General features: G+C 56.9%; 100 protein-coding genes and 3 tRNA genes (2 of these 103 cut by a window edge). 53 read left to right on the top strand and 50 right to left on the bottom strand.

What is annotated here, in order from left to right:
- A protein-coding gene (locus tag KOE80_RS05965) for a CatB-related O-acetyltransferase (protein WP_226348614.1) crosses the window boundary here: on the top strand, nt 1–163 show its end. Its footprint begins 494 nt before the window's first position; only the last 163 of its 657 coding nucleotides appear in the window; its start codon lies beyond the left edge, outside the window; the stop codon is at nt 161–163.
- A 288-nt stretch (nt 164–451) separates the two neighbouring features.
- On the opposite strand, the gene KOE80_RS05960 is transcribed toward KOE80_RS05965, so the two are convergent.
- The 5 genes from KOE80_RS05960 to KOE80_RS05940 all read right to left on the bottom strand — a co-directional run bounded on the left by KOE80_RS05960 (nt 452) and on the right by KOE80_RS05940 (nt 8,864).
- On the bottom strand, nt 452–1,774 hold the full coding sequence (locus KOE80_RS05960) for a tryptophan--tRNA ligase (protein ID WP_226348613.1): 1,323 nt from the start codon (nt 1,772–1,774) through the stop codon (nt 452–454).
- A gap of 75 nt (nt 1,775–1,849) precedes the next feature.
- A complete protein-coding gene (zapE, locus tag KOE80_RS05955) occupies nt 1,850–2,941 on the bottom strand; it encodes a cell division protein ZapE (RefSeq protein ID WP_042484467.1) in 1,092 nt (363 codons plus the stop codon).
- A 217-nt stretch (nt 2,942–3,158) separates the two neighbouring features.
- Entirely contained in the window at nt 3,159–4,586 is a 1,428-nt protein-coding gene (gene lpdA, locus KOE80_RS05950; RefSeq protein ID WP_125304717.1) for a dihydrolipoyl dehydrogenase, read from the bottom strand.
- Between the two features lie 161 nt (nt 4,587–4,747).
- Complete coding sequence (gene odhB / locus KOE80_RS05945; protein ID WP_042484168.1) at nt 4,748–5,962, bottom strand: 2-oxoglutarate dehydrogenase complex dihydrolipoyllysine-residue succinyltransferase; 1,215 nt, start codon at nt 5,960–5,962, stop codon at nt 4,748–4,750.
- 34 nt (nt 5,963–5,996) lie between these two features.
- Nucleotides 5,997–8,864 (bottom strand): 2-oxoglutarate dehydrogenase E1 component, encoded by a 2,868-nt coding sequence (locus tag KOE80_RS05940; protein ID WP_042484166.1) that lies wholly within the window; start codon nt 8,862–8,864, stop codon nt 5,997–5,999.
- A 520-nt stretch (nt 8,865–9,384) separates the two neighbouring features.
- Here KOE80_RS05940 and KOE80_RS05935 point away from each other — a divergent pair.
- Nucleotides 9,385–11,679 (top strand): NADP-dependent malic enzyme, encoded by a 2,295-nt coding sequence (locus KOE80_RS05935; RefSeq protein ID WP_063693529.1) that lies wholly within the window; start codon nt 9,385–9,387, stop codon nt 11,677–11,679.
- 98 nt (nt 11,680–11,777) lie between these two features.
- Here the strand turns inward: KOE80_RS05935 and KOE80_RS05930 are convergent, their stop codons facing one another.
- Nucleotides 11,778–13,541 (bottom strand): L-lactate permease, encoded by a 1,764-nt coding sequence (locus KOE80_RS05930; protein WP_109088697.1) that lies wholly within the window; start codon nt 13,539–13,541, stop codon nt 11,778–11,780.
- A gap of 239 nt (nt 13,542–13,780) precedes the next feature.
- Here KOE80_RS05930 and lldR point away from each other — a divergent pair, with 239 nt between their 5' ends.
- Nucleotides 13,781–14,560 carry a transcriptional regulator LldR gene (lldR, locus tag KOE80_RS05925; RefSeq protein ID WP_045931083.1) on the top strand — a complete coding sequence of 260 codons (780 nt, stop codon included), beginning with the start codon at nt 13,781–13,783 and terminating at the stop codon, nt 14,558–14,560.
- 169 nt (nt 14,561–14,729) lie between these two features.
- Here the strand turns inward: lldR and gltA are convergent, their stop codons facing one another.
- The 7 genes from gltA to KOE80_RS05890 all read right to left on the bottom strand — a co-directional run bounded on the left by gltA (nt 14,730) and on the right by KOE80_RS05890 (nt 20,522).
- Nucleotides 14,730–16,034: a citrate synthase gene (gene gltA, locus KOE80_RS05920; RefSeq protein WP_094195949.1), complete on the bottom strand. Its 1,305-nt coding sequence runs from the start codon at nt 16,032–16,034 to the stop codon at nt 14,730–14,732.
- A gap of 18 nt (nt 16,035–16,052) precedes the next feature.
- On the bottom strand, nt 16,053–16,313 hold the full coding sequence (locus KOE80_RS05915; RefSeq protein WP_003802528.1) for a succinate dehydrogenase assembly factor 2: 261 nt from the start codon (nt 16,311–16,313) through the stop codon (nt 16,053–16,055).
- An 18-nt stretch (nt 16,314–16,331) separates the two neighbouring features.
- Nucleotides 16,332–17,048 (bottom strand): succinate dehydrogenase iron-sulfur subunit, encoded by a 717-nt coding sequence (locus KOE80_RS05910; protein ID WP_003802530.1) that lies wholly within the window; start codon nt 17,046–17,048, stop codon nt 16,332–16,334.
- A gap of 13 nt (nt 17,049–17,061) precedes the next feature.
- Nucleotides 17,062–18,840, bottom strand: coding sequence for a succinate dehydrogenase flavoprotein subunit (gene sdhA, locus KOE80_RS05905; RefSeq protein ID WP_042484142.1), 1,779 nt, complete (start codon nt 18,838–18,840; stop codon nt 17,062–17,064).
- Nucleotides 18,841–18,843: 3 nt separating this feature from the next.
- Complete coding sequence (gene sdhD, locus KOE80_RS05900; protein WP_003802535.1) at nt 18,844–19,227, bottom strand: succinate dehydrogenase, hydrophobic membrane anchor protein; 384 nt, start codon at nt 19,225–19,227, stop codon at nt 18,844–18,846.
- Nucleotides 19,227–19,640: a succinate dehydrogenase, cytochrome b556 subunit gene (sdhC, locus tag KOE80_RS05895; protein WP_009457694.1), complete on the bottom strand. Its 414-nt coding sequence runs from the start codon at nt 19,638–19,640 to the stop codon at nt 19,227–19,229. The genes sdhD and sdhC overlap by 1 nt, the downstream gene beginning before the upstream one ends.
- Nucleotides 19,641–19,742: 102 nt before the next feature.
- The gene (locus tag KOE80_RS05890; protein WP_373862629.1) at nt 19,743–20,522 is read right to left on the bottom strand and encodes a GntR family transcriptional regulator; all 780 of its coding nucleotides are present in this window, start codon (nt 20,520–20,522) and stop codon (nt 19,743–19,745) included.
- Nucleotides 20,523–20,802: 280 nt separating this feature from the next.
- On the opposite strand from KOE80_RS05890, the gene KOE80_RS05885 reads away from it, so the two are divergent.
- Entirely contained in the window at nt 20,803–21,792 is a 990-nt protein-coding gene (locus KOE80_RS05885) for a malate dehydrogenase (protein ID WP_042484133.1), read from the top strand.
- Between the two features lie 231 nt (nt 21,793–22,023).
- Here the strand turns inward: KOE80_RS05885 and KOE80_RS05880 are convergent, their stop codons facing one another.
- Nucleotides 22,024–22,839: a helix-turn-helix transcriptional regulator gene (locus tag KOE80_RS05880; RefSeq protein WP_226348612.1), complete on the bottom strand. Its 816-nt coding sequence runs from the start codon at nt 22,837–22,839 to the stop codon at nt 22,024–22,026.
- A gap of 101 nt (nt 22,840–22,940) precedes the next feature.
- Between KOE80_RS05880 and KOE80_RS05875 the strand changes: the two genes are divergently transcribed.
- Nucleotides 22,941–24,389: an MFS transporter gene (locus KOE80_RS05875; RefSeq protein ID WP_226348611.1), complete on the top strand. Its 1,449-nt coding sequence runs from the start codon at nt 22,941–22,943 to the stop codon at nt 24,387–24,389.
- 67 nt (nt 24,390–24,456) lie between these two features.
- On the opposite strand, the gene prpR is transcribed toward KOE80_RS05875, so the two are convergent.
- Nucleotides 24,457–26,370, bottom strand: coding sequence for a propionate catabolism operon regulatory protein PrpR (prpR, locus tag KOE80_RS05870; RefSeq protein WP_226348610.1), 1,914 nt, complete (start codon nt 26,368–26,370; stop codon nt 24,457–24,459).
- Between the two features lie 255 nt (nt 26,371–26,625).
- Between prpR and prpB the strand changes: the two genes are divergently transcribed.
- The 11 genes from prpB to efp all read left to right on the top strand — a co-directional run bounded on the left by prpB (nt 26,626) and on the right by efp (nt 39,697).
- Nucleotides 26,626–27,525 (top strand): methylisocitrate lyase, encoded by a 900-nt coding sequence (gene prpB, locus KOE80_RS05865; RefSeq protein ID WP_026484284.1) that lies wholly within the window; start codon nt 26,626–26,628, stop codon nt 27,523–27,525.
- 104 nt (nt 27,526–27,629) lie between these two features.
- The gene (prpC, locus tag KOE80_RS05860; RefSeq protein WP_009457712.1) at nt 27,630–28,793 is read left to right on the top strand and encodes a 2-methylcitrate synthase; all 1,164 of its coding nucleotides are present in this window, start codon (nt 27,630–27,632) and stop codon (nt 28,791–28,793) included.
- Nucleotides 28,794–28,883: 90 nt separating this feature from the next.
- Nucleotides 28,884–29,285 (top strand): hypothetical protein, encoded by a 402-nt coding sequence (locus tag KOE80_RS05855; RefSeq protein WP_035270831.1) that lies wholly within the window; start codon nt 28,884–28,886, stop codon nt 29,283–29,285.
- An 11-nt stretch (nt 29,286–29,296) separates the two neighbouring features.
- Nucleotides 29,297–29,572 carry a GNAT family N-acetyltransferase gene (locus KOE80_RS05850; RefSeq protein WP_009457716.1) on the top strand — a complete coding sequence of 92 codons (276 nt, stop codon included), beginning with the start codon at nt 29,297–29,299 and terminating at the stop codon, nt 29,570–29,572.
- 139 nt (nt 29,573–29,711) lie between these two features.
- Nucleotides 29,712–32,297, top strand: a complete 2,586-nt coding sequence (gene acnB / locus KOE80_RS05845) for a bifunctional aconitate hydratase 2/2-methylisocitrate dehydratase (RefSeq protein ID WP_022983544.1) — start codon at nt 29,712–29,714, stop codon at nt 32,295–32,297.
- 324 nt (nt 32,298–32,621) lie between these two features.
- A complete protein-coding gene (locus KOE80_RS05840) occupies nt 32,622–33,788 on the top strand; it encodes a TRAP transporter substrate-binding protein (RefSeq protein ID WP_009457721.1) in 1,167 nt (388 codons plus the stop codon).
- Nucleotides 33,789–33,926: 138 nt separating this feature from the next.
- Nucleotides 33,927–34,559: a TRAP transporter small permease subunit gene (locus KOE80_RS05835; RefSeq protein WP_009457722.1), complete on the top strand. Its 633-nt coding sequence runs from the start codon at nt 33,927–33,929 to the stop codon at nt 34,557–34,559.
- The gene (locus KOE80_RS05830; protein WP_226348609.1) at nt 34,556–36,478 is read left to right on the top strand and encodes a TRAP transporter large permease; all 1,923 of its coding nucleotides are present in this window, start codon (nt 34,556–34,558) and stop codon (nt 36,476–36,478) included. Before KOE80_RS05835 ends, KOE80_RS05830 begins: the two co-directional genes overlap by 4 nt.
- Before the next feature lie 236 nt (nt 36,479–36,714).
- Complete coding sequence (locus KOE80_RS05825; protein WP_009457724.1) at nt 36,715–37,926, top strand: DUF2863 family protein; 1,212 nt, start codon at nt 36,715–36,717, stop codon at nt 37,924–37,926.
- A gap of 1 nt (nt 37,927) precedes the next feature.
- Nucleotides 37,928–39,067, top strand: a complete 1,140-nt coding sequence (earP, locus tag KOE80_RS05820; protein WP_226348608.1) for an elongation factor P maturation arginine rhamnosyltransferase EarP — start codon at nt 37,928–37,930, stop codon at nt 39,065–39,067.
- 72 nt (nt 39,068–39,139) lie between these two features.
- The gene (efp, locus tag KOE80_RS05815; protein ID WP_003802564.1) at nt 39,140–39,697 is read left to right on the top strand and encodes an elongation factor P; all 558 of its coding nucleotides are present in this window, start codon (nt 39,140–39,142) and stop codon (nt 39,695–39,697) included.
- Nucleotides 39,698–39,790: 93 nt separating this feature from the next.
- Here efp and KOE80_RS05810 read toward each other — a convergent pair whose 3' ends face one another.
- The 5 genes from KOE80_RS05810 to KOE80_RS05790 all read right to left on the bottom strand — a co-directional run bounded on the left by KOE80_RS05810 (nt 39,791) and on the right by KOE80_RS05790 (nt 45,066).
- Complete coding sequence (locus KOE80_RS05810; protein WP_226348607.1) at nt 39,791–40,543, bottom strand: SDR family NAD(P)-dependent oxidoreductase; 753 nt, start codon at nt 40,541–40,543, stop codon at nt 39,791–39,793.
- Entirely contained in the window at nt 40,543–41,448 is a 906-nt protein-coding gene (locus tag KOE80_RS05805) for a hypothetical protein (protein WP_226348606.1), read from the bottom strand. Before KOE80_RS05805 ends, KOE80_RS05810 begins: the two co-directional genes overlap by 1 nt.
- Nucleotides 41,412–43,034, bottom strand: a complete 1,623-nt coding sequence (locus KOE80_RS05800) for an acyl-CoA synthetase (protein WP_319002375.1) — start codon at nt 43,032–43,034, stop codon at nt 41,412–41,414. Before KOE80_RS05800 ends, KOE80_RS05805 begins: the two co-directional genes overlap by 37 nt.
- A complete protein-coding gene (locus KOE80_RS05795; RefSeq protein WP_137431277.1) occupies nt 43,031–44,200 on the bottom strand; it encodes an acetyl-CoA acetyltransferase in 1,170 nt (389 codons plus the stop codon). The genes KOE80_RS05800 and KOE80_RS05795 overlap by 4 nt, the downstream gene beginning before the upstream one ends.
- A gap of 65 nt (nt 44,201–44,265) precedes the next feature.
- A complete protein-coding gene (locus KOE80_RS05790; protein ID WP_052159332.1) occupies nt 44,266–45,066 on the bottom strand; it encodes an IclR family transcriptional regulator in 801 nt (266 codons plus the stop codon).
- Between the two features lie 229 nt (nt 45,067–45,295).
- On the opposite strand from KOE80_RS05790, the gene KOE80_RS05785 reads away from it, so the two are divergent.
- The 4 genes from KOE80_RS05785 to KOE80_RS05770 all read left to right on the top strand — a co-directional run bounded on the left by KOE80_RS05785 (nt 45,296) and on the right by KOE80_RS05770 (nt 49,678).
- A complete protein-coding gene (locus KOE80_RS05785) occupies nt 45,296–46,306 on the top strand; it encodes a TRAP transporter substrate-binding protein (RefSeq protein WP_226348605.1) in 1,011 nt (336 codons plus the stop codon).
- A gap of 17 nt (nt 46,307–46,323) precedes the next feature.
- Entirely contained in the window at nt 46,324–48,186 is a 1,863-nt protein-coding gene (locus KOE80_RS05780) for a TRAP transporter large permease subunit (protein WP_226348604.1), read from the top strand.
- An 11-nt stretch (nt 48,187–48,197) separates the two neighbouring features.
- Nucleotides 48,198–49,028 carry an SDR family NAD(P)-dependent oxidoreductase gene (locus tag KOE80_RS05775; RefSeq protein WP_226348603.1) on the top strand — a complete coding sequence of 277 codons (831 nt, stop codon included), beginning with the start codon at nt 48,198–48,200 and terminating at the stop codon, nt 49,026–49,028.
- Between the two features lie 311 nt (nt 49,029–49,339).
- Nucleotides 49,340–49,678, top strand: a complete 339-nt coding sequence (locus KOE80_RS05770; RefSeq protein WP_035270839.1) for a YkvA family protein — start codon at nt 49,340–49,342, stop codon at nt 49,676–49,678.
- Nucleotides 49,679–49,802: 124 nt separating this feature from the next.
- Here the strand turns inward: KOE80_RS05770 and KOE80_RS05765 are convergent, their stop codons facing one another.
- Together KOE80_RS05765 and KOE80_RS05760 are read right to left on the bottom strand one after the other, a co-directional pair.
- On the bottom strand, nt 49,803–50,951 hold the full coding sequence (locus tag KOE80_RS05765; protein WP_226348602.1) for an iron-containing alcohol dehydrogenase: 1,149 nt from the start codon (nt 50,949–50,951) through the stop codon (nt 49,803–49,805).
- A gap of 135 nt (nt 50,952–51,086) precedes the next feature.
- Nucleotides 51,087–52,613: an aldehyde dehydrogenase family protein gene (locus KOE80_RS05760; RefSeq protein WP_226348601.1), complete on the bottom strand. Its 1,527-nt coding sequence runs from the start codon at nt 52,611–52,613 to the stop codon at nt 51,087–51,089.
- 242 nt (nt 52,614–52,855) lie between these two features.
- On the opposite strand from KOE80_RS05760, the gene KOE80_RS05755 reads away from it, so the two are divergent.
- A complete protein-coding gene (locus tag KOE80_RS05755) occupies nt 52,856–54,733 on the top strand; it encodes a sigma-54-dependent Fis family transcriptional regulator (RefSeq protein WP_226348600.1) in 1,878 nt (625 codons plus the stop codon).
- Here the strand turns inward: KOE80_RS05755 and KOE80_RS05750 are convergent.
- The 8 genes from KOE80_RS05750 to KOE80_RS05715 form a co-directional block, all read right to left on the bottom strand.
- Nucleotides 54,684–55,160 (bottom strand): DUF1178 family protein, encoded by a 477-nt coding sequence (locus KOE80_RS05750; protein ID WP_026484274.1) that lies wholly within the window; start codon nt 55,158–55,160, stop codon nt 54,684–54,686. The genes KOE80_RS05755 and KOE80_RS05750 overlap by 50 nt on opposite strands.
- 87 nt (nt 55,161–55,247) lie before the next feature.
- Nucleotides 55,248–56,933 carry an ABC transporter ATP-binding protein gene (locus KOE80_RS05745; protein WP_052159334.1) on the bottom strand — a complete coding sequence of 562 codons (1,686 nt, stop codon included), beginning with the start codon at nt 56,931–56,933 and terminating at the stop codon, nt 55,248–55,250.
- On the bottom strand, nt 56,930–58,384 hold the full coding sequence (locus tag KOE80_RS05740; RefSeq protein ID WP_226348599.1) for an ABC transporter permease: 1,455 nt from the start codon (nt 58,382–58,384) through the stop codon (nt 56,930–56,932). Before KOE80_RS05740 ends, KOE80_RS05745 begins: the two co-directional genes overlap by 4 nt.
- A 7-nt stretch (nt 58,385–58,391) precedes the next feature.
- Nucleotides 58,392–59,369, bottom strand: coding sequence for an ABC transporter permease (locus KOE80_RS05735; RefSeq protein ID WP_226348598.1), 978 nt, complete (start codon nt 59,367–59,369; stop codon nt 58,392–58,394).
- Nucleotides 59,369–61,555: an ABC transporter substrate-binding protein gene (locus tag KOE80_RS05730; RefSeq protein WP_060185705.1), complete on the bottom strand. Its 2,187-nt coding sequence runs from the start codon at nt 61,553–61,555 to the stop codon at nt 59,369–59,371. The genes KOE80_RS05735 and KOE80_RS05730 overlap by 1 nt, the downstream gene beginning before the upstream one ends.
- Nucleotides 61,549–62,184: a thermonuclease family protein gene (locus KOE80_RS05725; protein ID WP_009457744.1), complete on the bottom strand. Its 636-nt coding sequence runs from the start codon at nt 62,182–62,184 to the stop codon at nt 61,549–61,551. Before KOE80_RS05725 ends, KOE80_RS05730 begins: the two co-directional genes overlap by 7 nt.
- A 39-nt stretch (nt 62,185–62,223) precedes the next feature.
- Entirely contained in the window at nt 62,224–63,825 is a 1,602-nt protein-coding gene (locus tag KOE80_RS05720) for an acyl-CoA dehydrogenase family protein (protein ID WP_226348597.1), read from the bottom strand.
- Nucleotides 63,826–63,866: 41 nt separating this feature from the next.
- Nucleotides 63,867–64,871, bottom strand: coding sequence for a magnesium and cobalt transport protein CorA (locus KOE80_RS05715; protein WP_060185703.1), 1,005 nt, complete (start codon nt 64,869–64,871; stop codon nt 63,867–63,869).
- A gap of 92 nt (nt 64,872–64,963) precedes the next feature.
- On the opposite strand from KOE80_RS05715, the gene KOE80_RS05710 reads away from it, so the two are divergent.
- The 7 genes from KOE80_RS05710 to KOE80_RS05680 all read left to right on the top strand — a co-directional run bounded on the left by KOE80_RS05710 (nt 64,964) and on the right by KOE80_RS05680 (nt 69,643).
- Entirely contained in the window at nt 64,964–65,344 is a 381-nt protein-coding gene (locus tag KOE80_RS05710; RefSeq protein ID WP_009457750.1) for a DUF423 domain-containing protein, read from the top strand.
- A gap of 57 nt (nt 65,345–65,401) precedes the next feature.
- Nucleotides 65,402–66,439: an adenosine deaminase gene (locus KOE80_RS05705; protein WP_226348596.1), complete on the top strand. Its 1,038-nt coding sequence runs from the start codon at nt 65,402–65,404 to the stop codon at nt 66,437–66,439.
- Entirely contained in the window at nt 66,432–67,049 is a 618-nt protein-coding gene (locus KOE80_RS05700; protein WP_226348595.1) for a DNA-3-methyladenine glycosylase, read from the top strand. The genes KOE80_RS05705 and KOE80_RS05700 overlap by 8 nt, the downstream gene beginning before the upstream one ends.
- 58 nt (nt 67,050–67,107) lie before the next feature.
- Complete coding sequence (locus KOE80_RS05695) at nt 67,108–67,422, top strand: I78 family peptidase inhibitor (protein WP_022983535.1); 315 nt, start codon at nt 67,108–67,110, stop codon at nt 67,420–67,422.
- A gap of 6 nt (nt 67,423–67,428) precedes the next feature.
- Complete coding sequence (locus KOE80_RS05690) at nt 67,429–67,836, top strand: PaaI family thioesterase (RefSeq protein WP_035270861.1); 408 nt, start codon at nt 67,429–67,431, stop codon at nt 67,834–67,836.
- Nucleotides 67,837–68,015: 179 nt separating this feature from the next.
- Entirely contained in the window at nt 68,016–68,615 is a 600-nt protein-coding gene (gene wrbA / locus KOE80_RS05685; RefSeq protein WP_009457766.1) for an NAD(P)H:quinone oxidoreductase, read from the top strand.
- Between the two features lie 14 nt (nt 68,616–68,629).
- A complete protein-coding gene (locus tag KOE80_RS05680) occupies nt 68,630–69,643 on the top strand; it encodes a glutathione S-transferase family protein (protein WP_226348594.1) in 1,014 nt (337 codons plus the stop codon).
- On the opposite strand, the gene KOE80_RS05675 is transcribed toward KOE80_RS05680, so the two are convergent.
- Entirely contained in the window at nt 69,637–70,806 is a 1,170-nt protein-coding gene (locus KOE80_RS05675) for an alpha-hydroxy acid oxidase (RefSeq protein ID WP_009457768.1), read from the bottom strand. The two genes, KOE80_RS05680 and KOE80_RS05675, sit on opposite strands and share 7 nt — an antisense overlap.
- Before the next feature lie 291 nt (nt 70,807–71,097).
- Here KOE80_RS05675 and KOE80_RS05670 point away from each other — a divergent pair.
- Nucleotides 71,098–71,174, top strand: a tRNA-Arg gene (locus tag KOE80_RS05670).
- 186 nt (nt 71,175–71,360) lie between these two features.
- Here the strand turns inward: KOE80_RS05670 and KOE80_RS05665 are convergent.
- Both KOE80_RS05665 and KOE80_RS05660 read right to left on the bottom strand, forming a co-directional pair.
- Nucleotides 71,361–71,834, bottom strand: a complete 474-nt coding sequence (locus KOE80_RS05665) for a hypothetical protein (protein ID WP_226348593.1) — start codon at nt 71,832–71,834, stop codon at nt 71,361–71,363.
- Nucleotides 71,835–72,155: 321 nt separating this feature from the next.
- Entirely contained in the window at nt 72,156–74,426 is a 2,271-nt protein-coding gene (locus tag KOE80_RS05660; RefSeq protein WP_226348592.1) for a TonB-dependent siderophore receptor, read from the bottom strand.
- A gap of 116 nt (nt 74,427–74,542) precedes the next feature.
- Here KOE80_RS05660 and KOE80_RS05655 point away from each other — a divergent pair, with 116 nt between their 5' ends.
- From KOE80_RS05655 to KOE80_RS05640, 4 genes are all read left to right on the top strand, one after another.
- Entirely contained in the window at nt 74,543–75,298 is a 756-nt protein-coding gene (locus KOE80_RS05655) for a response regulator transcription factor (RefSeq protein ID WP_035270868.1), read from the top strand.
- A 3-nt stretch (nt 75,299–75,301) separates the two neighbouring features.
- Nucleotides 75,302–76,747 (top strand): sensor histidine kinase, encoded by a 1,446-nt coding sequence (locus KOE80_RS05650; RefSeq protein ID WP_226348591.1) that lies wholly within the window; start codon nt 75,302–75,304, stop codon nt 76,745–76,747.
- A gap of 163 nt (nt 76,748–76,910) precedes the next feature.
- Nucleotides 76,911–76,987 (top strand) — tRNA-Arg (locus KOE80_RS05645).
- 342 nt (nt 76,988–77,329) lie between these two features.
- The gene (locus tag KOE80_RS05640) at nt 77,330–77,665 is read left to right on the top strand and encodes a hypothetical protein (RefSeq protein ID WP_035270874.1); all 336 of its coding nucleotides are present in this window, start codon (nt 77,330–77,332) and stop codon (nt 77,663–77,665) included.
- 82 nt (nt 77,666–77,747) lie between these two features.
- Here KOE80_RS05640 and KOE80_RS05635 read toward each other — a convergent pair whose 3' ends face one another.
- Genes KOE80_RS05635 through KOE80_RS05625 form a run of 3 tightly spaced genes read right to left on the bottom strand, consistent with a single transcriptional unit; the run spans nt 77,748 to nt 80,624 of the window.
- Entirely contained in the window at nt 77,748–79,184 is a 1,437-nt protein-coding gene (locus tag KOE80_RS05635; protein ID WP_088450874.1) for an NAD(P)(+) transhydrogenase (Re/Si-specific) subunit beta, read from the bottom strand.
- Nucleotides 79,181–79,501, bottom strand: a complete 321-nt coding sequence (locus KOE80_RS05630) for an NAD(P) transhydrogenase subunit alpha (RefSeq protein ID WP_009457776.1) — start codon at nt 79,499–79,501, stop codon at nt 79,181–79,183. Before KOE80_RS05630 ends, KOE80_RS05635 begins: the two co-directional genes overlap by 4 nt.
- Nucleotides 79,502–79,505: 4 nt before the next feature.
- Nucleotides 79,506–80,624 carry an NAD(P) transhydrogenase subunit alpha gene (locus KOE80_RS05625; RefSeq protein ID WP_026484257.1) on the bottom strand — a complete coding sequence of 373 codons (1,119 nt, stop codon included), beginning with the start codon at nt 80,622–80,624 and terminating at the stop codon, nt 79,506–79,508.
- Nucleotides 80,625–81,280: 656 nt separating this feature from the next.
- On the opposite strand from KOE80_RS05625, the gene KOE80_RS05620 reads away from it, so the two are divergent.
- The 3 genes from KOE80_RS05620 to KOE80_RS05610 are packed head-to-tail and all read left to right on the top strand — an operon-like array spanning nt 81,281 to nt 85,024.
- Complete coding sequence (locus tag KOE80_RS05620; protein WP_226348590.1) at nt 81,281–82,330, top strand: ABC transporter ATP-binding protein; 1,050 nt, start codon at nt 81,281–81,283, stop codon at nt 82,328–82,330.
- Nucleotides 82,331–82,335: 5 nt separating this feature from the next.
- Nucleotides 82,336–84,003 carry an ABC transporter permease gene (locus tag KOE80_RS05615; protein ID WP_226348589.1) on the top strand — a complete coding sequence of 556 codons (1,668 nt, stop codon included), beginning with the start codon at nt 82,336–82,338 and terminating at the stop codon, nt 84,001–84,003.
- 16 nt (nt 84,004–84,019) lie between these two features.
- Nucleotides 84,020–85,024: an extracellular solute-binding protein gene (locus KOE80_RS05610; protein WP_226348588.1), complete on the top strand. Its 1,005-nt coding sequence runs from the start codon at nt 84,020–84,022 to the stop codon at nt 85,022–85,024.
- A gap of 242 nt (nt 85,025–85,266) precedes the next feature.
- Here KOE80_RS05610 and KOE80_RS05605 read toward each other — a convergent pair whose 3' ends face one another.
- Nucleotides 85,267–85,860 (bottom strand): phenylacetic acid degradation protein PaaY, encoded by a 594-nt coding sequence (locus tag KOE80_RS05605; protein WP_035271432.1) that lies wholly within the window; start codon nt 85,858–85,860, stop codon nt 85,267–85,269.
- A gap of 113 nt (nt 85,861–85,973) precedes the next feature.
- On the opposite strand from KOE80_RS05605, the gene KOE80_RS05600 reads away from it, so the two are divergent.
- From KOE80_RS05600 to KOE80_RS05590, 3 genes are all read left to right on the top strand, one after another.
- Nucleotides 85,974–86,231: a hypothetical protein gene (locus KOE80_RS05600; protein WP_226348587.1), complete on the top strand. Its 258-nt coding sequence runs from the start codon at nt 85,974–85,976 to the stop codon at nt 86,229–86,231.
- Nucleotides 86,232–86,453: 222 nt separating this feature from the next.
- Entirely contained in the window at nt 86,454–87,524 is a 1,071-nt protein-coding gene (locus KOE80_RS05595; RefSeq protein ID WP_226348586.1) for a nitrilase, read from the top strand.
- A 211-nt stretch (nt 87,525–87,735) separates the two neighbouring features.
- On the top strand, nt 87,736–88,719 hold the full coding sequence (locus tag KOE80_RS05590; RefSeq protein ID WP_137431294.1) for a helix-turn-helix domain-containing protein: 984 nt from the start codon (nt 87,736–87,738) through the stop codon (nt 88,717–88,719).
- Nucleotides 88,720–88,751: 32 nt separating this feature from the next.
- Here the strand turns inward: KOE80_RS05590 and KOE80_RS05585 are convergent, their stop codons facing one another.
- The 10 genes from KOE80_RS05585 to cysS form a co-directional block, all read right to left on the bottom strand.
- On the bottom strand, nt 88,752–89,111 hold the full coding sequence (locus KOE80_RS05585; RefSeq protein ID WP_009457799.1) for a DUF4870 family protein: 360 nt from the start codon (nt 89,109–89,111) through the stop codon (nt 88,752–88,754).
- 89 nt (nt 89,112–89,200) lie between these two features.
- The gene (locus KOE80_RS05580; protein WP_226348585.1) at nt 89,201–90,124 is read right to left on the bottom strand and encodes a prohibitin family protein; all 924 of its coding nucleotides are present in this window, start codon (nt 90,122–90,124) and stop codon (nt 89,201–89,203) included.
- Nucleotides 90,114–90,254, bottom strand: coding sequence for a hypothetical protein (locus tag KOE80_RS05575; RefSeq protein ID WP_022983530.1), 141 nt, complete (start codon nt 90,252–90,254; stop codon nt 90,114–90,116). Before KOE80_RS05575 ends, KOE80_RS05580 begins: the two co-directional genes overlap by 11 nt.
- Nucleotides 90,255–90,427: 173 nt before the next feature.
- Nucleotides 90,428–90,988 carry a hypothetical protein gene (locus KOE80_RS05570; protein WP_226348584.1) on the bottom strand — a complete coding sequence of 187 codons (561 nt, stop codon included), beginning with the start codon at nt 90,986–90,988 and terminating at the stop codon, nt 90,428–90,430.
- A 417-nt stretch (nt 90,989–91,405) separates the two neighbouring features.
- Nucleotides 91,406–91,498, bottom strand: a tRNA-Ser gene (locus KOE80_RS05565).
- A gap of 60 nt (nt 91,499–91,558) precedes the next feature.
- Nucleotides 91,559–92,812, bottom strand: a complete 1,254-nt coding sequence (locus KOE80_RS05560) for an aspartate kinase (RefSeq protein WP_022983529.1) — start codon at nt 92,810–92,812, stop codon at nt 91,559–91,561.
- Between the two features lie 166 nt (nt 92,813–92,978).
- Complete coding sequence (gene tilS / locus KOE80_RS05555; protein WP_264180199.1) at nt 92,979–93,926, bottom strand: tRNA lysidine(34) synthetase TilS; 948 nt, start codon at nt 93,924–93,926, stop codon at nt 92,979–92,981.
- Between the two features lie 130 nt (nt 93,927–94,056).
- Nucleotides 94,057–95,022 carry an acetyl-CoA carboxylase carboxyltransferase subunit alpha gene (locus tag KOE80_RS05550; RefSeq protein WP_022983527.1) on the bottom strand — a complete coding sequence of 322 codons (966 nt, stop codon included), beginning with the start codon at nt 95,020–95,022 and terminating at the stop codon, nt 94,057–94,059.
- Nucleotides 95,023–95,048: 26 nt separating this feature from the next.
- A complete protein-coding gene (locus KOE80_RS05545; protein ID WP_042483969.1) occupies nt 95,049–95,720 on the bottom strand; it encodes a DNA-3-methyladenine glycosylase family protein in 672 nt (223 codons plus the stop codon).
- Complete coding sequence (gene cysS / locus KOE80_RS05540) at nt 95,705–97,156, bottom strand: cysteine--tRNA ligase (protein WP_035270889.1); 1,452 nt, start codon at nt 97,154–97,156, stop codon at nt 95,705–95,707. Before cysS ends, KOE80_RS05545 begins: the two co-directional genes overlap by 16 nt.
- A gap of 264 nt (nt 97,157–97,420) precedes the next feature.
- On the opposite strand from cysS, the gene KOE80_RS05535 reads away from it, so the two are divergent.
- The 3 genes from KOE80_RS05535 (at nt 97,421) to KOE80_RS05525 (ending at nt 99,501) form a co-directional block, all read left to right on the top strand.
- Complete coding sequence (locus KOE80_RS05535) at nt 97,421–98,032, top strand: tetratricopeptide repeat protein (RefSeq protein ID WP_226348582.1); 612 nt, start codon at nt 97,421–97,423, stop codon at nt 98,030–98,032.
- A 169-nt stretch (nt 98,033–98,201) separates the two neighbouring features.
- Entirely contained in the window at nt 98,202–98,711 is a 510-nt protein-coding gene (locus KOE80_RS05530; RefSeq protein ID WP_319002373.1) for a peptidylprolyl isomerase, read from the top strand.
- Complete coding sequence (locus tag KOE80_RS05525) at nt 98,701–99,501, top strand: UDP-2,3-diacylglucosamine diphosphatase (RefSeq protein ID WP_009457818.1); 801 nt, start codon at nt 98,701–98,703, stop codon at nt 99,499–99,501. The genes KOE80_RS05530 and KOE80_RS05525 overlap by 11 nt, the downstream gene beginning before the upstream one ends.
- A 1,104-nt stretch (nt 99,502–100,605) precedes the next feature.
- On the opposite strand, the gene KOE80_RS05520 is transcribed toward KOE80_RS05525, so the two are convergent.
- The 3 genes from KOE80_RS05520 to KOE80_RS05510 are packed head-to-tail and all read right to left on the bottom strand — an operon-like array spanning nt 100,606 to nt 103,926.
- Nucleotides 100,606–101,466, bottom strand: a complete 861-nt coding sequence (locus KOE80_RS05520; RefSeq protein ID WP_060185687.1) for an undecaprenyl-diphosphate phosphatase — start codon at nt 101,464–101,466, stop codon at nt 100,606–100,608.
- A 26-nt stretch (nt 101,467–101,492) separates the two neighbouring features.
- Entirely contained in the window at nt 101,493–103,076 is a 1,584-nt protein-coding gene (locus tag KOE80_RS05515) for a TerC family protein (protein ID WP_035270896.1), read from the bottom strand.
- A gap of 58 nt (nt 103,077–103,134) precedes the next feature.
- On the bottom strand, nt 103,135–103,926 hold the full coding sequence (locus KOE80_RS05510) for an inositol monophosphatase family protein (protein ID WP_035270898.1): 792 nt from the start codon (nt 103,924–103,926) through the stop codon (nt 103,135–103,137).
- Between the two features lie 108 nt (nt 103,927–104,034).
- Between KOE80_RS05510 and KOE80_RS05505 the strand changes: the two genes are divergently transcribed.
- The 11 genes from KOE80_RS05505 to KOE80_RS05455 form a co-directional block, all read left to right on the top strand.
- Nucleotides 104,035–104,883, top strand: a complete 849-nt coding sequence (locus KOE80_RS05505; protein WP_088450892.1) for an RNA methyltransferase — start codon at nt 104,035–104,037, stop codon at nt 104,881–104,883.
- A gap of 145 nt (nt 104,884–105,028) precedes the next feature.
- Nucleotides 105,029–105,799, top strand: a complete 771-nt coding sequence (locus tag KOE80_RS05500; RefSeq protein ID WP_022983524.1) for an IclR family transcriptional regulator — start codon at nt 105,029–105,031, stop codon at nt 105,797–105,799.
- 631 nt (nt 105,800–106,430) lie between these two features.
- A complete protein-coding gene (locus KOE80_RS05495) occupies nt 106,431–107,840 on the top strand; it encodes a short-chain fatty acid transporter (protein WP_035270901.1) in 1,410 nt (469 codons plus the stop codon).
- Nucleotides 107,841–107,849: 9 nt separating this feature from the next.
- The gene (locus tag KOE80_RS05490; RefSeq protein ID WP_115634115.1) at nt 107,850–109,130 is read left to right on the top strand and encodes an amidase; all 1,281 of its coding nucleotides are present in this window, start codon (nt 107,850–107,852) and stop codon (nt 109,128–109,130) included.
- 57 nt (nt 109,131–109,187) lie between these two features.
- The gene (mdcA, locus tag KOE80_RS05485) at nt 109,188–110,870 is read left to right on the top strand and encodes a malonate decarboxylase subunit alpha (protein ID WP_226348581.1); all 1,683 of its coding nucleotides are present in this window, start codon (nt 109,188–109,190) and stop codon (nt 110,868–110,870) included.
- Between the two features lie 34 nt (nt 110,871–110,904).
- Nucleotides 110,905–111,255 (top strand): malonate decarboxylase acyl carrier protein, encoded by a 351-nt coding sequence (gene mdcC / locus KOE80_RS05480; protein WP_009457832.1) that lies wholly within the window; start codon nt 110,905–110,907, stop codon nt 111,253–111,255.
- Nucleotides 111,252–112,154 carry a biotin-independent malonate decarboxylase subunit beta gene (locus tag KOE80_RS05475; protein WP_035270906.1) on the top strand — a complete coding sequence of 301 codons (903 nt, stop codon included), beginning with the start codon at nt 111,252–111,254 and terminating at the stop codon, nt 112,152–112,154. Before mdcC ends, KOE80_RS05475 begins: the two co-directional genes overlap by 4 nt.
- A complete protein-coding gene (mdcE, locus tag KOE80_RS05470) occupies nt 112,151–112,864 on the top strand; it encodes a biotin-independent malonate decarboxylase subunit gamma (protein WP_226348580.1) in 714 nt (237 codons plus the stop codon). Before KOE80_RS05475 ends, mdcE begins: the two co-directional genes overlap by 4 nt.
- Entirely contained in the window at nt 112,864–113,568 is a 705-nt protein-coding gene (gene mdcG, locus KOE80_RS05465; protein ID WP_226348579.1) for a malonate decarboxylase holo-[acyl-carrier-protein] synthase, read from the top strand. Before mdcE ends, mdcG begins: the two co-directional genes overlap by 1 nt.
- Nucleotides 113,558–114,520: a triphosphoribosyl-dephospho-CoA synthase gene (locus KOE80_RS05460; RefSeq protein WP_203145014.1), complete on the top strand. Its 963-nt coding sequence runs from the start codon at nt 113,558–113,560 to the stop codon at nt 114,518–114,520. The genes mdcG and KOE80_RS05460 overlap by 11 nt, the downstream gene beginning before the upstream one ends.
- 2 nt (nt 114,521–114,522) lie before the next feature.
- A protein-coding gene (locus KOE80_RS05455; protein ID WP_226348578.1) for an acyltransferase domain-containing protein crosses the window boundary here: on the top strand, nt 114,523–115,343 show its 5' portion. It continues 109 nt past the right edge of the window; the window shows 821 of its 930 coding nt (coding positions 1–821); the start codon lies at nt 114,523–114,525; its stop codon lies beyond the right edge, outside the window.

The raw sequence follows: 115,343 nt of genomic DNA, 5'->3' as shown, positions 1-115,343 counted from the left end.
TGACGATTCGACGATTGAGCGACTGCTAGGTCTGAAGATATATGACTGGCCGGAAGTGAAATTCACGGCTTTGCGCGACGTGATCTGCGCAGAAGATATTGCGGCCTTGGAGCTGGCCAGCAAAGACTGGGACCAGAAGTCCACGATTCAGACACAGACCTGAACGAACCCTTGCCTTAGGGATTGCAAATGCAGAGCAAACGTTGAGGCTAAAAGCCGACTGCAAGGCTATCTCTGCCGCAAGCTTGATCCTCAAACACCTTTCAATGTATTGATAAATAAGAACAAAACTTCCCCTGACATGAGATGAACATCTCATATCAGGGGCTGTTTATTTTCAAACTTGCGTCAAGGTAGAACGCAGCAGCACAAAGAGGCTCGCTACACCCTGCATGGGATCAGTCCTGAGCAAATTCTTTGCAAGGAATCAATCCCACCACAGTCACCCTACTTAGTCCCGCATCGAATCCAAAGCGACTTCAAGTGCGCCACGCAGATCTGCCGATACGCGCGCGACTTCCTCACCGGCACAATGGATTTGCAGTTCCTGGCCGTCTTGCTTGGTCACCTCTGCAAACGCAGCAGTCTGCAATGCCTTGATCGCAACGCCCGCCTGTTTAGGGTCAGCGTAGGAGCGGGACAGGAACAGCTCTTGTCCGGCGGCATCTTGCAGACGGAAGCGGAAGGTGCCATCTTCGTCGCGGAAGTTCACAAAGCGAGCTTTACGGGCCTTGGCTTCGGACTTGCTGGCAGCGGTACTCAACGGATCGCGCAGGCCTACAGCGGCCTTCAGCTCGTGGATGAAAGGCGTTGCGTAGGCACGAGCCTTGCGGGCACCCACTTGCAGCAACTCTTCAATTTCCTGAGGGCGAGCCATCAAGGACTCATAACGCTCGCGCATGGGGGCGATCATGGTTTCCAGAACCTGATGCAAAGCCTCCTTGGCCTCACCCCAGGCCATCCCTTCGATCAGTTGCTGACGGAAGGCCTGCGTCTGCTCCGGCGTCGCGAAGGCCTTGTACAAGGCGGTCAGGTGGGAATCGTCCGGGTTCTTGGGCTCGCCTGGGCCTTTGGAGTCCGTCACGATACGGGCGATGGCAGACTTCAGTGCCTTGGCACCACCTTCAAACAAGGGAATGGTGTTGTCGTAGCTCTTGGACATCTTGCGACCGTCCAGGCCCGGCAGCAAGGCCAGGTCTTCTTCTACCTGCACTTCAGGCAGCACAAACAGCTCTTTGCCACGACCATACAAATGGTTGAAGCTCTTGGCGATATCGCGTGCCATTTCCAGGTGCTGTACCTGATCACGGCCCACGGGTACTTTGTGCGCATTGAACATCAGAATGTCGGCCGCCATCAGCACGGGGTAGCTGAACAAGCCCATGGTGACGCCATCATCAGGATCAATGCCGGCAGCTTCGTTCTTGTCCACGGAGGCTTTGTAGGCGTGCGCACGGTTCATCAAACCCTTGCCGGTCACACAGCCCAGCATCCAGGACAGTTCCGGGATCTCTGGAATATCGGATTGACGGTAGAACGTTACTTTTTCCACATCCAGGCCGCAGGCTATCCAGGTGGCGGCAATCGCACGGCGCGAAATGGCTACGCGCTCCGGATCGTCACATTTGATCAGGGCGTGGTAGTCCGCCATGAAGAAAAATGCGTCGACATCGGCTTGCTGGCTAGCACGGATAGCCGGACGAATCGCCCCGGCATAGTTACCCAAGTGTGGAATACCGGTCGTTGTAACGCCGGTCAGTACTCGTGTCGTCATGATAAAAAATACGCTTATAAAACTACGTGTCAGGGTCAGGGATCAGGCGCATTGGCCACCGGCCGCGCCCAGGCCCTACAAAATAACTGCCTGGCGCCGTTCTGACTCCAGGTACTCGCGCGATTGCATTTCCATCAAACGCGAGACAGTACGGTGGAACTCATTGGCCATGGGGCCATCTACATACAACTCTTCCTCGGGCACAGCCGCGGACATAATAAATTTGACTTTGTGATCGTAAAAAACGTCCACCAGCCAGGTAAAGCGCCGTGCAGCAGAAGCATCACGGGCGGTCATGCGGGGAACATCGGACAGGATCACGGTCTGGAAACGGTTGGCCAGTTCCAGATAATCGTTCTGCGAGCGCGCACTGACGCACAGGGTTTCGAAATCAAACCACACGGCCGAGCCTGACAAGGCCACCGCTTTCACATCCCGGTTTTCGATACTGAGCACAGGCTCTTGAGGAGCCGTGTCCGACAAGGCCGTGAACATGGATTGCAGTTCTGCGGTGGTCTCCGGACCCAATGGCGTCAGATAGGTTTTCACCTGTTCCAGCGCACGGCGGCGGTAATCCACACCCGTATCCACGTTCATGATGTCCATGTTCTTCTGGATCAGCGCAATGGCGGGCAAAATGCGATCACGGTGCAGGCCTTCCGGATACAGCGTGGACGGCTCGTAATTGGACGTCATCACAAAGGACGTGCCGCGCTCGAACAGGCCCAGCAGCAGCTTGTACAGAATCATGGCATCGGCCACGTCCGAGACGTGGAACTCGTCAAAACAGATCAGGCGGTAACGCTTGGCGATACGCTTGGCAACCTCGTCCAAAGGATCGCTCATGCCTTTAACCTGATTCAGCTCCTTGTGCACGCCACGCATGAACTCATGGAAGTGAATGCGGGTTTTGCGCTTGAGCGGCACCGTCAGGTAGAAGGCGTCCATCAGAAAGCTCTTGCCTCGCCCTACACCACCCCACAGGTACACACCACGCGGCACTTCCGGGCGGGAAAACATGCGACGCAAGGTACTGGAGCGCATTTTGCGATACTCCACCCACTCGTCGTAATAGCGTTGCAGCCGGTCTATAGCTTGCTCCTGCGCCTGGTCGGCACGGTAGCCTTTTTCCGCTAAAGCCTGATGGTAATACTCGCGAACATTCATATCACTGAAAATAAAAGAACCTGTCCGAGACAGGTAGTGGTCTGCCAGCATGCACTGCGGTCCACAACAGCACTGCCTTTGATGCAGGGTCTGAGCATACTGCGCGGTCAATTATCTCACGCATCACAGCCTGTACAGACTGCTTTGATCAGCCTTTCGTGACGAAAAAAAGGGCGAGCCCGTGCCCGCCCTTTTCCAACAACACCCTGAAAGTCTATCAGAAGTTCAGAGCGCGTTTGTCCACTGCCAAGGCCGCTTCTTTCAGGGCTTCGGACAGGGTTGGGTGAGCATGGCAAATACGGGCGATGTCTTCCGACGCGCCACGGAATTCCATGATCGCAACAGCTTCAGCTACCAGCTCGGAAGCCACAGGGCCCACAAAGTGCACGCCCAGAACTTCGTCGGTCTTGGCATCAGCCAGAACCTTCACAAAGCCGGTGGTGTCACCCAGTGCGCGGGCACGGCCGTTAGCCAGGAAGGGGAAGCTGCCAGCGCGGTAAGCACGGCCTTCAGTCTTCAGTTGCTGTTCGGTCTTGCCAACCCAAGCGATTTCGGGGGAGGTGTAGATAACCCAAGGCACGGTGTCGAAGTTGACGTGAGGTTGCTGACCCGCCAGACGCTCGGCCACAGCCACACCTTCTTCTTCGGCTTTGTGAGCCAGCATAGGGCCACGCACCACGTCACCCACTGCCCAGATACCTGGCAGGCTGGTAGCGCAATCGTCGTCCACAACCACGAAACCACGCTCGTCCAGTTTCAGACCAATGGTTTCTGCACCCAGACCAGCGGTGTTAGGCACACGGCCAATGGACACGATCAGCTTGTCGGCTTCCAGCTTATGCTCGGCACCAGCGGCGTCCACGTAGTTGATAGTGACCTGTTTGGCAGACTTCTTGATCTCGCCAACCTTCACGCCCACATTGATCTTCAGACCTTGTTTCGTGAAAGCTTTCAGGGCTTCCTTGGCCACGTCGCGATCCACGGCGGACAGGAACTCGGGAGCGCCTTCCAGAATGGTCACTTCGGCACCCAGACGACGCCACACGCTACCCAGTTCCAGACCAATCACACCGGCACCGATAACGGCCAGCTTCTTGGGAACCTTGGGCAGACGCAATGCGCCGTCGTTGGACAGAATCTGCTCTTCGTCGAACTCAGCACCGGGCAAGGCACGAGCCGAGCTACCGGTCGCGATGATGACGTTCTTGGCAACCAGCTCTTCGGCGTTGGCGCCGGCCACGTTCACCGACCAGCCGCCGTCAACCTTGGCGCCAAACGAAGCGGTGCCGTGGAAGAAGTTAACCTTGTTCTTCTTGAACAGGTACAAGATACCGTCGTTGTTTTGCTTGACGACCACATCTTTGCGACCGACCAGCTTGTCCAGATTCAGCGATACGCCCTTGACGTCCACGCCGTGCTCGGCCAAATGCAGATTGGCGTGCTCGAAATGCTCGGACGATTGCAGCAAGGCCTTGGAAGGAATGCAACCAACGTTGGTGCATGTACCGCCAGGAGCGGGCTTGCCTTCAGCGGTGGACCATGCGTCCACGCAAGCGACGCTCATACCCAGTTGAGCGGCACGAATGGCGGCGATGTAGCCACCGGGGCCTGCACCAATCACGACAACATCAAATTGCTTAGCCATAAAAAATCCCATAAATGTGAAAAGGCACGCTGGACCGTCCAGAAGTCAGACGGGAAAGAATCAGGCGGCGAACACCAGCCCCCAGGGCCTTAAACAAAGTCGGCCAAGGCTTAGAAGCAAGCACTTGGCCGTAAACATACTAGACCGAAACTACCGCGTGCTTAGACGTTCAGCAGCAAACGCTGAGGATCTTCCAGCGCTTCTTTCATGGCTACCAGACCCAGAACGGCTTCGCGGCCGTCGATGATGCGGTGGTCGTAGGACATAGCCAGGTAGTTCATGGGGCGAACCACGATCTGACCGTTTTCCACAACAGCGCGATCCTTGGTGGCGTGAATGCCCAGGATGGCGGACTGAGGTGGGTTGATGATGGGAGTGGACAGCATGGAGCCGAACACACCACCGTTGGAGATGGAGAAGGTACCGCCTGTCATTTCTTCCAGGGTCAGCTTGCCGTCGCGAGCACGGGCACCGAAGTCAGCGATTTGCTTTTCGATGTCAGCGATGGACATTTGATCAGCGTTACGCAGGATAGGCACCACCAGACCGCGTGGGCTACCAACGGCCACACCGATGTCAAAGTAACCGTGGTAGATGATGTCTTTGCCATCAACCGAGGCGTTCAGCACGGGGTATTTCTTCAGGGCGGCAACAGCAGCCTTGACGAAGAAGGACATGAAGCCCAGTTTCACGCCGTGCTCTTTCTCGAACTGATCCTTGTACTTCTTGCGCAGATCCAGCACCGCTTGCATGTTCACTTCGTTGAACGTGGTCAGCATGGCGTTTTCGGACTGCGACTGCAGCAGACGCTCGGCGATACGAGCGCGCAGGCGGCTCATGGGCACGCGCTGTTCTGGACGGCCGTCCAGGGACAGGGTTGGAGGGGCAACAGGAGCGGCAGCAGGTTTAGCAGCAGCGGCGTTGGCTTCCAGAGCGTCACCCTTGGTGATGCGACCACCACGGCCGGAACCTTCCACGGAGCTGGCTTCCACACCCTTTTCAGCCAGGATCTTGGCAGCTGCAGGCGAAGCAACCGAAGAGGCGGCGGAGCTGGCAGCAGGAGCTGCAGCGGCTGGGGCAGCAGCAGGAGCGGCTTCTTCAGCAGCGGCGGCAGGAGCAGCAGCGCTAGCCTTGCCTTCGGAGTCGATACGGGCCAGCACGTCGCCGGAGGTAACAGTGCTGCCGTTGGCCTTGACGATTTCGCTCAGCACGCCCGAAGCAGGAGCGGGAACTTCCAGAACGACCTTGTCGGTTTCGACTTCGATCAGGATTTCGTCAGCCTGGACCATTTCGCCAGGTTGTTTTTTCCATTCCAGCAAGGTTGCTTCGGAGATGGATTCAGAGAGTTGGGGAACCAGAACGTCAGTAATTGCCATGATTATATTTTCCGTATTTAAAATTTGGGGTGCGTTATTTGGTCAGCATGAAGCCTTTGCGAGCGCCGAAAGCCTGCTCCAGCAGCGCCTTGTGCTGTTCCTGGTGTTTGGCCAGGTAACCCACTGCAGGCGAAGCGGAAGCGGCACGACCGGCGTAGCCAAGCTTCTGACCTTCGGTCATGTTCTCGTAGATGTGATGCTGAACGTAGAACCATGCACCTTGGTTTTGAGGTTCGTCCTGAACCCAGATAACTTCCTTGGCGTTGCTGTATTTAGCCAGCTCTGCCTGGAAGGCCTTGTGGGCAAACGGATACAACTGCTCCACACGGATAATGGCAATATCGTTGCGCTCCAGTTCTTTGCGGTGGTTCACCAGATCGTAGTAAACCTTGCCCGAGCAAGCCAGAACACGTTTGACAGCGGCTGCATCAATCGCCTGATCCGTTTCACCGATCACAGGCATGAAGTGGCCTTCAGCCAGATCGCTCAATGGCGAAGTAGCATCTTTGTTACGCAGCAAGGACTTGGGCGTCATGATGACCAAGGGCTTGCGGAAAGGACGGATCATCTGACGACGCAGAACGTGGAAGATCTGGGCGCCGTTGGTGGGCTGGACAACCTGGATATTGTTGTCTGCGCACAGTTGCAAGAAGCGCTCGATACGGGCCGAGGAGTGCTCTGGACCCTGACCTTCGTAGCCGTGTGGCAGCATCAGAGTCAGACCGCAATGACGGCCCCACTTGGCTTCACCCGACGTAATGAACTGGTCGATAACAACCTGGGCACCGTTGGCGAAGTCGCCGAACTGGGCTTCCCAGATAGTCAGGATGTTGGGCTCTGCCGAAGCGTAACCGTATTCAAAAGCCAGCACGGCTTCTTCGGACAGGACCGAGTCGATCACCGTGAAGTTGGCCTGGCCTTCGGAGACGTTCTGCAAAGGAATGTAGGTACCGTCGTTCCAGCGCTCACGTTTCTGATCGTGCAGCACGGCGTGACGGTGCGTGAACGTACCACGGCCCGAGTCCTGGCCGGTAATACGAATGGCGTAGCCGTTGTTCACCAGGGTTGCAAAGGCCAAGTGCTCGCCCATGCCCCAGTCCACCTGAGCTTCGCCACGCGCCATGGCACGACGGTCGTTCAGCATGCGGTTGACCAATGGGTGAACGGTAAAGCCTTCTGGCACGGTGGTCAGTTTTTCACCGATGCGTGTCAGTTCGGACATCGGCAAGGCGGTGTCAGCCTGGTCAGTCCATTTGGCGCCCAGGAAAGCAGACCAGTCGGTGGCGTACTTGTTCTTGTAGTCTGTCAGAACAGGTTCAACCGTGCGCTTGCCGTCTTCCATCAGTTGACGGTAAGCCTTGACCAGATCTTCGGGTTCGTTCTCGGACAGAATGCCTTGAGCAACCAGCTTGTCGGCGTACAGTTTGCGGGTACCGTTGTGCTGACCAATCTTCTTGTACATCAGCGGCTGGGTCATCGAGGGAGTATCTTGCTCGTTGTGGCCCAGTTTACGGAAACAAACAATATCAACCACGACGTCGTGCTTGAACTCGCGGCGGAAATCCAGAGCCAGCTGAGTCACGAACACCACGGCTTCAGGATCGTCGCCGTTCACGTGGAAAACAGGGGCTTCAATCATCTTGACCACGTCCGTGCAATACAGCGTGGAGCGTGTATCGCGGGGGTCAGAGGTGGTGAAACCGATCTGGTTGTTGATCACGATGTGCAGCGTGCCACCGGTACCGTAGCCACGGGTCTGGGCCAGGTTCAGTGTTTCCATGACCACGCCCTGACCGGCAAAAGCCGCGTCACCGTGAACCAGCACAGGCAGAACCTGGCTGCCGTCTTCGTCGCTACGACGATCCTGACGAGCACGGACCGAACCCTCGACCACTGGGTTAACAATTTCCAGGTGGGATGGGTTAAAGGCCAGAGACAGGTGGACTGGACCGCCGCGGGTGGACAGGTCGCTGGAGAAGCCGTTGTGGTATTTCACGTCGCCGTCGGTCAGGCCTTCAGCGTGACGGCCCTCAAACTCGGCAAACAGATCACCGGGCATTTTGCCCATGATGTTGACCAGCATGTTCAGGCGACCACGGTGGGCCATACCCACGATGATTTCCTGAACGCCGTTCTCGCCAGCGTGGTTGACCACTTCATCCATACAAGCGATGAAGCTCTCGCCACCTTCCAGGGAGAAGCGTTTCTGACCGACGTATTTGGTGTGCAGGAAGCGCTCCAGGCCTTCGGCCTCGGTCAGCTGCTGCAAGATGTTGCGTTTTTGTTCAACGTTGAAAGAACCTGTGCCATGCACCGACTCCAGGCGCTGCTGAATCCAGCGCTTGACGACCGGGTCGGAGATGTACATGAATTCTGCGCCCACCGAACGGGAGTACGTATCACGCAGGGCCTTGAGCATGTCGCGCAGCGTCATGGTGTCGGCTTTGGTGAAGTAGGTGTTGGTGGCGGAGTAGACCTGGTCCAGATCCGCTTCGGTCAAACCGTAGAAAGCAGGGTCCAGTTCAGGGATGCTGGGGCGTTCGGAGCGCTTCAGAGGGTCCAGATCAGCAATGCGTGCACCCAGGGAGCGGTACGCAGCAATCATGGACTGGATCGACACTTGCTTCATGGCAACTGTCAGGTCCGGTGCTTGCGCGCTGGTCAGGAAGGCATTGGCTTTCGCACGTTGGGCGAAGGACTCGACGATAGGAGCGTGAGCTTGATCGCGGGTGCTGTCGCGGCCGTCAGTAGCTGGCTGATGCTGCAGTTGATCGAAGTACTCGCGCCATTGATCGGCGACGGAGCCCGGATTGTCGAGGTAGGACTCGTAGAGTTCTTCGACGTAAGGAGCATTGCTCCCGAACAGATAAGAGTTACTGAGCAGTTCTTTTTGCGATGACATTATTACGCTTCACCTATCCGAGTGTTTCACTCGTGTTGAGATGCAGGAAAACCTTCCGCGACACGGACCTCGCCGGTTAGCGGATAGCAGGAGCAGAAGGCAACGTAGGACGCCTTATACAAGCCGTATTGATCTAGTATAACGCTGCACACAAAAGGCGCAATTAATGACATCTAAAATGCTTGGCGACTGCAGCAGACCGTTGGCATTAACAAACACATCGATCTATCACACGGGCGAATTCTTACAAAAGAAGCGCTCCAAATCATGATTGACGCCCCTAGCCTGCCCCACATGAAGGAAAAATTCCGATATGCTAAACGGGTGCAGCAAGTACGCGCTTCGCGGGCCCCTTTTCCACCAAACCGAGCCCAGCCTGCCCTTGGTCACCTTGAGGCAGGCAACCAGCGTTGCCATGACATATGCTGCCTATAACAAATCAGCACCTACCTGGTGACTGTATTTCTTATAAATTAGATTCACTTTTACACTAGAAAATCCTATCAGGAGCTTTACCAAAATGGATGCCAACGCCGATCTGGCCAAACTTGCGCTGGACTATCACGCGTATCCCACTCCCGGGAAAATCTCGGTGGTCCCTACCAAGACCCTAGCCAATCAAGATGACCTCTCGCTAGCCTACTCCCCCGGCGTCGCATCTGCTTGCATGGCCATCCACGCCGAAGGCGAAGAAGCCGCCGCCAAGTACACCTCGCGCGCCAACCTGGTTGCCGTGGTCACCAACGGTACCGCCGTGCTGGGTCTGGGCAATATCGGCCCGCTGGCCGCCAAGCCCGTCATGGAAGGCAAAGGCTGCCTGTTCAAGAAATTCGCCGGCATCGATGTGTTCGATATCGAGTTGAACGAAACCGATCCGGACAAGCTGGTCGACATCATTGCCGCACTGGAACCCACCCTGGGTGGTGTGAACCTGGAAGACATCAAGGCCCCCGAGTGCTTCTACATCGAGAAGAAGCTGCGCGAGCGCATGAGCATTCCCGTGTTCCACGATGACCAACACGGTACCGCCATCATCTCGTCCTCGGCGGTTCTGAACGGCCTGAAAGTCGTCAACAAGAACATCGCCGACATCAAGCTGGTTTGCTCGGGCGCTGGCGCTGCTGCCATTGCCTGCCTGGACTTGCTGGTGGCCCTGGGCGTGAAGCTGAGCAACATTTTTGTAGCCGACTCGCGCGGCATCATCTGGAAAGGTCGCGACGAGAACATGGAGCCCAACAAGGCTCGCTACGCTCAGGAAACCGACGCCCGTACACTGGCTGATGCCATGGTCGGCGCTGACGTGTTCCTGGGTTGCTCGGCTCCTGGCGTGCTGTCTGCCGACATGGTCAAGACCATGGCCGACAAGCCTCTGATTCTGGCCCTGGCCAACCCCGAGCCTGAAATCCGCCCTGAAGTGGCCAAGGCTGCCCGCCCCGACTGCATCATCGCCACTGGCCGTTCGGACTACCCGAACCAGGTCAACAACGTGCTGTGCTTCCCCTTCATTTTCCGTGGCGCCCTGGACGTGGGTGCCAGCGTGATCAACGAAGACATGAAGCTGGCTTGCGTGAAAGCCATTGCCGAGCTGGCCCAGGTCGAGCAAAGCGACGATATGGCCACCGCTTACGGCGGCGAAGACCTGCGTTTTGGTCCTGAGTACATCATCCCCAAACCGTTTGATTCCCGTCTGATTGTTCAGATTGCTCCTGCCGTGGCCCAGGCTGCGATGGACTCCGGCGTTGCCGCCCGTCCCATCGAAGACATGGACGCCTACCGTCAGAAACTGATCGCCATGACCTACCACACCGGCCCGCTGATGCGTCCGTTGTACATGCAGGCCAAGGCTGCGCCCAAGCGCATCATTTACGCTGACGGCGAAGACGAGCGTGTATTGCGTGCCGTGCAAACCGTGGTGGACGAAAAGCTGGCCCAACCTATTCTGGTGGGTCGCCCCAGCGTGATCGACATGCGCGTCAAGAAAGCGGGTCTGCGTCTGGAAGCCGGCAAGAACGTGCAAATCGTTGATCCCGAAGACGACGATCGCTTCACCGAAACCTGGACCGCCTACTACAAGCTCAAGGCTCGTGAAGGCGTCACTCCAGACATCGCCAAAGCCATGATACGCAAGCACAATTCGCTGATTGGCGTGATGCTGCTGCAACGCGGTGATGCAGACGGCATGATCTGCGGTGTAGCCAGCAACTACGACAGCCAGCTGCACTACGTTGAGCAAGTCATTGGCCTGAAAAAGGAAGCTCAAACCTTCGCCGCCATGAACGTGCTGATGCTGCCTACACAAACTCTGTTTGTGTGCGATACCCACGTGAACGAGAACCCCACAGCCGAACAGATCGCCGACATGACGATCCAGGCCGCCGAGGAAGTTCGCCGTTTTGGCGTGGTGCCTCGCGTGGCTCTCTTGTCGCACTCGAACTTTGGCAGCCGCCAGACCGAGTCCTCGCGCAAGATGGCCAAGGCTCGTCAAATCCTGGCTGAACGCGCTCCCGACCTGGAAGTGGACGGCGAAATGCACGCTGACTCCGCCCTGTCCGAGAAGATCCGCCTGAAAGCCTTCCCCGACAGCACGCTGCGCGGTTCGGCCAACCTGCTGATCACTCCAAACCTGGACGCCGGCAACATCACGTACAACATGCTGAAGATGACAGGCAGCAACGGTGTGGCCATGGGCCCCATCCTGCTGGGTGCGGCTCGCCCCATCCACATCCTGACCACCAGCGCCACTGTGCGTCGCATCATCAACATGACAGCCCTGGCTGTTGTGGATGCTCAGCAAGAAGCCCAGCAAAACAGCTAAGCCTGTTTAGCTGAATAAAAACCGGATGCAGCGTAAAAGCGGCATCCGGTTTTTTTTATCGCCGATCCAGATTCAGTTCGGTACGACAAGGGCTCCCATCAAGCCATCGCCGGAGACATTGGGCGGCCCCGAGACAGACTCAAGCCACCGATTGCGACTACCAGGAAGATTGCCGCTGCCAGCCACCAGCCTGCTGCACCCGTAATCAAGGCCTGCCCGATCAAGCCAGCCTGTATCACGTAATAAACCATGGGAATCAAGGTCTTGCGCACAATCTCCCCTTCTCGACCCAACATGCCTACCACGGCACCGGCAGCAACCACGTTATGCACGCAGATCATGTTGCCCGCTGCCCCACCGACGGCCTGCAGAGCCACCACAATGGCGGACTGATCGACACTCAAGCCAATTTGCTGAGCAGTCGAGAACTGGAAGTACGAGAACATCATATTGCTGACCGTATTGGAGCCAGCGATAAAGGCACCCAGGCTGCCTACCCAGGGTGAGATGGTCGGCCAAGCCTGTCCAGCTGCAGCAGCCGCGCCTTGAGCCAGGACCAGAGGCATGCTGGCTATTGAGCCATCTGCGGCGGCCGAATTGATGAACACCTGCACCATAGGCACAGCCAGCAACAAGGCAGGAGCAGCACTGCCCATGGTGCTCAGCGACTGCTTGACGCCTTGCATGTACTGCTGGCCATTCATGCGGAAGATGGCGATACATGCCAGGGACACCAGAATCAGGATAGCGCCCGGTGAAAACAACAGCTGTGCCGAGGTGGAAATACCGGTACCAAACAGGGCCTCAACCTTGATCGTGGCAGAGGGACCTGTCAACCAGGCTTTCACAGCAGGAACAGTACGGGTCAGGATCAGCAGCAGCACAACGAGCACGTAGGGCGAAAAGGCTCGCAATACGGAAAAGCTCTGCTTGGTTTCCACATTGTCCATGGCAACTGTACCCAGCCACTGAGAAGGCCACTGACTGCGATCAGGGAAGTCAAAGGTCTTGGAGGGCGCAAACCAGCCTTTGCGTGCCGCCGTCACCACAATCACCAGGCCCACCATTGCGCCCACCATGGATGGAAACTCCGGCCCTAAGACCACCGCGATCAAGTAATAAGGAACGGTGAAAGCCAGACCCGCAAACAGGGCAAACTTCCAGGCGCCCAAACCCTCCACGAAGGATCGGCGCTCGCCAAAAAAGCGCGTCAGCAAGCCACACAGCAGCAAAGGAATCACAAAGCCCGTCAAGGCATGAATCAAGGCTACGTTTTCGACAATCTGCTGCAAATACTCCAGAGGCTGCATAGGAGCGATAGTCGCCGCGACATCGGCCTTGTTATCGACGCCCGAGCGCACACCGACCAGCATGGGGGTACCGACAGCACCAAACGAAACCGGGGTGGACTGGATAACCAGTACCGACATCACGGCCGCCATTGCCGGAAAACCCAATGCCAGCAACAAAGGCGCACCGACCGCAGACGGTGTACCAAAACCCGATGAGCCCTCGATCAGTGAGCCGAACAGCCAGGCCACAATAATGACCTGTATGCGACGATCAGGGGACACATCCATAAAGCCCTGGCGAATGGCTGCCAGCGCGCCGCCCACCTTGAGCGTGTTCAACAGCAGTACGGCCCCAAAGACAATGAACAGCAAGGTCAGGGCAGTCACCACCCCGTTGACCGTCGCTGCGGCAATAACCTCGGCCTGACTGCCCCACACGAACAAAGCCAGCAAGGCTGTCACAATATAGGCTGCGCCCATGGACAGCTTTGCCGAACGCCCCAGCACAACCATCAACAAAAACACAACCAACAATGGCGCCAGGGCCATCAAGGTGTATAAAAGACTCATCTCCAGATCTCCTTCGTGTCGGTAGCACGTTTTATGGAAAGAGGAGCTGCCAGCCCAGAGCTCAAAACCGTGGTGCCGGTCTCGATTTCGAGCAGCCCTCCCCCTCTTGTTCTAGCTTGGAGAATGATAGAGGTATTACCACTTTTTAATTACCGGCATAAACCCTGATCTTTTTAGTCATTTTCACCCCTATACTCACACTAAAAACACAAATTGGTCTTACCACTTCAAACCGATTTATGACTACGAACCCTAAAACGCGTCTCTCCGACCAGATCACTGAAAAAATTATCCAGCTCATCCAGGAAGAGAAACTGCAACCTGGTGACCGGATCCCCTCCGAGCGTCAATTAGCCGAGCAACTGGAAGTGTCACGCGTACCGATACGGGAAGCGCTGCGTACGCTAAGTTCACAGGGAGTGTTATTTACCCGCCAAGGCGGCGGCACTTTCGTGCAGAAAAGCGACCTGATCAACTGGCCTGCCCAGGCCATCGCCCCTTTGGAGCAGCTCCTGAGCCAGGACCCCTTGTATCGCTACGATGTGCTGGAGGCGCGGCGGGCGCTGGAGGCCAGTACGGTATGGCACGCCGCGATACGAGCCACGGAGGCGGACAAAAAAAGAATCAGGCAATGCTTTGACATCATGGTTGAACATCAAAAGAATCAGGATGCCGAACTATCGGCCCGCGCTGATGCTCAATTTCACCTGGCCATTGCCCAGGCATCCCACAACGTGGTGCTTTTGCAAATCATGAATGGCTTGTTCCAACTGGTGTTCTCCACCGTCAAGGAAAACCGCCGTGCCATGTTTGAGTTCGACAATGCGCGCGAGGTAGAGGTCCTGACCCAGCAGCACGAAGCCGTGATGAACGCCATTTTGGAAGGCAATGCCGACCTGGCCCGTGAGCAGATCAACAAGCATCTGGATCATGTACAGGCTAAAGTCCGCCAGTCCGAAGAAAACAATGCGCGCGAGCAGCGGCTCTCCCGTTTCAACCACCAGCTTCTGCAACCCTGAACCCCGCCAGTGCCGGATGCGTTTCATCACGATCGCGTGGCGCAATAAGCAAAACAGCAGGCGAAAAAAAAGTGCACCACAAATTGGTGCACTTGCGTAAAACCAGGGGCTCAGTCAGCGCAGAGGCTAATGACACCTGGCTTGATCCAGGTCTCTGAGCCCACAGTGATTAACGCTGATCAGGTACGTCGCGCTGAGTTGGGCCCACGTACAACTGACGTGGACGGCCGATCTTGTAATCTGGATCGGACAACATTTCGTTCCACTGAGCAATCCAGCCCACGGTACGAGCCAGGGCGAAGATAGCGGTGAACAAGGAGGTTGGGATACCAATAGCGCGCTGAACGATACCCGAGTAGAAGTCTACGTTGGGGTACAGCTTGCGTTCGACGAAGTAGGGATCTTCCAGAGCAATGCGCTCCAGTTCCATGGCCAGCTTGAACAGAGGATCGTTCTCCAGGCCCAGGGCTTCCAGAACTTCCTTGCAGGTTTCTTGCATCAGCTTGGCGCGTGGGTCGTAGTTCTTGTAGACACGGTGACCAAAGCCCATCAGGCGCACGCCCGAGTTCTTGTCCTTGACCTTCTCCATGAACTCGCCAACCTTGTCGATGCCGCCGTTGGCTTGCAACTCTTCGAGCATGTTCAGGCAAGCTTCGTTTGCACCACCGTGGGCAGGACCCCACAAGCAAGCAACACCCGCAGCAATAGCAGCGAAAGGATTGGTGCCGGACGAACCGCACAGACGCACGGTGGAAGTCGAGGCGTTTTGTTCGTGATCTGCATGCAGGATGAAGATACGGTCCAGAGCGCGCTCAACCACTTCGTTGACCTTGTAGTCTTCGCAAGGGGTAGCGAACATCATGCGCAAGAAGTTGCCGGTGTAGGACAAATCATTCTTGGGATAGATGAAGGGCTGTCCCAAAGAATACTTGTACGCCATCGCAACCAGAGTAGGCAGCTTGGCGATCAAGCGGATAGCCGACACATGACGGTGATGAGGATTCGTGATGTCCGTGGAGTCATGGTAGAACGCCGACAGAGCACCGACCAGGCCAGTCAGTATTGCCATGGGGTGGGCGTCCGGACGGAAGCCGCGCAGGAAGTGCTGCATCTGTTCCTGAACCATGGTGTGGTTCGTGACCAGGGAGTCAAATTCCTGCTTCTGATCTGCGTTCGGCAGGTCACCGTTCAGGATCAGGTAGCACACATCCATGAAATCGCACTTTTGTGCCAACTGGTCGATCGGGTAACCACGGTACATCAACTGGCCCTTGTCGCCGTCAATGTAGGTGATACCGGATTCGCAAGCCGCCGTTGCCATAAAGCCTGGGTCATAGGTAAACATACCTGTCTGACCGTAGAGCTTACGGATATCGATCACGTCCGGACCTACGGTGCCCTTGTGTACAGGGAACTCAACCGAAGGGCTACCGTCGGAGAAGGATAGCGTGGCTTTTTTATCTGACAATTCCATCACTTTTTTCCTCAATGGTTATAGCTTTCGCATAATGTCTACTAGTCGCTGAATGTCCGGTGTGGCGTACTGCCCTTCTGGCTCGGAGCGAGCCAGAAGGACATCCAGCAAAACTGTATCGTCCATTTCGAACAAGCGGGTCAGGGCCGAGACGTCCTGATCAGTCAGCTCGTTTTCGTATTGATCCAGAAAACGGGTGATCATCAAGTCGTTTTCAAGCAAGCCCCGGCGCGCACGCCAGCGCAGGCGCGCACGCTCCAATTCCGTCAATGTTCTCATCGGTACATACCCACCTTTTTAGATACTGCGACGCACCAGCATTTCTTTGATCTTGCCGATGGCATGCGACGGGTTCAGTCCTTTTGGACAGACGTCCGTGCAATTCATGATCGTGTGGCAGCGGAACAAGCGGTATGGATCTTCCAGATTGTCCAGACGCTCGCCCGTTGCTTCGTCACGCGAGTCGGCAATGAAACGATAGGCTTGCAACAAACCAGCAGGACCGACGAACTTGTCGGGGTTCCACCAGAACGATGGGCAAGAGGTCGAGCAGCAGGCGCACAGAATGCACTCGTACAGACCATCGAGCTCCTCACGGGCTTCAGGCGTTTGCAAACGCTCTTTCTCTGGAGGAGGAGCATCGTTGATCAGGAACGGCTTGACCGAATGGTACTGATCGAAGAAGTGGGTCATGTCCACGATCAGGTCACGGATAACCGGCAGACCTGGCAGTGGGCGCAAGACCACAGGTTCTTTCAAGTCACGCATATTGGTGGTGCAGGCCAGACCGTTCTTGCCATTGATGTTCATGGCATCGGAACCGCACACACCTTCACGGCAAGAGCGACGCAGCGCCAGGCTGTCGTCCATGTCGTTTTTAATGCGCAGGATCGCATCGAGCAGCATCTTGTCGGTAGGTTCCAACTCGACTTCGATCTTTTGCATGTAGGGACGCTCGTCCTTGTCAGGATCGTAGCGGTAGATTTCAAATTTGACCTTACGTTTTTGACTCATGTCTGTATCCTGCTTAGAAAGTCCGGGCCTTGGGCGGAATCGTTTCGGCTGTCAGAGGCTTCATCTGGACAGGCTTGTACTCCAGACGGCTGCCTTCCGAGAACCACAAGGTGTGACGCAGCCAGTTTTCGTCGTCACGTTCTGGGTGGTCGTTCAGGGCATGAGCACCGCGACTTTCAGTACGATTGGCGGCCGACTTCGTGGTGGCACGAGCCACTTCGATCATGTTGGCCACTTCCAGAGCTTCAATACGGGCAGTATTGAACACTTTGGACTTGTCTTTGAAGTAAATGTCCTTGACTTCGGGAACCAGGGATTCGATCTGGTCGACACCCTTGTGCAGCAGATCCAGGGTACGGAACACACCGCAGTGAGCCTGCATGGCCACACGAATCTTGTTGCCCACGTCCTGTGCCTTTTCGCCCGATGTGCGGGATTCCAGACGGTTGACGCGGTCCAGCGAGTACTCGATGGAGGACTCGTTGATTTCCTGGTGAGAGTGTGTTTTCTCGGGGTGCGAATCCACAATGTGGTTGCCCGCAGCGCGACCGAACACGATCAGATCCAGCAGGGAGTTCGTACCCAGACGGTTGGCACCGTGCACAGACGTAGCGGCACATTCACCGATGGCGTACAGACCGTTGACGATCTTGTTCTCGCCCGTTGGCGTTTGGGTCACAACCTGACCGTAGTAGTTCGTGGGGATACCGCCCATCTGGTAGTGGATGGTTGGAACCACAGGGATTGGGTCTTTGATCGGGTCCACGTTACCGAACTTGATCGCGATTTCGCGAATCGAGGGCAGACGTTTCTTGATGACGTCAGCACCCAGGTGATCCAGTTTCAGAACCACGTAGCTGCCATCGCCACAACCGCGACCTTCCTTGATTTCCTGGTCCATGGAGCGGGACACGAAGTCACGTGGGGCCAAGTCTTTCAGGGTGGGAGCGTAACGCTCCATGAAGCGCTCGCCGTCTTTATTCAGCAAGATACCGCCTTCACCGCGTACGCCTTCGGTAATCAGCACGCCAGCACCGGCAACGCCAGTGGGGTGGAATTGCCAGAATTCCATGTCTTGCAAAGGCAGACCGGCACGCGCAGCCATACCCAGGCCGTCACCGGTGTTGATGAAGGCGTTGGTGGAAGCAGCCCAGATACGGCCAGCACCACCGGTAGCCAGCACCACGCGCTTGCCTTCCAGAACGTAGATTTCGCCGGTTTCCATTTCCAGAGCGGTTACGCCCAGAACGTCGCCAGCTTCGTTACGCAGCAGATCCAGAGCCATCCATTCCACGAAGAACTGGGTACGGGCAGCTACGTTACGCTGGTACAGGGTGTGCAGCATGGCGTGACCAGTACGGTCAGCAGCGGCACAGGCACGTTGAACAGGTTTTTCACCGAAGTTGGCGGTGTGACCACCAAATGGACGCTGGTAAATCGTGCCGTCCTGGTTACGGTCAAACGGCATACCGAAGTGCTCAAGCTCGTACACAGCGTGTGGAGCTTCACGGCACATGAATTCGATGGCGTCCTGGTCGCCCAGCCAGTCCGAACCTTTAACGGTGTCGTACATGTGCCAGTACCAGTGGTCCTCGCTCATGTTGCCCAGGGAGGCACTGACGCCACCTTGAGCCGCCACGGTATGGGAGCGGGTTGGGAACACCTTGCTGAGCACGGCCACGGACAAGCCGGCCTGAGCCAATTGCAGGGAACAACGCATACCGGCGCCACCGGCACCGACCACCACTACGTCAAACTGACGGCGGGGCAAAGATTTTGTGATGGAAGCCACGGTTTAGAGACTCCAGATAATTTTTGCAAAAAAGACGACACTGGCGACCAGCCACAGCAAGGTCAACACTTGCAGGAACAAGCGCAGACCAGCGGGCTTGACGTAGTCCATCCAGATGTCACGCACACCAATCCAGGCGTGCCAGGACAAAGACAGGAAGAACAAGGTTGCCAGCAACTGACCCAAAGGCAGGGAGCCGACCGTGAACGAGAACAGGCCGCGCCAGGTCTCGAAATTCAGTTCACTGCTAAACAGGATGCCGCCGATGATGACCAAGGTGTAGATGGCCATGATGACTGCGGTGACACGCTGTGCCAGAAAGTCCAAGGTACCGTAGTGGGCACCCACTACCAGGCGGTTTGCGCCAATGCGCTCACGATTTGCCATTACCACACCCCAAACAGTTTCAAACCAAACACAACGGTCAGCGCCAGGCTGACCCCGAACACCATACCGGCCGACTTCTTGGCGGACTCTTTGTCGTTACCCAGGTGCAGGTCCAGTGCCAGATAGCGGATACCGGCACAGAAGTGGTGCAGGTAGCCCCAGATCAGGACCAGAAGGATCAGCTTACAGACAGGGTTGTCGACGTAGCTGCGCAAGGTCTCGAAGGACTCTGGAGAGCTGACGCTCAAAGAGAACAGTGGCAATAGAACGAGCGGCAGGCAAAGAAACAGCAATGCACCACTGACACGATGCAAAATCGACGATTTTGCAGCCAGGGGCAAGCGGTAGCTCAATATCTGCGGCACGCTGATATTGCGATACTGCGGACGCTGCTTGGGTGCGGTATCAGACATGATGGCCTCGAAGTAGATAAAAAAAAGTCATAAAATTTTTAACCTTGGTATTTTCACCTATTTGACACTACGGTGCAGTATCAAATACCGTATGCCGCCGCACTAGCTGAGCGTGTTTCGGTAATGGAAGCGCTCAGTCAGGTACAAGCCCCGGCGCAACTCCATCGGTCGGTCACCATAGGTATAGGACACGCGTTCCACGTGCAGGAGCGGCGAACCAGCTTCCACCTGCAAGACCGAGGCGGCCTCGTCAGTGGCGCTGACAGCACCGATCTTTTCATCGGCGCGCACCATGCTCACGCCAAACTTGCTCTCGAACCAGGCGTACATCGGGCCCTTGTTTTGCTCGACGGCTTCCAGGGTCAGACCCTTGAAGACGGAGCCGGGCAACCAGATATCGTCATAAATGGTCGGGACCTGATCAAAAGACAGAACCCGGCGCAGATTCACCACCATGTCGGAAGTGCGCAAGTCCAGCAGTACGGCAACATCCGTTGGCGCTTTCATGCGGCGCACATCCAGGATACGGCTTTGGGAAGCAACGGGCTTGCCATCGTCCGGGGCCAGGCGCAAAAAACGAAAGCGCACACGAGCCTCGTGATGGGTGGCCACAAAGGTGCCTTTGCCCTGGCGACGAATCAGGAGGTTGTCGGCGGCCAGCTCATCAATGGCTTTGCGCACCGTGCCCTGGCTGACCTGAAAACGGGCGGCCAGTTCCAGTTCACTGGGGATGGCCTCGCCAGGTTTCCACTCGCCACGATCCAGCCCCTGCAGCAACAAAGCCTTGATCTGTTGATACAGAGGGCTATAGGCCGCGCTAGGAGCGGATTTTTCGATTTCCTGGGTGCGTAGCGGCGGCACGTTATCAGACATGGGGCTCATAAAAAATGCGCGATCTATACAGCCTGCGGCGCGCATTTGTTCATAAAATAGACAGTGCACTAATTTTCGCATGACCGGCCCCGAATGTCTAACGCTCTTATGTCTTATATAAGATATAAGACGTTTGACGGCGCTATCGTTTTGGTCTAGTCTGCGCAGTGAAAAAAGAGGCTTTTCCTCTTGCGAAAAACCGTTTTCCACGCCAGCCGCCCGGTCTGCAAAAGATTTAAACTGTGTTTTTCGTCACCGTCTTCAAACCCAAAAACGGAGTCTTACTCTCATGTCCAAACCCGCAATGCGCGTCGCCGTTACCGGCGCTGCTGGCCAGATTGGCTACGCCCTGCTGTTTCGCATCGCTTCTGGCGAAATGCTGGGCAAAGACCAGCCTGTAATCCTGCAGTTGCTGGAACTCGCCGACGAGAAAGCCCAAAAGGCCCTGAAAGGCGTCATGATGGAACTGGACGACTGCGCCTTCCCGCTGCTGCAAGGCATGTCCGCCCACAGCGACCCTGAAACCGCCTTCAAGGATGTTGATATCGCCCTGCTGGTCGGTGCCCGTCCTCGCGGCCCAGGCATGGAACGTAAAGATTTGCTGGCCTTCAACGCCCAGATCTTTACTGCACAAGGCCGTGCCCTGAACAAAGTGGCCAGCCGTGACGTGAAAGTGCTGGTAGTCGGCAACCCTGCCAACACCAACGCCTACATTGCCATGAAGTCCGCTCCTGATCTGCCAGCAAAGAACTTCACCGCCATGCTGCGTCTGGACCACAACCGCGCCCTGTCGCAGTTGGCCACCAAGTCCGGCAAGGCTGTTGCTGACATCGAGAACCTGATTGTTTGGGGCAACCACTCGCCCACCATGTACCCTGACACCCGCTTCGCTACCGTGAACGGCGAGAAGATCGACGCGATCATCAACGATCAGGCCTGGAACCGCGAAACCTTCATCCCCACCGTGGGCAAACGTGGCGCCGCCATTATCGAAGCCCGTGGCCTGTCCTCGGCTGCTTCGGCTGCCAACGCGGCCATCGACCACGTGCGTGACTGGGTCCTGGGTTCCAATGGCAAATGGGTCACCATGGGTGTTCCTTCGGACGGCTCCTACGGCATTCCTGAAGGCATCATCTACGGCGTGCCTGTGACCACCGAAAACGGTGAGTACAAGCGTGTTGAAGGCCTGGAAATCGACGCCTTCTCGCGTGAGCGCATGGACCACACCCTGAACGAGCTGCTGGAAGAGCGCGACGGTGTGAAAGACCTGCTGGGCTAATTAAGCCGCCAGTGTCTGCAATCCCCGCCTGATCGGCGGGGATTTTTTTTGCCTGGTGCCTACCGCCTGATGGGTGAGACCTGACGCTTGATCTCTAACGCCTGCTGCTCGATGCTTAGTGCTTGATGCTGAATGCTGAATGCTGGAACTCAACACGTAAAACCAGGATCTTGCTATTAACATCACGGCAGTACTGAGCACTCACTTGCGTTCTACAAGCTCTGCACAATACTAGCGTGAACTGCCCCCATCGCCTTGACCTTGCTGCAAAGGCGGCACATACACCACCATACGCAAATGCCGACTCTCATCAATGATGAGCGAGGTCTGCTCAAACTCGCGCAACTCTCCATCTACAAGCAATGTGCGTAGCGCACCGCAAGGCGGATGTACATCATGTTGCTCCCACCACAGTTTGAACTCCGGTGATACGCGTTTGAGCTCATTGGCCAGTTCATGAATGTCCGTACCGTCTGTGGCCCGAGCAAAGTCGCGACGAAAACTGGACAACATCTCCAGCGCCTGCGATTCCCAGGGCACGAAGCGTGTGTGCAAAGCGGGATTCGTAAACATCTGCCATAGAAGATTGCGCTGCCCATCGGGATACGCCCCCAAGTCCAGCAAATCATCCGCCAAGGCATTAAAGCCCAGGACATCCCAACGTAAATTCAAGACAAAAGCCGGATGAGGCAAGTCGTGCATCAAGCGCCGCACCAACGGCGGCAAGACGCACCAGGTAATTCCTGGCTCGGCAGGCAGGCGCTCATGCGCCAGCAAAAACAAGTGCCTACGTTCGGCCGCATCCAGTTTCAGAACCCGCGCCAAATTGTCCAGAAAACTGGCCGACACCCCAATATCACGCCCTTGCTCCAACCAGGTGTACCAGGTCAGCCCCACTCCTGCCAAAGCGGCCACTTCCTCACGGCGCAGCCCCGGCGTACGACGACGCCCACCACTGGGCAAACCCACCTCCTCCGGCAAGAGGCGTTCACGGCATGCACGCAAGAAGGCTGCCAGATCCGGGCGCGTTCGTTCCAGCGTTCTCATGATTCAAGACCCCATTGCTTTAAGTAATAGCATAAACAGTTAAATTGTAATTGCTTAAAAAGAATTCAAGAATACACGGGTTTCTACCTCAAACAAGCATCATGAACTCCAAGCCGCATTCCCCAAACACTCACGCAGCCTCCACAAACACCCCGCCCTGGCTGGGCCTGTCCGTGCTACTTCTGGCGGGTTTCGTCACCATTTTTGACCTGTTCGTCGTCAATGTCGCTATTCCCAATATTCAGAGCCAACTTGGCGCCAGCTTTAGTCAGATCGGCTTTATCGTGGCGGGCTACGAACTGGCTTTTGGCGTACTGCTGATTACAGGAGGACGGCTGGGCGATTTATTTGGCCGACGCAAGCTCTTTATCATCGGCATGGCAGGCTTTACGCTCGCCTCTGCCCTATGCGGTCTGGCGCCCAATGCTTTTTTTCTGATTATTGCCAGGGTATTGCAGGGCCTGGCTGCCGCCCTGCTCTTCCCCCAGGTCTATGCTTCCATTCGGGTGAACTTTGACGGCGATAACAGCCGTCGCGCCTTCGGCCTGCTGGGCATGACGCTGGGGCTGGCCGCTATTGCCGGACAGGTCCTGGGAGGCTGGCTGATTCACGCCGATCTGTTTGACCTGGGCTGGCGCAACATCTTTCTGATCAATATCCCGATTGGTCTACTGGCGATTGCGGCAGCGCGCTACATTCCTGAAACTCGCGGCCCTCAAAACCAGGGACTGGACGGCACAGGCGTCATTCTGATCAGTCTGAGCCTCAGCCTGTTACTGATCCCTATCATCCAAAGCTCGGAGCATGGCTGGCCCCTTGCCAGCCTGACGAGTCTGGCTGCCTCTCTTGTCTTGCTGTTTGCTTTTTATCGGCACCAGCAAAGACGGCGACGCATCGGATATTTGCCCTTGGTCGATATGCAACTGCTGGCGCAACCCCGCTTTGCTCTGGGCGCCCTGCTGGTCTTGCTGGTGTACTCCACCGCCAGCTCTTTCTTTCTCTGTTTTGCCCTGTTGCTGCAAAGCGGCTTTGGCTTAAGTCCTTTCCACGCAGGTAGTATTTTTGCCCCCGCCAGCGTGGGGTTTATTGCCGCCTCTCTCTACGCGCCACGTCTTGTCACCCGCTACGGCACCCAGGCTATTACAACGGGAGCAATAGGCTACGCCCTCTCCTTTGCCTGGCTAATCGGCCAAGTGGCTTGGGCAGGCCCACAACTGGAGCCCGCCCACCTGATTCCTGCCTTGATTTTCCTGGGGGCCAGCCAAGGCCTGATCATGACGCCCTTACTGAATCTGATACTAGGCTTTATCGACGAGACTCAAGCTGGCATGGCCTCGGGTGTGATCTCCAGCATTCAGCAAATTGGTGCCGCTCTCGGGGTTGCCGTGGTCGGCTTCCTGTTTAATGCCGGACGAAACGCAGGCAGCGCCGCCCTGAGCCAGGCTGAGCACTATGTTTCTGCCTTTGGCATGGGGCTGACGTACAACCTGGTGGCCTCCTTGCTGGTCAGCCTGCTTTTGATAGCGTTCAGCAGAATCAGTCGGCACTAAAACCAGCCTTGAAGGAAACGGCGACGTATGGGCTTTGCTTGAGCCCCAAGGAGTATTGACGAGCCCATCAACCTTTACGCAACTTCCGCCACAACGTACTGCGGCTGATCCCCAGTTGCTGGGCTGCAAGAGCACGGTTACCGCCACACTCTTCCAGCACCTTGGCCAGATGCTCCTGCTCGCTGCGCTCTTGCTGATCACGCAGCGCAGGCATAGCGGGCTCTGCCACCACTGCCCGCAGCTCCGGCGCAATATCTTCCAGTACCACAGCCTGATCGCCTTGCACTGTGCCCAGGACCATCAAGCGTTCGATCAGGTTTTCCAACTCACGGATATTGCCGGGCCAGGTGTAGTGACGGCCCAGTTCCAGCAGCTCGGTCAGCCAATCCGGGTTGAGCGTTACAGCCCCACCCAGACGTTGAGCCACTTTTGCCAGGAGATGCTCCACCAGTTCTGGCAAATCCTGTGTGCGCAAACGCAAAGGCGGCAAGCGCAGCACCAGAATATTCAGGCGATAAAACAGGTCCTGACGGAACACACCTTCTTTAACCTGCGCGGCCAGATCGCGGTGAGTGGCCGCAATCACGCGCACATCGACTGGCGTTGGCTCAATCGCCCCGATACGCAGGACTTCTTTTTCTTGCAGCACCCGTAGCAAACGGGTTTGCAGTGGCAAGGGCATTTCCCCGATCTCGTCCAGAAACAAGGTGCCGGTGTGAGCCGCTTCCACCAGCCCTACTTTGCCGCCCCGGCTGGAGCCTGTGAAGGCGCCTTCCACATAACCGAACAGTTCGCTTTCCAACAGGCTGTCAGGGAAAGCCGCGCAGTTCACGGCCACAAAGGGTTGCGCGCGTCTGGCGCTGGCGCTGTGAATGCCTTGGGCCAGCAACTCCTTACCCGTACCGCTTTCACCAATGATCAAGGTCGTCGCTGTGCTTTGCGCACAAGCCTGAGCCTGAGCACGCAGCTTGCGCATGGGCGAGCTCTGTCCCACCAGATCAGACAGCTCGTACCGGGCATGACGCGATACCGCTTGCTGACTGCGGGAACGCAAGCTGCGGTCCAGTCGTTGAATCGCGGCCGGGTCCTGGCAGAGCAACACCGCCCCGCTCAAGCGCCCCTGCTCCAGAATCGGCATGCGGGTGACAATCGCGGTACGGCCACCCACTTGTTGCACCGTATCCAACTGCACGTCCAGACTGCGCAGCGTGCCGGCCAGATCCAGCTCGGGATACAAGGAACCCAAGCGACGGCCAATCATGGCTTGGGCCGGTTGGCCCAACCAGGCTTCCATCGCCGGGTTCACCGTTTCAATCCGCTCGTCCCTGTCCACTGACACCACGCCGTCACGCAACTGCGCCAGAATCGTATTCAAGCGATCCCGGCGAGCAGCCTCAGCGCGAGCCACACGAGCCAGTTCGATAGCGGATTCCAGAGCCTGTCGCACCGCTCCTTGTGAATACAGCAACACGCCTTCCATCTGATTCTCGCGCGCCAGATCCACCACCAGACCGGGTGCCAGCACCCACTCCACTCCCAACTCTTTCAAATCCTGGACACAGCTACGGGCGTCGGATTCACTGCGATAGCTACGTAGCTCCACAGGCAGATCAAAACGCTGCACGAACTCCAGCAGCTCCAGCGGCATTTCGCCATAGGTCACCACGGCTTTGCGCTCTGCCTGTGCCGAGGCCAGGCTGCCCATAATGTCGAAGCCACCGGGATGGACCAACACCACCGGCAAGTCCAGATGTTCGCGCAAATAACTGCCGTTGGAACCGGCAGACACCAGCACGTCAATTTCGCCTGTTTGTCGTAAAACCTGCACGGCCTCCACGGCCTCTCCATAGGCCTTGTCCACAATCAGTATTTCGGCCTGAGCGCGAAACTGCGGCACCAGCTCTTCCAATAGAGAACGCAGTCCATGCAGGCCAAAAGCTACCAGACGCAGACGCGCAGGCGGGGAGGAAGGATAAGGCATATGGTTTCACCCGGGCTTCAATAATGCGACACTGTTTCAAATTACGTTTCAATATTGAAACACAAAACAGGAAAAGACAATATTCCTGGAAGGGAGCGACGACATCACACCACGCGAGAAATTCCCGCCTCCTCTGGGTTCAGGCTCTTCATCGCTCCCCATATTTGAACTTGGCACAGCATTTGCTTTAGTAGAACCAACCCATCGCAGCACTACGCTGACGACATTTTTATATCTTGTGATCTGGAGCCCCAAATGAGCCAAAACCAACTGACATCGGCAGGCGCCCGTTTCCGCCAGGCCCTGCGTGAAGAACAGCCTTTGCAAATCATCGGCGCCATCAACGCCAACCACGCTTTGCTGGCCCAACGCGCCGGCTACCGCGCCATCTACTTGTCGGGTGGCGGTGTCGCGGCTGGCTCTTTGGGCTTGCCTGATCTGGGCATCAACACGCTGGACGACGTGCTGACCGACATTCGCCGCATTACCGATGTATGCGATCTGCCATTGATGGTGGACATTGATACCGGCTTTGGCGCTTCCGCCTTCAACATTGCTCGCACGATCAAAAGCCTGATCAAGTTCGGCGCTGCCGCTTGCCACATTGAAGACCAGGTTGGCGCCAAGCGTTGCGGTCACCGCCCCGGCAAAGAAATCGTCAGCACCGGTGAAATGGCCGACCGCGTGAAAGCCGCTGTTGACGCCCGTACCGATCCCGAGTTCTTCATCATGGCTCGTACAGACGCGATTGCCGTCGAAGGCGTGGACGCTGCTCTGGAACGTGCCCAGGCTTGCGTGGAAGCAGGTGCAGACGGCATTTTTGCTGAAGCCTGCTACGACCTGGACACCTACCGCCGCTTTACCGAAACCCTGAATGTGCCTGTGCTGGCCAACATTACCGAGTTCGGTCAAACCCCATTGTTCACGGTGGAAGAGCTGGCTTCGGCCAATGTCGCCATGGTGCTCTACCCTCTATCTGCCTTCCGCGCCATGAACAAGGCCGCCGAAACTGTCTACCAGGCGATCCGTCGTGACGGACATCAAAAAAATGTCATCGATTTGATGCAGACTCGTGAAGAACTGTACGATCGTATCGGCTACCATGCTTACGAGCAAAGCCTCGACAAGCTGTTCCAGAAAAACAAGAAGTCCTGAGCCACCACAGGCTCCCGCCCGGCCCGTGATCAGGGCCGTCGCGCGGGTAAAACCCCATTCAGCAGCCAGCCTCGTGCTGGCTGCCCAGCAACCAGGAGACCTTTATGAGCAGTACTGAGAACACCCCTAGCACTGGCTTCAAGCCCAAGAAATCTGTTGCCCTGTCTGGCGTTGTTGCAGGCAATACCGCCTTGTGCACGGTCGGTCGCAGTGGCAATGATCTGCACTACCGCGGCTACGATATCTTGGACCTGGCCCAGGCTTGCGAATTTGAAGAAGTGGCTCATTTGCTGATCCACGGCAAACTGCCCAACCGCGACGAACTGCGCGCGTACAAACAAAAGCTCAAGCGTCTGCGTGGCCTGCCTCTGGCCCTGCAAACCGCGCTGGAAACCCTACCTGCCCACAGCCACCCCATGGACGTGATGCGTACTGCCGTGTCGGTTCTGGGCTGCGTGCTGCCTGAAAAAGACGACCACAACCTGCCCGACGCACGCGACATCGCCGACCGTCTGATGGCTTGCCTGGGTTCGGCCCTGCTGTACTGGTACCACTACAGCCACAACGGCGAGATGATCGACGTACAGACCGACGACGACAGTATCGGCGCGCACTTCCTGCACCTGTTGCATGGCGAGAAGCCATCGGCCGAGTGGGAAAAAGCCATGCACGTCTCGCTGAACCTGTACGCCGAGCACGAGTTCAACGCCTCCACCTTTACCAGCCGCGTTATTGCCGGTACAGGTTCGGACTTCTACTCCGCGATTGCCGGTGCGATCGGCGCCCTGCGCGGTCCCAAGCACGGCGGTGCCAACGAAGTGGCTTTTGAAATCCAGAAGCGCTACGAGAACCCCGATCAGGCTGAAGAAGACATCCGCAAGCGCGTGGAAAACAAGGAAGTCATTATTGGCTTCGGTCACCCTGTCTACACCATCTCCGACCCACGCAACGAAGTAATCAAATCGGTGGCCAAAGAGCTGGCCGTGGCCGATGGCAACACCCGCATGTTCGACATTGCCGAACGCCTGGAAAGCGTGATGTGGGAAGTGAAGAAAATGTTCCCCAACCTGGACTGGTTCTCGGCCGTGTCCTACCACACCATGGGTGTCCCTACTGCCATGTTCACGCCTTTGTTCGTGATCGCGCGTACGGCTGGCTGGGCGGCTCACATCATTGAGCAGCGCGTGGACAACAAGATTATTCGTCCTACCGCCAACTATATCGGCCCTGAAAACCAGAGCTTTGTGCCTCTGGATCAGCGCCCATAAGTCACAGATCCTGGGCTATTATTTGCCTGTGATCTAACCCACACGGCCCCGCTGCATTGCGCACGCGGGGCCGTCTTGCTGGTGACTTCCATGCTCTCTGAATTTGTACGCTACGCCCTGCCGCTGGCCGGCACCTTGATGATTGCCTGTGCCTTGACCAGTCTGGTCTCCGGCGCTTATTTACTGCTTTTCAATCTGCGCCGCAGCAACCAGGTGTTGCGTCACCCTTATCTGGATCAGTACCCCTGGGAAAAACTCAGTTTTTCGCTGAAGGCAGGCGTACTGCTGGATTATTTTTTACGTCTGAATTTCCCCAAACGCCAAAACTCGCTGTTTGGCAATGCCAACCGGCTACTCAAGCACGTGCAACCCGATGATGTCCCCATGGGCATCAAATGGCCCCTGATGGGGCTGTGGGGCGGCTGCTTTCTGGGCATGATCGCCATGCTGGCTGTTTGGATTCTGATCGCCCTGCACTCCAACCCCACTTGAAGGAGTCTGCCATGACTACCGAGATCCACCACGACCCGCAAGCGCGTCTGTTTTACTGCGACATTGAAAACCGCCGCAGCGTGATCGAATACGAACTGGACGATGCTGTCATGAGCATCACCCACACCCGTGTGCCGCCCGAGCTGGAAGGCCGCGGCATTGCGGGGCAACTGACCCGCTTCGCATTGGAAACGGCAAAAAACCAACAGTGGAAAGTGCGCCCCGTTTGCAGCTATGCCGTGGTCTATTTCCGCCGCCACCCTGAATACGCCGACTTGCTGGCCTGAGCCCGGCAATATTCAGGTTTCCGTAAGTCTTATATAAGATATAAGACCATTGCTTCGCTGCGCGCTTCAAATTACAATTGGGGCAACACGCGATTTATTGCATTTTCATATCAACCATTTACCGATAGGCACCCGCACTATGCTGGACTCTTACCGCGAACATGTTGCCGAGCGCGCTGCTCTGGGCATTCCCCCGCTGCCTTTGTCGGCTCAGCAAACCGCCGAGCTGATCGAGCTCATCAAGAACCCACCTGCCGGTGAGGAAGCATTTCTGGTCGACCTGCTGACGCACCGCGTCCCCGCCGGTGTGGACGATGCTGCCAAAGTGAAAGCCTCCTACCTGGCCGCCATCGCGCTGGGCACAGAAACCTGTGCTTTGATCAGCCGCGAGCGTGCCACTGAGCTGCTGGGAACCATGCTGGGTGGCTACAACATCAGCCCGCTGATCGATCTGCTGGATTCGCCCGAACTGGGCCAGATCGCCGCCAACGGCCTGAAAAACACCCTGTTGATGTTTGACTCTTTCCACGACGTTCAGGAAAAAGCCGAAAAGGGCAATGCCTTTGCAAAAGAAGTGCTGCAAAGCTGGGCCGACGGCGAGTGGTTCACCAGCCGTCCTGAAGTTCCAGAAAGCCTGACCGTGACCGTTTTCAAAGTCACCGGCGAGACCAACACGGACGATCTGTCCCCCGCCCCTGACGCCTGGAGCCGCCCGGACATTCCGCTGCACGCTCTGGCCATGCTGAAGAACCCGCGCCCAGGTATCGAACCTGAAGAGCCCGGCAAGAAAGGTCCTGTCAGCTTTATCGAATCCCTGAAAGAAAAAGGCCACCTGGTTGCCTACGTGGGCGACGTGGTCGGTACCGGTTCTTCGCGTAAATCGGCCACCAACTCCGTGTTGTGGTTCACCGGCGAAGACATTCCTTTCGTTCCCAACAAGCGCTTTGGTGGCGTGTGTCTGGGCAGCAAGATTGCTCCTATCTTCTACAACACCATGGAAGATGCCGGCGCTTTGCCTATCGAACTGGACGTTTCCAAAATGGAAATGGGCGACGTGGTGGAACTGCGTCCCTACGAAGGCAAGGCCTTCAAGAATGGCGAACTGATCTCCGAATTCCAGGTCAAGTCCGACGTCCTGTTTGACGAAGTGCGCGCCGGTGGCCGTATTCCCCTGATCATTGGCCGTGGCCTGACCACCCGTGCTCGCGAAGCACTGGGTCTGCCCCCAACCACCCTGTTCCGCCTGCCACAAAGCCCTGCCGACTCCGGTAAAGGCTTCTCCCTGGCCCAGAAGATGGTTGGCCGTGCTTGCGGTCTGCCTGAAGGCCAGGGCGTGCGTCCCGGTACCTACTGCGAACCACGCATGACCACCGTTGGTAGCCAGGACACCACGGGCCCAATGACTCGCGACGAACTGAAAGACTTGGCTTGCCTGGGCTTCTCGTCCGATCTGGTGATGCAGTCCTTCTGCCACACCGCTGCTTACCCCAAACCTGTTGACGTTAAAACTCACCACGAACTGCCTGCTTTCATCAGCACACGCGGTGGTGTGTCCCTGCGTCCAGGCGACGGTATCATCCACTCCTGGCTGAACCGCATGTTGTTGCCCGATACCGTGGGCACTGGCGGCGACTCGCACACCCGTTTCCCTATCGGCATCAGCTTCCCCGCTGGTTCCGGTCTGGTGGCCTTTGCCGCTGCTACCGGTGTGATGCCTCTGGACATGCCAGAATCCGTGCTGGTGCGCTTCAAGGGCGAAATGCAGCCCGGCGTCACCCTGCGTGACCTGGTTAACGCCATTCCTCTGTACGCCATCAAGCAAGGCTTGCTGACCGTCGAGAAAGCCGGCAAGAAGAACATCTTCTCCGGTCGCATTCTGGAAATCGAAGGTCTGCCCAACCTGAAGATCGAACAGGCTTTCGAGCTGTCCGACGCTTCGGCCGAGCGCTCCGCTGCTGCATGTACCGTGCGCCTGAGCAAAGAGCCCATCATCGAATACCTGAACAGCAACATCACGCTGCTCAAGTGGATGATTGCCAATGGCTACGAAGACGAGCGCACTATCTCCCGTCGTATCAAGGGCATGGAAGCCTGGCTGGCCAACCCGGAACTGCTGGAGCCCGATGCAGACGCTGAATACGCTGCTGTTATCGATATCGATCTGGCTGAAATTCACGAACCTATCGTGGCTTGCCCGAACGACCCAGACGACGTGAAGACGCTGTCCGACGTGTCCGGCACCGTGATCGACGAAGTGTTTATCGGTAGCTGCATGACCAACATCGGTCACTTCCGTGCTGCCTCCAAGCTGCTGGAAGGCAAGCGCGACATTCCAACCCGTCTGTGGGTCGCTCCTCCGACCAAGATGGACCAGCAACAGCTGAGCGAAGAAGGCCACTACGGCGTTCTGGGCGTGGCTGGTGCTCGTATGGAAATGCCCGGTTGCTCGCTGTGCATGGGTAACCAGGCACAGGTTCGCGAAGGCGCCACCGTCATGTCCACCAGCACCCGTAACTTCCCCAACCGTCTGGGCAAGAACACCAACGTGTTCCTGGGTTCGGCTGAACTGGCTGCCATCTGCTCGCGTCTGGGCCGCATCCCGACCCGCGAAGAGTACCTGGCCGACATGGGCGTTCTGCAAGCCAATAGCGAAGACATCTATCGCTACATGAACTTCGACCAGATCGAAGAGTTCAAGGAAATTGCTGACTCCGTAGGTCTGTAAGCCCTAGCGCTTGCAAAAAACGCCTTCGCCGCTTCATGCGGCGAAGGCGTTTTTCTTTGCCTGTTTGAAATGACTTCCCTCTCAAGAGGCCTGTAAAAAGCCTGTTCAGCACAGCCCACCCGTCGCTAAAGGTGCACTCACTCACGCTTATCTGCCCACGGGTATACCCCTATCATCATTGTGGTTACTCCTTATGTACGGCCAGTGTTCGAATCGCATATAAAGCTGAAAGCAAACTGAAAGAAGACTGAAATAAAGCTGAAAACACATCAGATTGCTGCAGTTTGCTCTCGAACGCTTACAGCCACTTCGGAGACACACCTCATGAGAAACAGGATCAAAAAAAGCACCGCGCCTCAAGCACAAACTGGCGCATCCCGGCGCAAGTTCCTGAGCGGTGCTGCAGCCGGCACCGCGGCTGCAGCAACGATGGGCTTTCCTGCCATCGCTCGCGCGCAGGGTCCCATCAACTTCCGCTTCCAAAGCACTTGGCCCACCGTCGACATCTTCCACGAATTCGCTCTTGATTTCGCCAAGAAGATCAACGACATGACCGGTGGAGATCTGAAAATCGAAGTTTTGCCCGCAGGGGCAGTTGTACCGGCTTTTGGCCTGCTGGATGCCGTCTCCAAGGGAACGCTGGACGGGGGCCACGGCGTGCTGGGTTACAACTACGGCAAGCAGAACGCCCTGGCCTTGTTTTCGTCAGGACCGGCCTTCGGCATGGACGCCAATATGGTCCTGGCATGGCACAAATATGGCGGTGGCAAGGAGTTGCTGGCCAAGCTTTACGATGCCATCGGTGGCAATGTGGTCTCCTTCCTGACCGGCCCGATGCCCACGCAACCGTTCGGCTGGTTCAAGAAACCCATCACCAAGACTGAAGACCTCAAGGGTCTGAAGTTCCGCACCAATGGCCTGGCTATCGACCTGTTCACTGAAATGGGCGCGGCCGTCAATGCTTTGCCGGGCGGTGAAATTGTTCCGGCACTGGACCGCGGCCTGCTCGATGGTGCGGAGTTCAATAACGCCGCCTCGGATCGCGCTCTGGGCTTTCCGGACGTGTCCAAGGTCTGCATGTTGCAAAGCTTTCACCAGGCTTCAGAAACCTTCGAGATCATGTTCAACAAGGACAAGTACAACGCCTTGCCGACACAGCTGAAGGCCATCGTCGACAACGCCGTGGAGGCCGCATCGGCCGACATGTCCTGGAAGGCGGTGGACCGTTACTCGCAGGACTACCAACGCCTGCAAAAGGAAGACGGCGTCAAATTCTACAAAACGCCCGACACCATTCTGCAGCAACAACTGGTCGTCTGGGACCAGATCGTCGCCAAGAAGGCCGAGACCAACCCCCTTTTCAAGGAAATCGACGCATCGCAACGAGCGTTCGCGGCACGCGCCATGGCGTGGGACATGGACACCAACAATAACCGCCGTATGGCCTACAACCACTACTTCGGTCGCAAGGCCCCCCAAGCCAAGAGCTGACCCCTAACGGCAATTGCACTGCGTCATCCCGTCCAGCCGGATGTGGATGACGTCTCCTTCCCCACTCCAGGCCGGCCGCGCCCCAAGCCGCAGCCGACACGCATCAGACCCTTTCCGCGCTAGCAAGGTGAACCTACCATGCAGAAAATTCTGGTCTTTATCGACCGGTTCAATACGTGGATAGGCCAGTTGTTCGGCTGGCTAGTCCTGGCATTGACCCTGTTCGTTTCCTTCGAGGTCTTCTCTCGATACGTACTCTCCAACCCACACGCCTGGGCCTTTGACATGATGAACATGCTGTACGGTGGCCTGTTCATGATGGCCGGTGCCTACACGCTCTCCAAGAACGGCCATGTGCGCGGGGATGTGCTGTACGGCTTTTTTCCACCCCGTCTGCAGGCAGCCCTGGATCTGATCCTGTACATCCTGTTCTTCATCCCTGGTGTGGTCGCCATGTTCTGGGCCGGTTACTACTTCGCAGCCGAGTCCTGGGCCATCACGGAGCACTCCAATATCACGGCCAACGGACCGCCCATCTACCCGTTCAAGGCCATCATCCCGCTGGCCGGTTTCTGCCTTCTGCTGCAAAGCTTCGTGGAAATGGTGTATTGCGTACGCTGCCTGCGAGACGGGAAATGGCCTTCGCGCGACAAGGACGTTGAGGAAGTCGATGTCGACAAGCTCATGGATATGGTGGACGTCAAAAGCGATGACATTGAGAAACTGGATGCCTTTGTCACAGGCGACGGCAAGAAAGGGAGTCCAACATGAGAAAAGAAATCTGGTTCGGGCTCACCATATTGATCGGGATTGTCCTGAGCATTGCCGTCTTCATGCCAGCGCCAGCAGACATGACCAACGGCCATTTGGGCCTGCTCATGCTGGCCCTGATTGTCGTCACCATCATGCTGGGCTTTCCCACTGCCTTCACCCTGATGGGGATGGGGGTGATCTTTACCTGGCTGGCCTATCGCGACATGGGCACGCAGCAAGCAATCCAGCAGACCCTGGACCTGATGGTTCTGCGCACCTACGCCGTCATGACCAACGACGTGCTGATCGCGGTGCCTCTGTTCATCTTCATGGGTTACCTGGTTGAACGCGCCAACCTGATCCAGAGCCTGTTCCAGGGCATGCACCTGGCCATGGCACGAATTCCAGGTTCGCTGGCAGTAGCCACCATTGCCACCTGCGCCATCTTTGCCACGGCCACGGGCATTGTGGGGGCCGTGGTGACTCTGATGGGGCTACTGGCCATGCCCGCCATGCTGCGAGCGGGTTACAGCGTGCAGCTAACGGCTGGCTCCATTACCGCTGGGGGCTGCCTGGGCATTTTGCTGCCCCCCTCCGTACTCCTGATCCTGTACGGCGCCGTCGCGGGTGTCTCGGTCGTGAAACTGTATGCCGGGGCCTTTTTCCCCGGCCTGATGCTGGCTTTCCTGTACGTGGTGTACGTCATCATTCTGGCCAAGCTCAAGCCCAGTGTCGCGCCTCCGCTTTCCGCGGAAGACCGGATCGTGCCTCTGCCAGCCTTCGCACAAACCATCAAGGAGACCATTACAGACCGTGCTGTACCCGGCCTGATCAACGCCATGAAGGGGCCTCGCAACGTCGACGTGCCCATGAAGCTGCTGGTCAAGAATCTGGCCGTGGCCTTGCTGCCCGCTGTGATCTTCATCGCTGTCATGGGCTTTAGCTATCAGTCAGTCACTGCACCCAAAGTAGCCGAGCACTACGAGCTGCAGGAAATGGGCGGCGGTTTCAATAACTTCGACAATGACTACAGTGGCGGTGGGCTGGCAGAACCTCCGGGTGCTGGCGGTTTATCCGAACCTGAAGGCAGCGAGCCACTCGTGGCGCTGGGTGCCAGCGAACCGGGCGCAGAAGCTCCCGCAGCTGCAGCAGAGGCAGCCGAAGAAACCACTACGGCAGAGCGCCAAGCCGCGCCAATGACATTCTGGATCTTTCTGGTCGTGGGCAGTCTGGCCTTGTTGTGCTACTACGCCATGCTGAACTTCGCACGGCTGGAAATCTTCAAGATGCTGCTCAGCTCCTTCTTTCCGCTGACCATGCTGATCCTTGCCGTACTGGGCAGTATTATCGTTGGCCTGTGCACTCCCACCGAGGCGGCGGCCTTGGGTGCCTTGGGCGGCATCCTGCTGGCCTTCGCCTATCGCCGCTTGAATTTCTCCATGGTGCGCGAATCGGTGTACCTCAGCGCCAAGACCAGTGCCATGGTCTGCTGGCTGTTCGTCGGTTCCAGTATTTTCTCGGCCGCCTTCGCCCTGCTGGGTGGTCAGGAACTGATCAATGGCTGGGTGCTGTCCATGGATCTGACACCCATTCAGTTCATGATCCTGGCGCAGATCGTTATTTTCCTGCTGGGTTGGCCGCTGGAATGGACAGAGATCATCATCATCTTCATGCCCATCTTCCTGCCCCTGCTGGCGCACTATCAGATCGACCCCCTGTTCTTCGGCCTGCTCGTCGCCCTGAACCTGCAAACCGCATTCCTGTCTCCACCGGTTGCCATGTCGGCTTTCTACCTGAAGGGCGTCTCGCCACCCCATGTCACCCTGAACCAGATTTTCCTGGGCATGATGCCCTTCATGGGTATCCAGATCCTGGCGATCATCATCCTGTACCTGTTCCCTGGCATCGGCCTGTGGCTACCTAGCGTGTTGTACTGATCGCAAACTGCCAACATCGGACCGGGCCCGGCGCCTCCCCCGCTATCACAGGGGAGGCGCCGGGTGCATGGAGGCGGCCCCTCGCGTACATGCCTGATAAGTCACAAATTATCGCCAGCCTCTATTTTGCAAGCACCAGAACTCTACCAGCCATCCCCTAGGGGCTACCCTCATTCACACACCCCGGTCGTGGCAAAGGGTAAACTAGCTTGTCCCTCTCTCGGTTTTGTATGTCCATGTCGCAACTCAATTCCAAACTGCTCGCCCAACAACCCAAAGAAATCCAGCGTCTGATCAATTACACCGACGCACTGGTACGTTCCGGCTCGCAGATCGAAGATCGCTATTGGCAAGGGCTGACCGCTCAATTGCTGGACAAGCTCTATAGCGGGCGCCGCAATACAGCGGTTGAACAGACACTGGAACTGCTGGGCAGCCAGCAACAAAACCAGCATTACGAAATCCTGATGGAACTGGCCGAGTCCCACGCCGAATGTCAGCAAATCGAGCATGACGGTGTGCTGTACGACGCCCTGCTGTTTTCGGCCCCGCTGACCGCCTGGACACGCTATCAACTGCCCCAGGGAGTACTGAAACCCCAGCAACACAAGGAACTGGAAGAGGCCTTGCGCGCCACGGTTCTGGCCGAAGGCACAATGTGCGCCCTGCTGCCCAATCTGGTCAATTACGACGAGATGCCGCAGACCTACCAGCAGGCTTACGCCTGGACGCGCAGCCTGACTGCGCAAGCTCTGGGCCGCAGCCAGGAGCCTGCTCCACTGAACAAACCCGAAGAAGCCAGCAGCCTGTTGGCCGACGCCCGCTTTCTGATTGGTGTCGTCATGGCTCCGGTCGGTCAGCCCCTGTTTCGCTGGCAGCAATCCAGCGACAATCTGCAAGCCGACCACCTGCGCTGGGTAGAGCAATGGGTGGAGCGTTACTCCGCCATCGTCACGCCGTTGTTTACCGGCTGCCAGCTGCAATTTCTGGCCCCCAACGCTTATTACGTCAACAACCGTGAGTCGGACCGCGAGATTCGCCCACTGGCCCTGAAGGCCGGCATCACCTGGCTGCAAACAGCCGTGAAGCTCTCGCCCGACCATTTGCGTGCGGTCATCGTTGCTTGCGGTGAAGAACAAGTCGAAGAATATCGCGTGGGCTTTAGCACCATTTCCTCGCCCACCGTGATTTATGGCTGTATCTGGCCTGTATTGAGCCAGGAAGAGGCCGAGTCCTCTTTCCACAGCGACGACCATATCGACATTCCGGACGTGATTGCCGCCCTGCTCAGCACCTTGGGCCTGGTCCAGATTCAGCGCCTGCCCGGCCTGCACTCCACCGAGACCTGCGACGATTGCAACGCGCCCTTCTTCCCGGACATCAACGGCGAGATGCAGCACCCGGAACTGCCGGACGAAATCGATCTGGACCCCGTACAGCTGCACTAAATTGAACACCGTTACTGTTTCCCAACCTGTATCCATAGACCTGTTTTGCCGTGTTATCGACAATCTGGGGGATATAGGCGTGTGCTGGCGGCTGGCCCGTCAGTTGGCGGCCAGACCCGAGGTCGCCCAGCTACGCCTGTGGGTAGATGATCTGCACAGCTTCAGCCGCATCCAGTCCGAAATTCAAAGCGAACGGCAAAGCCAGCAGCTGCAAGGCGTAGATATTGAGCATTGGCACGACGCGCGCCAAGATTACCCCGCAGCACATCCCTTTGTGATCGAGGCCTTTGCCTGCGAACCGCCCGAAGCCATGACACGGCAACTGACGGCAGATAGCCATGTGTGGATCAATCTGGATTATCTGAGCGCCGAACCCTGGGTACAGGGCTGCCACGGCCTGCCCTCCCCACAAGCCGGTGGTGCGAACAAATATTTTTTCTTTCCCGGCTTTGTCCCGCAAACAGGGGGGCTGCTGCGTGAAAACGATCTGCTGGCCCGTCGCGATGCCTTTCAACAGGACGATGTCGCCTACCAGGCCATGCTGAGTCGTCTGGGCGTGGCGCAGGAGCACATTCAAGCTCTGCTCCAGGGCGAGATGCAGCAAATGTTCCTGTTCTGCTATCCCGATGCGCCCGCCCTGGCCCTGCCCAAAGTGCTATCCACGCAAAAGCAGAAAACCCTGCTGCTGGTGCCCGAGTCTGTTGCCCAAGGTATCCCGGATCTGGAGCAAGGCCACTTGCACGTTCAGCGCATCCCCGCTGTGAATCAGGCCGATTTTGATGCCCTGCTCTGGCGTAGCGCGCTGAATATTGTGCGTGGCGAGGACTCCCTGGTACGCGCCATCTGGGCCGCTCAGCCCATGCTGTGGCAGCCTTACGTACAGGAAGAACAGGCCCATCTGGACAAGCTGCAAGCCTGGCTGGATACCGGCAATTTGCCCAAGCCGGTTCAAGCCCTGCATCTGGCCTGGAGCAGTGCCGATCAGGCCGGTGCCGCCACTGCCTTGAGCCGCTGCCTGGACCCCAAGGTGTTGCGTCTATGGCAACAAGAAGCCCGTACTTATAGTGAAAAACTGGCTGAACAAGCCGATTTGGCCAGCAGTTTGCTGAGTTTTTACACCCAAGTCGCCCGAAAACGCTAAAATAACGGATTACCTCTTAAAAGCTCCCTGACACTGCGTTTGGCGGAGCCTGTCCCATTCGGAGTTTTTTTAATGAAAACCGCACAAGAACTGCGCGTTGGTAACGTCGCGATGGTTAATGGCGACCCTCTGGTCGTTCAGAAAACGGAATACAACAAATCCGGTCGCAACTCCGCCGTTGTCAAATTGAAGTTCAAGAACCTGCTGACCGGCTCGAACAGCGAAGCCGTGCACAAAGCTGACGAAAAATTTGAAGTGGTCCAGCTGGAAAAGCGCGAATGCACTTACTCCTACTTTGCTGACCCTATGTACGTCTTCATGGACGAAGAGTACAACCAGTACGAAATCGAAGCTGAAAGCATGGGCGACGCCCTGGATTACCTGGAAGAAAACATGTCCGTTGAGGCCGTTTTCTACGAAGGTCGTGCTATCTCGGTTGAGCTGCCCACCATCATCGTGCGCGAAATCACCTACACCGAACCTGCCGTGAAAGGCGATACCTCCGGTAAAGTGCTGAAACCCGCCAAGATCAACACGGGCACCGAAATCAGCGTGCCTTTGTTCTGCAACATCGGTGACAAGATCGAAATCGACACCCGCACTGGCGAATACCGCAGCCGCGTGATGTAAGAAAGACGTCGTGTCGCCCAGTGCGGTACGCGCAAAAAAAGGGGCTGTTTTTACAGCCCCTTTTTCCTGCCTGCTCGAATCACCACATCATCCTCAGGCCAGCAAGCCGGTGTTAACAAAACCACCGTCCACGCTGATGATCTGCCCGGTCATATAGGCTGTTTTTTCGGTATCCAGCAAAAAGCAGATCGCCTGCGCTACCTCACGCGGCGTGCCATAGCGATGCATAGGCACGGCAGATTTCCAGGTTTCCTGCACCTGCTCCGTGTGCACCTGCATGGCCAATGGCGTCACGATCGGGCCAGGACACACACAATTCACCCGTATGCCTTCCTGGGCCAGCTCATTGGCCATGACCTGCGTCAGGTTGATCAAACCCGCCTTGGTAATGCCATAGGCGGCGCGCCCACGATTACCCACCAGACCCGACACCGAGGAAATATGCACAATCGCGCCCTGCTTGTACTCGCGCATCAACAAGGCCGCTTCCCGGCTGATGCTGAAAGCCGCCAGCACATTGACCTCGAAGGTTGCCCGTAGCAAGGCAGAGTCCGTTTCCAGAAACGTCACATCACGTCCAAAGCCAGCCGAGTTCACCAGGCCGCCCACAGGACGTTGGGCGTGATAGCGCTTCAGCAAAGGAGCAATACGCGCTTCGTCGGTAATATCCAGCAGCTCGGCGGCCAGATGATCACCATAGTGCTTGAACTGCTCCGTCAAAGCGGCCAGTTTCTCGACATTATTATCCAGAGCCAGCACATACGCGCCCTGCTCCAGCAACAGCTCGACGGTTGCCAGCCCAATACCGGAAGCCGCCCCCGTCACTACCATCCAGGAATCTTGCATCAGGCTGCCTCCAGAACCATTTCAAAAGTCACCAGCACCGAGTTCACCTCCGGTTTGAGACGGCCACGATGCACGCCATGCTGATAATCAATAATGATCACGTCCAGTTGCACTTGTTGCTCGGCGGGCAGGCTCAGGTCAATCCGCCCTTCCTCAATCAGCACCTCAGTGACGAAAGGTTCGACAACGATCTCAGGCTCCAGGATCGCCCCGACCAAACTCCCGACACCCCCGCGGATGACGGCACGCCTCAGGCCCAGCTCCTGACAGATATCCCGCAAGACGGCCGAGATGTTCTGATTCGGAGCCAAAGTCACAATCCAGCTTTTCGGGCTTTCAGGCTGAGCCTGGACTGACAAGTGCTCGGGTCTGGCGACAGGCGTGAACAAGCTGAAATTCGTTTCCGGGCAAGGCAGAGTCTCAAAGGCTGCGCCGCGGACATAGCTAATATCCAGCTCCGGCGAACCACCCAAAATCGTTTGGTCCGGGAGAATATGCCCGGCCTGCAACTGTCCTTCAGAGTCACGCCAGGCGGCATGACAGTGCAGCCATAACTGGCCATCTGGTTTGCGCCCCAGAGTCACACTGGCCTGCTCAATCTGAACCGGACCGGGGTGTGTATAAAGCTGGCTGTAGTACACCGAATGATCGGGCGAGGAAGACAGCGCCGGCATCACATAATGCAGGTCCGCAAACTGCCCGCCTTTGAAACGCCCGACCGCGCTGTACAGATCATGCGCCTCCCCCGCCAGGCGAAAGGCATCCAGCAAGGAATGCCCGGCCCGCAAGGTATGGGTATGACTTTCCGTCTGGCAAGGGGCCAGCATATAAGGCTGAGCCCGCTGCGTCCCTGGATGCTTGACCTCTCTTAACATGGTGCCTCCTGCGCCAACTGAGGCAGACATTTCATCAGCTCATCTTTCACCATGCGCTTGGGCACCTTGCCGTAACCGGACTTGGGCAGGGAATCCCAGAACTGGATGTACTTGGGCATTTTGTAGCGAGCGATGCGCTCGCTCAGCCAGCTGCGCAGCTCGGCCTCCGTCAAGGCGGCCCCTTCTTTCAAGACACACACTGCCACTCCGACTTCACCCCACTGACGATCCGGCACACCCACCACCGCCACTTCAGTAATTGCACCGTGCAGCAGGATGTATTCCTCGATCTCGCGCGGGTAAATATTGGAGCCACCCGAGATGTACATATCGGAAGCACGCCCGGTCAGGTACACATAGCCACGCTCGTCCATATGACCGATATCGCCCGTGCGAAACCAGCCATTGCGGAAGGACTCGGCATTGGCCTTGGGATTGTTGTAGTAGCCCGCAAACACGGCTGGGCCAATTACGCAGACCTCGCCAGTTTCGCCATACGCCACTTCCCGACCTTGTTCGTCCTGAATGGACACCTGCATGCCCGCACGCTCGTAGCCACAACTGGCGGGATGGCTGATACGACCATCGGCATCTTGATGATCAAAAGACGGCAGCACGGTGATATTGCCCGTCACCTCGCCCAGGCCGTAGTACTGCACCAGCACCGGACCGAACTTCTCCAGCGCCAAACGCAAGTCCGCCTCGTACATGGGCGCACCGGCATAAATCACATGACGCAGGCTGGAGTGATCGTACTGATCGATATGTGGGCACTCGGCCAGCAACTTCAAAATCGTCGGTACTGTGAACAAGGTGCTGAGCTTGTACTTTTCGATCAAGGCAAAGGCTTGTTCGGTACTGAAGCTGTCGCCCGGCAAGAGCACGGTTTTTGCGCCACGCAACACCAGATTCAACTGATGCACACCTGCACCATGCGACAAGGGAGCCAGCACCAGACCACCATCTTCGCTGCGAGTACCAGGCAAGAGATCAGCCAGATGATTGGTCAGGACAAAGGCCATTTGCCCATGCGTCAACACGGCGGCTTTGGGCTTGCCTGTCGTACCGGAGGTAAACAGCAGCCAGCAAGGTGAGTGGGAAAATACATCGGCATTCGGCGTAACGGCACCCGCATGATCCCTTAACAGATCTGCCACCAAGGGGCGCGAATCGGCTGGTGCTGGTGTACCGCGCAACCACAGCAAGTCCATCTGCGGGAAATGCTGGGTGACGGTTTCCGCATGTTCAGGGAAATCCGTCTGGCACAGGAATACCGTGCTGCCAGACACCTCCACCATATGCAGCAACTCTTCGGGCTTGACGCGGAAGTTGGTCGGCACCCAGATCGCCCCCAAACGGAAAGCGGCGAACATGGAGAGGAACATCTCATTGCTGTTTTTGGAGTGCACCAGAATCGCACTGCCAGCCTGCACGCCACGGGCTTTCAGGCCCGCCGCTAAAGCTGACACCTGGGCATCCAGCTCCTTCCAGCTCCAGCTTTCCTCACCCCAGATCAACGCGGGCTGATCCGGCAGACGACGCGCATTCTGGGTCAACAGGTGCGACAAGTTCATGGCCCGAGTCGACATGGGCTGTACCACGGCATTTGTCATCATTTCAAGCGTTCCAGAATCGACACATAGTTAGCCACAGCCGCACCACCCATATTGAAGATGCCGGCCAGTTCCGCCTGCGGCAACTGCATGTCACCGGCTTCCTGAGCCAGCTGCATGGCGGCCATCACGTGCATGGAAACACCGGTTGCGCCCAGAGGGTGACCGCGAGCTTTCAGGCCACCGGAGACGTTCACCGGCAACTGACCATCCTTACGGGTGCGACCTTCCAGAATCACTTTCCAGCCCTCGCCACGCGGAGCCAGACCCATGGCTTCGTACTCCAGCATTTCGGCGGTAGTAAAACAGTCGTGCGTTTCCACCAGATCCAGATCCAGAATGCCGACACCAGCTTTGGACAGAGCCTGCTGCCAGGCACGATGCGCCCCTTCAAACGCAATCGGGTCGCGGCGCGACAGAGGCATGAAATCATTGACCTGCACTCGGGAGCGGAAGCGAATCGCGCGGCGCAAGGCACGGGCGGTTTCTTCATCTGCCAGAATCAGCGCGGCAGCCCCGTCGGACACCATGGAGCAGTCGGTGCGGCGCAGCGGGCCGGCCACCAGAGGGTTCTTTTCCGAAACCTGATCGCAGAACTCCAGGCCCAGATCACGGCGCACATGGGCGTAAGGATTGGCCAGGGCATTCACGTGATTCTTGGCGGCAATCTGCGCCAAAGAGTGGCTCTGGTCGCCATAACGATCAAAGTAAGCCTGGGTGATCTGACCAAAAATCCCCGCAAAGCCCAGCGGATTGTCCTCTTCCTTGCGATAGCAGCCGGAGCTGAGAATTTCAGGAATACGGCCAGGAGGCACGCCCGTCATTTTTTCCGCACCGACAGCAATACCAATGCGGGCACGGCCGCTTTCAATCGCATCCATCACGCTATGAATAGCGGCACTACCCGTGGCGCACGCATTTTCTACGTGCACGGCAGGTGTGAAACGCAGATCAGGCTGATGCAGGGACAGCAATCCGGCCTCAAACCCTTGGGGATTCAAGCCATTGTTATAGACACCCACGGCCGCAAAATCGATGTCGCTGGCCTGTATGCCGGCATGCGCAATCGAATCCCTGACCACGGCTTGAATCAATTCTTCAATGTCGATGTTATCCAGCTTTCCAAACGGGGTATGTGCCCATCCCACAATACATGCGTGTCCAGACATAGTTTTCCTTGAACGTAGAAATTTGATCAATGAATCGCTCGCCCCTGAAAAGCTGAAATAGCTGCTCAAGGGCCCGTAACTTGTTCCCCAATCTTCAGGGACTCGATGTACGCCTTCTCTTCCAACAAAAGCGCCACCAGCTCCTCATGTCGCTTGTTGCGCAAGCGGCTCTCTACACTGGCGATGGCCAGAGAAGCCGGCATGCCACTGGTGGGATGAGAAACGCAAACCGCCACCCCCCAGGAACCTTCAAAAATAAAACCACGGTTAAAGGCATAGCCTTGCTCACGCGTCTCGGCCACCAGATCCCACAGAATGTCGGTGCTCAACTGGGGGTACTGGCGCAGGCGCTCGGCATTGGCCTCCAGCGCTTCGCCAATCTGCTCATCCGTCATGGCCGCCAGAAATGCAATCCCACTGGCGCCACAACCCAAAGGGTGGCGATCCCCCGGCTGCAACACATGCGAGCGCAAAGGGTGATGCCCTTCCTCGCGAGCCAGACAGACGGTTTCATAGCCGCGCTGCACGCTGAGCAGCGCGCTGTCGCCCGACACCTTGGCAATACGCGCCAAGCTGCGTTCGGCAATGCGCTGAATGCCAAAACGATGCGCTGCCATCAGCCCCAAGGAATACAGCTCGGGGCCGGGAAAATATTTGCGCGATACCGGGTCCTGCTCAATCAAGCCATTGCCCATCAAAGCCAATAACAGGCGACGGGTGGTGGGCTTGGTCAGCTCAACCTTTTTCACGACATCACTCAAGCCTATGCCCTGGTTACGCAGGCCTACGACCACCTGCATGACTTGCACGGCCCTATCCAGGGTTTGGCTGGAAGAAATCGACTCTGGGCTCTCTTTGGAATCCATTTTCACACTCTTGATAATATAGGTCCACATATTGGACCATTTAGTGATTCAGATTGGAATACGTGAACCGCCCTTTAGCGAAGTATTTTGGGCAGTATATTAAATATTTACGTAAATCCTGTAGGTAAAAATACTAGGTTGTCCTAATTTCAGGCCTGTCTTGTAATGCAGCAGGTCAGCTTACATAAATCTATAGGTCCATTAAATGGACCCCACAGGAGATTACAAAATGAAGCGTCGCACATTTCTGAAAACAGTTGCTGCCAGCAGCACCCTGCCCTGGGCATTGAGCTTTTCCAAATCTGCTCAAGCTGCCGAATTCGAGTATCGCATTGCGCACAGCGTGCCCACCCATCACCCCTTACATATCCGCATGGTTGAAGCCGCAGACCGCATTCGGGAACAAACGAATGGGCGCTTTGACCTGCGCATCTTCCCCTCGGACCAATTGGGTTCGCAGACCGATGTGATGAGCCAGATCCGCTCGGGCGCTATTGATTTCCTGTGCTTGTCCGGTGTGGTGCTCTCTACCCTGGTTCCCTCCAGCGCCATCAGCGGCCTGGGCTTTGCGTTCAACGATTACGACCAGGTCTGGAAAGCCATGGATGGCGGTCTGGGCGAGTTCATTCGTGCCGAGATCGCCAAAACCCGCTCCCTGTTTGCCTTTGAACAAATCTGGGACAACGGCTATCGCCAGATCACCAGTTCGGGCCGCGCCGCCGCTACTCCGGCTGACATCAGCGGCATGAAGATTCGCGTTCCGCCCTCCTCCATGTGGACCTCGCTGTTCAGCTCCTTGGGTGCTGCTCCGGCCACCATCAACGCCAACGAGCTGTACTCCTCCTTGCAGACCAAGATTGTCGATGCCCAGGAAAACCCGCTGGCCGTGATTTCCACCTTGAAGCTGTACGAAGTGCAGCAGTACTGCGCCATGACCAACCATATGTGGGACGGTTTCTGGCTGCTGGCCAACCGCCGCAACTTCGACGGCCTGCCCGAGGACATTCAGGAAATTGTGCGCAAGAACCTGAACCAGAGCGCCGTACAGGAACGTGCCGACTTGCTGGCCCTATCCGAGCAATTGCAAAGCGATCTGGAAGGCAAAGGCATGCAATTCGTCCAGGCCGATACCGCCGCCTTCAAGCAGCGTCTGATTGATGCCGGTTTCTATGCTGAATGGAAGAAGAAGTTCCCGGCAACAGGCTGGGAGCAATTGGAATCCGTCGTCGGTAGTTTATAAGCCAGGGGCACAGCACAATGACAAATGACAGTCAGAACCTGCAGATACAGGAACAGCCACCGCTGTGGCAGAAATTTGAAACTTGCTTGTTTAAAGCGACGGCCTTTATCAGTGCGATTCTGCTGGCCTTAGTCATTGTTCTCTTGCTCTCGGGCGTGGTGTCGCGCTATGTATTGCACGCACCACTGACCTGGTCCGACGAGCTGGGCGGCATTCTCTTCCTGTGGCTGACCACCTTTGGGGCCGCCCTGGCGACGTATCGCTTTTCCCATATGCGCATGACCGCCGTGGTCTCGCGCCTGGGCAGCGAATGGGAGCCCTTCTTTACCGCTTTTGCTATCACCGCCACCACACTGTTCTTCGCCCTGATCCTGTATCCGGCAATTGATTTTGCGATGGAAGAGGCCTTCATCACCACCTCTGCCCTGGAAATCTCCAATGCCTGGCGTGCCTCGGCCTTGCCGGTCGGTTTCGGGCTGGCGCTGATCTTTGGTCTGGGCAAGATGGCGGAAGTAATACGCCAGCCTAAAGCCATTTGGGCTGTCTTGAGCGTATTTGCTCTAGCTTTAGTGGTCTGGCTGATCAAGCCCTACCTGCAAGGGCTGGGCTACCTGAACCTGGTGATCTTCTTTGTGCTGATTGTGGGCGTCAGCGTACTGACCAGCGTACCTATTGCCTTTACCTTTGCGCTGGCCACACTGGGCTATCTGGCCCTGACCACCCGCGTTCCCGTCATGACCCTGGTCGGCCGCATGGACGAGGGCATGTCGCACCTGATGTTGCTGGCCATCCCCACCTTTATTTTCCTGGGCCTGCTGCTGGAGATGACAGGCATGGCACGCGCCATGGTGCAGTTTCTGGCCAGCCTGTTGGGTCATGTAAAAGGTGGCCTGTCTTATGTGCTGATTGGTGCCATGTATCTGGTGTCCGGCATCTCCGGCTCCAAAGCGGCTGATATGGCTGCCATCGCACCCGCGCTGTTCCCGGAAATGACCAAGCGCGGCGCCAAGGAAGGCGAACTGGTCGCCCTGCTGTCCGCAACTGGCGCGCAAACAGAAACCATCCCACCTTCTATTGTGCTGATCACGATTGGCTCGGTTGCCAGTGTATCTATTGCCGCCCTGTTTACCGGCGGTATGTTGCCCGCCTTGGTGCTGGGCATCGGTCTGTGTGTAGTCGTAGGCTGGCGCAATCGCCACGAAGACTTGTCCAACATTCAGCGCACACCCGCCAAAGAAGCCCTGAAGCTTTTTCTGATCGCCCTGCCTGCACTGGCCCTGCCCTTCGTCATCCGCGCCGCCGTTGTTAAAGGCGTCGCCACGGCAACGGAAGTCTCCACCATTGGCATCGTCTACGCCATGATCGCGGGCCTGGTCATCTACCGCCAGTTCGATTGGCGCAAGCTCTACCCCATGCTGGTGGATACCGCTGTTCTGTCGGGAGCCATCCTGATCATCATCGGTGCAGCCTCCGGCATGGCCTGGGCCTTGACCCAATCCGGCTTCTCCCGCGAGCTGGCCCAGTTCATGCAAACCCTGCCCGGAGGCCGCATGGGCTTCCTGATTGTGTCGGTAATTGCCTTCATCATCCTGGGCAGCCTGCTCGAAGGCATCCCCGCCATCGTGCTCTTTGGCCCCCTGCTCTTCCCCATAGCCCGAGTCATGGAAGTGCATGACGTGCACTACGCCATGATCGTGATCCTTTCCATGGGCCTGGGCCTGTTCGCACCACCATTCGGCGTCGGTTACTACACCGCCTGCGCCATCGCCCGCGTCAACCCGGATGAAGGCATACGACCGATCTGGGGCTACATGCTGGCCTTGCTGATTGGCCTGGTCTTCGTAGTTGCCCTCCCCTGGATTTCGATTGGTTTTCTGTAAGAGATATGGCTATGACACAGCAACATGACTCCGCCGTTTTTACGCAAAGCTTGCAAGGCAAAACCGTATTGGTTTTTGGGGCGGGCGCGCCTTTAGAGGATTGGAATAACGGGAAGGCGGCGGCGGTGGCTTATGCCAGGGCCGGGGCACAGGTGGTTTGCGTGGATAAGGATTTGGCAGCGGCGAAACGCAGCGCGGATCATATTCTTGGGGAGAGAGGGGAAGCGCTAGCTTTGGAGGCGGATGTTTGCAATACCGAGACGGTAGAGCGAACGGTAGCTCTAGCTATAGAGCATTTCGGAAAAATCAATGTCCTGCATAACAACGTAGGAATTGCACCTGCGGGTGGACCATTAGATATAGACGATGCTCTTTTTCAGCGGACGATGGATATTAATGTCGGCTCTATTCTTCGCACCACCCGCGCCGTATTGCCGCACTTTCTTAAACAAGGCTCGGGAGTGATTACTAATATATCTTCCCTGGCTTCAATCCGTTGGAGTGGCTACTCTTACTTCGCTTATTACGCGTCTAAGGCGGCGCTGAATCAGGCTACCGTTGCTACGGCATTGGAGTTTGCTGATAAAGGAATACGGGCGAATGCCATTTTGCCGGGGGTGATTGATACGCCACTGGTTTATCAGCAGATTGCGGCTCAATATGATTCGATTGAACATATCAAGGAGCAGCGGGCTAATGCGGTGCCGATGAAGAGGACGGGGACACCGTGGGATATTGCGAATGCAGCGGTGTTTTTAGCTTCGGATGCGGCGGGGTTTATTACAGGGGTTTGTCTGCCGGTGGATGGGGGGCATTCTTGTGCTATGCCGGGGATGAGGTGAACCAAAACCTGATGAGACTCAATCTATCTCACCTCATAAAACTAAAACCTTAACCGGTAAAACAGATTCCACAAAAAACCACGCCCAACCAGCAGTAGCCACTCAATGCGTGGCTCGATTAGTGCTAAGCAAATTTCCTAAAAACATCCGCAAATCAACTTATATTGCAAAGATGAGCACCTTATCAGCCATCATGCCGAACGACGCGACGTGAGGGTTTTAAATTGGGAAATCACTCTTCACCACCTACTCTTATTGCGCACAATTAAATACTTCAACATGTAACCCAACATCTAAACGTGGTGATCCCGATGTCAGACGATCAATTCAGCTCCGAGTATTCAGAAAATAGTTTTTGGGACAAGGTCAAAACATATGCCAAAACAGCTGGTGAGGGTGTTCTTGAGCCTGCGCTAAAAATGTATTATGCAGCCCTAGACGCAGATACACCCACTTGGGCTAAAACTACTATCATCGCCGCGCTTGGATATTTCATTTCACCTGTGGATGCAGTACCAGATGTACTGCCAGTCGTGGGATACACAGACGACCTAGGTGTCCTTGTCGCAGCTGTAGCTGCAACAGCAGCTCACATTAAAGATGAGCACACCCATAAAGCTAAAGAAGTCCTATTGCGGTGGTTCTCCTAACAATCTCCGGAAAGCTTCTTTAGTTTTGAACCCACTCACAAAATCAGTGATGTAGTGTAGCCCTGCAGATCCAGGCCTCCCGGTAAGACGGGAAGAGCTTTCAGCTCTTCCCCTCAACACCTACCTACCTCACCCCAAACGCCTCTTCAAAAATCCCCATAATCGTCTTCTTATCCGTCTGAATCGGATTAGTTGCACCGCACACATCCTTGAGCGCGTTATCGGCCAGAACCGGGAAATCCTCTCGCTTCACGCCCAGTTCTTCCAGCGACTTCGGAATCCCCACAATATCCGCCAGCTTTTTAATCGCCGCGATAACATCCAGACCTTTCAGATCTGCATTGTTGTCCGATAGCAGCTTGCCGATTTCATTCAATCTCTCCCCCGCCACCTGCATATTGAAAGCCTGCACATGCGGCAGCAGCAGGGCATTACAGACACCGTGGGGCAGATCGTAGAAACCGCCTAGCTGGTGCGCCATGGCGTGGACATAGCCCAGTGACGCGTTATTGAATGCCATCCCTGCCAGGAACTGCGCATAGGCCATTTGTTCACGGGCTTTCTTATTATGTGGCTCGCGCACAGCAACGGGTAGGTATTTAGCGATCAGCTCTACCACTTTCACCGCACAGGCGTCGGTGATGGGGGTGGCGATTGTGGAAACGTAGGCTTCAACTGCGTGGGTCAGTGCATCCATGCCAGTAGCAGCAGTTAGCGATGCGGGCATGCCTTCCATCAGGTCGGAGTCGTTCACTGACAGGAACGGTGTGATGTGTCGGTCAATGATCGCCATTTTTACGTGGCGGGTTTCGTCGGTGATGATGGTGAAGCGCGTCATTTCCGACGCTGTACCTGCTGTGGTGTTGATAGCCAGCAGCGGCAATTGCGGCTTGGCGGATTTATCAACACCTTCGTAGTCTGCAATCTTGCCGCCGTTACTGGCGACCAGCGCGACCCCTTTGGCACAGTCATGCGACGAACCGCCGCCCAGGGATACGATCAGGTCTGCGCCGTGCGCTTTCAAGGCATCCAGGCCTGCGTTGACGTTGCCGACCGTAGGATTAGGCTGCACCTGATCAAAAATCGCGGTATTGATGCCTTGTGCAATCAGCTTGTCAGCCACCAGTTTCGCCATACCCAGCTTGGCCAAATCGGCATCAGTAATGATCAGAGCTTTTTTGAAGCCCATTTTCCCGACAATGGGCATGGCCTGATCCAGTGCGCCGGGGCCAAGAATATTGTGCGAGGGGATAAAGAATTCCGAGACTGTCATGGTGCGTATTCCTTATTAATGATCGAAGAAATTCCTTGCGGCCCTCTGGGATAAACACATAGCAAGCGCGCAAGGAGGGCATCCCCCCATATTGCATGGGGGGAGGTCTGACAACACTACGAATAGATCAAAGGATCAGAAGAAGCCCAGGGCGTTCGGGCTGTAGCTGACCAGCAAGCACTTGGTTTGCTGGTAGTTATTGAGGGCCATCTTATGGGTTTCGCGGCCGATACCGGATTGCTTGTAGCCACCGAAAGCGGCGTGAGCAGGATACAGGTGATAGCAGTTGGTCCAAACTCGGCCAGCTTCAACGCCACGGCCTACGCGGTAGGCACGCGAGCCGTCGCGGCTCCAGACTCCAGCACCCAGGCCAAACTCGGTGTCGTTGGCGATGGCAATGGCTTCTTCTTCGTCCTTGAAGGTGGTCACAGCGGCCACCGGTCCGAAGATTTCTTCCTGGAAGGTACGCATGCTGTTTTTACCCAGCAGCATGGTGGGGCTGATGTAGTAGCCATTATCAAGACCTTCACCGAGACGATTGCGTTCGCCGCCGGTCAAGGCTTGTGCGCCCTCTTCCCGACCGATATCGATGTAGCCCAGGATGCGCTCCATCTGTTTCTCGGACACCTGCGCGCCCACCATTGTCCCGGCATTGAGCGGGTTGCCGGTCTGGATACGTTTGACTCGCTCTACGGCACGCTCGATAAAGCGCTCGTAGATGGATTCCTGAATCAGGATACGCGATGGGCATGTGCAAATCTCGCCCTGGTTCAGAGCAAACATGCTCAAACCTTCCAGGGCTTTGTCCAGGAAGGCATCATCAGCCTGCATCACGTCTTCAAAAAAGATGTTGGGGCTCTTGCCGCCCAGCTCTACCGTAGCGGGGATCAGGCGGTCAGCTGCGGCGTGCAGGATTTCTCGGCCGACGGGGGTGGAGCCGGTGAAGGCGATTTTGGCGATGCGCTTGGAGTTGGCCAAGGCATGGCCTGCTTCTTTACCGTAGCCAGTGACGACGTTCAGTACGCCAGCGGGCAGCAGATCGCCGATGATTTCCATCAGCAGCAAAATGGAAGCGGGAGTTTGCTCGGCGGGTTTCAGGACGATGGGGCAACCGGCAGCCAGGGCGGGGGCCAGTTTCCAGGCGGCCATCAGCAGCGGGAAGTTCCAGGGGATGATCTGGCCGACCACGCCGATAGGCTCGTGGAAGTGGTAGGCAACCGTGGTGCTGTCCACATCCGAGATGCTGCCCTCTTGGGCGCGCAGGCAACCGGCAAAGTAGCGGAAATGGTCGACGGCCAAAGGCAAGTCAGCCGCGCGGGTTTCACGGATGGGTTTGCCATTGTCGATCGTTTCGGCAACCGCCAGACGTTCCAGGTTTTGTTCGATACGGTCAGCAATGCGCAACAGCACAGCGGAGCGCTCGGCAGGCGGGGTATTGGCCCACTGGTGGCGCACCTTGTGCGCGGCGTCCAGAGCCAGGTCAATGTCCGCTGCACCCGAGCGGGCTACCTGGCAAAAAACCTGCCCGGTGACGGGCGAGACGTTATCAAAATACTCGCCTTCGACCGGCGGCACCCAACGTCCACCAATGTAGTTGTCGTAACGGGATTTGAACGGGAATTCCAGATCCAGGCCCATGGATTTGAGATCGGACAGATTCATGATGTCTCCTTATTGATTTAGTTCGGTGTCACAAGGCGTGCACCGCAGGGAAAGGTTAGGGGTGCCTTTATCCTGTTTTAACTAAAGCAAATAACGTGCCAAACTACCTAGCGATTGTCCCGACTCGATCCTGAGCTCGCCCGCCTCCATAATGAAACGACCTCCAGTCGCAGGCTGCGACAGCTACTGTCGCAAAACGCGAGCACTGTCGCAGAATGCGACACCCCTCCCGGAGCACACTCATGACTTCTCTACACTCGTTTTGCCCGCAGACCAACGAAACCATGTGGCGTCAGTCCTGGGAACGCTGTCAGACGATGGAGTCGGAGTTAAGCGCGGAACCTCGGGACATGAGCCAAGGTGCGCTGCGACAGTTGCTGGAACAACAGCATCACTTGTTGCATCACTCCTCGGCAGCGGTACAGGATCTGGCGGCGCTGGTGCACCCGCATCGCAGTCTGGTTTTATTGTGCGACGCACAAGGCACGGTGTTGCAACAGGCGGGGGACCCACACTTTCTGCAGCGGGCCGAGCAGGTTGCCTTGCGTGCGGGTGTGAGTTGGGCGGAGAACCATCGCGGCACCAATGCTATCGGTACGGCTCTGGTCTGCGCACAGCCCATCAAGATTCACGGCAGCCAGCACTATCTGCCTGACAACCGGATTCTTAGCTGCCACGCCGCCCCCATTTACGACCCTTACGGCCAGATTATTGGAGTGCTGGATATTTCCGGCCCTTCGGAGCTGGAACATCACTACGCGCTGGATTTGGCGCAGCTGTACGCCCGCCAGATCAGCCGCCAGATGCTGGAGTCACTGTGCACGCCATCCCGCCGTCTGCTGCATCTGCATACAGACCCCGGCCTGCTCAACAGTGCTTTTAGTGGGCGACTGGTTCTGGAGGACGACACCATTGTGGCGGCCGATGAGTTGGCCGCCCGCATGTTGCGCCAGGACTGGCAGGAGCTACCCGGCCAGGACTTAAGTTCGGTACTGGAACAGGCGAAAAGCACGAGTCGACCTGTAACGCTCCACCTGAGCACAGCGGCTAAAACCCCGGCTCCAGCCCGTGCGGTGCTGGCTCGGACTGAGACGGCAGAAACTACACAACTGTCTCCTCAACAGGAAAAAGCTTTGGAGCCGGCTTTGCGCGCCATGCAGATGGGCTTGTCCATCTTGCTCAGCGGTCCTAGCGGCTCGGGCAAGGAGCGCATGGCGCGTGAGCTGCATCGTCGTCACAAGTCGCAATCCGGTCCTTTTGTGGCGATTAACTGCGCCGCCCTGCCCGAAACCCTGATCGAAGCCGAGCTGTTTGGTTATGAAGCCGGTGCGTTTACAGGTGCACGCCGTCAGGGCTATGCAGGCAAATTGCGTCAGGCCCATGGCGGTGTGCTGTTTCTGGATGAGATTGGCGATATGCCTGTAGGCTTGCAAAGCCGTCTGCTGCGAGTCCTACAAGAGCGCGAGGTGCAGGCACTGGGCTCGGAACGCACACACAGGCTGGACTTCCAGCTGATCAGCGCCAGCCATCAACCGCTGGAAAAACTGGTGCGTGATGGCCGCTTCCGTGCCGACCTGTACTTCCGACTGCAAGACTATATCTGCACAGTCCCCAGCCTTAGGGAACGCAACGATCTGGGCGACTACATTTCCAAAGAACTGGCTATTCTGGCACAAGGCCAGGCTGCGCCCCAGCTACATCCCGAAGCTCTGCAAATACTGCAGGACTACGACTGGCCAGGCAATTACCGCCAGTTGCGATCGGTGCTGCTGCAAATCATTGTGCAAGATTCTCCGGGGCGGCTCTGGTTGGCCCAGGACCTGCCTGCCTTGCCATGCTTGAATGCAGAACACCCGGTGCTGGCTCAAGAACCTGCCATCCCGGAGGTCCGGGGCATTACGGAAGCCAGCTCCCTTGACTCCCCCAAGCCACAAACCCTGAAGGAACAGGAATACGCTGCCGTGCAGCAGGCTTTGAAACAGCATCAGGGAAATATTTCACAAGCGGCGCGCGCCTTGGGACTGCATCGCAGTACCTTGCACCGCAGGCTGAAAGAAATGTCGCAGTTATTTACTGCAGGCGGTCATCATCCAGAAAGTCCGGAATCGGCATGGCAATAATGCCGTCGTCGGCCAGTTCCTGATACTCCTGCACCGTGGCCTGACCACGGATTGCGCGCGGCTCAATGTCGCCCTCGTGCATGCGGCGTGCTTCCTGGGCAAACTGGGTGCCCACATTGTCTGACTTGCGTATCACCGAACGCAGCTCTTGTAAAAGCTGACCTTGAATCGCCCGCATTTGCGCTTCGGTAGGCATGGTTGAAGGTAAGGGAGGCGGAACTGGAGCACTGGCAGGAGCGCCAAGGCTTTCCTGCGCACCTACATTGATACGTGGAGCCGAAAGTTTGCGTTTGACCTCGTGGCTGTCGCAGACGGGGCAACACAAAAGCCCACGACTGATCTGCTCATCGTAACTTTCGCGTGAGCTAAACCAACCCTCGAACACATGGCCGTGTTCGCATTCAAGATCAAAAACCTTCAGACTCATAATGTGTTTATCAATGGGCGGACAGACCGCCGTATTGTGACATAGAACTGCCGGACTAATTATGGCAAGTCCGGCATGTGGCGCGGCTTAACGGGGAACAGCGGCCAGCAGACGCTGCGTCAACTCTTCCTGCGGATGGAACAGAACGTGCTGTGCGCTGCCCTGCTCCACGATGCGTCCCTTGGCCATGATAGCAATTCGATCGGCCAGATACTCCACAACCCCGAAATTATGGGTAATGAACAAATACGCCAGCCCCAGTTCCATTTGTAACTCACGCATCAAATCCAGAATCTGCGCTTGTACGGACACGTCCAGGGCCGAGGTGGGTTCATCGCAAATCAGAACGGCGGGCTCTACCGCCAAGGCACGGGCAATAGCGATGCGCTGACGTTGCCCGCCGGAAAACTCATGTGCGTAACGATCCAGGGCGTTCTTGGGTAGACCGACTTGGTCCACTAAAGTTTCAATTCGTTTGCGACGCGCCTTCGTGTCCAGCTCGGGACGCAGCGCGGTCAGGCCTTCCAGAAGAATATCCCCCACCATCATGCGCGGATCCAGCGACCCATAGGGATCCTGAAAAATGATCTGCAAACGTGAGCGCAATTGCCGCAAGGCCTTGCCTTTCACTTGCAAGACGTTCTGCCCCTGCATCTGCACCTGCCCGCTGATCTGAGCCTGATGATCCAGCAAGCGCATTAAAGTACGTGCGACCGTGCTTTTACCGCAGCCCGACTCGCCGACCAAAGCCAGGGTTTCGCCCTTGTGCAGTTGCAGGCTCAAGTCTTTGACCACGGGAATGACAGGCAGGCGTCGCCACCAGGAGCCAGCCTGCTTATAGGAAACAGACAAGCCCTGAATATCCAGCACCAGCTCTTTGCCGCTATTGCGCGGTGGGACTGCTTCAATGGGCGCAGGGGCACGGGACAAGGGACGCCCACGTTTCTCAAAAGTGGGAATGGCATTGAGCAATTCACGAGCATAAGGATGGCTAGGGCGTAAAAAGAACTGGCTTGCCAGCCCGGCTTCCACTATTTGTCCGTGCCGCATCAAGGCCACATAGTCGGCATACTGTTTGACCAGCAGCAAATCGTGCGTAATCAGCAAGATAGCCAGGCCCATCTCTTTCTGTATATCGGCCAACAACTGCAGAATCTGCGCCTGAACCGTTACATCCAGCGCGGTAGTTGGTTCGTCAGCCACCAGCAAATCAGGTTCCGCCGCCAAGGCAATGGCAATCATGATGCGTTGCTTCTGGCCGCCGGAGAACTGGAATGGAAAGTCATCGTAACGCTGTGCGGCACCGGGGATGCCGACACGTTCCAGCCATTTGATGGCCCTTGCCCTTTCCTGCCCCGCAGGAGCCACACCATGACGACGAATCACCTCGCTGATCTGCCGGCCAATGGACATGACCGGATTCAGGCTGGTGGACGGCTCCTGAAAAATCACGCTGATGCGTTTACCGCGCACATCCTGCATTTGCTGTTCAGGCAAAGGCGGCAGTTCCAACCCGTCCAAGGCAATTTGACCAGATTGCATCCAGGCGGCTTCGGGCAAGAGGCGTAGGATCGCCATGGCCGTCATGCTTTTGCCGCAGCCGGACTCCCCCACCAAGGCAAAGGTTTCACCGCGCTGCACGGCCAAAGACAGATTACGCACCACACTTTGCACACCGGCATCGGACTGTACACGCAGTTCCAGACCCTCGATATTCAGCACGGCAGGCGTTGCGGAGGGCTTCACGGCGGAGACATTTTCAAGCTCGCTCATACCTTGGCTCCTCCTGGACGACGTACTCGCAAAGCCTTGAAGCGACGAGTACGAGGGTCAAACGCCGTTTGCACCGCATCGGCAAAAATGTTCGCAGACAGAACCAAACCCAGCATCATCACAAAAGCCCCGGCCAGGCCCCACCAGATGATCGGGTCGCGGGACAGCTCGCTACGGGCGGCGTCAATCATGCGCCCAAAGGATGGCATGCTGGGGTCCACACCAATACCCAGATAAGACAGCACAGCCTCGTACAGCACCAGGCCGGAGAACTCCAGAATCAGGGTGATCAGCACAATGTGCATGACATTAGGCAGCAAGTGACGAAACATGATGCGCAGATGGCCGACACCAAAGGCTTGGGCTGCCTGAACGTAGTCCAGCTCGCGCAGCTTCAACACCTCGGCCCGCAGCAGGCGGCACAGGCCCGCCCAGCCGGTTAACCCCAGAATCAGGCACAGCATGAACAAGCGCAGATCTGCGCGAGCGGCCACGGTGTCGAAGCTGTCGGGATGGGTGTCGATATAGACCTGCATCATCAACACGCAAGCGGCGATCAGCAGCACGCCAGGGATGGAAGTCAGCGTGGTGTAAATGTATTGAATGACATCATCCACCCAGCCCCGGAAGTATCCAGCGGCCAAGCCCAGAATGATGGCAGGTGGCAGCATGGCGAAGGTGGTCAAGGTGCCAATCACCAAAGCCGTGCGCACGCTTTTCAAGGCTTGCCAGATGATGTCGTTACCCGTGCGATCCGTGCCCAGCACGTAGTAATTCGCGCTCAGGCTCAGCACCAGGCATAGCAGTATCACCAGCACGCAGGCACTGAACCAGACCAATCGCCAATTCACCAAACCCTGCCCTTGCCACCAATAACGCCAAGCCGCGCCCCAACCCGGCTCCATGGATTGCTTGCGCCCCCAAAGCGTTAGCAGAACAGCCAGTAGCACGCTGCCCAGCAGACCCCAGGTCAAACCTTTGGCGCCTAGCTGCAAAATATCGTGTCTATGCGCGGCAGGCGTATCCATACCCACCCCGGCATTGACCAGACGCGGAAAGTCCCGCACGGGCTTGCCATCTATCAGCATGCTTTCTTTGGTCAGTTGAAAGCGGGCCAAGGGAGCGGAATAGGTTTTTTCCACCTCGGCCAGCCCGGCTTTTTTCAGAATATCGTCCAGCGCAGAGCGGGCGACGGGGGCATAGCTGGCTGTGCTGGCTTCCTGCCCAGGAGCAGCCGGCAATAAAGGCCGATAGTGAATGGAGTCCAGTAAACCGATCAGCAGGAAAAAGACCAGAAAAACAGCAGCGCACATGGCCGAGGGCGTACGTGCCACACTGGCCCAGGCCGAGCGCAAGGCAGGCCGCTTGACGACACGCCAGGTGTAGAGCGCCATGGCCAGAAACAGTGCCAGCACAAAGGTATCGGTCCAGAGAAAGACGAACTGTGGCATGGCGGGCTCAACTAAAACGAATGCGGGGGTCAACCAGGGTGTAGGAGATATCGGCCAGAATCAAACCGGCGATATAAAGCATCGATCCTAAAAACACCATGGCACGCACAATGGAGAAGTCCTGGGCATTGATGGCATCAATGGTGAAGCTGCCCAGACCCGGAATACCAAAAAAAGACTCCGAAATCAGGCTGCCCATGAACAGCAGGGGCAAAGCCGATACGGTGCCCGTCAGAATGGGCAAGAGCGCATTGGGCAAGACATGGCGGAACAAAACGGTAGATTCCGCCAGCCCCTTGGAGCGCGCCGTGCGCACATAATCACGGCTGGCCTCTTCCAGAAACAGGCTGCGATAAAAGCGCGATTCCGCCCCGATACGCGACAAAATCCCCACCAGCACCGGCAAGACCAGAAAGCGCCAGTTATCCATCCCTTCTACCCAGCCCGAAAACGGCACCCAGCGCAGCACCCGTGCAAACAGCCATTGCCCGGCAATGATGTAGAACAGGCCCGAAATGGACATCAACACGACGCACAGCACAACGGCGGAAAAATCCAGTCGGGTTCCCCGAAAGAACACCATCAGCAAGGCAAAACTGATACACACCCATAAGCCCAAAAAGAAGGTGGGCAAGGCCAGCGCCAAACTGGGCCCCATGCGTTGCTTGATCTGATAGGCAATATCCTGCCCCTGGTCGGACAAGCCAAAATCCAGGCGCAACAAAGGAACCGAGCGCTCGTAGAAAATCGTGTCGGTAAAGGTTTTGGGACCTTCCGCCTGCGCGTTATAAAACAGCGGCTTGTTATAACCGCGCTCTGCCTTCCAGTTTTCAATGGCCGTCTGACTGACGCGCTGCCCACCAATGGACAAGCGGGCCATATCGTCGGGCGTATTCACGGCAAAGAACAACACAAAGGTCAGCAGATTGACCCCTATCAGAATCAGCACGCCATACAGAATGCGCCGCAGCATATAGGAAAACATCAGTCTTTCTCCTTGCGCAGAGCCACATGGCGACGACGCGCCTGAGCCTGCGAGCGCACCACCCACACCAGAATCAAGGCCAGCAAGCCCAGCGGAATGGCGGGCCACCAGACGGGGCGGTTCCAACGATCAATGCGCTCCACACGCTGTTCGGGGTCGATTCGGTAATACTGGATGCTGTCGCGCACCATCATGGACGGCTTGGCATTGCGCACCCAGCTTTGGTAGGCTCCACCCGCATTGGGCACATAGCCAAACATCCAGGGGGCATCATGCTGGACCAGATGGATCATCTGCTGCACCACCGCCTGTTTGTCCGGGCCGTCGTTCAGAAAGCGCATTTGCTCGTACAGGCGATCAAACTCCGCGCTTTGGTAATTGGCGGCGTTCTCACCACCAAAATCCTTCTTGGCCTGGGGGCCATACAGCAAGGTGAAGAAGTTTTCGGCGTCCGGGTAGTCGGCTACCCAGCCCCACAGAAATAGCTGTGCCGCGCCACGCTTCATCTTGTCCTGAAAGCGGTTGTAATCGGTAGCGCGCACTTCCAGCTGCAAGCCTACCTGGGCCAGCTGACGGCGCATCCAGTCCACCGTGGCATCCGAGCCCATACCCATCATGGAGTCGTAATACAGAATCAAGGGCTTGCCGGTACGGCTGTCCCGTCCATCGGGATAGCCCGCCTGTCGCAGCAAATCACGCGCTTCGTCCAGACTGCGGCGTTTCACCACGCCATTGTCCTTGGTGTAGACATAAGGGTTGGCACCCTGGGGCAGCGGCTGATAGCCCGGCACGCCAGGCGGCAAAGGGCTATGCGCGGCTTCTCCTTGGTCATTCATGAAAATGGAAACGTACTGCTCCCAGTCGAACACAATGCTGATGGCCAGGCGCAGCTTGCGGTTTTTCTCGAACTGCTCGGGCGTATCGCCCTGACCGACCACCGGGTCGTGCCAGTTAAAGCCCATATAAAACAATTGCGCTTCAGGTGCCGTGCGCAATTGCAGGCCGCGCTCCTGATACAGATTGGCTTTGTCGACCGAGTCCTGCGCGGCCACTGTCATGGCGACACCGTACTCGCCCCGCTCCACCTGCGGAATGTCGTAATAGCCCTGCAGGAACTTGCCCATCAAGGGGACGCCCTCTTTTTCCAGAGAGAACACCACTTTGTCCAGAAAAGGCATGGGTTTGCCGCAATCTTCCAGTAAACCAGCAGCCTGGTCGCCGGGCTCGCCCACACAAGGGTATGGCTCCCCCCGGTAATTGGGGTTACGGCTCAGAACGTGACGACGATTGGTCAGGGATTCCGTCAGCATGAATGGGCCTGTACCCACGGGCCAGCTATCCAGTGTCAGATTGTGCTGCGCCATGCGCGGCTGGCTATAGAAACGCTCGGCCTCCCAGGCCATGGGCGCGGTAAAGGTCATGGCCAGCCAATACTTGAACTGTGGGTACTTGCCATTCACCTCGATGCGCAAGGTATGTTTATCCAGCGCTCGCACACCCGGCAAGGTGTAGGGCCGTAAATCCAGCCATTGTGGACGCGGCTCCTGCTTGTCGATACGGGCCAGTTCTTCGCTGAACTCCTTGAAGCCCCGGATGTGCTCGGCCATCACACCCAGCACAGGAGAGGCCAGGCGCGGGCTGGCCAAACGCTTGAAGGCGTAAACGTAATCGTGAGCCGTCAGCTCGCGCGAGCCGGTATGGGCGAAGTCGGCAATGCTGAAAGCATCGTTCAGGTCCGGCGCCCGCATGGGGTAATAGCGGTACTCGCCCTGCTCATCCAAGGCAAAGGCCGGATGCGGCTGAAAGCGAATGCCTTGCTTGATGGGAATATCGTAACGGCTGACTGCCACCTGTTCGCCCGGCACATCAGCAGGCAAACGATTACCCTGCTCATCAAGGTATACAGGCTCTACCAGCTCGGCCGCCGCCTTGGGAATCAGGCGGTAGGGACGGTCCAGATAGTGATAGCCGTACAGCGGCTCATAAATCGAATACGTAAACGGTGTCTCGTCACCGGAGTAGGACAAAGCCGGGTCCAGGTGATTGGGGGAGCGGGTCGTGAACGCGCTGTAGAGCGTGTTTTCTGCTGCGCTGCCTTCCTGATAAGGGCTGTTAACGGGTTTGGAGCAAGCTGCCAATCCGACGCACAACAAGGCCAGCCCCATCCGCCGCAAAGGGCTTAACATTGCCCTTGCTGCCAGCAGTCATAACGCCATTTCCATGGCGGGACAGGACTGGGCTCTGACCAGATGCCTACACCGGCTTCCTTGGCTTCGCGCTCCAGCTGATCAATACGAGGGTCGCGCAGGAAGCGGCCGCGTTTTTCACGATTGGCCATGGCCATTCCAGCCCGTACCAATTTCTGGTTGGCGGTTTCGCCATCGGCCAAAGGCACATCGCATACAGCGCGACCGTGGCGGTCGCGCTCATAGCAAGACAGGGTCAAATGTTTACCGGAAACCAAATCCGACAGGAAGCGCCGCGAGGCCACCGCAAAGGGCTGGCCGGGACGACGGCTGTCTTTGGTGGTTTCGGGAGCATCGATACTGGCCAGACGCACGCGCACCTGCCTGTTATTGCTGGGCAAAATCGTCAGCGTATCGCCGTCGGCCACCCGCACCACCCGCCCTGTCAGCTCGAAGTCTTGAGCCTGAACAGGCAAGGCCCAGACAGCCATCACAGCCGTCAAGCCAGCACAAACGGCTGTGCGCCGCGTCAAAGAAGAAAAGCCGGACAGGGAAAACACAGTCATGATGCGGACAACACTCCAGGCGGGTAGCAGAAACAAGGCTAACAAATTATAGATACTGCGCACCGCCTGTCCAGAGCAATGTCCCTAGTAGGCAGGCCTGCATCAAGACGCCTGCAGGCGGGGCCAGATGCGATGCAAATACCAGGAAGCCTGCTCCACACCTTCCAGCCCGAATACGGTAGCCGGTCCTTGTTGCAGACGATGGGTCGCGAACAGATCCGCGACGGCATCGGGAGCCACGTGGCGCATCAGGCAGGCTTGGTACAGAAGAGCCAGTTTCTGCGTCCAGACACGGCCTCCGGCCTGGGAAACTGTGCTCAACAAATCCTGTGCAACCTGACCCAATTCCGCATCATCCCCGGTACGGGCACGCAAGTCTGCCTGCAAGGCCTCCAGGACACCTTCCTGACTCAAGGCGCGCTGCACATCCAGGCACATCACATTGCCGGAGCCTTCCCAAATCGAATTGACAGGAGCTTCGCGCAGCAAGCGCGGCATGGGGCCATCCTCGATATAGCCGTTGCCGCCCCAGGTTTCCATGGCTTCGGCACACAGGGCGATGGCCCGACGGCATACCCAGAACTTGGCAGCTGGAGCCAGCACGCGTAGCACCGCCTGCGCCACGGGATCATCAGCCCGCTCCTGCAAATCCACCAGGAACAGGGCCAGATGGGTGGCCGCTTCGCTTTCCAGGCTCATATCCAGCAGTACTGCCTGCATCAAGGGCTGCTCGATCAATTGTTTGCCAAAGCAGCGTCGGTGCTGACAGTAATGCAGGGACTGCACCAAAGCCTGCCGCATCAGGGCGGCACTGCCCAGCACGCAATCAATACGGGTACGGGCCGCCATTCCGGCCAGCAGAGCAATACCGCGACCGGCTTGGCCCACGCGCCAGGCCAGTGCACCATCAAAATCAATTTCGGCACTGGCGTTGGAGCGGTTGCCCAATTTGTCTTTCAGCCTGCGTATATACCGGCGATTCAAGCCATATTCGGTATAGCGCGGCATCAGGAAACAAGAAAACTGCTCGTGCTCACGCGCCAGTACCAGATGCCCGTCCGCCTGCGGCACGGAGAAAAACCATTTGTGCCCGTAAAGACGAAACGCCTGAGCCTGGGGATGCGCTTCAGTGGTGCAGCCGCGCAGATCAGAGCCGCCCTGCATTTCCGTCATGCCCATGCCCAGCAGCACGCTGCTTTTTTCTGTCATCAACTGATCAGAAGAATCGTACTGATTGATGTCCAGCTTGGCCGCCCATTCCTGAAACGGATCAGCCTGCAATAAGGGCGCAGCGGCGCGCGTCATGGTCAAGGGACACAAGGTGCCCGCCTCAATCTGACCATGCATGTAAAAGCCCATGGCTCGTTGCAGGTGCTGGCCAGATTCGGACTGATGGGGCCAGATATGCAGGCCCTGCTCCATGCCCAGGCTCATCAATTGATGCCATGCCGGATGAAAATCCACCTGATCGACTCGTTGCCCTTGAGCAGACCAGCCTCGCCATTGCGGCGGCTGGCGATTGGCCAAGGCACCTTGTTCGCGCCAATGGGCAGAGCCCAGTTTCTGGCCATAGTCCGCCAGCGCTTGCCGGGCCTCCTGGGAGGCCAGCTTGCTTTGCCAATGTTGTAAAGCCGGATCTTCGCCAAACAGATCGTCATTCATCAAATCCGGCACCTGATTCTGTAACTGCTGTTCCAGACCCATCTCGCCTCCTTGATTCCGGCCGTCCTGCCCCGTCTCTTAATCTAGAGCCATTTGGCCTTTTTGAATTTCCAGTACAAAAATCCGCACACGCTGCCCATCAGGCCCAAGGCCAGGGGGTAGCCCAGCGTCCATTCCAGCTCGGGCATGAATTTGAAGTTCATCCCGTAAATCCCCGCCACCGCGGTCGGCACGGCCAAAATGGCCGCCCAGGCCGCCAGCTTGCGGGTAGTGTCAGTCTGCTGCATCTGCCCTATCATCAAGCCACCTTCAAAGGCGAAGGCCAGGGCTTGCCGCAGGCTGTTAATAAATTCGGAAGTGCGGGCAATGCGGTCTGCCACTTCACCGAAATATGCCCGACTTTCCGCATCCACATACGCCAGCTCGATGCGCGACAAACGACGGCTTAGCTCTGCCAATGGCGTTACCGCGTTATACACGCGCAGCAAATCGCGCCGTAAACGGTAAATACGCCGTACATCGTTTTCCTTGAAGCCCCGAATCAGAAATTGCTGTTCAATGGCCTCTACCGCCTTTTCGGTTTGTTCCAGACAAGTCTGATACTGGTCCACAATCAGATCCAGCAACTCCGAGGCGACAAAATCACTGCCCCGCTCCAGCAAGGCCGGTGTGCTTTCCAGACGGGCACGCAGCTCTAAATAGCTGCTGTTGGAACCACGCCGCACCGTCAGCAACAAGCCGTGGGCAATCAGAATCTGCGTAGTACCAAAAAGTGGGCGCAGATCTTTCAGGCCCAAGGTTACCGCCACCACAATCAGGCAATTGCTGAACTCCAGCAATTTGGGACGACGATGAGGGGCAATCAATTCTTCAACGGCATTGTCTGGCAGACCCAGTTGCGCCCCTACTTCGCGCAAGGTCGCCTCGCTGGGGTCTTTCAAACCAATCCAGATAAAGCCGTCCTTCAAGGGATTGTGTACAGGCAGGTGATGAATATCCAAAGCCTGTGCTGGCTGGCCAGACTGATAGCGATACGCGGCCACCACAACGTCTTGTGCATCAGGGGCGACCGGAGCTATTTCTTGCATGCTGTCTCCTTGCAGACAAAGCCAATTTTTTTGTTCGATAATAGCACTCGCCTCCCTCCGCGCTGCGACCGCAGCGACTTGCAAGGAACGACATGAAATCACGATCCATTCTGTGCCTGGGCACACTGATTATGGCCTTGGGCGTAGGCCTGGGCGCGTTTGGTGCCCACGCCCTGCGCGCCATGGTTGACGCTTCGGCATTGGCAACCTGGCACACGGCCGTGCTGTATCAATTGCTGCATGGTCTGGGCTTGCTGCTGATTGCCGCGTTGGGCTCGCAATTGAATGCGACCTGGCAGTCGCGCAGCGCAATTCTGATGCTGGCTGGCGTACTGATTTTCAGCGGCAGCCTGTACATTCTGGTGCTTAGCGGCGTGAAATGGCTGGGCGCGATTACCCCTATTGGCGGAGTAGCCATGATTCTGGCCTGGCTCTTTCTGGCCATTGCCGCCCTGCGTGGCAAGGACGCCTGACCCCAGGCCTTTGCCTTCGTATAATGGGGCGCATATTCTGCCTACCAGGAGCGCCCCGTGTCTGATTCCGCCTTTTCCCTACGCGAATTTACCCGCCAACTGCCCAAGGCTGAACTGCACCTTCATATCGAAGGCACGCTGAAACCGGACTTGATCTTCAAGCTGGCCCAGCGCAATCACATTACACTGCCCTATCCCGATCAGGCCAGCCTGCACGCTGCCTATCAGTTCACCGACTTGCAGTCCTTTCTGGACCTGTACTACGCCGGGGCGGGGGTTCTGATCACCGAGCAGGATTTCTTTGACATGACCTGGGCCTACTTTCTGCGCGCCCAGGCCGATGGCATTGTCCACACGGAAATCATGTTTGACCCGCAGACGCACACGGCACGCGGGATCGCCATGGAAACCGTGTTTGCCGGGATTGCCCGCGCCGCCCGCCAGGCCAGATCCGAGTTGGGGATCAGCAGCTATCTGATCTTGAGCTTCCTGCGCCACCTGAGCGAAGCCGAGGCGTTTGACACCCTGGAAGCCGCCTTGCCCTTGCGCAATCAGTATTCCGACCTGTGGATTGCCATTGGCCTGGACTCCTCGGAAAAGGGCAACCCGCCCGCCAAATTCGAGAAGGTTTATGCCCGTTGCCGAGAGCTGGGTTTCCGACTGGTCGCCCACGCGGGTGAGGAAGGCCCGGCCAGCTATGTACGCGATGCCCTTCAGCTTCTGAAAGTAGAACGCATCGACCACGGCGTGCGCAGCCAGGACGACCCGGCCCTGATGCAGTATTTGGCCGACCACGCCATTTCCTTGACAGTCTGTCCGCTGTCCAACATCAAGCTCAAGGTTTTTGATAGCCTGCACCAGCACAATCTGAAGCATTTGCTGGATCGCGGCCTGAATGTCTGCGTGAACTCGGACGACCCAGCCTATTTTGGCGGCTATCTGCTGGACAACTACCTGCAAACCGCCCAGGCCCTGAATCTGCGGGAGGCCGATTTACGCACTCTGGCAGCCAATAGCTTGCGCTCCTCCTTTTTACCCAAGGAGCAAAAGCAGGCCTGGTTGAACAAGCTGGAGCAGACTCCCGGAAATGACTGAATCCGCGCTGTACCTTCCACGTGCGTTCTTTGCCCGTGATCCGCGTTACGTTGCCCTGGAATTGCTGGGCAAAACCCTGGTTTTGAATGACGAGCGCGGGCAGCGCTGCGCCACCATTGTAGAAACCGAAGCCTATCTGGGTCCCCAGGATCAGGCCGCCCACAGCCGACGCGGTATCACCGAGCGCACGCGACTGATGTTCGGCCCGGCAGGCTACGCCTATGTGTATTTGATCTACGGCCTGCACCACTGCATGAATATCGTCAGCGGTGTTGAAGGCGATGGTACGGCGGTCTTGCTGCGGGCGGCGCAATGGACGTCGCCTGAGAATGGCCCGTCCCTGTCAGGCCCCGGACGATTGTGCAAAGGGCTGGGTATAGACAAAGCTTATAACGGTGCAGATGCCTGCGCCCCTGCCATGCATTGGCTGGACGCCCCCCCCCTGCCGCCAGAGCAAATTCTGATCAGCCCACGCATCGGCGTAGAGTACGCGGGCGCCTGGGCCAAGGCCCCCTTGCGCTACTCGATTGCCCAGCATCCCGAGGTGTCCGTCAAGCCGGGCAGAACCACCACAAAACGCAGTGTCAAAGGCCTTAAACGCCCCGCCTAGAACAGGTATTATTAATCCTTCAAGCTGAATGCTTCCCAGCTGCTTTTAAGGATTTCCCATGCGACTCTCCGTACTACTTAGCGTCCTTCCCGCCGTTTTGCTGGCTGCTTGCACGGCCACGGGCAATAGCGCGCAAACAAGTTCGACCTCTTCGTTCAGCGACTCTTCTGGTGGTCTGTGCAATGCGGACGCCTTGAATCCAGCCGGTCAAACCGCCAGCCAAAGCCAAGTTGAACGTCTGGTCAAACAGGCCGGTGCGGCAAAAGCCCGCGTCTTGGCTCCGGACCGCATGTACACCACGGACTACGACCCCACCCGTTTGAACATCCGCGTGGACGAACAAAACAAAATTACCTCTGTTTACTGCGGCTGATCCCTGATGACTCTTGAGCAAAGCCAACACTTGCTGGACACGCTATTTGCCCCTTGGGTGCAAGCCCTGAAATTGCGTGTAGAAAACATGAATGAAGACGGCGTGGTTCTACGCCTGCCTTTTTCAGATCAATTGACGCACGTGGCCGGTGTAGTCTGCGGTCAGGTGTATATGGCGGCAGCCGATACCGCCATGGTGCTGGCCGTCAGTCAAAGCCTGGGGGAGTTTCGCCCCATGACTACAGTTTCACTGAACACCAGCTTTGTACGCCCGGTTAGCCAGGGGGATGTGCTGGTACACGCCCAAGTGCTGAAGCGTGGCAAAAGCATGGTCTTTGGCGACATCAAGCTGCTGGACGAGCAAGGTCGACTGGCCGCCCACGCCACCACCACCTACGCCCTGCTGCCAGGCTGATGCTCCTCGGGACGGCCACCCGCTTTGCAAGACAGACTCTGACACAAAACAATCCGTCCATGGGTTTGGCATAGCGGGCTTGGCACGACTATCATCGTCATAGCAGCTGCGCCCCGGCTTAGCTCTGTGGCCGCTGCCCCGTCCGATTCCTTGTTGATCGCTTTTCTGGAGAAGTTCAAATGGCAAAAGTCCTGGTTCTCTATTACTCCGCCTATGGCCACGTAGAAAAAATGGCCCAAGCGGTTGCCGAAGGTGCACAAAGCGCTGGCGCAACGGTGGACATCAAGCGTGTCCCCGAACTGGTCCCGGAAGCCGTGGCCCAGAAAGCGAATTTCAAGCTGGATCAAGCCGCCCCGGTCGCCACTATTGGCGACCTGGAAAACTACGACGCCATCATTGTCGGCACCGGCACCCGTTTCGGGCGCATCAGCTCGCAAATGGCCAGTTTTCTGGATCAGGCCGGTGGCCTGTGGGCGCGCGGCGCACTCAATGGCAAGGTAGGCGGTGCCTTTACCTCTACCGCCACCCAACACGGTGGGCAGGAGCTGACGCTACTGTCCATTATTCATAACCTGATGCACTTTGGCATGATTGTGGTGGGCCTGCCTTACAGCTTTGCAGGCCAGACACTGCTGAACGAAGTCACTGGCGGCAGCCCCTACGGCGCATCCACCATTGCCGGTGGCGACGGTTCACGTCAGCCCAGCCAGAACGAGCTGGACGGCGCCCGCTACCAGGGCCGTCATATCGCTGAAATTGCAATCAAGCTGAAAGGCTAAAACGGAGTACACAGATGGGCATGATGATAGATGGACAATGGCATAGCAAAGAGCCTGTCAGCAGCACCCAGTCCGATACATTTCAACGTGCCCAGTCTGCCTTCCGGGACTGGATTACCGCCGACGGCGGCCCCGGCCCGGACGGCCAGGCAGCGCAGCCTGCCCAGGCCAATCGCTATCACCTATATGTCTCGCTGGCCTGCCCGTGGGCGCATCGCACCCTGATCATGCGTGAATTAAAGGGGCTGCAAAAGCTGATTTCAGTGTCAGTGGTGAACCCCATCATGGGCGATCAGGGCTGGACCTTTGAACCGGCGGAGGGCGTGGTGCCGGACCCAGTCATGGATGCGCAGTTCCTGCATCAGCTCTATGCCAAGGCGGACCCGCAATTCACAGGGCGCATTACCGTGCCCGTACTGTGGGACAAGCAGCGCGGCACAATCATCAATAACGAGTCGGCCGAGATCATGCGTATTTTCAATAGCGCCTTTGATACTTTGGGCGCGCGCAGCCTGGATATGGCACCTGCCGAGCTGCTGGGCGAAATCGACCAGATCAATGCCCATGTGTATGACACCGTCAATAACGGGGTCTACAAAGCAGGTTTTGCCCGCTCACAAGCCGCCTACGACACAGCAGTTCATGCCCTGTTTGACAGCCTGGACGGGCTGGAGGCTCGCCTGAGCCAGCAGCGCTACCTGACTGGCACGCAACTGACCGAGGCCGACTGGCGCTTGTTCACTACCCTGATTCGCTTTGATCCGGTCTATGTTGGCCATTTCAAATGCAATCTGCGCCGTCTGATTGATTATCCGAATCTGTGGAACTACATGCTGGAGCTGTACCAAATGCCTGGCGTGGCCAGCACGGTCAGCCTGGATCACATCAAGACCCATTACTACAGCAGTCACCGCCATCTGAACCCGACGGGCATTGTGCCGGCTGGCCCTGTACTGGATCTGAACGGGCCCCACGGACGAGGTCATTTACCCGTCCAGCCAGGGCCCTTGCATATCGGGCTTCAGTAACCGGGGCGATCAAAAATATCGGGATTGAGCAAGATGGAGCGGTCTACCTGATTGATATCGGTACGACCGCAAAACGCCATGGACACGTCCAGCTCATTCGCCATCAATTTCAGCAAACGGGCCACACCGGCCTGCCCCGCCGCACCCAAGGCATACAGGAAAGCACGGCCAATCATGGCACCTTGAGCGCCCAAGGCGCGGGCACGCAACACATCCTGACCGCTGCGAATACCACCATCGACCAGCACTTCGATCTTGTCACCTACCGCCTTGCTGATCGCAGGCAGGCAGGAAATTGAGGATGGCGCGCCATCCAGCTGACGGCCACCGTGATTGGACACGATCAAGGCATCAGCCCCGCTATCCACGGCATAACGAGCATCGTCGGCATCCATAATGCCTTTAACAATCAGCTTGCCGCCCCAGGCATTCTTGATCCACTCGATATCTTTCCAGTTCAGGCTCGGGTCGAACTGCTCGGCCGTCCAGGTAGACAAGGAGCGCAGATCCGACACCCCCTTGGCGTGGCCGACGATATTGCCAAAGCTACGACGGTGCGTGCGCAACATATTTCGGCACCAGTACGGCTTGGTCGCCAGATTCAGCAAATTAGGAATAGTCAGGCGTGGAGGCGTGGTCAAGCCATTCTTGATGTCCTTGTGACGCTGGCCCAAGACCTGCAAGTCAAGAGTCAACACCAGGGCCGAGCAGTTAGCCGCTTTGGCACGCGCAATCAGATTTTCAATAAAGCTGCGATCACGCATCACATAAAGCTGAAACCAGAACGGGGCACGGGTAGCCTGGGCCACGTCCTCCAGCGAGCACACACTCATGGTGGACAGGGTGAACGGAATACCAAAATCCCGTGCAGCCAAAGCCGCCAGCATTTCACCATCGGCGTGCTGCATGCCGGTCAGGCCGGTAGGGGCAATAGCCACGGGCATGGCCACATCCTGACCCAGAAGCTTGGTCTTCAGACTGCGATGGTCAATGTCCACGGCCACCCGCTGTTTGAATTTCAGCTTGTGAAAATCCTGCTCGTTCGCATGATACGTGCCCTGCGTCCAGGAGCCGGAGTCGGCGTAGTCATAAAACATCTTGGGCACGCGGCGTTTGGCCGCCAGGCGGAAATCTTCAGTGCAGGTAATTTTCGACAGATCCATTACATTGGGCTCCAAAACAATGGCGTAATAATGCGACTTTGTGCCCTGTGGGGCAAGTCATCCGGGGCAGACTGTTCGAAGTTTCTGTCTGGCGCGCCTAAAGGACCACCAAGACGAGCCCCCAAGACCAAAAATAAAGAGATTCACTGTTGTCCCGCTGCACGCCTTGCCATCTCTGGCTTTACAGCCTGCCCGCCGACCCCAAAAACATAAAAAAAAGACGATTTCAGTAAAATTTGTTGATATTTTGGTGACAAGTAAAAATAGCCGTGCTATATTTCTACTTCTTTAGCGGCTGTAGCTCAGTTGGATAGAGTACTTGGCTACGAACCAAGGGGTCGTGGGTTCGAATCCTGCCAGCCGCGCCATATTCAGTAAAAAAGCCATTTCTTCGGAAATGGCTTTTTTGCTTTCTGCTCTCGGACAACAAGCAGGGAAAAGACCCACTACCCCGCCAGGCACCACCCACAATAGCAATACGAGCAGACTGGAACGAAGAAATAGAATGAGCAGTAGTGGCTTTTTATGTAGACAGGAATAACTCCTGCACGGCCTTATCGCCTTTCTGACAACTCAATACCCTCACCGTCCCCAAAGCCATCATGCACCCACACCGTCACGGGGACGGCATAGCTCCATCCACCCGCTTTCCACCAGCATTCTGCAAACCACGCTTTGGTGGTGTTAGCCGCGATACTCAGCCCACCAAAGTCTTCATCCAGGAAATAGTCTTCGTGGAAGGTGTCCATCTTGTCCAAAGCCAGAGACAGTTCCAGGGCTCTACCGGGAAAGATGGAAGGGTCGCTGCTATCTACTTTATTATTTTCACCGCTGTAGTAAATCCATGCCGACGGGGTTTCCAGGCCATCTTCACCAAAAAAAATTTGCACCTGGGCATCCGCAACGCTATCTGGCACAGGCAAGGCGAACAAGGTACGTAACTCGGTAATGAGAGGCTTTGAAGCTCGTTCCAGACACCGCCTGTAACGCAGCTGAAACTGTGCCGGACTTAAGCCGAATGGGACCATACCTGTAACTCCTGGGGCTTTGAAACTGCAACTAATTGACTTGGGGCTGCGTCATCATCACGCTTGATGTTGACGCAGCCGCCACGAAGAATAATAGTTCCTCTCCCCAGTCAGCAAGCCACTCTTGCATTGGCAAGACTCTGAATGCCACTGCCCACTCCTGATCTCGGCTATAGCTCAAATCACTCAGGTACCTGGCGACGAATCGGAGACCTGGGGTCACGTCCTGCCAGATGGACTATCCCTACAAACAAATAACAGACGTGCAAAAGCGGCGCTACCTGTTAGCGCCGCTTTTTTTACAACCCAAAGCAGACGCGCTTAGAAGCGGGCTTGCACATTCACCATAAAGTTACGTGGTTCGCCATAAATCAGGCCGTTATAGAAACCGAACTCTCGATAGTATTCCTTATCGAACAGATTATTGACGCGTGCCGTCACGCTCAGATTCTTGTTCACGTCATAACGCGCCATCACGTGGGCCAGCATGTAGCCGGACTGACGAATCGGGCTGTTATCAAAACCGCCGCCCGCCAAGGGACGACCGGGCATAGGCGTGGATGTCGTGGAGCTGTCATAGCTGATACTGGTCCCCAAAGTCAGCTTGTCGGCCAGCACGTTCGGACGATACGTGGTGCTAACACGGAAGCTGTGACGCGGGTCCTGACGTGGACTGCTATTGGGACTGGAATCCACCACATTCATATAGGTGTAGCCAGCATACACATTCCAGCGATTGGTCAGTGCCCCCGCCAGTTGCAAGTCCAGGCCAGTAGATTTGATACCCGTAGCATTGGCCACATACGCCTGATCGCCGGTATCCAGTACGGTACGATCATCATCCGCCTTGGCGACGTTGGTCTGCTTGGCATGGAACACCGCTACGGTGCTGGACAAGCGATCATCCAGCCAGGAGCTCTTGATACCCGCCTCGTAGCTGGCCCCCGTAATTGGCTTGATGATATTGCCTGCCACATCGCGCTGGCTTTGCGGTTTGAACACGTCGGTATAGCTGGTGTAGAGCGTGTGATTCGGCGTGACATCAAAGGTCAGGCCTACATAGGGTGTCCATACCTTCTTGTCCAGCTCGGAGCGACGGGCGCTTTTGACATTGTCCTTGTCGTAATCGTAGGCATAGGTTTTGTAGTAGCTATAGCGCGAACCCAGAATGACTTTCAGATTGTCAGCCAGCTCCAGACGGGTGGCGATGTACGGGCCGTAATTAGTCGTCCGTGTCACACCACGCGCATCGGTACGGAAGGTTTGCGGCGCACCGTACTCATTACCATTCCAGGTCTGCCAATTGGCAGGCAGATCCAGACGGTACTGACATCCACGCGCTGGCACATGACCATCAATATGGCAGTTCCCCAAGGCTCCGCTGAACTGATAGGAAGTCTCCTCTGAGCGCTGGCCGTTAAAGCCCAGAATCAGCTCATGCTCGCGACCTAATAGTTTGAATGGCCCGGTGACATTCAAGGAGAAGGCATGCTGCGTGCCCTCGCTCTCCGAATGCAGGCTGTTCAAATACGCCAGACCCGTTTCTCTATCAAACAGGCCCCATTTGGAACCGGCGCTATTGGCTTTCAACACCCCAAAGCTGTTGATGCTTTCCAGGTCGCTATAGCTGTAGTTGGCGTCGGCATGCCAGCCACCGCCCAGGTTCTGCTCCAGGTTTGCAAACCAGGTGTGATTCTTGCGCTGGGTGTAGCTCCAGTCCGCAACCGGGTGATAGCTGCGATCGAAATCCGTACGAGTGCCGTCCGAGAACCAGATAGGCACGTTCGTGCCCCAGGATGTGCCCTTGTGCTTTTTATAGGTGTACTCGTAACCCGCCGTCACGCTGGTGTCGGGCGAGAAATCGTAGGTCATGGTGGCCAGCAGGCCAAAGCTCCTGGGGTTCTCATTGTCGCGGAAGGTATGGCTGTCATCCCCGCTAAGCACCAGACGCGCCCGCAAATCCCCATCTTTGCTCAGGGGAGTATTGATATCCCCCATCAGGCGTCGTTTGCGCCAGCTACCCAGCTCGACATTGCCTTGCAAGCCAAATTCCCGGTACGCCTTTTTACGGGACAGGGAAATACTGGCCGACGGATCACCCGTACCGCCCAGCAAGCCGTTGGCCCCGCGCAAGACGCTGACGTCTTCGTACAGGTCCATATTCACCGCCCCGCCTATACCGGAAAAACCGGACTCGCCATTGAACTCCAGGCCATCAATCTTGTAGTTATTGATGTTGAAGCCACGCGCCCGGTAGGTTGTACGCGAGCCAATATCCACCTCATTGACACTGATACCCGACACCGAGGTCAAGGCATCGTCCAGCGACTGAATGTTTTGATCCTCCATTTGCTGGCGCGTAATGTTGGTGATGGCCTGCGGCGTATCTTTTTCTTCCATGCGCAGCCCGGTCGAGCTTTTGCTGTAAATCTTTTGGTAACTGTCTTCGGGCTCTGCCTGCTCGTGCCCCTTGACCGTAATGGGCTTGAGCATGGCGGGCGCATCTTGTGCCCAGGCTGCCTGCCCGCTCAGGGCAAGAAGAATCAAGGCCGCAAGAGGCTTGAGTGGTGGACGGGATGAAGGGAACGGCAAAACATGACTCCTGTTTAATAATGAGAACAATTCTTGTTCGCCGTAAGATTAGCGTGTATGGTTTCAGGCGATGTTTCGCCTTATGTTCCCGCCCAATCGCAATGTAATGGTATGTAATGACAGGTTTTTCCAGCCCCCAACGCCGTGTATTAATCATTGAAGATGATGTAGAACTTGCCGAGCTGACCGCCCAGGAATTGAGCTTTGGCGGATTCACCACGTACATCGCCGAAAGCGGTGCTCAAGCGTTTGAACTGCTCAAGCGCCACCCGATTTCTCTGGTCTTGCTGGACCTGATGCTGCCCGGCGAGGATGGCCTGGAACTGTGCAAACAATTGCGCGGCATCGACGATCCTCCAGCCATCATCATGGTGACAGCCCGTAATGAACTGGCCGACAAGGTGGCGGGTCTGGAGCTGGGCGCGGATGATTACGTGGTCAAACCCTTTGAATCCAGAGAACTATTGGCACGCTGCAAGGCGGTGATTCGGCGCCATGCAGCTCCACAGGCCCAGGCAGAAACCGCCATCGCGGATGCTCCGCCCTCGCGCTATCACTTTCTGGGCTGGCAGCTGGACCTGAATGCACGCCAGTTGTATTCGCCCCAAGGCGTCACCATCTCCCTGCCCAATTCAGACTTCCATGTGCTGCTGTCCTTGCTGGAAGCCCCCAATAAAGTACTGTCACGCGCCCTGCTGCTGCGCCGCGCCTTTGGCCGCAATCTGAACTACGAAGACAGGGCTATTGATGTGTGCATCAGCCGTATCCGCCATTACATAGAAAAGGATCGTTCCAAGCCGGAGATCGTGCGCACCGTCCGCAACGAGGGCTACATCCTGTACATAGACCCGCAATCCCTGCACGCTGAATAAAGCATGGCTGTTTCACCCTCAAGCACGTGGCCGGAGAAACTGCGCCGTACCTTCTGTTTTTTCTATCCCGAACGATTACGCAGCAAGATCACTCTGGTCGTTGTCGTGGGGCTGCTGGTGGCCCAGATTCTGACCGGCACCATGTGGTCGCAAATGCGCCGGCAGGTCTTGATAGAAACCCCGGCCCGTATTGCTGCCGTGCGTTTTTCAGACTGGTATCTATATGCCGAGTCCCAGCTGGCCCATGGCGCGGACATTGACCCCAGCCTTCTGTCAGGCGTATCCGCCACACGCGTCAGCGCAGATCTGCCACTGGATTACCAGTCCAATATGGGGGAAGACTTTGGGCTGTTCTTTGAAAAAGTCATTCAAGAGCGCACCGGAGCCTGCAAGAATTTTCATCTGCTGTCGGTGAACAAGGCCAGACCTACGGACAAGGAGGCGGGCATTCCTTTGCTGGACGCCTTTTCGCGCGAACTGAATCTGGTGGATGTGTCTTTCTCCGCCGTATTCAAGCTGTCCAATGGCCAGCACTGGCGACTGCATGTGGTGGAAAACCAGGGCTGGAGTTCCATCGGCAATCTGCAATTCACCTACGACTATTTCCTGCGCATCTATTTCTTCCGCCTGATTCTGGTGGTCATCGCCCTGACCCTGTGCCTGAACTTCATTTTTCGGCCACTGAAAAAGCTGGAAAAAAGCGTGCTGGAAATGGATGTGAACCGTAATCAGGAAAAGATACAGCTGGGTGGCTCCAAAGAGTTCAAGCGGCTGGGCGTGGCCTTTAACAATATGGTGGAGCGCGTACAAAAACATATTGAAGAACGCGCCTATTTCTTCTCGGCCGTATCCCATGATTTGCGCACACCCATCACACGCCTGAAGCTGCGCGTACAGAAAGTGCAGGACGAGGCCTTGCGCCTGAGCCTGAAGCGGGATGTGGAACAGCTCAATGAACTGGTCAACTCCACGCTGGAACTGATGAGCTTTCAGACCTCTGACGAAGCCTTTGCCGAAGTCGATCTTGCCGCCCTGCTGACGGCAGTCAGCGTGAACCGTCAGGACCTGGGAGAAAGCATCGCGCTGGCAGAACTGGAGCCAGCCATTTTGAACATACAGATTCAGCGCTTTCGCCGTTGCCTTGAAAACCTGATCTCCAATGGCTTGCGCTACGGGCAGCACGTATACATCTCCGCACAGAAAGCAGCGACGGAATACATCATTACCGTGGCCGACGAGGGCCCCGGCATTCCTCTGGACGAGCAAGCCAAGGTCCTGCGCCCTTACTACCGCCTGGAGACCTCCCGCAATCGCTCCACCGGGGGCTATGGTTTGGGCTTGAGTATTTGCGATGAAGCCCTGCGCGCCCATGGTGGACGGCTGGAGTTTGGACACCAGGAACAGCGCTTTTGTGTACGCATCCATTTGCCCTTGCAGCCAGCAGGATAAAGACATTACAAAGTGCCGGGTTAAATCTGCGCCGCAAGTGGCTCTGCCACCTCTTCAAGCCTGATTCTTGGTACTTTCCCAAACTATTTTGCATTTATTTCTAGAAAAATGCTTTTTAGGCTTGTCATTCAGATAAATAGTCTGCTATAGTTTCACTTCTTTAGCGGCTGTAGCTCAGTTGGATAGAGTACTTGGCTACGAACCAAGGGGTCGTGAGTTCGAATCTTGCCAGCCGCGCCATATTCAAGTTGATTTCTTTACCGAGATCAGCGACCAGAGTTAGAACTCGTGGGGTCAAACCCAATGGATGAGACTCTGAAAAGATCAGCCCTGATGACATCGTCATCAGGGCTTTTTCTTTGCCTGCTGCTTTTACCCTGCATACCGCCGCTTACCTGCAAACAGATCAAAACTCCACGACTGCAGACCGGGCACAATGTCTGTTGCACTTTCCTGCCCCTGCGGCCTCAACCGTAAAGGGACAAGCGGTGTAAAGTAGCGACTTCCGCCCAGACAGAGCCTGCCTGCTCTTGTTAGACCACAGCGTCTGCGCGGACCTCTTCTTAATCGACAGGATTGACCATGTTTGAGCGCACAAAACTTCTTTTGCCTTTAGCGGCCCTCCTTCTGGCCAGCGCCAATAGCTACGCCCAGGATAGCGGCCCTGCCATTCAGCTGGCGCAAATGGGCGGAGCCATGCACGCTGCCGCCGAAGTTTGCGGTGACTACAGCCAGACCCAGCTTGATGAGATGAAAAAACAGCAGAAGTCTTCCATTCAAAGCATGGGCCTGAACGACGAGGACTTTGATAAAGCCTTTGAGCAAGGCCTGGACCGTGGCCGTCAGGATCTGCAAAAAGCCACTGCCGAGCAGCGCAAGCAGATGTGCGAGCAATTGCGCTCCGGCCCCAAGTTCTAAATTCGCTCTACTCAACAAGAAAGCGCTCTGGCCCGCAAGGAACCAGAGCGCTTTTTACTGCCAGCGCGAAGACGGACTCGTCTTACAGCGCTTTGACCATATCTTCGATGGTCTTTTTGGCATCGCCAAACACCATCATGGTCTTGTCCATATAGAACAGCTCGTTATCCAGACCAGCATAACCAGCAGCCATGGAGCGCTTGTTCACGATCACGGTTCGGGCTTTGTAGGCTTCCAGAATCGGCATGCCCGCAATCGGCGAAGCCGGATCGTTCTTGGCGGCCGGGTTGACCACGTCGTTGGCCCCCAACACCAGCACCACATCGGTCTGAGCAAACTCGCTATTGATGTCGTCCATTTCAAAGACCTGCTCGTAAGGCATTTCGGCCTCGGCCAGCAAGACGTTCATATGGCCAGGCATACGACCGGCGACCGGGTGAATGGCGTAGCGCACATTCACACCCTGGCTGGTCAGCTTGTCCGACAGCTCTTTCAAGGCGTGTTGAGCACGGGCCACGGCCAAACCATAACCAGGCACAATCACCACGGACTCGGCATTGCTCATCATGAACGCGGCATCTTCAGCACTGCCGGATTTCACCGAACGATTGCCCTGATCTGCACCACCCGCAGCCGCTTCCGGATTGGCACCAAAACCGCCCAGAATCACGTTGAAGAAGGCGCGGTTCATGGCCTTGCACATGATGTAAGACAGAATCGCACCGGAGGAACCCACCAGCGAACCGGCAATGATCAGCATGGAGTTGTTCAGGGAAAAACCAATCCCTGCTGCCGCCCAACCCGAATAGCTGTTCAGCATGGACACCACCACGGGCATGTCTGCCCCGCCAATCGGGATGATCAGCATCACGCCCAGCAGGAAGGACAAGGCCAGCAGCACGCCAAAGGCCCACCATGCTTGCGTCATCACAAAAACCACGCCGCAAGCCAGGGCCAACAGCCCCAGCAGCAGGTTCAGCATGTGCTGACCTTTGAAGGTAACGGGTGCGCCCTGGAACAGTCGGAACTTGTACTTGCCCGACAGCTTGCCAAACGCAATGACCGAACCGGAGAAGGTAATGGCACCGACCAGCGCGCCCAAAGCCAGCTCCACACGGTTACCCATGGGCAGAGCCACCTCGGCCGAACCAATCCCGAAGGCCACCGGCTCCAGCACCACGGCAATCGCAATGGCTACCGCAGCCAGACCAATCATGCTGTGCATGAAGGCCACCAGTTCCGGCATCTTGGTCATCTCGACACGGCGTGCCATGACGGTGCCCAGCACGCCACCAATCACCAGACCAATCAGAACCCGCAGCAGGCCAGAGAGCTCTTTGCCTTCAGGAGCGAGGCTATAAATCAGCACGGCTGTGGTCGCAATGGCCAAGGCCATCCCCACCATGCCGAACAGATTGCCACGACGCGAACTGGCTGGATGCGACAAGCCTTTCAGGGCCTGAATGAAACACACCGAGGCCAGCAAATAGCACAAGGTAACGGTATTCATGGAAATCATGACTGCCCTTCCTTGGGCGTATTTTTAGCGCCCTTCTTTTTGAACATTTCCAACATGCGGCGGGTTACCAGGAAACCACCAAACACGTTTACCGAAGCCAGCGCGGTGGCAATAATGCCCATCGCCTGCGCCCAAGGGCTTTCGGTCAGGGCCGCTGCCAGCATCCCACCCACAATAATGATGGCCGAAATCGCGTTGGTCACCGCCATCAAGGGCGTGTGCAAAGCGGGCGTTACTGTCCAGACCACGTGGTAACCCACGTAAATGGCCAGCACAAAGATGATCAGGTTAATGACCAGGGGAGAAATAATATCCATGGCGTCAGGCTCCCTGCTGTGGAAAGAGTCGTTTGCCACCCTGTACAACACGGCTGGCATTCACAATGTCGTCGTCCGCAGGGATATGCAGCTCGTCAGACTGATCCTTGAGCATCAAGCCCAGGAACTGTTGAATATTGCGTGCATACAAGGCAGACGCATCCGCAGCCACACGGGCCGGGAAGTTGGTCTCGCCCACCAGGGTCACGCCATATTTCTCCACAATCTGGTCGGCTTCGGTCAAGGCGCAGTTGCCGCCACGGGCCGCAGCCAGATCAACAATGACCGAACCTGCCCGCATGGACTGCACCACTTCCTCGGCAATCAGACGCGGGGCGGGCCGCCCCGGAATCAAGGCCGTAGTAATGATGACGTCGGCCTGGGCGCAACGCGCCGCCACCACCGCCGCCTGCCGTTGCAACCAGGAAGCGGGCATGGGACGGGCATAACCGCCTACCCCTTGTGCCGCTTCGCGCTCTTCGTCGGTCTCGTAGGGCACATCAATAAACTTGCCGCCCAGGGACTCGATCTGCTCACGCGCGGCAGGACGCACATCAGAGGCTTCTACCACCGCCCCCAGACGACGTGCCGTGGCAATCGCCTGCAAACCGGCCACACCCGCGCCCAGCACCACGACACGGGCCGCTTTGACGGTACCCGCCGCGGTCATCATCATGGGAAAGAACCGGGGATATAAGGTGGCTGCTTTCAGCACAGCGGCATAACCCGCGATATTGGCCTGCGAGGACAGAACGTCCATGCTTTGCGCCCGCGTGGTACGCGGGATCAGCTCCAGGGCGAACGCCTGGCAGCCCGAAGAAGCCAGCCTGTCCAGACCCTGACTCTCGTAAGGGTCCAGCATACCGACGACCACATGCTCGGCACGCAAACGTGCCGAATCGACATCAGCCGGGCCCACTACCAGCAGCACGGTGGCTTGATAGGGATCTCCTATCGTTGCCCCTGCTGCCTCGTAATCGGCATCCGAGCTGGCAATCCCCTGTCCGGCACCCGCCTCGATAATCACATCATGGCCCGCCTTGCGGTAAGCCTTGATGGTATCGGGCGTGGCCGCTACCCTCTTTTCCCCGGTCCCCCGGGGGCTTAGTACACCCAGTCGCATCTTCAATCTCCAGTTAATTAACTAACTTCTACGATCTCTGACGACGTGCAGTACCCGGATGGGTGAGTCTGTCACCACGTGGACACGACCCAACAACCTCTCCGGCCCGGTGTGTGTTTGCCCTCAACACCGGAACACCATCTATAAATTCGGATGTGCAAAAAACAGGCCAGGTGAAGACCGGCCTGAACAGGATAGAAACCTACCCTTTAGTGTCCCTCTCCCACTCCTGCCCCTTGCAGGAAACTGTCATTCTTTTTGAACTCACTATAAGGGCCTTTATTTGACACAAGAAACCCCGACCCGCACTAGACCGCTTTAGACGAAAAAGCAAGACACATTACTACCACCTGATTATCGCAATATGATGCCTGTTCGACGGGATTTTTTTTGCTTGCCCACTGGGTAACACTGAGTAGATCAGCCTTTGCTACGGACTTAGACGCCTGATAATTAAAACTACAAGCATTGGCCTGCTGCTAAGATAGCAACTTCCTATAAAACTTGTCACTAACTTGTAATTAATGTTCGTGTTCACGCCCCGGTGATGTTTGCGTCGCTACTGGCCGCTGAACCACTTCTTTTCAAAGCCTAGGCAACCGCCCCCTTGATACGCGGTTTACCTGCACTACTCAGTCCCAGGCTGATCTATCCCCATGGCAGACATCCACATCGATCACGTAGTGAAACGCTACGGCAGCAATACCATCATCAATGAACTGAGCCTGCAAATCCGGCATGGCGAGTTCTTCACTTTATTAGGGCCCAGCGGCTGCGGCAAAACAACCTTGCTGCGCATGATTGCCGGTTTCATCATCCCCGATGAAGGCCGCCTGTTTCTGGACAAGGAAGACATTACCTACCTGCCCGCGCACAAGCGCGAGACCGGCATGGTGTTCCAGGACTATGCACTGTTCCCCGATAAAACCGTGTTTGACAATGTGGCTTACGGCTTGCGGGTACGCAAAGTCAGCAGCAGCGAGATCAAGAAAAAAGTCGCCTACATTCTGGAGCGTGTGGAACTGGGTGGCATGGGCGAGCGTTACCCGGCTGAGCTGTCCGGAGGCCAACGCCAGCGTGTAGCCCTGGCCCGCGCCCTGGTGATCGAACCCCGTGTTCTGCTGATGGATGAACCTTTGTCCAACCTGGATGCCAAGCTGCGTATTCAAATGCGCCAGGTCATCCGCGAATTGCAGCAGGAATCCAATATCACGGCTATTTTCGTGACGCATGATCAGGAAGAAGCCCTGTCCATGTCGGACCGTATTGCCTTGCTGCGTCAGGGCCGTATCGACCAGCTCGATACCCCCGAAGCCATGTACTCCACACCACGCACTGCCTATGCTGCCGACTTTATTGGTGCGGCCAACCTGATCGACACCCTGGGCGTGCATGTGGAAGCTGATCACACCACCGTCAGCATTGCCGGTGGACACATCATGGTGAACAACCCGCCGCCTGCCGGCCAGGTAATGCTGGCAGTACGCCCTGAAAACATCACTTTGCATACCGAAGCCCAGGCTAGCAGCATTCCGGCCCAGGTTGTGGCTCGCCAATATCTGGGAACCAAAACGGCCTACAGCCTGAAACTGAGCGATGGTAAGCAAATTATTGCCGACGTTGCCGCTGCCCAGGACCCGCATCTGTCTGCAGGTGCTTCGGTGAACCTGAGCTTTAGCCCTGAATGTCGTCTGGTCGAGGCGTAAGACCCATGGCTATTGCTGCAAGACCCCTGGCCCTTCGTTCTCCCTGGTTCCTGCCCGCCCTGGTCTGTCTGGTGGTGCTGGTGTTCTGGGTTGTATGGCCACTCGCCTCCCTGTTCTATCAAAGCGTGATCGACCCGGCAACGGGCATGCCCAGCCTGCACGGCTTTGAAACCTTCTTTAGCGACCCTCGCTATGTTGAGGCCTTCTTCAACACCATCAAGCTGGGGCTGATCTCCACGATAGGGACGCTGCTGCTGGGTGCGCCGCTGGCCTATGTGGTGGCTCGCTACGACTTCCCCGGCAAGGCCATTGTGGCCATCCTGCCCCTGACCACCATTGTGCTGCCGGACATCATCGTCTCGCAGGCCTGGCTGATGCTGCTGGGCAATAACGGAGTGGTGCGTCTGGCCCTGGAAAGCATTGGTATTGACCTGCCCAGTTTCTACGGCTGGTTTGGCATGTCCTATGTGCTGATCCTGAACGATTACACCTATGTGTATATCGGCATGCTGGCTGCGCTCAAGGCCATTGACGGCACGCTGGAAGAAGCCGCCGTGAACCTGGGTGCCAGCAATTTCAAGCGCGCGCTCAGCGTCACCTTCCCGGTGCTGATGCCTGCCTTGCTGGTCAACGCCATGATTGTGTTCACACTGGCCGTGGACAACTTCTCCATCCCCATGATTCTGGGCGGTCAGGTCGATGTGCTGTCCTCGCTGACCTACACCACCTTTCTGTCCGAGATGAGCGGTAACCCCACCATGCAAGGTGTGCTGGCCGTGGTGTCCGTCATTCTGGTCGGTGCGGTGTTGTTCATCCAGAAGCGGGTACTGGAGCGCAAGACCTTCCAGATGCAGCAAGGCCGCGCCCCGCGTCCGGTTCGTGCTCAAGGGCTGGCCGGCATCTTGCTGACCGTTGGTGCGGTGCTGTTTGTGACCTTCTCGCTGATTCCGGCCTTTATCGTGCTGATTGGTGCCTTCACCAAAGCCAGCGGCCCGGTCATGCAATACGGAACCTTCACGCTGGACAATATGGAGCGTGCCCTGCGCTACGCTCCCGAGCCCATCCTGAACTCACTGATGCTGGCCAGTGTCGCCACTATTGCAGGCACCTGCTTTGCCACGATCTGCAGTTACCTGATCGTGAAAAAGCGCCTGTTCGTGGTCACCGCGCTGGACTATATGGTGATGCTGCCTTTGGCCATTTCCGGCACCGTGCTGGGTATTGCCCTGATCCAGACCTACAACAGCGGCGTGCTGGTGCTGACCGGCACCTGGGTCATCATGGCCGGTGCGTACTTTGTGCGTAAAGTGCCCTTCTCCATTCGCTCGGCCTCGGCCTCGCTCTACAACATTCCCGACTCTATCGAAGAGGCCTCCATCAACCTGGGTGTCAGCCCCTTCCAGAGTTTCTTCAAAGTGGTTCTGCCCTTGATGAAGCCCGCCATTCTGGGTGCGGCCATCCTGATGTGGGTCACTTCGCTGGCTGAAATTTCCGCCACTATCGTGCTGTATTACGGTGGTATGGAGACCATGCCCATCCAGATGTTCCGTCAGATCGACGCCGGCTTCCTGGCCCGCGCTTCGGCCTATGGGGTGATCTTGATGGTCGTGATTCTGGTGCCGATTTATCTGGCTATCCGTTTTCTCAAGCTGGATCTGTTTTCCAGCCGCTAATCTAAAAAGGCTCACTATGCTGACTACACGTTTTCTGAAAACTGGTCTGGCACTCTCCCTCAGTGTCGGCGCCCTGTCCCTGTCCGGTGCCGCCCTGGCCGCCAATGCCGTGATGTACACGCCCAATAATGTGCAAACCATTGATACGGCGCTGGAAATTGCTCGCAAGACCGCGTCTGACCTGTCCATTCAACAAGTGACCTCCGGCGCTGGTGCCTTGATGAAGCGTATCGAAGCCGAAGCACAGAACCCGCTGGGTGACGTGGTATGGGGCACTGGCTACGGCACCATGGCCGCTTTCCAGCAGAACTTCGAAGCCTACGAATCGCCCGAGAACAAGGCCATTCCTGAAGCTTTTCATGGCAAGGACAGCCTGTGGACCAGCTCCAACGCCCACGTCATGGTCATCATGGCCAACGAACGTCAACTGAAAGGCCAGGCCGCTCCCAAAACCTGGTCCGATCTGTTCGATCCTCAGTGGAAAGGCAAGGTCATTATTGGTGACCCAGCATCATCGGGCAGCGCCTACGACCAGGTCTATGGCATCTACCAACTGTACGGTGCAGAAGGCCTGCAAAAGCTGGCGGCCAATGTGATCGTGTCCAAGAGCTCGGGCCAGGTCTACAAAAGCGTGGCTAACGGCGAGTACCCCTTGGGCGTGACCATGGAATACGCGGCCTACGCCTACGTGGCCGGTGGTCAGAAAGGCATTGAGCTGATCTACCCTGAAGACGGTACCTTCATTGCTCCTGAAGGCGTGGCCGTGATCAAGAACCCCAAGAACGGCCAGGAAGCGGCTCGCAAACTGGTCGACGTTCTGCTCTCCAAAGAAGTACAGGAAGCTGAACTGGTGGAGAACTTCCGCCGTCCTACTCGCAGCGACATCAATGTGGCCGAGCTGACCAAGTTGCCTAACCTGGATCAGATCAAAGTGGCCAACGTCGATCCTTTGAAGGCTGCTGCCGAGTACGAAACGGTCATCGAAGCCTGGAAACAGGCTTTGGCTGCAGCTGGCAAATAAGCCGGAGAAATTCAGAGCGCAATAGCAATGCGTGGTGGGCCTGCCCCACCCGCCTGCTGGTCCGCACTGAATGGACAAACCCCTTGATGCTGGATTCTCATCCGGCTCTCAAGGGGTTTTTTATTGCCTGGAATACGTGAGCAGAAACGGCTGCTGGGTGACGTATCCCCAGCACTTTCAGACCGGCTCCGAAACTGCGTTGCGCTTGGCAAGCAACAAGCCTGGAGAAAGACAGAGCTGCCTTATTTATCCACTGGATAAATCTGATCTTCACGCAGGCGTGGGCGATCGGCTTCCACTTCGGTCAAAGGCTCCACACGCTGCATGGTTGCCAGTGAACGCTGGGCCAGACGCTGGTACATACGTGTGCCGAAAAACTTGCCATCAATGGCTTTCTGATCCAGTTCTTTGACCACCGTCGCGGGAGACCCGGCCACCAGACTGCGTGGCGGCACTTGCATCCCTTTCTTCACAAAGGCCATGGCGCCAATAATGCTGTCTGCACCAATATCCGCCGCGTCCATGACGACCGCATTCATGCCCACCAGCACATTGCGGCCAATGACGCAGCCGTGCAGCACGGCACCGTGCCCGACGTGGCCATCCTCATGCACCACCGTGTCCTGATAAGGCGTGCCATGAATAACACAGGTGTCCTGAATATTGGAGCCGGCCTTCATGATGATGCGCCCGAAGTCCCCGCGCAAACTGGCCAAAGGACCGATATACACGCCCTCGCCAATAATGACGTCACCAATCAGTACAGCGGTAGGATGAACATAGGCCGTGGGGTGAACCACAGGCACCAGCCCATCAATAGAATAAATATTTTGCATACCTGCCTCGTACAAAAAGCCTGCACCCACAGCCGGCCCAAGGTCCGGCCAAAAATACGATCATAGCTGCTGCAGACCGATATAATGCGCCGTACTCTTTCTTTTTGCATCCTATGAGCATGTTGTATTACTGGCTGGCCTTTTCCCTGGGCATGGTGTTTTACGCCGCCTACTTGTCGCAGTCCTTTTTGCTGTCGCAAGGCATTATCTATATGAAGGAAAAAGATCAATCGCCGCCCCTGCTCTGGCTGTTCAGCCGCCTGATCGGCTTTATTCTGCGCACCATTCCCAGCTTGCTGATGCGCCCTATCCCCCTGATTTTGTGGGTCGTGGGCCTGGGGTTGACGGTGCAATACAGTTTCGCGCTTTAAGCCAGACGAGCCGCACTTTTCTCGTTCACTGCACGGACCATCCGGGTCAGGATTGAGGGCTTCCTGCCCCCCACGTCTGCGACTCTCAGTCAAGCCTTCTGCGCCTGTCAGTCAATTCAGCACTGCCCTCCCCTCCTAAACTGACACAAAACAGGATGGCCGGGCTCTGTAAGCAGCACGGCCTGGCGATCAAGATCGCGGATACCGCGACAAGGAGGATGTATGCAGACAAGGAAAATCGTCCGGGCAGCCGCCGTACAGGCCGCCTCTCCCAACTACGACCTGGCAGCAGGTGTTGATAAAACCATTGAACTGGCTCGACAAGCGCGTGATGAAGGCTGCGACCTGATCGTATTTGGTGAAACCTGGTTGCCAGGCTATCCCTTCCACGTCTGGCTAGGTGCGCCGGCCTGGTCACTGAAATACAGTGCTCGTTACTATGCCAACTCACTCTCGCTAGACAGTGCAGAGTTTCAGCGCATTGCCCAGGCTGCGCGAACCTTGGGCATTTTCATCGCATTGGGCTATAGCGAACGCAGCGGTGGCAGCCTGTATCTGGGCCAATGCCTGATCAATGACAAAGGCGAGATGCTATGGTCACGTCGCAAACTCAAACCCACGCATGTAGAGCGCACCGTATTTGGTGAAGGTTATGCCCGTGATCTGATTGTGTCCGACACAGAACTGGGACGCGTCGGCGCTCTATGCTGCTGGGAGCATTTGTCGCCCTTGAGCAAGTACGCGCTGTACTCCCAGCATGAAGCCATTCACATTGCTGCCTGGCCGTCGTTTTCGCTCTACAGCGAACAGGCCCACGCCCTCAGTGCCAAGGTGAACATGGCCGCCTCGCAAATCTATTCGGTGGAAGGCCAGTGCTTTACCATCGCCGCCAGCAGTGTGGTCACCCAAGAGACGCTAGACATGCTGGAAGTGGGTGAGCACAACGCCTCCCTGCTGAAAGTAGGCGGTGGCAGTTCCATGATTTTTGCACCAGACGGACGTACACTGGCTCCCTACCTGCCTCACGATGCCGAGGGCTTGATCATTGCCGATCTGGATATGGAGGAGATTGCCTTCGCCAAGGCGATCAATGACCCCGTGGGCCACTATTCCAAACCTGAAGCCACCCGTCTGGTGCTGGACTTGGGGCACCGAGAACCCATGACTCGGGTGCACTCCAAAAGCGTGACCAAGGCAGAGGCTCCCGAGCCAGGTGTGCAAAGTACGGCTACCTCAGTCGCTATCAGCCATCCACAGGACTCGGACACACTGCTAGTGCAAGAGCCGTCCTGATCCCAAGAGATGACAAGGCCCGGACAGCTTGCCCGGGCCGTGATTCCTTCTGCTCCCCGGTCCTGCATCCGCGTCGTCCTGGTCGGAAATTATCGCCCCCCGCCACTCTTTCTGGTCTGGCTCAAACCAAAGATCTTGCCTGATACTTAGTCAGTCCAGTTGATCGCAGTCCCTGCCGTCAGCCTTTGGACCCACGACGGAGAGATCATCAATGGAGCAATGGTCCACCACGGCAATTCCCGCTACCCGGCGCGCCCCCTATTGGATGGAGGCCGTCAACAAAGCTTATGTGCAGCTGGAATGCGCCGTCCCCTCCCGTTCCGCTACCCCTTTCTTCGGGGCCATTACGCGACATGAACTGGCAGAGGTCAGCCTATCTCGTATCTCCTCGACCACCCAGACCGTGCTGCGCACGCCACTGCAAATTTCCAGAGCGTCCGAGGATATTTTTCTGCTCAGTATTCAAGTGGCAGGAGCGGGACAACTAGTTCAGGATGAAAAGATCGCCAAGCTGAAACCCGGCGATCTGGCCCTGTACGACTCCACCCGCCCCTATCAACTCCTGTTTGACCAGGACTTTGAGCAGTATGTCCTGTCTTTGCCCGGCTCCATCCTGCGCAAGCGTTTGCGCAATGCCGAAGATATGACAGCCTGCAAAATAACCAGCGCCCAATCCGGCACGGCACGCCTGCTCGCCTATATGGTGAGCGAGCTGATGGCCTGCCCACCAACCGGCGGGCCTATTGTGGATCTATCACTTGCCGACAGCCTGGTCGGTATTCTGGTGGCAGCGCTGGCCGAGAATCTGGGCAGCCCGTCCTTAAAGGACGATACGGGAACCGTACGGCGCGACCGGATCAAAGCCTATGTATTGGAGAATCTGCGCGACCCCGAGCTGAATATAGGCAAGATTGCCAATCGCCTGGGCCTGACAGCCAGCACTGTGCATCGCGCCTGGGAAGGCGAGGCCGATTCACTGACAAACTGGATTTGGTCCATGCGCCTGCAAGGCGCTGAACAGGATTTGCGCCGTCTAGCCCATCACCACAAGACCATCACTGAAATTGCGTATCACTGGGGCTTCAGCAGCTCTGCCCATTTCAGCCGGGCATTTCGGCAGCGCTTTGGTGTGCCGCCTAAAGAGGCCCGCGAAAGTATGCGGGCCCAGGTCCAAACAAACACGATGCCTATCTGATCCGGCGGTCCGGCGATCCGGCGGTCCGGCGATCAGGCAATCGCCTTGCCGTCATTCAGAGCCAGCAGACCCTTGATCAGACGGTACAGAATCCACACGCTGACAATCACGATGGTCACGAAACCGACCAGAATCGCCATCAACAAGAAAGACAGCGCCACACCAAGCAATCCCCACCAGAACGTACGGATTTGCCAATCAAAGTGCGACTCCAGATAGGTGCCGCGCACTTCATCGCGCTTGATGTAGTTGATGATGATGGCGACCAGGGCGGTGATGCCGCCAAACATGGACAAGATGTACAGCGCGTAATTGATCAGAGTCAGATTACGCAGACTGACCAACTGGTTTGTACCGTCGCCTTGTGGGACCGGGTTCCTTTCCTCATTCATCCGTAACTCCTTGGAAAAATAAACGGTAGCGTTACCTATCCCGTAACGCTACCGAAGAAAACCTGTTCAGGTCAGTGACTGCCTGGAGATCAACGCAGTCCAATAAATGGCATGGCGGAACCGGGAACCAGACTTTCTGGCAACTTACCGTCCCATTTTTCCACCGCATTCAAATTGACCAGATTGGTATTCTGGGCCAATGCCTGGGCCCTGGCAGAAATGGCCTTGGCTTCGGCGTCACCACGCAGGCGAATACCGTCAGCTTCGGCCATGTAGCGTTCGCGCTGAGCGCGGGCTTCTGCTTCAGCCTGAACCACTTTGATTTCAGCCTGAATGGAAGCAGTTTCTTTTTGCTGGCGGGTGGTTTCAATTTGAACCTGAGCCAACATGCGGTTTTCAATCGATTGCTCGTAGGCTTTGGAGAACGACACTTCCTCAACCTGCACACCCATCATTTGCAATGGAGCGGACTCCAGGGTCACGCGCATGGCTTCGTTGATGTCAGCACCCAGCTTCTCGCGATTCTGAATCGACTGAGCAGCAGTGTACTTACCAAACACGTTCTTGATCACATCCAAAGCCTTACGCTCGAGCAAGCGGGCTTCCAGGGCATCGAGTGAACCGTACTCGGAATACAGCTGAGCCACATCAGTTTCAGGCACGCGGTACGTTACCGAAGCCACCATGGAGGCGGACTGCTGGTCAAAACTGTACGCCTCAAGCTGCATGCGAACCGTGCGATCACGTACCGAAATGGTACGTACCGTGTCAAAGAACGGAACCTTGAAGTCCAGGCCAGGTTCGGCCACGCGAACCAGCTTACCGTTACGCAGCACCACGCCACGTTCACCCTGGTCTACCTGCAAGAACGAGCCCATGGAGGCCACGATCAGGATCAGGAAAATAACAACCGCCGCTCCCAGGAAACCCAGTCCCTTGGAGTAGTTGGCAGTGCCACCTTCTGGCTTTGTCTTAGCAGCCAATTTAGTAAATGGATTTTTATCAGTGCTCATCACGGCTTCCTTTATGTGGCTGACGCGTCTGGTCTTTTAATTGACGACGTTCCACCATCAGTTGCCGTATGCCTTTGGCAATCAGGTAGGCCAGCACAGCGGCCCCCAACAAAATCAAGATGATACGCATGACGCTTCAGTCTTCCCACTAGATTTCAGTCAGAGCGCAATTATCCCCGATTCCTTCTGTCACGCTCAGAAAAGAAGCGTCAAAATATGACAAATGGACAGTATTGCTGGTAACAAATCTTGAACAGACGCCATTGCGACGCCCGAGAAAATGGAAAAAAGCAGATTAGTTGCTTATTCGAGAGAAGCCAGGGCAGCGTCCAATTCAGCCAGATGAGCCTGTACCGGCGGTACATCGCTACGGGTTGCAACCAGGCGCAGAATATGGTTTTTACTGATCTGGAAGGTACGCATCAACTGCTCCAGTTCAGCCGTGGAGTATTGGCGTGCGTTATCGCGCAAGGCCGCTTCCAGCGCATCCAGCTGCTCGTAAACCGAGTCCAGATCTTCGCGCTCCTGGATATAGAGACGGGTCAGCCAGATATGGCGTCCCACGCTATCCCATTGCTCCAGTCCGGCAAAGCCATACTTTTGCGTCAGACTGTTCAATTGACGGTAAATATCCGAACCGCGCTCGACCTGATCCACCTCCAGCATGGGTGGGAAACCGTCTGGCAGACCGCCATCCCAAACCGGCTCGCTACGCTCCACGGTTTGCAGCATCGGCAAGATTTCACCCAGGCTTTGCACATAACGAGTCACGACCTGGTCATCCAATGCCAGCTCAGTTGACGATGCCAAAAAAGGCAGGCCCATCAAGGCCATGCTACAGATACAGAGGACTCGTTTAATCATCGCTCGCCCTAAAAAACAAGACCACCCGTCTTGAACGACGTAAAACACATTGGTCGATTGTAAGCACGGGAATGACTGCTTTTCTTTGCCTGTGCCAAAAACGACACAGCCTTTTCAATCCTCAACAGTCTTGGACTGAAAAGCCTTGCGCTTTAACGATCCATGCTGTTTGAAACGCTGCTGCCAAGGACACTCTACCGTTTCACTTCGCCTGAGTGGGCAAAATAAAAAAGTAACAATTATTTTTTGTTCTTGTATTTGGAAAAGCGTGATGCCCGTCTTGTTGTCGCCATTACTGCCTGAACCAGGACCGGGTTTGCACAAAGCCGAGCTTGAGCGTGGGTCCGAACATTGGCGACACTATGCGTCAGACAATAAAAAAAGCCCTTGAAAACAAGGGCTTAATTTAATTCCAGCTGGCGGAGACGGAGGGATTCGAACCCTCGATACGGGTATAAGCCGTATGCTCCCTTAGCAGGGGAGTACCTTCAACCTCTCGGCCACGTCTCCAGCTCTAGGAAAGAAGTAACTATAGCATTTTTAAAAAACCAATGCAAATAGCTAAAGGGATTATTTTTCCTGATCCAGCTCGAACGTCTTGTGCAGAGCACGCACCGCCAATTCCATGTACTTGTCGGCAATAATCACCGAGGTCTTGATCTCGCTGGTGCTGATCATCTGGATGTTGATGCCCTCTTCGGACAAGGCGCGGAACATGGAGCTGGCAATACCAGCGTGGTTACGCATGCCGATACCAACGATGGACACTTTGCACACGGCTTCGTCAAACACGATTTCGCCAGCGCCCACAGCCGGGCCGACCTGGTTCATCAGCAGTTCCTTGGTACGCAGCGCGTCGTTGCGGCTGACGGTAAAGGAAAAGTCTGTGGTGCCCTGAACCGACAGGTTCTGCAAAATCATGTCGACTTCGATGTTGGCCGCTGCGATGGGGCCCAGAATGGAATAGGCCACGCCGGGGGTGTCGGGAACGGCACGCAGGGTGAACTTGGCTTCATCACGGCTGAAGGCGATGCCAGAGACAACGGCAGCTTCCATTTTTTGGTCTTCCTCGAAAGTAATCAGCGTACCCGAAGACATTTCTTCTTCGAGCGAAATCATGGGGTCGGTCATGGAGGACAAGACGCGCACAGGCACCTTGTACTTGCCAGCAAATTCCACAGACCGGATTTGAAGAACTTTGGAGCCCAAAGAGGCCATTTCCAACATTTCTTCAAAGGACAGCACTTTCATGCGACGTGCTTCGGGCACGACGCGCGGGTCGGTGGTGTAGACACCATCCACATCGGTAAAGATCAGGCATTCGCTGGCCTTCATGGCAGCGGCAACAGCCACCGCGGAAGTATCCGAGCCACCACGACCCAGGGTCGTGATATTGCCTTCATCATCCACCCCCTGGAAGCCGGTCACAACGACCACACGGCCTGCGTCCAGATCCTGGCGAATGCGGGTGTCATCAATAGAACTAATGCGGGCACGAGTGTAGGCATTGTCGGTCTTGACGGGAACTTGCCAACCGGCGTAGCTGCGGGCGGGAACGCCCTGGGCAGCCAAGGCCATGGCCAACAAAGCGCTACTGGCTTGTTCGCCCGTAGCGGCCAGCATATCCAGCTCGCGCGGATCAGGCTGAATACTCAGTTCTTTGGCCAGGCCTAGCAAACGGTTGGTTTCACCGGACATGGCCGAAGGAACCACCACAACTTGGTGCCCGGCGGCATGCCATTTGGCAACCCGACGCGCCACATTCTGGATGCGCTCGATCGAGCCCATCGACGTGCCGCCATATTTATGTACGATCAGGGACATCTTTTACTCTGCATCAAAGGGCTAAGGTCTGGGATAGACACAAAACCCAACTATTCTAACGACTTTCTGTGCCCCAAGCGCAGGCTCTACCACATACACACGCAAAAAACACATACTTTGTCGACTCAACACCATAGCCCACGCTCCTGCCACAGGCCACCCCAAACTACTTACTTGCTTGATCGGCCACCCGGCCTGCTTGCTGGTCGCCTGGACCGGCAGATTCGATCTGCACCCGGCCGCGCACACAGCGCACCAGGTTCTGTCCATGCTTCCACATCAAATTTCTGTCGTGCCCCCGGGCATGCAGCCCGCGCAGTTGCTTGAGCAGTTCTGCCAGACGCGCTTGCGTAGGCAAGCCAGCGCCCTGCTCCTGCAACCAATAACGGAGCACCAGGCTTTGCCGCGCTGGCTCCAGGCTACGCCAGGCCACCAAACTGAAACTACGTCCTGCTTCATCAGGTTCCAGTGTCAACCAGTCCTGGCTGGCCACACTATCCAATACTTCCTGTGTTTCGCGGCTTAGCTGGGCTTGACGCTGCAAACGGCTTTGCCAGCCCGGCCAGCGCGCGTCGAGCACAGGCGTGAGCAAATCGCGCACTGCGCCACGGGTGTAATCAGGATTGATATTGGTGGGATCTTGTACCGCATGCCAGCCTGTGGCTGCGGCAAACGCATCACTGGCTTGAAGAATAAGTGCCCTGGGCTGCTCCAGCCAGGGTCGCCAGTACTGCAATTGATCGCGCTGCATACGGGGTGCCATCGCCCCCAGACCGGTTGTACCCGTGCCTCGCAGCAAACGCATCAGAACCGTTTCGGCCTGATCGTCTTGATGATGGGCCAGCAGTACATGCTGCAAGCCAACAAAGCGCGCCAGTTCAGCCAGGCCCTGATAACGGGCATCACGCGCGGCAGATTCCATACCATCAGCGCTTAGACGGTGAGACTGCACCTGGACCCGCAAGCTGTGACAGGGTCGCTGCAAACGCGCAGCCAAGTCATGCACATGCGCTTGCCACTGATCGGCAATGGCTTGCAGGCCGTGATGAATATGGAAAAAATGAAGTGTGACTTTGCGGCGGCTGGCCCAAAGATGGGCATGTACCGCCAGCATTGCCGAGTCCGCACCACCACTTAAGGCGACAGCGACGCAATCGCCGCTTTTGAAACTTAGGTGATGGTTAAGCGCCTCCAGCAGCGGGGGTGAGGGGCTAAAGCCCCCCAGCTGACTGGAAGGCAATGGATCAGGCACGAACTTCCTGATAACGGCCGTAGGCCAGGAGACGTTCCATACGCTGCGCCAGCAGTTGTTCGGTGCTCAGGCCCGAGACCTGACGCAAGGCATCAGCCAGGGCACGGCCCAATTGGCGCGCCATCATGGTGGGATCGCGATGTGCGCCACCAATGGGCTCGTTGATCACGCGATCGACCAGGCCCAGTTCTTTCAGACGGGGAGCGGTAATGGCCAGGGCCTCAGCCGCTACGGGCGCCTTGTCCGCACTACGCCACAGAATCGATGCACAACCTTCGGGCGAGATCACGGCGTAGGTGGAGTATTGCAGCATGGAGACCACGTCACCCACGGCAATCGCCAACGCACCACCCGAACCGCCTTCACCAATAATGGTGGAGATGATAGGTACACGCAGTTTGGCCATGGCAAACAGGTTATGACCGATTGCCTCGGACTGGCCACGCTCTTCAGCGCCAATACCAGGGTAGGCGCCGGGAGTATCAATGAAGGTAAAGACAGGGATACCAAATTTTTCCGCCAACCTCATCAAGCGCAGGGCTTTACGATAGCCTTCGGGGCGCGGCATGCCAAAGTTGCGACGGGCGCGCTCTTTGGTATCACGACCTTTCTGGTGACCAATCACCATGCAAGGCGTACCGTTGAAACGGGCCAGACCACCCACAATTGCCAGGTCGTCCGCATACATACGATCGCCATGCAGTTCGTGAAAGTCCGAGAAGATCTGGTTTACATAGTCCAGGGTGTATGGACGTTGTGGATGGCGAGCAACCAGGGCCGTTTGCCAAGGCGTGAGCTTGGCGTAAATGTTCTTGGCCAGCGTCTGGCTTTTTTGCTGCAGACGGCTGAGTTCCTCTGAAATATCCACAGCGGAATCAGATTGCACATAGCGGAGCTCTTCGATTTTGCCTTCGAGCTCGGCCAAAGGCTGCTCAAATTCCAGGAATGTATTTCGCATGTCGGTTCTTAAGGTTTAGGCCTAATTTAATATCGTACCGCAACTGTGTTCAGACTGCGCCACAGATGCCAGGTAGCCACCGTGCACCACGGTGCCCACGCTTGAGCAACTTCACGCGCCTCGAACCGGGAGACCGGCTCGCCGCTGAAATAGTGCTGAGAGATTGCCTTGAGCAGGCCCGCATCATCCAAAGGGAGAACATCGGGTCTGTGCAAGTTGAAAATCAGAAACATATCTGCCGTCCAGCGGCCTACGCCACGAATGGCGCACAGGTCCGCAATCACGGCTTCGTCAGACAGGGACTGCCATGCCTGGGGGTCGATTTTACGAGCATCAAAGTGAGTCGCCAAATCAACAATATATTCGGCCTTGCGTTTGGGCAAACCCAAACCGTGCAGGGCCTCGTAACCCAGTTCCAAAATAAGTTCAGGCGAGAGCGCCTGGCCACAGCCGTCCAGCAGTTTGCGCCACAGCTGGTCCGCCGTACGCGAGGCCAGTTGCTGGCCCACGATGGAACGCACCAAGGTGGTGAAAGCCGGTGCCTGATGTTGCAGCCAGTAGTCGCCATGCTGGGGGATGAGCTTGCGCAAGATACGATCGCGCTTCATCAGCTGGGCGCACGCGTCGTCCCAGTAATCAGGTTTGCCCACCAAACGAACTTGAGGGCCGGATTGAACGCCGCTTAGGCCCTGCGCCATTGTGTTGCTCCACCTGGCCGATCTTCCAGCTCTACGCCCTGCTCTTTAAGCTGCTCACGGATGGCGTCGGCGCGCGCAAAGTCGCGATTCTGTTTAGCCTGGCCGCGTTCCGCCAGAAGCTCGTCAATCTGGGCGTCGCTCAAGGAATCGGCACCGGCCACGCTGGCTGCCTGACCAAAGCGTGTGCTGGCGCGCCAGTAGACGGCCGGGTCCACCTGCAAAAGACCAATCACGCCACCCAGAGCGCGCATCAAGCCAGCGGCCTGCGCATCCTTGTCGCGGTTGGCTTGGCCAGCCAGCTCAAACAGAACGGCAATAGCACCGGCCGTATTGAAATCGTCATTCATGGCTTCGGCAAAAGCCAAAGCGGGGCCTTGAGTCCAGTCAATTTGGACGTCGGCGGCCGGAACGTGTTGAAGGGTCTGGTACAGACGGTCCAAAGCCTGCTGAGCATCGCGCAGATTATCTGGTGCGTAGTTTTGCAGGCTGCGGTAATGGTTGCGCACAATAAAGAAGCGCAACATTTCAGCTTCACGCGGATTGGCGATGTAGCTGCTTTCTTCGTCGGCCAGACCTTCGGGCGCCACGGTATCGCGGATGCGACGGAAGTTGCCCAGGGACTTGGACATTTTCTCCGAGTCCACCATCAGGGGGCCGCAGTGCATCCAGACATTGGCCAACTGACCGCCAAAAGCGCCTTCCGTTTGGGCAATTTCATTTTCGTGGTGAGGGAACTTCAAGTCCGGGCCACCGCCGTGAATATCCAGGGGCAGGCCCAGCAGCGCCTTGCTCATGGCCGAACATTCGATGTGCCAGCCCGGGCGGCCCAGGCCGTAGGAGGACTCCCATTTGGATTCGGCGGGTTCGTCTTCTTTAGCCGACTTCCACAGCACAAAATCCAGAGGGTCACGCTTGGCCGAGTTCAGGGCAACACGCTCACCGGCACGCAGATCATCCAAAGAGCGACCCGACAATTTGCCGTAGCCGGGGAACTGACGCACGGCGTAGTTCACATCACCGTCTTCGGACTGATAGGCCAGGCCGTTTTCTTCCAGCTTGGCAATAATGCCCAGCATATCGGGCACGTGCTGCGTGGCGCGTGGTTCCGAGTCAGGGCTTTGCACACCCAGGGCCTTTTCGTCGGCATGCATGGCGGCAATATAGAAGTCCGTTACCTGAGACATCAGTTGCTTGCGCTCGACGGCACGGCGGATGATCTTGTCATCAATATCGGTAATATTGCGCACATAGGAGACGCGATAGCCGCTTGCTCGCAACCAGCGCTGCACGATGTCAAAGCTGACCAGCATACGAGCGTGCCCCAGGTGACAGAAGTCGTACACCGTCATGCCACAGACGTACATACGCACGTGGCCCGGTTCAACCGGAGAAAACACCTCTTTAGAGCGTGACAACGAGTTATAAATGCGCAACATGGCCTGTAATCGTCATAAAATCGGAACCTTGTGCCAGAACAATTGCCCTTGGATCAGGTTCCGTATTTCCCGCCCGGCAAGAGGCAAGGTTAGAATGATGGTCAATAAGTATAGCAAGCAGACCTCGTTAAAGGCAGCAATCTACCAACCTTCCTGGTCTTCAAGCCAGATTTTATAGGCGCCCCCTCTGTGTTCAGTACACCTAGACGGACTCGGTTTCTCGCTCCTTGCACCCTGGCCCTTTTTCTGGCCCTGGGTCAAAACGTGAGCGCCCAATCCCTGCCCGATTTGCCCCCGCCCAGTGCGCGGGTGAACGATCCCTTGCTGGATATCGCTCCCGAACCTGAACGTGGCTGGAAGGGTCTGGCCCGTGCTCTGGACGTGCTGGCCCCCAGCGTCGATACCTCTTTGCCGCTTAGCGCCGCTGAAGTCAGCCAGCGCATCAGCACCTTGATTGCCCAGGGCCGTCATGCCGACGCCTTGCAGGCGATCGAAAAACAGCTGGAGCAACGCAAGGACCGGGGCGAGCCCGGTGCCAATGTGCAGTTGCTGTTTTTGAAGGCACGCGCCCTGTCGGCCAGTGGTGACCACAATGGCGCCATCAGCCTTTACCAGAACATGACCACCTATTACCCGGAGTTGCCCGAGCCCTGGAATAATCTGGCGGCCGAGTACATTGCGCAGGACAAGCTGGACCTGGCCCTGGAAGCCCTGAAAATGGCTTTGACCGCCGATCCCTCCTATGCACTGGCCCGCGCCAATATGGGTGAAGTCCAACTGATGCTGGCCAATGATACCTACCGTCAGGCCGCCGCCAGTGGTGTGCCCAAAGCAGCCCAGCGTGCGCAACAAACTGGCCAAATTCTGCAACAATAAGATTTTTCTTTGACTGGGTTGTCCCTATCTTATGTTTGCAAGCACATTTCAATGGTGTGATCAGGCTCGCAGCTTGCGCACCCTGCTTATTGCTGCCTGTATGGCTATGCCTATGATGAGCAGTCCGGCTATGGCAGCAGATTCTTCCACTTCTTCTGAAGGCACTTCTATGAGCACCTCTCCACGCGTCCAACTGCAGACGAACCAGGGCACCATCCTGATCGAACTGAACGCAGAAAAAGCCCCCAACACCGTAGCCAACTTTGTGGACTACGTGTCCAGCGGTTTTTACGACGGCACCGTGTTTCACCGTGTGATCAACAACTTCATGATCCAGGGCGGCGGCTTTGAGGCCGACATGAAGCAAAAAGCCACCAACGCTCCTGTCAAGAACGAAGCCGACAACGGTTTGAAGAACGACAAGTACACCCTGGCCATGGCTCGCACCTCCGACCCACACTCGGCTACGGCTCAGTTCTTCATCAACGTGGCTGACAACGACTTCCTGAACTTCACCGCTCCTACCGCCAATGGCTGGGGCTACGCCGTATTTGGCCGCGTGATCGAAGGCATGGACGTGGTCGACAAGATCAAGACCGTGCGCACCGGCAACAAGGGCTTCCACCAAGACGTGCCCGTTGAGAACGTCGTTCTGGAAAAAGCCACGCTTGTCGAATAAGCTCACGCTTGCGGGCAACATCTGGATTGCTGCGGACCTGCATCTGGGTCCGGACAATCCAGACACCGTCCAGGATTTCCTGCAGTTTCTGCACTCCGCCCAGCATCAAGCTCATGCCTTGATCCTGGGCGGTGATATTTTCAATGCCTGGATTGGTGACGATCAAATCGCCCACCCTGCTCCCTGGCTTGCTCAAGTCAGTGAGGCGCTGCGCACATTCGCGCAGCAGCATCCGCTGTATCTGATGCGCGGCAATCGCGATTTCCTGCTGGGCCAAACCTACGCCCGCCATGTTCACGCCACGCTATTGCCCGATCAAGTCGTTCTGGACACTTCTGCCGGCCTGATTCTGATGTCGCACGGCGACGAGTACTGCCTGGACGATCTGGCCTATCAACGCTTTCGCCATTGGGTACGCAAACCCTGGCTCCAGAAACTCTATCTGGCCTGCCCTTTAAGCTTGCGTCAGCGTATTGCTGATTCAGCCCGCGCCGGTAGCCAGCGCGGCAAGCAATACAAGTCCAAAGACATCATGGATGTGCAGCCTGCAGCTATTGTGGCAGCCTGCGAGGCGCATCCTGTGCAGGCCATGGTTCATGGCCATACACATCGCCCTGCAGTACATGACATTCCCGGCTTTGAGCCGGTACGCCGCTGGGTACTCCCGGATTGGGAGTCTGACTCCTCGGAAGGAGGACGACGGGGCGGCTATATCAGCATTGAAGGTGTACAGCTCTGCCTGCACCAGTGGGGGCAAGAGGATCAGTGTCAGACACTGGGACCTCAGTAAGAGTGACTTCACCTACAGCCAGCTAGGTTTAAGCTCCACGTCTTTTTATACCTGCTTGCGATAAAACCTGTTTTTCTTCACACGGTGCTGGTGGCAGGAATCAAGGTGGCTGCATAAGCATTTTTGAGGGGGCAGTTGGGCTCGACTTGGCGGGTCTCCGGCCCGTGCTGCGCACGGGTTCCCTGGTCTCTTGCAGTATCCAGGCGCCCTGTGAACCTCGCGGGGTGGCTCGTCCCCCGGACGAACCACAAGCGCCCCGCTCAAACAGCACAGGGCTTGCATCCTGGATACTGCAAGAGCCTGCGGCCAGAGCCCTGACTCGCCCGTCGAGCCCAACTGCCCCCTCAAAAACGCAAAAAAGACCGTGATTTTTGCCAACAAGATACTTTCGCTCGCGGCAACCAAAGCGGACCACCGAAGGCTGGTCTCGTGCCCGACCACCGACTCTTGGCGCCATGAGCAGCAAGGCTGCTTGTCCCTTCCTCACTTTGAGCCTCTCGGTTCGTCTGCCCCGGTATCCGGGCGGTTCAGACTGCTTGCCGCAGGCGGTGTTCGGATACGGGGTGCAAGCGCCCTTCTGTTTGAGCGGGGCGCTTGTGTCTTGTCCGGTGGACAAGACACCCCGCGAGTTAAGGGCGCGCCCGTATCCGAACACCGACCAGGGTACCGGTGCGCAGCACCGGCAAGTAGTCAGCCCGGATACCGGGGCAGACGAACCGAGAGGCGTCTTGCTGAGACCAAGCTCCCTTCAATAAGCAGCAGCGTCTCGAAGCCAAGCCAGACCAAATGACGGGCGACAAACCCGCTATTTGCCAACAAACCCTTGAACACAATAATCACCAAAAAAGTGCCTATCAAATTGGTACATCGCTAGATACGCGGACAGACAGACGGATAGACAGCTAGACAGATAAATAGATAGATATATAGATAGATAGGTAGGTAGGTAGGTAGGTAGGTAGGTAGGTAGGTAGGTAGGTAGGTAGGTAGGTAGGTAAAGTATGTGCGTGAAAAGACGACATTTACCGAGCCTCCCTGAAAAGAAAAATCCCCGCTGGCAGATCAAGCAAGCGGGGATTTCAAAACATCTTAGGCGGCAAAGGTCTAAGTCATCAGCCACACAAACAATACTCCGCCCAACGCAATCCGATACCAGGCAAAAGGACGATAGGTGCGACTGGACACAAAGCGCAACACGGCCTTCACCAGGAACAAGGCGCTAAAGAAGGCAGCAACAAAGCCCACAATAATCGCGGTGCTTTGATCTGCACTCAAGGACGCACCGTTGCGATACAGGTCATAAACAGTAGCAGCCAGCATGGTGGGCATGGCCAGAAAAAAAGAAAACTCCGTAGCAGTCTTGCGCTGAATACCGGCCAGCATGCCGCCGATAATAGTGGCGCCCGAACGTGAAGTACCTGGCACCATGGCAATACATTGGGCAAACCCAACCACCAAAGCCTGCTTCCAGGTGATCTCTTCCAAGGCAAAGGCGGTAGCCTTTTGCGAGGTGGCGGTTTCACTCTGATCCAGCTCCGACGTGTTCTTCGCGTACTGCGGTTTGCGCTCGACCCACAGCATCAACAAACCACCCAATACCAGCGTGAACACAAACACAATCTGGTGATGGAACAAGGCTTTAACGTACTGAATCGTCAAGGCACCAATAACGGCAGCGGGCAAAAAGGCAATCAGCAGATTGCGAGTGAACATCAGCTCAGTGCGATCACCGCGCAAGACCCCGGTGATCAGCTGAATCAAACGGGCGCGAAAAATCCAGATCACGGCCAGAATCGAACCAAACTGAATGACAACCTCGAAGACCTTGGCATCGCCCGAGGAAAAATCAATCCAGGAGCCCAGGATCAGCAAGTGCGCCGTACTGGAAACCGGAATGAATTCCGTGATGCCCTCAACAATCCCCAGAAACAGGGCTTTCAACAAATAGAGAGTTTGCTCAGTCATGTTGTCCGAATCAAAGCCAATAAAAATTAAGACGCCAGAAATGGATCGATTTGTTCATCATCGTATGGCACACGTTCCAGGCTGACCTGCGAAATGCGACGCCCTTCCAGCTCTTCCACCTTGAAGCGATACACCGCATCGCTTTGCTCAAGCACACACACATCGCCCACCTTGGGCAATTGTCCGAAACGCGTCAGCAGATAACCGGCCAGGGTGGCATATTCTTCCTCTTCATCCACCAGACCATCCACACCCAGCATCTGTTCCAGATGATGCAAGTCGGTGGAGCCGTCCAGGAGCCAGTGGTCCTGAGACTCCTGGACAATATCGGGGGTTTCGTCCTCGCTGGGGAAGTCGCCTGCAATCGCCTCGAAAATATCCAAAGGCGTCACCAAACCTTCAATAGTGCCGAACTCGTCCGTCACCATGACCAACTGCCCGCGGCTTTGCTTGATGGTTTCCATCAGGTCCAAAATCCCGATGGACTCATACACAAAAACCGGCTGACGCAATTGGTCCAGACGGATATGACCATGAATCAGCAGGTCTGCCAGTAACTCTTTGCTTCGACCAATGCCAATAACCTCATCGAGCGAACCGCGACACACTGGCACCATGCTATGGGGTTCATGTGTCATCTTTTCGCGCAGGACTTCAGGATCGTCCTGCACATTCACCCAGGTAATCGCATTGCGCGGCGTCATCACCGAATGCACGGTACGCTCGGACAAAGTCAGCACACCACTGACCATATTGCGTTCTTCCTGACCGAACACCATTTGCGCCGCCGCACCGGGCAGATCCGGCCCGATGGCCGTTTCACCGGAAGCGGGACGCTTGCCCAACATGCGCAGCACAGCCTCGGCCGTACGCTCACGCATGGGACGACCAGCCTGCAGCATACGCAACTTGCGACGCGCCAGCTGATTGAACATTTCGATCAGGATGGAGAAGGAAATGGCCGCATACAGGTAACCCTTGGGTACATGTACGCCAAAGCCTTCCACCAGCAAGGAGAAGCCGATCATCAACAAAAAGCCCAGGCACAGGATCACCACCGTGGGGCGACTATTGATATAAGCCGTCAAGGGTTTGGAAGCAACCAGCATGATGCCAATGGCAATGACCACCGCCGCCATCATGATGGGCAGGTGCTCGACCATACCCACCGCCGTAATGACCGCGTCGATGGAGAACACGGCATCCAGCACCACGATCTGCGCCACGATGACCCAGAAGCTGGCATACATGCGCGAGCCGGAAGCATGAGCGCTGCGGTTCTCAATACGTTCGTGCAGCTCCAGTGTGCCCTTGAACAGCAGGAAAAAACCGCCCACGATCATGATCAGATCGCGGCCTGAGAAATCCAGGCTGAATATAGAGAACAAAGGATCGGTCAGCTGCACCAGATGAGACATGACCGTCAGTAAGCCAAGGCGCATCAGCAAGGCCAGTGACAGGCCCAGCACACGAGCCCGGTCGCGCTGCGCCGGAGGCAGCTTGTCGACCAAAATTGCAATGAACACCAGGTTATCGATGCCCAGCACAATTTCCAGAACTACCAGTGTGAGTAACCCAACCCAGGCGGTCGGGTCCATCAACCACTCCATCTCAGCTCCTTGGCGCTGTGATTAAAAGAACACCCCGGCAATGCCGGGGTCTAGGTTCTTAATCTTGCAGGTGCGACAGCATCTGAATAAAGATCTTCGGACTGGCGGCAATCACATTGCCAGTCTCTTTCCAGGTTTGTTCGCCTTCAAAGTCGCCCACCAGACCACCGGCTTCAGTTACCAGCAAGGTGCCGGCAGCCAAATCCCAGGGTTTCAGGTTAACGGCGCAGAAACCATCCAGACGACCAGCGGCCACATAAGCCAGATCCAAAACCGTTGCACCCACGCGACGCACGGCAGCACATTCGGCCAGCATATCGGCAAATGGAGAGGTAGGTTTCACGCCTGCACCCGAATCCGGCACGTGTGCACCGATCAAGGCATCGTGGTAACGGGTCTGGCCCGAGACACGAATACGACGGTCATTCAGGAAGGCACCACCGCCACGGCTGGCCGTGAACATTTCATTGCGGTTGGTGTCGTAAATGACGGCATGGGCAGCCTGGCCACGGTGCATCAAGGCAATCGAAATTGCGTAGCACGGAAAGCCGTGGATAAAGTTGGTGGTGCCATCCAGAGGATCAATGACCCACTGGTATTCGGGAGTACCTTCGCCTGCGGGTTCCAGCGGTGGGCGCTCGCCCGTTTCCTCGCCGATAAAACCGTGGTCGGGGTAGGCTTCGCTCAACACTTCAATGATGGCTTCCTCTGCTGCGCGATCCACTTCCGTGACATAATCTTTAGGGCCTTTACGCGCAACCGACAGGTGCTGGAGGTCCAGACTGGCGCGAGAGATAATGGTGCCGGCACGGCGAGCCGCCTTGATGGCGGTATTGAGCATCGGGTGCATGGAAATTCCGTTTTTTTAACAATAATTGAGCCTGCCTGGCGTGCCCTGTTGCAGGGCAAAATCGCGTGAGCAGACACAGGAAGCGTAGCTTCAAAGTAGCTATTTTAAATGACTCAGACGCAAGCATCGGCATTTGATGATAATTTTCACCGGGTTCGCTTCATTATGGTGCAACCCAGCCACCCTGGAAACGTGGGCGCAGCAGCGCGAGCGATCAAAACCATGGGCTTTGGCGACTTATGTCTGGTCGACCCGCTAGACCCGGACGTTGCACAAAACCCTCAGGCAATCTCGCTGGCCAGCGGTGCCGTAGATGTTTTGGAGCAAGCAACTATTGTTCCCACTCTGGCGCATGCACTGGAACCGGTCACTCTGGCTTTTGCCCTGACGGCCCGCCCCCGCTATTTAGGACCGCCAGCCGCCGATATACGTCAGACTGCCGAACTGAGCCGTGAGCATCTGCGCCAGCACGCCGGAACCGTCGCCATTGTGCTGGGGACCGAACGCGTGGGCCTGACCAACGATCACATCAGCCAGTGCCAGTACGTCTGCCATATTCCGGCCAATCCTGAATACAGTTCCCTGAATGTCGCCCAGGCTTTGCAACTGGCTGCCTGGGAATTGCGCTATGCCTTGCTGGCTGAAAGCGGTGCCAGCCTGCTGCCCAATACGGATGGCAAGGCAGACCCTGGCAAGGAGCTGGCTCCCCAAGCCAAGGTGCAAGCCTTGCTGCAGCACTGGGAACAGGCCATTGAAAGCGTCAAGTTCCTGGACCCCAAACACCCCAAGAAGCTGGTGCCCCGCATGCAGCACCTGTTCGGTCGCGCCCAGCTTAGTTTGGACGAAGTGGATATGTTGCGCGGCCTGTGTACCGCCATGATCAAGACCGCTAAAACAGCGGGCCACCCCATCCCTGAACAACGTAAAGACGAATCGGCAGGCCCGGAACATCGCTAAAAACTGCCTTCAAACGCGCTACCCCTCTTGCCCGCTGCACCCAGCGGGCATTGTCTTTTATGAGCGATCACACAGTGGACACTTTCTTGGCTGGCGTATATTCTTACTGAGTTACTTTTTCGGTAAGCAATAGCTGTTTTCAAGCATGAACACTCCCGAGACCGTAGAACCGCAGGATCAGGCCGGGCCGCGCACCTTGCAACGCGGCCTGCTGGTGCTCAAGACTTTGCAGAATCATCAAGGCAAAGGGCTGAGCGTCACCGACCTGTCGCGCGCCACGCAATTACAGCGCCCCACCATATACCGGCTGTTGGCCGCCCTGATCGATCACGGTCTGGTTCAGAACAGCAGCCATAGCCGTCGCTACAGCGCCACGCGCCAGGATCAGGGCCTGTTTGGACTGGACCCGCGTGTCACCATCATGCAGCCCATCATGCAAGAGCTGGCTCAACAGACTGGCGACGCGGTCTTTCTGGTGGGCCGCGATGGCGACGACTCCGTTAGCCTGTGGCGCGAAATTGGCCCCTACCCGGTACAGATTCTGGCCACTTATGTAGGCAAGCGTCAGCCTTTGGGCGTGGGTTCGGGTGGCATGGCCTATCTGGCCACACTTGGGGACGAAGCGATCGAGCAGATTATCGAACGCAATGCCAATCAACTGGATCAGTACGGTGGCATGACCCAGCGCGAGATGCGCCAGTTGGTCACCAACACCCGTATCCGGGGCTACTCGGTTGTAGGCAATTACGCCGTACGCGGTGCTTTGGGTGTGGGCTGCGCGCTATGCGACCACAAAGGCCGCCCCATTCTGGCCATGAGTGTCACGGCCATTACCGAGCGCATGCCTGCGCCACGGCAAAAAGAAATTGCCGGTTTGCTGCGCGACGCGCTGGATTCGGTCGCCGACAAGTTTTAAATCTGGGCGGATCTCTCCCCCATAACGGTGTCGGGACCGTTACCACCCTCATCCGCACACAGCCTGCCCTGTGTGCTTTTTTTACGCCTCGAACCTCCCCCTCCGCCTGCTTTCCTCATCAACGCAGGTAGCTCTTCCAGGCTCAGCCTGTCAAAACAAGGGAAACTACGCTGGCTATAAGCCCAGTCCCCTCCCAAGCCGCACTCATCCCAGCTTGGCTTCTGAAAAAAGCAGTGCCGTTTCAAACAGTGCTCTAGCCTCCATTCAAACTGATCCTCTAATCAGTTCGTTTTAGCTAAATATCCCCATTTCTCAAAAAACAGTCGGCTTTATATCGAAAGCCGCTTGTCGCGGCGCGCGCTCGCCCTTTTACCCCTAGGGTTAACGCGTCATCGTTTCGCCGCGCGTAAATAAAACAACATTTGCTTTATTGATCCACGCACTAGCCTGTCGCTATCTTGTGGGCACAACGATAAGCCCCCTAAGGGGCACACCATAAAAAAGGAAGGCGAGATACAGGCAACAGTCATTACCGAGGAGTACGCGCTAGCGGGACTGTGTATCCAGCATCCACATCCATCAGCCGACCCACTAGCCAGGTCGGGGAGACAAAAACAAGGATAAGTTCATCATGAACACCACTGCTACCCTCTCGGCCAAACCCAGGCCAAACTTGCTGACCCGCTTTACCAATATCTGCGTGCGTTACGTAGAAAAGTGGATGCCGGACCCGTATCTGTTCGCCGTCATCCTGAGCTTGCTGGTTGTAGGACTGATTGCCCTGTTTGTCGATGGCGCCACCCCCGGAGGAATGGTGGATGCCTGGTATCGCGGGGTATGGGGCCCCAAAAGTATTTTCACCTTTGCCCTGCAAATGGTGCTGATTCTGGTGACGGGCTACACCCTGGCTGAAGCACCGCCCTTGAAACGCGCCATCATCTGGTTGGCCTCCCGTGCCCGCACACAAGTTGAAGGCGCCCTGTTGTGCTTTGCCGTGGGCGCGATCTTCTGCCTGCTGAACTGGGGCCTGGGTCTGGTGGCTGGTGCCCTGGTTGCACGCCAGGTTGCCCGCCGTCTGCCCAATGTGCACTTTGGTTATCTGATTGCCTCGGGTTATATGGGTTACCTGCTCTGGACTCAAGGTCTGTCCAGCTCGATTGCCCTGGCCAATACCGACCCCAACAGCCCCATCAACGTCATCCATCAACTGACCAGCATGACGGTGCCGTTCAGCCTGACCATTTTCCAGCCCTATAGCTGGATTCCAGTTGTGGCCCTGATCATCCTGCTGTTTCTGACGATCTGGCGCATGGAGCCTGACTACGCCTTGCCGCCTGACCCCGCCGTCTTTGCTGACATTGAAAAAGACCTGCCCAAAACCAAGCCCAGCACCCCAGCCGAAAAGCTGGAAAACCTGTGGATTCTGAATGTGCTGTTCTTTGCCGCGGGTATGTACTACTTCGTGCGCAGCGGTTTTGCGCTGAACATCTCATCCATGATCATGCTGTTTACCGTCACCGGTGCCCTGCTGCACTGGACGCCTATCCGCTTTATCAAATCCTTTGTCGAGTCCGCCAAAACGGCAGGCCCGCTGATTCTGCAGTACCCGCTGTATGGCGGCATCATGGGCCTGCTTGCCTATATCCCCATGGAGGGCGGTCGCGCCCTGGAAGAAATTCTGTCCTCCGCGCTGGTGACTGGGGCCAATGAATACACTCTGCCCTTCCTGACCTTTATCGCCTCCATCATCATCTCGCTGTTTGTTCCTTCCGGTGGCGGACACTGGGGTGTGCAAGGCCCCATCGCTGTGCAATCGGCCCTGGCCATTGGTCAGGACGGCCCTGCCTACCTGGGCCTGATGTCCATGGCCGTCGCCTTTGGCGAGGCGGTGGCCAACATGATCCAGCCCTTCTGGCTTTTGCCTGTGCTGGCCATTGCGCGCCTGAATGTACGACAAGTGATGGGCTTTACTGTCGTGGCCTTTCTGATTGGCACCGTCATTTTGACGATTGCTATTCTTATCGCACCCTTCACGATCTAAGGACGCGCCATGTCTGTGAATGATTTCGCTACCCGAAACAGGACATCTAGCCAGGAGGCAGCAGAGGCAGCAATTGCCCGCTACGAACAAACCGAGGATCTGATTCAGGCCTTTGCCCATCTGGACAAGGAGCAGGTACGGCGTGTCGCCCAAGAGCAGGAGAACAACACCGGCCCTTTAAAGGGGCTGGTCATCGGCATCAAGGATTTGATCAATACGGCGGACGCTCCAGCCACCTATGGTTCGCCCATTTATCGCGACAACCGCCCCACCCAGGACGCTGCCATTGTGCAGGCTCTGCGTGCGGCCGGTGCCGTGCCTTTTGGCAAAACCGTCACCACGGAATTTGCGCTGTTCAGCCCTCCCAAGACACGCAACCCCTGGAATCTGGAGCACACGCCGGGCGGTTCGTCGTCCGGCTCGGCCGCTGCCGTGGCCGCCAATGTGGTGCCGGTAGCTTTGGGCACCCAGACAGCGGGGTCCGTGGTGCGCCCCGCCACGTTCTGCGGAATTTATGGCTTCAAACCCAGCTTCGGCGCCCTGCCCAGCAGCGGCTTGAAAACCATCAGCCCGTCTCTGGACACCTTGGGAATTTTGGGCCAGCGTCTGGAGGATGTGCGCCTTGTGTTCAACGCGCTGCGCAGCACGCCGGAAGTATCGCAAGTCCTGCAGCAAGCCCCTTTGCGCCTGAGCTTTTTGCACACGCCCTGGTGGGAGGACATTGCCGAGGATTTGCGTGATCGGCTGGAAGCGACCGTGACTCACCTGAAAATGGATGACGGCCAGTTTGAAGTTCAGCTTAGCGACAGGGACAGTCTGTTTGGTGAACTGACCCACGCGCAGCAAGCCATCATGGGAGCTGAAGTACTGGCCCATTTAAGCCATGAACGCCAGCAACACCTGGAACTGCTCTCGCCTGCTTTGCAGACTTATCTGGATAAATGCGCACAGACTCAACCTGCCGAACTGATTCAGGCTCAAGGCCTGATCAATCAGGTCAAGCGCCAACCCGAGCTGATCTTCGGCGACGCAGACCTGATCCTGAGCGCCGCCGCCTTGGGCGAGGCTCCCACACGCGACACCACGGGCGATCCCGTGCTGTGCCGTGCCTGGACGGCATTGGGCATTCCATGCATCAACTTGCCCATCGGCTTTGGCAGCCACGGGCTTCCTTTAGGACTGCAAGTGGCTGCCCGCCCTGGGCAAGATGACCTGCTACTGGAAGCGGCCACCCGCATTGCCCATCGCCTGGGCACATTAACTATCGCGCTGCCTGAACTCCGATCCTGAAGGGTCGGGCAGCTTACTCAACGGATCACATCGACAGAGGTAGGACAGGGAAACCCAATGACGGACAGCAACTGGAATCTTAAGAATCAAGCCCGCCAGCAAAGACTGCAACGTGCCAGCCGCGCACTGGGAGACTCTTTGCAAGGCAAGATATGCAGCACGGATAAAGCCAGCAGCTTGCTGGAAGCCGTATTACAAGTAGGAGATCGAGTATGTCTGGAAGGCAATAACCAGAAGCAGGCCGACTTTCTGGCCGACGCACTGGTGGGCGTCGACCCAGCGCAGATTCATGACCTGCACATGGTGCAATCCGTGCTGGCCTTGCCCCAGCATCTGGATGTGTTTGAAAAAGGCATTGCCAACCGCCTGGACTTCAGCTTTTCCGGCCCGCAAGGTGCGCGCCTGGCCAGGCTGGCCTCGGCAGGACGACTGAACATCGGTGCCATTCATACCTATCTGGAGTTGTTTGCCCGTTACTTTGTAGATTTGACCCCGAATGTCGCGCTCATCGCGGCCCAGGCCGCCGATGAGCACGGCAATCTGTACACCGGCCCCAATACCGAGGACACCCCGGCTATTGTGGAAGCCACCGCTTTTTCCGGCGGCATTGTCATCGCCCAGGTCAACGAGCTGGTCGACAGCAAGACCACCCGCCTGCCGCGTGTGGACATTCCCGCCGACTGGGTGAACTTTGTCGTGCCCGCTCCCCGCCCGCACTTTATCGAACCGCTGTTTACCCGCGACCCAGCCCAGATCAGCGAAATCCAGGTCTTGATGGCCATGATGGCGATCAAGGGCATCTACGCGGAATACGGTGTGCAACGCCTGAACCACGGCATCGGTTTTGATACCGCCGCCATTGAATTGTTGCTGCCCACTTACGGCGAATCACTGGGCCTGAAAGGCAAGATTTGCCAGCACTGGGCCTTGAATCCGCATCCTGCCCTGATCCCAGCCATCGAAGCCGGTTGGGTGCAATCGGTGCACTCCTTCGGCTCCGAGCTGGGCATGGAAAACTATCTGCGCGCCCGCTCCGATGTGTTCTTCACCGGCCCGGATGGCAGCATGCGCAGCAACCGCGCGTTCTGTCAGGCGGCTGGCCACTACGCCTGTGACCTGTTCATCGGCTCCACCTTGCAGATCGACCTGCATGGCAATAGCTCCACCGCCACGCTGGGCCGTATTGCCGGTTTTGGTGGCGCACCCAATATGGGCGCGGATGCTCGCGGTCGTCGCCACGCCAGCCCCGCCTGGTTGAAAGCCGGGCAAGAGGCACGCCAAGGACGCCAAGGTGCAGCCGGTACGCCACGTGGTCAGAAGCTGGTGGTGCAGATTGTGGAAACCTTCCGCGAACACATGACGCCCGCCTTTGTGGACACCCTGGATGCCTGGACCCTGCAGGAGCAGACCGGCATGGATCTGCCGCCCGTCATGGTGTACGGCGACGATGTCACTCACATCCTGACAGAAGAAGGCATCGCCAATCTCTTGCTGTGCCGTACCGACGAAGAGCGCGAACAAGCCATACGGGGCGTTGCCGGCTACACGCAAGTGGGCCTGGGCCGAGATGCCCGCATGGTGGAGAACCTGCGTGATCGCGGCATCATCCGTCGCCCTCAAGATTTGGGCATAGACCCACGCCAGGCCACCCGCAATTTATTGGCCGCACGCAGCATGCGGGATCTGGTTCAAGCCTCCGGCGGGCTGTATCAACCTCCGGCACGCTTCCGTAACTGGTAATGGCCCGCCACGCTATTTGCATTAGGAGATCACGATGACAAACATTCCTCACGGCCTGGAAACCCTGGCCTATAGCTTCAAAGGACAAGAGCCTATTGGCACCTTCCAGCCTGTGCTGGTGGGCGTGGTAGGTTCGGGCAATCTGGAAGTGCTGGCCGAGCCCAAGGACAGCGCCGAATGCACCATCCATATTCATACCTCGGCACGTGGTTTCTCCACGATCTGGGATGCGGTGGTCCGGGACTTTCACCAGCGCCATCCGCTGGCCGGTATTCACTTTGACATCAACGATATGGGGGCCACCCCTGCCGTAGTCAGTCTGCGTCTGGACCAGGCCGCCAGCGAAGCCCTGGCACGCAGCCAAGCACAAGGAACACAGTCATGAGCAGTTATCTGGAGTGTTCTGCCCGCCAGCGCGTCCAGGCTCTGTTTGACGCCAACAGCTTTCACGAATGGCTGCCCCCCGCACAACGCTTGAGCAGCCCCCATCTGGCGCAGTTGGGAGTGCCTTCTTCCTTTGATGATGGCGTAGCTATCGGCCGCGCTTTGCTGGAGGGGCAGACCGTGTATGTGGCGGCGCAGGAAGGCGAATTCATGGGCGGTGGCGTGGGCGAAGTCCACGGCGCCAAGCTGGTGGGCCTGCTGCGTCGAGCCATGACTGACCGTCCTGCAGGCGTAGTGCTGCTGCTGGAGTCCGGTGGTGTGCGTCTGCACGAAGCTAACGCCGGTTTGATAGCCGTCTCGGAAGTGATGCGCGCCCTGCTGGACACGCGTAATGCCGGAGTGCCTGTGATTGCTTTGGTCGGCGGGCAAAACGGTTGCTTTGGGGGTATGGGCATTGTGGCCCGCTGCACCAACCACCTGATCATGAGCGACGTCGGCCGTCTGGCCATGTCCGGCCCGGAAGTGATTGAAGCCTCCCACGGAGTCGAAGAATACGACTCCAAGGACCGCGCTTTGGTCTGGCAAACCAGTGGCGGAAAACACCGCTGGCTGACTGCCGATTGCGACGACCTTGTACCGGACACCGTGGCCGCTTTCCGCGCCGCTGCCGTACAAGGCTTGAAGAATCCAGCTCGTGGTCCCGTCACCCTGGAAGAGCTGGAACAGGAACATCAGCTGCTGGCACACCGCGCAGCCCTGCTGCCTGTGGAGCAATGGGACCAAACTGAAAATCAGGCCCAAGCCTTGTGGCAAGCACTGGGGCTGGAACAAAGTGATCAAGTCGGGCAGATGGATGCTGCAGCCGTCAAAGCATTACGCAGCCAGGAGGCGCTGTCATGAAATGGGAAACACTGGTGCAATCGCTGTTCGATACGCAGCACAGCATTAGCGAACAGGATTTGTTCTTGCAAGGCAATGCCGAGTTTGATGGTGAAACCTTGGCCGTGATCGGCACGACGGAACACGCCCCCATCGGCGTGTCCCTGGCCTTGACCCAGGCACAGGCCGTGCTGGACACCATCAAGAACCATCCTGGCCGTAGCCTGCTGCTTTTGGTCGATACCCAGGGCCAGCAACTGCGCCGCCGCGATGAGCTGCTGGGCATCAACCGCGCCATGGCTCACTTGGGCATGTGCCTGGATCTGGCCCGACGCAAAGGCCACAAGGTCATTGGGCTGGTGTACGACCAGGCCCTGTCCGGTGGCTTCATCACCTCCGGCCTGATTGCCGATGCCTGCTATGCCGTGCCCGAAGCCGAAATTCGCGTCATGCGCATTCCTGCCATGGCCCGCGTGACCAAGCTGCCCGAAGCCATGCTGGAAGAGCTGGCGCAGTCCAATCCGGTCTTTGCGCCCGGCGTAGGCAATTATGTGGCCATGGGAGGCATTCAGTCTGTCTGGGACAGCAGCTCGCCAGAGCAACTGCGTGCTTCCTTGCGGGCAGCACTGGCTCAATCCAATGATCAGGATCGCCGCGCCAGCGATGGTGCCGAACGTGGTGGCCGCCGCCTGGCTGCCCAGATCATTGAACAGGTCTTGCAGGCATCCTGATGAACGCCCAACTGCCCGCTCGCCGTCACCACCTGATCACGCTGGACAACACAGCCTGGGATCAGGTGCTGACTGATCTGGAGCCGACCAGCCACGTCTGCCAGAGCCTGCGTCAATGGCAGGCTCGAGGCTGGCCGCTGGTCGTCAGCCGTCAGCCAGGCGAACTGCATAGCGGACAGCTGCAAGTGGGCATTCCTTTACCGACCGATTGGGGGCGGCAACGTCTGTCCCTGATCGTTTCCCAAAACCAGAGCCTGTCTTGGGGCAGTTTCCCCCCCGCCCATGAAGCCCAAACCTTATTGCCAGCCTCCTTGGCGCAAGACTGGCTGAGCTTATGTCAGCGTATGCAAGCACATGGCTGCACGGCTCAGGTCTATGGCAGTTATGGCTGGGAGCTGATCACAGGACAGGGCTATGTGCGTGAAGGTTCAGACCTGGATTTGCTGCTACCCGTGCAGAGCGCCACGCAAGCAGATCGTCTGGTGGAGCTATTAAGTGCAATCAGCGAATTGTCCGGTTTGCCCCGTCTGGATGGCGAGCTGCTGTTCCCCGATGACGCCGCCATTGCCTGGCGTGAATGGCAGCAATGGCGCAGCGGTGCCAGCAGCAAAGTCATGATCAAACGCACTCATGGTGTACGTATTCAGGCGCACTCGGACTGGCCCGAGCACGCTCCTGCTCCGGAGTCCTCTCATGCTGCTTGATGCAATTGAAACCAGAACATTGGCGCCTCGCCCCACTGCCGCCGACTTCATGGATCCATCCCGTTCCTGGAGTTGTGCGGCCATAGGCCGTGCGGCGGTTCTGGCGCTGTATGACGAGCTGATTCTGGCTCCCAAACCGGGGCTGGTTTCCTTGCTCGACAGCGGCAGCCATGACGATATGGATGCCAGCACTTTTTATCGCAGTCTGTTTGCCCTGCGCCATTATTTTTCTGACATGGCGGCTCTGGGCCAACAGCGTGTTCCATTCAGCCAGCTGCAAACTCGCGGGATTGCAGCGGAGGCTCGCATGCAGGCGGCAACCGGGGGCATCAATACCCACCGTGGCGCCATCTTCATGCTGGGCCTGCTGTGCGCAGCCGCAGGCGCTTGCCTACCTTTTCGCACCCTGACTCCCGCCACGATTCGGGACCAACTTCAAACATTATGGGGGGCGGCTTTACAGGCCCGCAGCCTGCAAGCTTCGTCCGCACTGCCGGGCGGACGGGCGGTACGCCGCTATGGCTTGCGAGGCGCGAACCAGGAAGCAGCCCAGGGCTTTCCCACCTTGTTTGAAACGGCCTGGCCCGCCTGGCAAGTCGCTGTCAAAACTTTGTCTCCGCACAGCACACCAGTGGCAGAACAGCAGTTGCAAACCGTGGGTCTGCATACCTTCTTTTCTGTTATGGCGGTCCTTGACGATAGTAATCTGGCCCATCGTGGCGGACTGGAGGGGCTACACTACGCGCGCTGCTGCGCCATGCACTACCTGCAAGCAGGCAGTGCGTTCAGCCCCGATGCGGTGCAACGCGCGCAAGCCTTGCATCAAGCCTTCATGAAGCGTCGCCTGTCCCCCGGCGGCGCGGCCGACACCTTGTCAGCCTGCTGCTGGCTGGATCGCTTGCAAGCCTATGCACCCGGCAGTGCCAGCCAGCGTCGCCCTACTGGAGCCTGACTATGAAAATCGCCCTGCTGTTTTCCGGGCAAGGCATGCAATATGCAGACATGCTGCCCTGGATAAATCCGGCCAATCCCTTGCTGCTGCAAATGCAGGAACAGTTGCACGTTCCCGATTGGCGCGCTGCCATGCGCGATACCCGTTGGGCCAGCACCAATGCCCATGCCCAAGTTGTGCTGACAGCTTGCGCCTTGGCCGCTTGGCAGGAATTGCAGGAGCACGTCCCTGCCCTGCAAACCTCCAGGCGATCTTTGGTGGCCGTGGCGGGCTACAGCATTGGTGAACTGGCAGCCGCTTGTGTAGCGGGTGTGTTATCTGCCAGTAATACCATCCAGCTCGCCGAACAAAGAGCCGCCTTGATGGATCAAGCCGGGGCCGGACAGGACAGCAGCATGCTGGCGATAAGTGGGGTTTCAATTCGGACGATTGAACAATGGTGCCAAGCACACGGCGCTGCCCTGGCCATACGCAATGGTCCTGATAGTGCTGTCTGTGCGGGACCACGTGACAAGCTTTCTGCCCTGGAAAAATTCGCTCAAGAACAAGGGGCACGTTGCACACCCCTGGCCGTGAATATTGCCTCCCATACCCATTGGATGAGCAGCGCATCCCAGGCCTTTCAAGAGCAACTGAATCAAAGCGAACTGACTGCCCCGACCTTGCCTTGGCCCACCAATGCCGGTGTATGGGTACATAACGCCACTACCGCTGCCCAGGCCTTATCAGCGCAGTTGATGCAAACCGTGCAATGGGATTCGTGCATGGAGCAGATTGAAGAGCGACAGCCCAATGTGGTGCTGGAGATTGGTCCGGGCCGCAG

It is taken from the genome of Alcaligenes sp. 13f (genome assembly GCF_020496585.1).
Classification (GTDB): domain Bacteria; phylum Pseudomonadota; class Gammaproteobacteria; order Burkholderiales; family Burkholderiaceae_B; genus Alcaligenes; species Alcaligenes phenolicus.
Note: the sequence above shows the minus strand (reverse complement) of the source record. Positions and strands in the feature narration are given on the sequence as shown.

What these genes read in the sequence shown, in the direction of transcription:
- KOE80_RS05780 (WP_226348604.1), top strand. Translation starts at nt 46,324, where the DNA reads ATGACAAATGACAGTCAGAACCTGCAGATACAGGAACAGCCACCGCTG.
- sdhD (WP_003802535.1), bottom strand. Translation starts at nt 19,227, where the DNA reads ATGGCAAATCGTGAGCGCATTGGCGCAAACCGCCTGGTAGTGGGTGCC.
- KOE80_RS05930 (WP_109088697.1), bottom strand. Translation starts at nt 13,541, where the DNA reads ATGAGTCTTTTATACACCTTGATGGCCCTGGCGCCATTGTTGGTTGTG.
- KOE80_RS05910 (WP_003802530.1), bottom strand. Translation starts at nt 17,048, where the DNA reads ATGAGTCAAAAACGTAAGGTCAAATTTGAAATCTACCGCTACGATCCT.
- KOE80_RS05490 (WP_115634115.1), top strand. Translation starts at nt 107,850, where the DNA reads ATGTCTGTGAATGATTTCGCTACCCGAAACAGGACATCTAGCCAGGAG.
- KOE80_RS05765 (WP_226348602.1), bottom strand. Translation starts at nt 50,951, where the DNA reads ATGACAGTCTCGGAATTCTTTATCCCCTCGCACAATATTCTTGGCCCC.
- KOE80_RS05600 (WP_226348587.1), top strand. Translation starts at nt 85,974, where the DNA reads ATGAGCATGTTGTATTACTGGCTGGCCTTTTCCCTGGGCATGGTGTTT.
- KOE80_RS05675 (WP_009457768.1), bottom strand. Translation starts at nt 70,806, where the DNA reads ATGGATCTGTCGAAAATTACCTGCACTGAAGATTTCCGCCTGGCGGCC.
- KOE80_RS05810 (WP_226348607.1), bottom strand. Translation starts at nt 40,543, where the DNA reads ATGCAAGATTCCTGGATGGTAGTGACGGGGGCGGCTTCCGGTATTGGG.
- KOE80_RS05640 (WP_035270874.1), top strand. Translation starts at nt 77,330, where the DNA reads ATGTTTGAGCGCACAAAACTTCTTTTGCCTTTAGCGGCCCTCCTTCTG.
- mdcA (WP_226348581.1), top strand. Translation starts at nt 109,188, where the DNA reads ATGACGGACAGCAACTGGAATCTTAAGAATCAAGCCCGCCAGCAAAGA.
- gltA (WP_094195949.1), bottom strand. Translation starts at nt 16,034, where the DNA reads ATGGAATTGTCAGATAAAAAAGCCACGCTATCCTTCTCCGACGGTAGC.
- KOE80_RS05580 (WP_226348585.1), bottom strand. Translation starts at nt 90,124, where the DNA reads ATGAGCACTGATAAAAATCCATTTACTAAATTGGCTGCTAAGACAAAG.
- KOE80_RS05795 (WP_137431277.1), bottom strand. Translation starts at nt 44,200, where the DNA reads ATGTCTGGACACGCATGTATTGTGGGATGGGCACATACCCCGTTTGGA.
- KOE80_RS05495 (WP_035270901.1), top strand. Translation starts at nt 106,431, where the DNA reads ATGAACACCACTGCTACCCTCTCGGCCAAACCCAGGCCAAACTTGCTG.
- KOE80_RS05500 (WP_022983524.1), top strand. Translation starts at nt 105,029, where the DNA reads ATGAACACTCCCGAGACCGTAGAACCGCAGGATCAGGCCGGGCCGCGC.
- KOE80_RS05460 (WP_203145014.1), top strand. Translation starts at nt 113,558, where the DNA reads ATGCTGCTTGATGCAATTGAAACCAGAACATTGGCGCCTCGCCCCACT.
- KOE80_RS05830 (WP_226348609.1), top strand. Translation starts at nt 34,556, where the DNA reads ATGAGAAAAGAAATCTGGTTCGGGCTCACCATATTGATCGGGATTGTC.
- KOE80_RS05665 (WP_226348593.1), bottom strand. Translation starts at nt 71,834, where the DNA reads ATGGTCCCATTCGGCTTAAGTCCGGCACAGTTTCAGCTGCGTTACAGG.
- KOE80_RS05700 (WP_226348595.1), top strand. Translation starts at nt 66,432, where the DNA reads ATGACTGAATCCGCGCTGTACCTTCCACGTGCGTTCTTTGCCCGTGAT.
- KOE80_RS05960 (WP_226348613.1), bottom strand. Translation starts at nt 1,774, where the DNA reads ATGACGACACGAGTACTGACCGGCGTTACAACGACCGGTATTCCACAC.
- odhB (WP_042484168.1), bottom strand. Translation starts at nt 5,962, where the DNA reads ATGGCAATTACTGACGTTCTGGTTCCCCAACTCTCTGAATCCATCTCC.
- KOE80_RS05545 (WP_042483969.1), bottom strand. Translation starts at nt 95,720, where the DNA reads ATGGCGCAGGGCCTAAGCGGCGTTCAATCCGGCCCTCAAGTTCGTTTG.
- KOE80_RS05635 (WP_088450874.1), bottom strand. Translation starts at nt 79,184, where the DNA reads ATGATTTCCATGAATACCGTTACCTTGTGCTATTTGCTGGCCTCGGTG.
- KOE80_RS05695 (WP_022983535.1), top strand. Translation starts at nt 67,108, where the DNA reads ATGCGACTCTCCGTACTACTTAGCGTCCTTCCCGCCGTTTTGCTGGCT.
- KOE80_RS05835 (WP_009457722.1), top strand. Translation starts at nt 33,927, where the DNA reads ATGCAGAAAATTCTGGTCTTTATCGACCGGTTCAATACGTGGATAGGC.
- KOE80_RS05550 (WP_022983527.1), bottom strand. Translation starts at nt 95,022, where the DNA reads ATGCGAAATACATTCCTGGAATTTGAGCAGCCTTTGGCCGAGCTCGAA.
- KOE80_RS05935 (WP_063693529.1), top strand. Translation starts at nt 9,385, where the DNA reads ATGGATGCCAACGCCGATCTGGCCAAACTTGCGCTGGACTATCACGCG.
- KOE80_RS05680 (WP_226348594.1), top strand. Translation starts at nt 68,630, where the DNA reads ATGGGCATGATGATAGATGGACAATGGCATAGCAAAGAGCCTGTCAGC.
- KOE80_RS05690 (WP_035270861.1), top strand. Translation starts at nt 67,429, where the DNA reads ATGACTCTTGAGCAAAGCCAACACTTGCTGGACACGCTATTTGCCCCT.
- KOE80_RS05530 (WP_319002373.1), top strand. Translation starts at nt 98,202, where the DNA reads ATGAGCACCTCTCCACGCGTCCAACTGCAGACGAACCAGGGCACCATC.
- cysS (WP_035270889.1), bottom strand. Translation starts at nt 97,156, where the DNA reads ATGTTGCGCATTTATAACTCGTTGTCACGCTCTAAAGAGGTGTTTTCT.
- wrbA (WP_009457766.1), top strand. Translation starts at nt 68,016, where the DNA reads ATGGCAAAAGTCCTGGTTCTCTATTACTCCGCCTATGGCCACGTAGAA.
- KOE80_RS05890 (WP_373862629.1), bottom strand. Translation starts at nt 20,522, where the DNA reads ATGAGCCCCATGTCTGATAACGTGCCGCCGCTACGCACCCAGGAAATC.
- KOE80_RS05590 (WP_137431294.1), top strand. Translation starts at nt 87,736, where the DNA reads ATGGAGCAATGGTCCACCACGGCAATTCCCGCTACCCGGCGCGCCCCC.
- KOE80_RS05750 (WP_026484274.1), bottom strand. Translation starts at nt 55,160, where the DNA reads ATGAGTCTGAAGGTTTTTGATCTTGAATGCGAACACGGCCATGTGTTC.
- mdcE (WP_226348580.1), top strand. Translation starts at nt 112,151, where the DNA reads ATGAAATGGGAAACACTGGTGCAATCGCTGTTCGATACGCAGCACAGC.
- prpC (WP_009457712.1), top strand. Translation starts at nt 27,630, where the DNA reads ATGAGCAGTACTGAGAACACCCCTAGCACTGGCTTCAAGCCCAAGAAA.
- KOE80_RS05515 (WP_035270896.1), bottom strand. Translation starts at nt 103,076, where the DNA reads ATGGAGTGGTTGATGGACCCGACCGCCTGGGTTGGGTTACTCACACTG.
- KOE80_RS05505 (WP_088450892.1), top strand. Translation starts at nt 104,035, where the DNA reads ATGACTCAGACGCAAGCATCGGCATTTGATGATAATTTTCACCGGGTT.
- prpR (WP_226348610.1), bottom strand. Translation starts at nt 26,370, where the DNA reads ATGCCTTATCCTTCCTCCCCGCCTGCGCGTCTGCGTCTGGTAGCTTTT.
- KOE80_RS05720 (WP_226348597.1), bottom strand. Translation starts at nt 63,825, where the DNA reads ATGGGTCTGGAACAGCAGTTACAGAATCAGGTGCCGGATTTGATGAAT.
- prpB (WP_026484284.1), top strand. Translation starts at nt 26,626, where the DNA reads ATGAGCCAAAACCAACTGACATCGGCAGGCGCCCGTTTCCGCCAGGCC.
- efp (WP_003802564.1), top strand. Translation starts at nt 39,140, where the DNA reads ATGAAAACCGCACAAGAACTGCGCGTTGGTAACGTCGCGATGGTTAAT.
- KOE80_RS05520 (WP_060185687.1), bottom strand. Translation starts at nt 101,466, where the DNA reads ATGACTGAGCAAACTCTCTATTTGTTGAAAGCCCTGTTTCTGGGGATT.
- KOE80_RS05575 (WP_022983530.1), bottom strand. Translation starts at nt 90,254, where the DNA reads ATGCGTATCATCTTGATTTTGTTGGGGGCCGCTGTGCTGGCCTACCTG.
- zapE (WP_042484467.1), bottom strand. Translation starts at nt 2,941, where the DNA reads ATGAATGTTCGCGAGTATTACCATCAGGCTTTAGCGGAAAAAGGCTAC.
- KOE80_RS05915 (WP_003802528.1), bottom strand. Translation starts at nt 16,313, where the DNA reads ATGAGAACATTGACGGAATTGGAGCGTGCGCGCCTGCGCTGGCGTGCG.
- tilS (WP_264180199.1), bottom strand. Translation starts at nt 93,926, where the DNA reads ATGCTGGCGGTACATGCCCATCTTTGGGCCAGCCGCCGCAAAGTCACA.
- KOE80_RS05770 (WP_035270839.1), top strand. Translation starts at nt 49,340, where the DNA reads ATGTCAGACGATCAATTCAGCTCCGAGTATTCAGAAAATAGTTTTTGG.
- KOE80_RS05730 (WP_060185705.1), bottom strand. Translation starts at nt 61,555, where the DNA reads ATGTTAAGCCCTTTGCGGCGGATGGGGCTGGCCTTGTTGTGCGTCGGA.
- KOE80_RS05475 (WP_035270906.1), top strand. Translation starts at nt 111,252, where the DNA reads ATGAGCAGTTATCTGGAGTGTTCTGCCCGCCAGCGCGTCCAGGCTCTG.
- KOE80_RS05875 (WP_226348611.1), top strand. Translation starts at nt 22,941, where the DNA reads ATGAACTCCAAGCCGCATTCCCCAAACACTCACGCAGCCTCCACAAAC.
- KOE80_RS05775 (WP_226348603.1), top strand. Translation starts at nt 48,198, where the DNA reads ATGACACAGCAACATGACTCCGCCGTTTTTACGCAAAGCTTGCAAGGC.
- lldR (WP_045931083.1), top strand. Translation starts at nt 13,781, where the DNA reads ATGACTACGAACCCTAAAACGCGTCTCTCCGACCAGATCACTGAAAAA.
- KOE80_RS05610 (WP_226348588.1), top strand. Translation starts at nt 84,020, where the DNA reads ATGCTGACTACACGTTTTCTGAAAACTGGTCTGGCACTCTCCCTCAGT.
- acnB (WP_022983544.1), top strand. Translation starts at nt 29,712, where the DNA reads ATGCTGGACTCTTACCGCGAACATGTTGCCGAGCGCGCTGCTCTGGGC.
- mdcG (WP_226348579.1), top strand. Translation starts at nt 112,864, where the DNA reads ATGAACGCCCAACTGCCCGCTCGCCGTCACCACCTGATCACGCTGGAC.
- KOE80_RS05595 (WP_226348586.1), top strand. Translation starts at nt 86,454, where the DNA reads ATGCAGACAAGGAAAATCGTCCGGGCAGCCGCCGTACAGGCCGCCTCT.
- KOE80_RS05630 (WP_009457776.1), bottom strand. Translation starts at nt 79,501, where the DNA reads ATGGATATTATTTCTCCCCTGGTCATTAACCTGATCATCTTTGTGCTG.
- mdcC (WP_009457832.1), top strand. Translation starts at nt 110,905, where the DNA reads ATGACAAACATTCCTCACGGCCTGGAAACCCTGGCCTATAGCTTCAAA.
- KOE80_RS05790 (WP_052159332.1), bottom strand. Translation starts at nt 45,066, where the DNA reads ATGGATTCCAAAGAGAGCCCAGAGTCGATTTCTTCCAGCCAAACCCTG.
- KOE80_RS05805 (WP_226348606.1), bottom strand. Translation starts at nt 41,448, where the DNA reads ATGTCTGCCTCAGTTGGCGCAGGAGGCACCATGTTAAGAGAGGTCAAG.
- KOE80_RS05735 (WP_226348598.1), bottom strand. Translation starts at nt 59,369, where the DNA reads ATGTTTTCCTATATGCTGCGGCGCATTCTGTATGGCGTGCTGATTCTG.
- KOE80_RS05715 (WP_060185703.1), bottom strand. Translation starts at nt 64,871, where the DNA reads ATGCAAGAAATAGCTCCGGTCGCCCCTGATGCACAAGACGTTGTGGTG.
- KOE80_RS05840 (WP_009457721.1), top strand. Translation starts at nt 32,622, where the DNA reads ATGAGAAACAGGATCAAAAAAAGCACCGCGCCTCAAGCACAAACTGGC.
- KOE80_RS05620 (WP_226348590.1), top strand. Translation starts at nt 81,281, where the DNA reads ATGGCAGACATCCACATCGATCACGTAGTGAAACGCTACGGCAGCAAT.
- KOE80_RS05560 (WP_022983529.1), bottom strand. Translation starts at nt 92,812, where the DNA reads ATGTCCCTGATCGTACATAAATATGGCGGCACGTCGATGGGCTCGATC.
- KOE80_RS05855 (WP_035270831.1), top strand. Translation starts at nt 28,884, where the DNA reads ATGCTCTCTGAATTTGTACGCTACGCCCTGCCGCTGGCCGGCACCTTG.
- KOE80_RS05755 (WP_226348600.1), top strand. Translation starts at nt 52,856, where the DNA reads ATGACTTCTCTACACTCGTTTTGCCCGCAGACCAACGAAACCATGTGG.
- KOE80_RS05940 (WP_042484166.1), bottom strand. Translation starts at nt 8,864, where the DNA reads ATGTCATCGCAAAAAGAACTGCTCAGTAACTCTTATCTGTTCGGGAGC.
- KOE80_RS05615 (WP_226348589.1), top strand. Translation starts at nt 82,336, where the DNA reads ATGGCTATTGCTGCAAGACCCCTGGCCCTTCGTTCTCCCTGGTTCCTG.
- KOE80_RS05825 (WP_009457724.1), top strand. Translation starts at nt 36,715, where the DNA reads ATGTCGCAACTCAATTCCAAACTGCTCGCCCAACAACCCAAAGAAATC.
- KOE80_RS05650 (WP_226348591.1), top strand. Translation starts at nt 75,302, where the DNA reads ATGGCTGTTTCACCCTCAAGCACGTGGCCGGAGAAACTGCGCCGTACC.
- KOE80_RS05510 (WP_035270898.1), bottom strand. Translation starts at nt 103,926, where the DNA reads ATGCACCCGATGCTCAATACCGCCATCAAGGCGGCTCGCCGTGCCGGC.
- KOE80_RS05605 (WP_035271432.1), bottom strand. Translation starts at nt 85,860, where the DNA reads ATGCAAAATATTTATTCTATTGATGGGCTGGTGCCTGTGGTTCACCCC.
- KOE80_RS05740 (WP_226348599.1), bottom strand. Translation starts at nt 58,384, where the DNA reads ATGCCACAGTTCGTCTTTCTCTGGACCGATACCTTTGTGCTGGCACTG.
- KOE80_RS05850 (WP_009457716.1), top strand. Translation starts at nt 29,297, where the DNA reads ATGACTACCGAGATCCACCACGACCCGCAAGCGCGTCTGTTTTACTGC.
- KOE80_RS05710 (WP_009457750.1), top strand. Translation starts at nt 64,964, where the DNA reads ATGAAATCACGATCCATTCTGTGCCTGGGCACACTGATTATGGCCTTG.
- sdhC (WP_009457694.1), bottom strand. Translation starts at nt 19,640, where the DNA reads ATGTCTGATACCGCACCCAAGCAGCGTCCGCAGTATCGCAATATCAGC.
- KOE80_RS05800 (WP_319002375.1), bottom strand. Translation starts at nt 43,034, where the DNA reads ATGATGACAAATGCCGTGGTACAGCCCATGTCGACTCGGGCCATGAAC.
- KOE80_RS05885 (WP_042484133.1), top strand. Translation starts at nt 20,803, where the DNA reads ATGTCCAAACCCGCAATGCGCGTCGCCGTTACCGGCGCTGCTGGCCAG.
- KOE80_RS05570 (WP_226348584.1), bottom strand. Translation starts at nt 90,988, where the DNA reads ATGATTAAACGAGTCCTCTGTATCTGTAGCATGGCCTTGATGGGCCTG.
- KOE80_RS05585 (WP_009457799.1), bottom strand. Translation starts at nt 89,111, where the DNA reads ATGAATGAGGAAAGGAACCCGGTCCCACAAGGCGACGGTACAAACCAG.
- KOE80_RS05785 (WP_226348605.1), top strand. Translation starts at nt 45,296, where the DNA reads ATGAAGCGTCGCACATTTCTGAAAACAGTTGCTGCCAGCAGCACCCTG.
- KOE80_RS05625 (WP_026484257.1), bottom strand. Translation starts at nt 80,624, where the DNA reads ATGCGACTGGGTGTACTAAGCCCCCGGGGGACCGGGGAAAAGAGGGTA.
- KOE80_RS05745 (WP_052159334.1), bottom strand. Translation starts at nt 56,933, where the DNA reads ATGAGCGAGCTTGAAAATGTCTCCGCCGTGAAGCCCTCCGCAACGCCT.
- KOE80_RS05655 (WP_035270868.1), top strand. Translation starts at nt 74,543, where the DNA reads ATGACAGGTTTTTCCAGCCCCCAACGCCGTGTATTAATCATTGAAGAT.
- lpdA (WP_125304717.1), bottom strand. Translation starts at nt 4,586, where the DNA reads ATGGCTAAGCAATTTGATGTTGTCGTGATTGGTGCAGGCCCCGGTGGC.
- KOE80_RS05880 (WP_226348612.1), bottom strand. Translation starts at nt 22,839, where the DNA reads ATGAGAACGCTGGAACGAACGCGCCCGGATCTGGCAGCCTTCTTGCGT.
- KOE80_RS05760 (WP_226348601.1), bottom strand. Translation starts at nt 52,613, where the DNA reads ATGAATCTGTCCGATCTCAAATCCATGGGCCTGGATCTGGAATTCCCG.